The sequence below is a fragment of the Streptomyces sp. NPDC028289 genome, assembly GCF_055565975.1.
In genome coordinates this window covers 393,319-507,459 of sequence record NZ_JBVHTI010000009.1, presented here as the reverse complement: position 1 = coordinate 507,459, position 114,141 = coordinate 393,319, and the positions used below count along the sequence as shown (strand labels likewise).

Annotated in this window: 98 protein-coding genes and 3 pseudogenes (2 of these 101 cut by a window edge); 60 read left to right on the top strand and 41 right to left on the bottom strand. The window is 72.1% G+C overall.

The features are described 5' to 3' along the window. The 4 genes from ACZ4UV_RS42060 to ACZ4UV_RS42045 all read left to right on the top strand — a co-directional run. Positions 1-376 carry the 3' portion of a class I SAM-dependent RNA methyltransferase gene (locus tag ACZ4UV_RS42060; protein WP_451021718.1) on the top strand. It extends 953 nt beyond the left edge of the window, so only the last 376 of its 1,329 coding nucleotides appear in the window; its start codon lies off the left edge, out of view; the stop codon is at positions 374-376. 406 nt (positions 377-782) lie between these two features. Next, complete coding sequence (locus ACZ4UV_RS42055; RefSeq protein ID WP_467845390.1) at positions 783-2,366, top strand: FMN-binding glutamate synthase family protein; 1,584 nt, start codon at positions 783-785, stop codon at positions 2,364-2,366. 13 nt (positions 2,367-2,379) lie between these two features. Further along, the gene (locus tag ACZ4UV_RS42050; protein ID WP_451021720.1) at positions 2,380-4,143 is read left to right on the top strand and encodes a thiamine pyrophosphate-dependent enzyme; all 1,764 of its coding nucleotides are present in this window, start codon (positions 2,380-2,382) and stop codon (positions 4,141-4,143) included. Between the two features lie 96 nt (positions 4,144-4,239). After that, a complete protein-coding gene (locus tag ACZ4UV_RS42045) occupies positions 4,240-5,085 on the top strand; it encodes an RNA polymerase sigma factor SigF (RefSeq protein ID WP_451021721.1) in 846 nt (281 codons plus the stop codon). 365 nt (positions 5,086-5,450) lie between these two features. Here ACZ4UV_RS42045 and ACZ4UV_RS42040 read toward each other — a convergent pair whose 3' ends face one another. Both ACZ4UV_RS42040 and ACZ4UV_RS42035 read right to left on the bottom strand, forming a co-directional pair. Next, a complete protein-coding gene (locus ACZ4UV_RS42040) occupies positions 5,451-6,302 on the bottom strand; it encodes a YihY/virulence factor BrkB family protein (protein ID WP_467845385.1) in 852 nt (283 codons plus the stop codon). A 460-nt stretch (positions 6,303-6,762) separates the two neighbouring features. Next, the gene (locus ACZ4UV_RS42035) at positions 6,763-6,936 is read right to left on the bottom strand and encodes a CsbD family protein (protein WP_451021623.1); all 174 of its coding nucleotides are present in this window, start codon (positions 6,934-6,936) and stop codon (positions 6,763-6,765) included. Positions 6,937-7,074: 138 nt separating this feature from the next. Between ACZ4UV_RS42035 and ACZ4UV_RS42030 the strand changes: the two genes are divergently transcribed. Then, a complete protein-coding gene (locus ACZ4UV_RS42030; RefSeq protein WP_451021624.1) occupies positions 7,075-7,245 on the top strand; it encodes a hydrophobic protein in 171 nt (56 codons plus the stop codon). A 936-nt stretch (positions 7,246-8,181) separates the two neighbouring features. Here the strand turns inward: ACZ4UV_RS42030 and ACZ4UV_RS42025 are convergent. Then, positions 8,182-9,390, bottom strand: a complete 1,209-nt coding sequence (locus ACZ4UV_RS42025) for a phospholipase D-like domain-containing protein (RefSeq protein WP_451021625.1) — start codon at positions 9,388-9,390, stop codon at positions 8,182-8,184. Positions 9,391-10,214: 824 nt separating this feature from the next. On the opposite strand from ACZ4UV_RS42025, the gene ACZ4UV_RS42020 reads away from it, so the two are divergent. The 3 genes and pseudogenes from ACZ4UV_RS42020 to ACZ4UV_RS42010 all read left to right on the top strand — a co-directional run. Continuing rightward, positions 10,215-10,457, top strand: coding sequence for an STAS domain-containing protein (locus tag ACZ4UV_RS42020; protein ID WP_451021626.1), 243 nt, complete (start codon positions 10,215-10,217; stop codon positions 10,455-10,457). Beyond that, positions 10,457-11,389, top strand: coding sequence for an anti-sigma factor RsbA family regulatory protein (locus ACZ4UV_RS42015; protein WP_451021627.1), 933 nt, complete (start codon positions 10,457-10,459; stop codon positions 11,387-11,389). Before ACZ4UV_RS42020 ends, ACZ4UV_RS42015 begins: the two co-directional genes overlap by 1 nt. 135 nt (positions 11,390-11,524) lie before the next feature. Next, positions 11,525-11,701, top strand: a pseudogene (locus ACZ4UV_RS42010) (RNA polymerase sigma factor SigF); the annotation flags it as partial. A gap of 154 nt (positions 11,702-11,855) precedes the next feature. On the opposite strand, the gene ACZ4UV_RS42005 reads toward ACZ4UV_RS42010, so the two are convergent. Further along, positions 11,856-13,595 carry a PP2C family protein-serine/threonine phosphatase gene (locus ACZ4UV_RS42005; protein ID WP_451021628.1) on the bottom strand — a complete coding sequence of 580 codons (1,740 nt, stop codon included), beginning with the start codon at positions 13,593-13,595 and terminating at the stop codon, positions 11,856-11,858. Between the two features lie 1,113 nt (positions 13,596-14,708). Between ACZ4UV_RS42005 and ACZ4UV_RS42000 the strand changes: the two genes are divergently transcribed. After that, complete coding sequence (locus ACZ4UV_RS42000) at positions 14,709-16,679, top strand: potassium transporter Kup (protein ID WP_451021629.1); 1,971 nt, start codon at positions 14,709-14,711, stop codon at positions 16,677-16,679. Positions 16,680-16,919: 240 nt separating this feature from the next. Here the strand turns inward: ACZ4UV_RS42000 and ACZ4UV_RS41995 are convergent, their stop codons facing one another. From ACZ4UV_RS41995 to ACZ4UV_RS41985, 3 genes are all read right to left on the bottom strand, one after another. Further along, on the bottom strand, positions 16,920-17,675 hold the full coding sequence (locus tag ACZ4UV_RS41995) for a hypothetical protein (RefSeq protein ID WP_467845377.1): 756 nt from the start codon (positions 17,673-17,675) through the stop codon (positions 16,920-16,922). 155 nt (positions 17,676-17,830) lie between these two features. Continuing rightward, positions 17,831-18,316, bottom strand: a complete 486-nt coding sequence (locus ACZ4UV_RS41990; RefSeq protein WP_451022517.1) for a hypothetical protein — start codon at positions 18,314-18,316, stop codon at positions 17,831-17,833. Between the two features lie 430 nt (positions 18,317-18,746). After that, positions 18,747-19,520 (bottom strand): GbsR/MarR family transcriptional regulator, encoded by a 774-nt coding sequence (locus tag ACZ4UV_RS41985; RefSeq protein WP_467845374.1) that lies wholly within the window; start codon positions 19,518-19,520, stop codon positions 18,747-18,749. A 232-nt stretch (positions 19,521-19,752) separates the two neighbouring features. Here ACZ4UV_RS41985 and ACZ4UV_RS41980 point away from each other — a divergent pair, with 232 nt between their 5' ends. After that, positions 19,753-20,418 (top strand): DUF4097 family beta strand repeat-containing protein, encoded by a 666-nt coding sequence (locus tag ACZ4UV_RS41980; RefSeq protein WP_451022519.1) that lies wholly within the window; start codon positions 19,753-19,755, stop codon positions 20,416-20,418. A 107-nt stretch (positions 20,419-20,525) separates the two neighbouring features. Next, positions 20,526-21,344 (top strand): alpha/beta fold hydrolase, encoded by an 819-nt coding sequence (locus tag ACZ4UV_RS41975; RefSeq protein ID WP_451022520.1) that lies wholly within the window; start codon positions 20,526-20,528, stop codon positions 21,342-21,344. A gap of 274 nt (positions 21,345-21,618) precedes the next feature. Here ACZ4UV_RS41975 and ACZ4UV_RS41970 read toward each other — a convergent pair whose 3' ends face one another. Together ACZ4UV_RS41970 and ACZ4UV_RS41965 are read right to left on the bottom strand one after the other, a co-directional pair. After that, positions 21,619-22,494, bottom strand: a complete 876-nt coding sequence (locus tag ACZ4UV_RS41970) for an alpha/beta fold hydrolase (RefSeq protein WP_467845512.1) — start codon at positions 22,492-22,494, stop codon at positions 21,619-21,621. Beyond that, entirely contained in the window at positions 22,427-23,059 is a 633-nt protein-coding gene (locus ACZ4UV_RS41965; RefSeq protein ID WP_467845370.1) for a hypothetical protein, read from the bottom strand. Before ACZ4UV_RS41965 ends, ACZ4UV_RS41970 begins: the two co-directional genes overlap by 68 nt. An 87-nt stretch (positions 23,060-23,146) precedes the next feature. On the opposite strand from ACZ4UV_RS41965, the gene ACZ4UV_RS41960 reads away from it, so the two are divergent. After that, positions 23,147-23,737, top strand: coding sequence for a TetR/AcrR family transcriptional regulator (locus tag ACZ4UV_RS41960; protein WP_467845367.1), 591 nt, complete (start codon positions 23,147-23,149; stop codon positions 23,735-23,737). Between the two features lie 95 nt (positions 23,738-23,832). Here the strand turns inward: ACZ4UV_RS41960 and ACZ4UV_RS41955 are convergent, their stop codons facing one another. After that, the gene (locus tag ACZ4UV_RS41955; RefSeq protein ID WP_467845364.1) at positions 23,833-24,222 is read right to left on the bottom strand and encodes a hypothetical protein; all 390 of its coding nucleotides are present in this window, start codon (positions 24,220-24,222) and stop codon (positions 23,833-23,835) included. A 407-nt stretch (positions 24,223-24,629) separates the two neighbouring features. Here ACZ4UV_RS41955 and ACZ4UV_RS41950 point away from each other — a divergent pair, with 407 nt between their 5' ends. Beyond that, positions 24,630-25,319 carry a GAF and ANTAR domain-containing protein gene (locus tag ACZ4UV_RS41950; protein WP_451023132.1) on the top strand — a complete coding sequence of 230 codons (690 nt, stop codon included), beginning with the start codon at positions 24,630-24,632 and terminating at the stop codon, positions 25,317-25,319. 123 nt (positions 25,320-25,442) lie between these two features. Here the strand turns inward: ACZ4UV_RS41950 and ACZ4UV_RS41945 are convergent. Together ACZ4UV_RS41945 and ACZ4UV_RS41940 are read right to left on the bottom strand one after the other, a co-directional pair. Further along, positions 25,443-25,823, bottom strand: a pseudogene (locus ACZ4UV_RS41945) (trehalase-like domain-containing protein); the annotation flags it as partial. Positions 25,824-25,913: 90 nt separating this feature from the next. Beyond that, positions 25,914-26,039 (bottom strand): hypothetical protein, encoded by a 126-nt coding sequence (locus tag ACZ4UV_RS41940; RefSeq protein WP_467845360.1) that lies wholly within the window; start codon positions 26,037-26,039, stop codon positions 25,914-25,916. A gap of 105 nt (positions 26,040-26,144) precedes the next feature. Here ACZ4UV_RS41940 and ACZ4UV_RS41935 point away from each other — a divergent pair, with 105 nt between their 5' ends. From ACZ4UV_RS41935 to ACZ4UV_RS41910, 6 genes and pseudogenes are all read left to right on the top strand, one after another. Continuing rightward, the gene (locus ACZ4UV_RS41935) at positions 26,145-27,689 is read left to right on the top strand and encodes an FAD-dependent oxidoreductase (RefSeq protein ID WP_467845357.1); all 1,545 of its coding nucleotides are present in this window, start codon (positions 26,145-26,147) and stop codon (positions 27,687-27,689) included. 117 nt (positions 27,690-27,806) lie between these two features. Continuing rightward, positions 27,807-28,100: pseudogene (locus ACZ4UV_RS41930) on the top strand (flavodoxin family protein); the annotation flags it as partial. A 193-nt stretch (positions 28,101-28,293) separates the two neighbouring features. Next, positions 28,294-28,635 carry a CU044_2847 family protein gene (locus ACZ4UV_RS41925; protein WP_390035008.1) on the top strand — a complete coding sequence of 114 codons (342 nt, stop codon included), beginning with the start codon at positions 28,294-28,296 and terminating at the stop codon, positions 28,633-28,635. After that, entirely contained in the window at positions 28,596-30,380 is a 1,785-nt protein-coding gene (locus tag ACZ4UV_RS41920; RefSeq protein WP_451018489.1) for a VMAP-C domain-containing protein, read from the top strand. Before ACZ4UV_RS41925 ends, ACZ4UV_RS41920 begins: the two co-directional genes overlap by 40 nt. 29 nt (positions 30,381-30,409) lie before the next feature. Continuing rightward, positions 30,410-31,441 carry an AAA family ATPase gene (locus ACZ4UV_RS41915; protein WP_467845352.1) on the top strand — a complete coding sequence of 344 codons (1,032 nt, stop codon included), beginning with the start codon at positions 30,410-30,412 and terminating at the stop codon, positions 31,439-31,441. Between the two features lie 28 nt (positions 31,442-31,469). Continuing rightward, entirely contained in the window at positions 31,470-34,760 is a 3,291-nt protein-coding gene (locus ACZ4UV_RS41910; RefSeq protein ID WP_467845349.1) for a NaeI family type II restriction endonuclease, read from the top strand. 161 nt (positions 34,761-34,921) lie between these two features. Here the strand turns inward: ACZ4UV_RS41910 and ACZ4UV_RS41905 are convergent, their stop codons facing one another. The 3 genes from ACZ4UV_RS41905 to ACZ4UV_RS41895 are packed head-to-tail and all read right to left on the bottom strand — an operon-like array spanning position 34,922 to position 36,463. Beyond that, the gene (locus tag ACZ4UV_RS41905; protein WP_451018492.1) at positions 34,922-35,413 is read right to left on the bottom strand and encodes a DUF4188 domain-containing protein; all 492 of its coding nucleotides are present in this window, start codon (positions 35,411-35,413) and stop codon (positions 34,922-34,924) included. Positions 35,414-35,447: 34 nt separating this feature from the next. Further along, positions 35,448-35,657 (bottom strand): 2TM domain-containing protein, encoded by a 210-nt coding sequence (locus tag ACZ4UV_RS41900; RefSeq protein ID WP_467845346.1) that lies wholly within the window; start codon positions 35,655-35,657, stop codon positions 35,448-35,450. Positions 35,658-35,707: 50 nt separating this feature from the next. Further along, on the bottom strand, positions 35,708-36,463 hold the full coding sequence (locus ACZ4UV_RS41895) for an alpha/beta fold hydrolase (protein ID WP_467845343.1): 756 nt from the start codon (positions 36,461-36,463) through the stop codon (positions 35,708-35,710). A 206-nt stretch (positions 36,464-36,669) separates the two neighbouring features. Here ACZ4UV_RS41895 and ACZ4UV_RS41890 point away from each other — a divergent pair, with 206 nt between their 5' ends. The 6 genes from ACZ4UV_RS41890 (at position 36,670) to ACZ4UV_RS41865 (ending at position 50,475) form a co-directional block, all read left to right on the top strand. Then, positions 36,670-39,264, top strand: coding sequence for an FAD-dependent oxidoreductase (locus ACZ4UV_RS41890; protein WP_467845340.1), 2,595 nt, complete (start codon positions 36,670-36,672; stop codon positions 39,262-39,264). Positions 39,265-39,547: 283 nt separating this feature from the next. Continuing rightward, positions 39,548-42,751, top strand: coding sequence for an ATP-binding protein (locus ACZ4UV_RS41885; RefSeq protein ID WP_467845337.1), 3,204 nt, complete (start codon positions 39,548-39,550; stop codon positions 42,749-42,751). A gap of 436 nt (positions 42,752-43,187) precedes the next feature. Then, the gene (locus ACZ4UV_RS41880) at positions 43,188-46,385 is read left to right on the top strand and encodes a BTAD domain-containing putative transcriptional regulator (RefSeq protein ID WP_467845335.1); all 3,198 of its coding nucleotides are present in this window, start codon (positions 43,188-43,190) and stop codon (positions 46,383-46,385) included. A 322-nt stretch (positions 46,386-46,707) separates the two neighbouring features. Continuing rightward, positions 46,708-47,511, top strand: a complete 804-nt coding sequence (locus tag ACZ4UV_RS41875; RefSeq protein WP_467845332.1) for an alpha/beta fold hydrolase — start codon at positions 46,708-46,710, stop codon at positions 47,509-47,511. Between the two features lie 90 nt (positions 47,512-47,601). Continuing rightward, positions 47,602-48,843: an MFS transporter gene (locus tag ACZ4UV_RS41870; protein WP_451018499.1), complete on the top strand. Its 1,242-nt coding sequence runs from the start codon at positions 47,602-47,604 to the stop codon at positions 48,841-48,843. 24 nt (positions 48,844-48,867) lie between these two features. Continuing rightward, a complete protein-coding gene (locus tag ACZ4UV_RS41865) occupies positions 48,868-50,475 on the top strand; it encodes an FAD-dependent oxidoreductase (RefSeq protein ID WP_451018500.1) in 1,608 nt (535 codons plus the stop codon). 482 nt (positions 50,476-50,957) lie between these two features. On the opposite strand, the gene ACZ4UV_RS41860 is transcribed toward ACZ4UV_RS41865, so the two are convergent. After that, complete coding sequence (locus ACZ4UV_RS41860) at positions 50,958-51,197, bottom strand: twin-arginine translocase TatA/TatE family subunit (RefSeq protein WP_451018504.1); 240 nt, start codon at positions 51,195-51,197, stop codon at positions 50,958-50,960. Here ACZ4UV_RS41860 and ACZ4UV_RS41855 point away from each other — a divergent pair. After that, complete coding sequence (locus ACZ4UV_RS41855) at positions 51,132-51,461, top strand: class I SAM-dependent methyltransferase (protein WP_467845509.1); 330 nt, start codon at positions 51,132-51,134, stop codon at positions 51,459-51,461. The two genes, ACZ4UV_RS41860 and ACZ4UV_RS41855, sit on opposite strands and share 66 nt — an antisense overlap. Before the next feature lie 88 nt (positions 51,462-51,549). Here the strand turns inward: ACZ4UV_RS41855 and ACZ4UV_RS41850 are convergent, their stop codons facing one another. Beyond that, positions 51,550-53,118 carry an MFS transporter gene (locus tag ACZ4UV_RS41850; RefSeq protein WP_467845325.1) on the bottom strand — a complete coding sequence of 523 codons (1,569 nt, stop codon included), beginning with the start codon at positions 53,116-53,118 and terminating at the stop codon, positions 51,550-51,552. After that, positions 53,115-54,551 carry an MFS transporter gene (locus ACZ4UV_RS41845; RefSeq protein ID WP_467845323.1) on the bottom strand — a complete coding sequence of 479 codons (1,437 nt, stop codon included), beginning with the start codon at positions 54,549-54,551 and terminating at the stop codon, positions 53,115-53,117. Before ACZ4UV_RS41845 ends, ACZ4UV_RS41850 begins: the two co-directional genes overlap by 4 nt. A 137-nt stretch (positions 54,552-54,688) precedes the next feature. Here ACZ4UV_RS41845 and ACZ4UV_RS41840 point away from each other — a divergent pair, with 137 nt between their 5' ends. After that, a complete protein-coding gene (locus ACZ4UV_RS41840) occupies positions 54,689-55,330 on the top strand; it encodes a TetR/AcrR family transcriptional regulator (RefSeq protein WP_451020984.1) in 642 nt (213 codons plus the stop codon). 216 nt (positions 55,331-55,546) lie between these two features. On the opposite strand, the gene ACZ4UV_RS41835 is transcribed toward ACZ4UV_RS41840, so the two are convergent. Then, positions 55,547-56,011 (bottom strand): MarR family winged helix-turn-helix transcriptional regulator, encoded by a 465-nt coding sequence (locus ACZ4UV_RS41835; protein ID WP_451020983.1) that lies wholly within the window; start codon positions 56,009-56,011, stop codon positions 55,547-55,549. A gap of 147 nt (positions 56,012-56,158) precedes the next feature. Between ACZ4UV_RS41835 and ACZ4UV_RS41830 the strand changes: the two genes are divergently transcribed. Together ACZ4UV_RS41830 and ACZ4UV_RS41825 are read left to right on the top strand one after the other, a co-directional pair. Then, positions 56,159-56,644 (top strand): DUF2269 family protein, encoded by a 486-nt coding sequence (locus tag ACZ4UV_RS41830; RefSeq protein ID WP_451020982.1) that lies wholly within the window; start codon positions 56,159-56,161, stop codon positions 56,642-56,644. 282 nt (positions 56,645-56,926) lie between these two features. Next, positions 56,927-58,387 (top strand): FAD-dependent monooxygenase, encoded by a 1,461-nt coding sequence (locus ACZ4UV_RS41825; protein WP_451020981.1) that lies wholly within the window; start codon positions 56,927-56,929, stop codon positions 58,385-58,387. 78 nt (positions 58,388-58,465) lie between these two features. Here ACZ4UV_RS41825 and ACZ4UV_RS41820 read toward each other — a convergent pair whose 3' ends face one another. Together ACZ4UV_RS41820 and ACZ4UV_RS41815 are read right to left on the bottom strand one after the other, a co-directional pair. Then, entirely contained in the window at positions 58,466-59,398 is a 933-nt protein-coding gene (locus tag ACZ4UV_RS41820; protein WP_451020980.1) for a zinc-binding dehydrogenase, read from the bottom strand. Between the two features lie 2 nt (positions 59,399-59,400). After that, complete coding sequence (locus tag ACZ4UV_RS41815; RefSeq protein ID WP_390035000.1) at positions 59,401-60,921, bottom strand: MFS transporter; 1,521 nt, start codon at positions 60,919-60,921, stop codon at positions 59,401-59,403. Positions 60,922-61,219: 298 nt separating this feature from the next. Here ACZ4UV_RS41815 and ACZ4UV_RS41810 point away from each other — a divergent pair, with 298 nt between their 5' ends. The 4 genes from ACZ4UV_RS41810 (at position 61,220) to ACZ4UV_RS41795 (ending at position 65,689) form a co-directional block, all read left to right on the top strand. Further along, positions 61,220-61,396: a hypothetical protein gene (locus tag ACZ4UV_RS41810; RefSeq protein ID WP_451020979.1), complete on the top strand. Its 177-nt coding sequence runs from the start codon at positions 61,220-61,222 to the stop codon at positions 61,394-61,396. Between the two features lie 7 nt (positions 61,397-61,403). Continuing rightward, entirely contained in the window at positions 61,404-63,716 is a 2,313-nt protein-coding gene (locus tag ACZ4UV_RS41805) for a TOMM precursor leader peptide-binding protein (protein WP_451020978.1), read from the top strand. A 189-nt stretch (positions 63,717-63,905) separates the two neighbouring features. Next, positions 63,906-65,057 carry a sensor histidine kinase gene (locus ACZ4UV_RS41800; protein ID WP_390034997.1) on the top strand — a complete coding sequence of 384 codons (1,152 nt, stop codon included), beginning with the start codon at positions 63,906-63,908 and terminating at the stop codon, positions 65,055-65,057. A 119-nt stretch (positions 65,058-65,176) separates the two neighbouring features. Then, the gene (locus ACZ4UV_RS41795; protein WP_451020977.1) at positions 65,177-65,689 is read left to right on the top strand and encodes a flavin reductase family protein; all 513 of its coding nucleotides are present in this window, start codon (positions 65,177-65,179) and stop codon (positions 65,687-65,689) included. A 72-nt stretch (positions 65,690-65,761) separates the two neighbouring features. Here the strand turns inward: ACZ4UV_RS41795 and ACZ4UV_RS41790 are convergent, their stop codons facing one another. Then, complete coding sequence (locus ACZ4UV_RS41790) at positions 65,762-66,685, bottom strand: MBL fold metallo-hydrolase (protein ID WP_451020976.1); 924 nt, start codon at positions 66,683-66,685, stop codon at positions 65,762-65,764. 106 nt (positions 66,686-66,791) lie between these two features. On the opposite strand from ACZ4UV_RS41790, the gene ACZ4UV_RS41785 reads away from it, so the two are divergent. After that, positions 66,792-67,427: a response regulator transcription factor gene (locus ACZ4UV_RS41785; RefSeq protein WP_351498608.1), complete on the top strand. Its 636-nt coding sequence runs from the start codon at positions 66,792-66,794 to the stop codon at positions 67,425-67,427. A gap of 36 nt (positions 67,428-67,463) precedes the next feature. On the opposite strand, the gene ACZ4UV_RS41780 is transcribed toward ACZ4UV_RS41785, so the two are convergent. Further along, positions 67,464-68,093, bottom strand: a complete 630-nt coding sequence (locus tag ACZ4UV_RS41780; RefSeq protein ID WP_390034994.1) for a hypothetical protein — start codon at positions 68,091-68,093, stop codon at positions 67,464-67,466. 231 nt (positions 68,094-68,324) lie between these two features. Here ACZ4UV_RS41780 and ACZ4UV_RS41775 point away from each other — a divergent pair, with 231 nt between their 5' ends. Further along, positions 68,325-69,119, top strand: a complete 795-nt coding sequence (locus ACZ4UV_RS41775; RefSeq protein WP_390034993.1) for an AfsR/SARP family transcriptional regulator — start codon at positions 68,325-68,327, stop codon at positions 69,117-69,119. Here the strand turns inward: ACZ4UV_RS41775 and ACZ4UV_RS41770 are convergent. Genes ACZ4UV_RS41770 through ACZ4UV_RS41760 form a run of 3 tightly spaced genes read right to left on the bottom strand, consistent with a single transcriptional unit; the run spans position 69,013 to position 71,828 of the window. After that, positions 69,013-69,969 carry a 4'-phosphopantetheinyl transferase family protein gene (locus tag ACZ4UV_RS41770; RefSeq protein WP_451021814.1) on the bottom strand — a complete coding sequence of 319 codons (957 nt, stop codon included), beginning with the start codon at positions 69,967-69,969 and terminating at the stop codon, positions 69,013-69,015. The two genes, ACZ4UV_RS41775 and ACZ4UV_RS41770, sit on opposite strands and share 107 nt — an antisense overlap. Further along, positions 69,966-71,312 (bottom strand): hypothetical protein, encoded by a 1,347-nt coding sequence (locus ACZ4UV_RS41765; protein ID WP_467845308.1) that lies wholly within the window; start codon positions 71,310-71,312, stop codon positions 69,966-69,968. The genes ACZ4UV_RS41770 and ACZ4UV_RS41765 overlap by 4 nt, the downstream gene beginning before the upstream one ends. 39 nt (positions 71,313-71,351) lie before the next feature. Further along, entirely contained in the window at positions 71,352-71,828 is a 477-nt protein-coding gene (locus ACZ4UV_RS41760; protein ID WP_390034990.1) for a nuclear transport factor 2 family protein, read from the bottom strand. 157 nt (positions 71,829-71,985) lie between these two features. Here ACZ4UV_RS41760 and ACZ4UV_RS41755 point away from each other — a divergent pair, with 157 nt between their 5' ends. The 3 genes from ACZ4UV_RS41755 to ACZ4UV_RS41745 all read left to right on the top strand — a co-directional run bounded on the left by ACZ4UV_RS41755 (position 71,986) and on the right by ACZ4UV_RS41745 (position 74,576). Beyond that, positions 71,986-72,771, top strand: coding sequence for an SDR family NAD(P)-dependent oxidoreductase (locus ACZ4UV_RS41755; protein WP_451021816.1), 786 nt, complete (start codon positions 71,986-71,988; stop codon positions 72,769-72,771). 81 nt (positions 72,772-72,852) lie between these two features. Beyond that, a complete protein-coding gene (locus ACZ4UV_RS41750; RefSeq protein WP_390034988.1) occupies positions 72,853-73,689 on the top strand; it encodes a DUF6081 family protein in 837 nt (278 codons plus the stop codon). Positions 73,690-73,844: 155 nt separating this feature from the next. Beyond that, positions 73,845-74,576 (top strand): SDR family NAD(P)-dependent oxidoreductase, encoded by a 732-nt coding sequence (locus ACZ4UV_RS41745; protein ID WP_390034987.1) that lies wholly within the window; start codon positions 73,845-73,847, stop codon positions 74,574-74,576. Positions 74,577-74,657: 81 nt separating this feature from the next. On the opposite strand, the gene ACZ4UV_RS41740 is transcribed toward ACZ4UV_RS41745, so the two are convergent. From ACZ4UV_RS41740 to ACZ4UV_RS41725, 4 genes are all read right to left on the bottom strand, one after another. Continuing rightward, positions 74,658-75,626 carry an aromatase/cyclase gene (locus tag ACZ4UV_RS41740; protein ID WP_451021817.1) on the bottom strand — a complete coding sequence of 323 codons (969 nt, stop codon included), beginning with the start codon at positions 75,624-75,626 and terminating at the stop codon, positions 74,658-74,660. Between the two features lie 24 nt (positions 75,627-75,650). Next, complete coding sequence (locus ACZ4UV_RS41735) at positions 75,651-75,911, bottom strand: acyl carrier protein (protein ID WP_467845506.1); 261 nt, start codon at positions 75,909-75,911, stop codon at positions 75,651-75,653. Positions 75,912-76,000: 89 nt separating this feature from the next. Next, a complete protein-coding gene (locus ACZ4UV_RS41730; protein ID WP_467845301.1) occupies positions 76,001-77,263 on the bottom strand; it encodes a ketosynthase chain-length factor in 1,263 nt (420 codons plus the stop codon). Beyond that, complete coding sequence (locus ACZ4UV_RS41725) at positions 77,260-78,543, bottom strand: beta-ketoacyl-[acyl-carrier-protein] synthase family protein (protein ID WP_467845298.1); 1,284 nt, start codon at positions 78,541-78,543, stop codon at positions 77,260-77,262. The genes ACZ4UV_RS41730 and ACZ4UV_RS41725 overlap by 4 nt, the downstream gene beginning before the upstream one ends. A gap of 403 nt (positions 78,544-78,946) precedes the next feature. Here ACZ4UV_RS41725 and ACZ4UV_RS41720 point away from each other — a divergent pair, with 403 nt between their 5' ends. Next, entirely contained in the window at positions 78,947-80,071 is a 1,125-nt protein-coding gene (locus ACZ4UV_RS41720) for an acyl-CoA dehydrogenase family protein (RefSeq protein ID WP_467845295.1), read from the top strand. 17 nt (positions 80,072-80,088) lie between these two features. Here ACZ4UV_RS41720 and ACZ4UV_RS41715 read toward each other — a convergent pair whose 3' ends face one another. Beyond that, entirely contained in the window at positions 80,089-80,436 is a 348-nt protein-coding gene (locus ACZ4UV_RS41715; RefSeq protein ID WP_451023010.1) for an ArsR/SmtB family transcription factor, read from the bottom strand. 83 nt (positions 80,437-80,519) lie between these two features. Here ACZ4UV_RS41715 and ACZ4UV_RS41710 point away from each other — a divergent pair, with 83 nt between their 5' ends. From ACZ4UV_RS41710 to ACZ4UV_RS41695, 4 genes are all read left to right on the top strand, one after another. Next, the gene (locus tag ACZ4UV_RS41710) at positions 80,520-81,023 is read left to right on the top strand and encodes a cupin domain-containing protein (RefSeq protein ID WP_467845291.1); all 504 of its coding nucleotides are present in this window, start codon (positions 80,520-80,522) and stop codon (positions 81,021-81,023) included. Further along, positions 81,020-81,760, top strand: coding sequence for an SDR family oxidoreductase (locus tag ACZ4UV_RS41705; protein WP_451023008.1), 741 nt, complete (start codon positions 81,020-81,022; stop codon positions 81,758-81,760). Before ACZ4UV_RS41710 ends, ACZ4UV_RS41705 begins: the two co-directional genes overlap by 4 nt. Positions 81,761-81,821: 61 nt before the next feature. Beyond that, positions 81,822-82,883, top strand: coding sequence for a quinone oxidoreductase family protein (locus ACZ4UV_RS41700; RefSeq protein ID WP_467845287.1), 1,062 nt, complete (start codon positions 81,822-81,824; stop codon positions 82,881-82,883). Between the two features lie 5 nt (positions 82,884-82,888). After that, positions 82,889-84,127: an acyltransferase family protein gene (locus ACZ4UV_RS41695; RefSeq protein WP_467845284.1), complete on the top strand. Its 1,239-nt coding sequence runs from the start codon at positions 82,889-82,891 to the stop codon at positions 84,125-84,127. A gap of 23 nt (positions 84,128-84,150) precedes the next feature. Here the strand turns inward: ACZ4UV_RS41695 and ACZ4UV_RS41690 are convergent, their stop codons facing one another. Together ACZ4UV_RS41690 and ACZ4UV_RS41685 are read right to left on the bottom strand one after the other, a co-directional pair. Further along, positions 84,151-84,528: a VOC family protein gene (locus ACZ4UV_RS41690; protein WP_451020488.1), complete on the bottom strand. Its 378-nt coding sequence runs from the start codon at positions 84,526-84,528 to the stop codon at positions 84,151-84,153. A 180-nt stretch (positions 84,529-84,708) separates the two neighbouring features. Beyond that, on the bottom strand, positions 84,709-85,026 hold the full coding sequence (locus tag ACZ4UV_RS41685) for a hypothetical protein (protein ID WP_467845280.1): 318 nt from the start codon (positions 85,024-85,026) through the stop codon (positions 84,709-84,711). A gap of 246 nt (positions 85,027-85,272) precedes the next feature. Between ACZ4UV_RS41685 and ACZ4UV_RS41680 the strand changes: the two genes are divergently transcribed. Then, entirely contained in the window at positions 85,273-86,502 is a 1,230-nt protein-coding gene (locus tag ACZ4UV_RS41680) for a serine hydrolase domain-containing protein (RefSeq protein WP_467845277.1), read from the top strand. 1 nt (position 86,503) lies between these two features. Here the strand turns inward: ACZ4UV_RS41680 and ACZ4UV_RS41675 are convergent, their stop codons facing one another. Next, entirely contained in the window at positions 86,504-89,278 is a 2,775-nt protein-coding gene (locus ACZ4UV_RS41675) for a helix-turn-helix transcriptional regulator (protein ID WP_467845275.1), read from the bottom strand. Positions 89,279-89,480: 202 nt separating this feature from the next. Between ACZ4UV_RS41675 and ACZ4UV_RS41670 the strand changes: the two genes are divergently transcribed. The 5 genes from ACZ4UV_RS41670 (at position 89,481) to ACZ4UV_RS41650 (ending at position 96,038) form a co-directional block, all read left to right on the top strand. After that, positions 89,481-92,321 (top strand): helix-turn-helix transcriptional regulator, encoded by a 2,841-nt coding sequence (locus tag ACZ4UV_RS41670; protein WP_467845272.1) that lies wholly within the window; start codon positions 89,481-89,483, stop codon positions 92,319-92,321. A gap of 31 nt (positions 92,322-92,352) precedes the next feature. After that, entirely contained in the window at positions 92,353-93,318 is a 966-nt protein-coding gene (locus tag ACZ4UV_RS41665; protein WP_451020493.1) for an alpha/beta hydrolase, read from the top strand. A gap of 145 nt (positions 93,319-93,463) precedes the next feature. Continuing rightward, positions 93,464-94,492 (top strand): AraC-like ligand-binding domain-containing protein, encoded by a 1,029-nt coding sequence (locus ACZ4UV_RS41660; RefSeq protein ID WP_467845270.1) that lies wholly within the window; start codon positions 93,464-93,466, stop codon positions 94,490-94,492. Continuing rightward, complete coding sequence (locus ACZ4UV_RS41655; protein ID WP_451020495.1) at positions 94,486-95,577, top strand: helix-turn-helix domain-containing protein; 1,092 nt, start codon at positions 94,486-94,488, stop codon at positions 95,575-95,577. The genes ACZ4UV_RS41660 and ACZ4UV_RS41655 overlap by 7 nt, the downstream gene beginning before the upstream one ends. Beyond that, positions 95,574-96,038, top strand: coding sequence for a DUF5709 domain-containing protein (locus ACZ4UV_RS41650; protein ID WP_451020496.1), 465 nt, complete (start codon positions 95,574-95,576; stop codon positions 96,036-96,038). The genes ACZ4UV_RS41655 and ACZ4UV_RS41650 overlap by 4 nt, the downstream gene beginning before the upstream one ends. 25 nt (positions 96,039-96,063) lie before the next feature. Here the strand turns inward: ACZ4UV_RS41650 and ACZ4UV_RS41645 are convergent, their stop codons facing one another. Both ACZ4UV_RS41645 and ACZ4UV_RS41640 read right to left on the bottom strand, forming a co-directional pair. After that, a complete protein-coding gene (locus tag ACZ4UV_RS41645; protein ID WP_467845503.1) occupies positions 96,064-96,933 on the bottom strand; it encodes a LysR family transcriptional regulator in 870 nt (289 codons plus the stop codon). A gap of 140 nt (positions 96,934-97,073) precedes the next feature. Beyond that, positions 97,074-98,306 (bottom strand): MFS transporter, encoded by a 1,233-nt coding sequence (locus ACZ4UV_RS41640; protein ID WP_467845265.1) that lies wholly within the window; start codon positions 98,304-98,306, stop codon positions 97,074-97,076. 281 nt (positions 98,307-98,587) lie between these two features. Between ACZ4UV_RS41640 and ACZ4UV_RS41635 the strand changes: the two genes are divergently transcribed. The 6 genes from ACZ4UV_RS41635 (at position 98,588) to ACZ4UV_RS41610 (ending at position 103,077) form a co-directional block, all read left to right on the top strand. Beyond that, a complete protein-coding gene (locus ACZ4UV_RS41635; protein WP_390034971.1) occupies positions 98,588-99,559 on the top strand; it encodes an alpha/beta hydrolase in 972 nt (323 codons plus the stop codon). A 16-nt stretch (positions 99,560-99,575) separates the two neighbouring features. Beyond that, positions 99,576-99,824, top strand: a complete 249-nt coding sequence (locus tag ACZ4UV_RS41630) for a hypothetical protein (RefSeq protein ID WP_451023283.1) — start codon at positions 99,576-99,578, stop codon at positions 99,822-99,824. 44 nt (positions 99,825-99,868) lie between these two features. Beyond that, positions 99,869-100,594, top strand: a complete 726-nt coding sequence (locus ACZ4UV_RS41625) for an alpha/beta fold hydrolase (RefSeq protein WP_467845260.1) — start codon at positions 99,869-99,871, stop codon at positions 100,592-100,594. A 117-nt stretch (positions 100,595-100,711) separates the two neighbouring features. Then, positions 100,712-101,434 (top strand): hypothetical protein, encoded by a 723-nt coding sequence (locus ACZ4UV_RS41620; protein ID WP_451023285.1) that lies wholly within the window; start codon positions 100,712-100,714, stop codon positions 101,432-101,434. Between the two features lie 281 nt (positions 101,435-101,715). Then, positions 101,716-102,378 (top strand): hypothetical protein, encoded by a 663-nt coding sequence (locus ACZ4UV_RS41615; protein WP_390034967.1) that lies wholly within the window; start codon positions 101,716-101,718, stop codon positions 102,376-102,378. A gap of 123 nt (positions 102,379-102,501) precedes the next feature. After that, on the top strand, positions 102,502-103,077 hold the full coding sequence (locus ACZ4UV_RS41610; protein ID WP_451021314.1) for a sigma-70 family RNA polymerase sigma factor: 576 nt from the start codon (positions 102,502-102,504) through the stop codon (positions 103,075-103,077). On the opposite strand, the gene meaB is transcribed toward ACZ4UV_RS41610, so the two are convergent. From meaB to ACZ4UV_RS41590, 4 genes are all read right to left on the bottom strand, one after another. Next, positions 103,065-104,051: a methylmalonyl Co-A mutase-associated GTPase MeaB gene (gene meaB, locus ACZ4UV_RS41605; protein WP_451021315.1), complete on the bottom strand. Its 987-nt coding sequence runs from the start codon at positions 104,049-104,051 to the stop codon at positions 103,065-103,067. The two genes, ACZ4UV_RS41610 and meaB, sit on opposite strands and share 13 nt — an antisense overlap. Further along, entirely contained in the window at positions 104,048-106,207 is a 2,160-nt protein-coding gene (gene scpA, locus ACZ4UV_RS41600) for a methylmalonyl-CoA mutase (protein WP_451021316.1), read from the bottom strand. Before scpA ends, meaB begins: the two co-directional genes overlap by 4 nt. Then, the gene (locus ACZ4UV_RS41595; protein WP_451021317.1) at positions 106,207-108,012 is read right to left on the bottom strand and encodes a methylmalonyl-CoA mutase family protein; all 1,806 of its coding nucleotides are present in this window, start codon (positions 108,010-108,012) and stop codon (positions 106,207-106,209) included. The genes scpA and ACZ4UV_RS41595 overlap by 1 nt, the downstream gene beginning before the upstream one ends. Positions 108,013-108,125: 113 nt before the next feature. Then, complete coding sequence (locus ACZ4UV_RS41590; protein ID WP_451021318.1) at positions 108,126-108,623, bottom strand: MarR family winged helix-turn-helix transcriptional regulator; 498 nt, start codon at positions 108,621-108,623, stop codon at positions 108,126-108,128. Positions 108,624-108,723: 100 nt separating this feature from the next. Between ACZ4UV_RS41590 and ACZ4UV_RS41585 the strand changes: the two genes are divergently transcribed. Beyond that, positions 108,724-109,236: a YceI family protein gene (locus tag ACZ4UV_RS41585; protein WP_451021319.1), complete on the top strand. Its 513-nt coding sequence runs from the start codon at positions 108,724-108,726 to the stop codon at positions 109,234-109,236. A gap of 114 nt (positions 109,237-109,350) precedes the next feature. Here ACZ4UV_RS41585 and ACZ4UV_RS41580 read toward each other — a convergent pair whose 3' ends face one another. Continuing rightward, positions 109,351-111,048 carry a hypothetical protein gene (locus ACZ4UV_RS41580; protein WP_390034960.1) on the bottom strand — a complete coding sequence of 566 codons (1,698 nt, stop codon included), beginning with the start codon at positions 111,046-111,048 and terminating at the stop codon, positions 109,351-109,353. A 292-nt stretch (positions 111,049-111,340) separates the two neighbouring features. Between ACZ4UV_RS41580 and ACZ4UV_RS41575 the strand changes: the two genes are divergently transcribed. From ACZ4UV_RS41575 to ACZ4UV_RS41560, 4 genes are all read left to right on the top strand, one after another. Further along, a complete protein-coding gene (locus ACZ4UV_RS41575) occupies positions 111,341-111,730 on the top strand; it encodes a cell division protein SepF (protein WP_093498570.1) in 390 nt (129 codons plus the stop codon). A gap of 117 nt (positions 111,731-111,847) precedes the next feature. After that, on the top strand, positions 111,848-113,296 hold the full coding sequence (locus ACZ4UV_RS41570) for an AAA family ATPase (protein WP_467845250.1): 1,449 nt from the start codon (positions 111,848-111,850) through the stop codon (positions 113,294-113,296). Next, entirely contained in the window at positions 113,248-113,622 is a 375-nt protein-coding gene (locus tag ACZ4UV_RS41565) for a nucleotide pyrophosphohydrolase (RefSeq protein ID WP_451021321.1), read from the top strand. Before ACZ4UV_RS41570 ends, ACZ4UV_RS41565 begins: the two co-directional genes overlap by 49 nt. Positions 113,623-113,817: 195 nt before the next feature. Further along, on the top strand, positions 113,818-114,141 hold the 5' portion of the coding sequence (locus tag ACZ4UV_RS41560) for a DUF6099 family protein (protein WP_467845247.1). The gene runs 135 nt beyond the window's last position; only the first 324 of its 459 coding nucleotides appear in the window; it begins with the start codon at positions 113,818-113,820; the stop codon falls past the right edge of the window.

Genomic DNA, 114,141 nt, shown 5'->3' with positions numbered 1-114,141 from the left:
CGCGGTCCTCGGCATCGAGTCCGGCAAGCGCGCGGTCGAGGACGCCCGCCACAACCTCGCGGACTTCCCGCGCGTCCGCGTCGAACAGGGCAAGGTCGAGTCCGTCCTCCCGCGCACGGGCATCACCGAGGTCGACCTCATCGTCCTCGACCCGCCCCGCGCGGGCGCGGGCCGCAGGACGGTGGAGCACCTGTCGTCACTGGGCGCCCGCAGGATCGCGTACGTGGCCTGCGACCCGGCGGCACTCGCCCGCGACCTGGCGTACTTCCGGGACGGGGGTTACCGGGTGCGGACGCTGCGGGCGTTCGACCTGTTTCCGATGACGCATCATGTGGAGTGCGTGGCGATTCTTGAGCCCGCTGCGAAGGGCTCCTGATCTGCGGGTTTGCGGCCCAGGTGGTTCGCTCGACCTGTTTTGCTGTCTGCAGTGGGTCGAGCGGACGGTTCTCTCGCGGTGGACATCTCAGTGCTGCTGTCCTGCTGTAGGCCAGCCGGGTTGCCGGCCCGACGACCGTCGAAGCCTCGGTTCGGTCCCATCTCCGCGCCGAGTCGGAGGTCGGGTTGCCGCCCGGGTCTTGCCCATGCGGTACGGGCTGGGGCTGATGGCGTGTTCCCGTGTGGACGCGGCGCTGAGGGCGAGGGCGTTGGAGAAGCCCCATGCGGTCCACCACCCTGACGAGCGTGGCCGGGGGCTCGCGGCCCGTCCGGCGGCCACGGCGACTGGGAGCGTCCAGTGCCCGGCTGTCGCGCATGGCGATCGATAACCGGGCAACACGCCAGGAGTGACACGCGTTGGAATCGTCCTCCTGACTCTGGTGGCCGCTCTCGGGGCTTTGGCCGCGGCGCTCGGGATCTCGCCCTACTGGTGGTTCGCGGCCGCCCCGCTCATGTTCACGGGGGTGCTGGGCGCCTGGGACCTGGTGCAGCGGCGGCACTCGGTGCTGCGCAACTATCCCGTCCTCGGCCATGCCCGCTACCTCCTGGAGCGCGTACGCCCGGAGCTGCAGCAGTACTTCATCGAACGGAACTACGACGGGCGCCCCTTCGACCGGGATGTGCGCAGCATCGTCTACGAGCGCGCCAAGGGCACCGCCGCGGAGGAGCCGTACGGCACCGAGCGGGACGTGTACCAGCCCGGTTACGAGTTCCTGGTCCCGTCGATGGCGCCGTGCCCGGTGCCGAAGGACCCGCCGCGCGTGAGGATCGGCGGACCGGACTGCAGCCGTCCGTACGACATGGCACTGCTGAACGTCTCGGCGATGAGCTTCGGCTCGCTCTCCGCCAACGCGGTCCTCGCGCTCAACGGGGGTGCCGCGGCCGGGGGTTTCGCCCAGGACACCGGTGAGGGCGGGCTGTCCGAGTATCACCTCCGTCCGGGAGGCGACCTCGTTTGGGAGATCGGCACAGGGTACTTCGGCTGTCGTACCGAGGAAGGCGATTTCGACGCGGCCGAGTTCACCGACAAGGCCGCACACGATCACGTCCGGTGTGTGTCCCTGAAACTGTCGCAGGGCGCGAAGCCCGGCATCGGCGGTGTTCTGCCGGGAGCCAAGGTGAACGCCGAGATCGCCCGGGTCCGCGACGTGCCCGAGGGGCGGACGGTCGTCTCCCCGCCGTACCACCGGGTGTTCTCCACCCCGTGCGAACTCGTGCGCTTCGTTGCTCGCATGCGCGAGTTGTCCGGTGGCAAGCCTGCCGGGTTCAAGCTGTGTGTGGGCTCCCGCCGGCAGTTCCTGGCCGTGTGCAAGGCCATGTTGGAGGAGGGCACTGCGCCTGATTTCATCGTGGTGGACGGGGCCGAGGGCGGGACCGGTGCGGCGCCGCTGGAGTTCGCGGACCATGTGGGCACCCCGCTCACCGAGGGCTTGCACACCGTTCACAACGCCCTCGTGGGCGTGGGTCTGCGCGATCGGATCAAGATCGGGGCGAGCGGCAAGATCGCCACCGGTACTGACCTGGTCAAACGAATGGTGCAGGGCGCCGACTACGGCAACGCTGCGCGGGCGATGATGTTCGCCGTCGGGTGCATCCAAGCGCAGAGGTGCCATACCAACACCTGCCCCACGGGTGTCACGACCCAGGACCCACGGCGTGCTCGCGCCCTCGACGTAGGCGACAAGACGACGCGCGTCCAGCGCTTCCAGCAAGCGACCGTGGCCAGCGCGTTGCAGATCATGGCGTCCATGGGTGTCACCGACCCCGCGGAACTGCGTCCGCACATGCTCCGCCGGCGCGTCGACCCCTGCACCGAGCGCTCCTTCGAGGAGCTGTACGAGTGGCTCGCGCCAGGGCAGCTGCTCGCCGAGCCGCCCGCCTCCTGGGCGGCCGACTGGCAGGCCGCCGACCCCGACCGTTTCACCGTGTGACCTGGAGGACTACGTGCCCCGTACTGTTGCCCGCGTCATCGTGGACGCGTTGAGCGAACTCGGCGTGCGCCAGGTGTTCGGCGTCGTGGGAGACGCGCTCAATCCCCTGACCGACGCCATCCGCACCACCGAGGGCCTGGAATGGGTGGGCTGCCGGCACGAGGAGGCGGCGGCTTTCGCCGCGAGCGCCCAGTCGCAGCTCACCGGCACCCTCGGCGTGTGCATGGGCACGGTCGGACCCGGTTCCGTCCACCTCCTCAACGGGCTGTACGACGCGGCCAAGAGCCACGCCCCGGTCCTGGCCATCGCCGGCCAGGTGCCGCTCGCCGAACTCGGCAGCGACTACTTCCAGGAGGTGGACAACGACGCCCTCTTCAGGGATGTGGCCGTGTTCCGCGCGACCATCACCTCTCCCGACCAGCTTCCGCAGATGCTGGAGACGGCGGTGCGTCACGCACTGGGCCGCAGGGGCGTCGCCGTTCTCACGGTGCCGGGTGACCTGGGCGAGCGGGAACTGACCGCCGGCCGGCCGGCCCGGTTCTCCCTGAACGCCCCGGTGAGCCGGCCGGACGGGTCGGCCGTCCACCGTGCCGCGGAACTCCTCGACCGCTCCGAACGGGTGACCCTGCTCGTCGGTGAGGGCGCCCGCGCCGCTCGCGAGGACGTCCTCACCCTCGCCGACCGCCTGGCCGCACCGATGGTGCTCACCCTGAAGGCCAAGGCGGGCTTCGAAGGCGACGACAACCCCTTCCAGGTCGGCCAGACGGGGCTGATCGGCAACCCCGCCGCCGCTGCTGCCCTCCAGGACGCGGACACCCTGCTGCTGCTCGGCACGGACTTCCCCTACCGGGACTGGTATCCCGAGGGCCGGACCGTGATCCAGGTGGACACCGAGGCCACCCATATCGGACGCCGGGTACCGGTCGACGTCGGGCTCGTGGGAGACACCGGCGCCACCGTACGCGACCTCCTGGGCGACCTCGCCGCCGCGCCCGCCGGGTTCGAAGGCGCACGTGACCGCTCGCACCTGGAGAAGGCGCGTGAACGCTTCGACCAGTGGCGCACCGGTCAGGCCCGGCTCGCCGATCCGTCGCACGACAAGGGCGTGGTGGGCCGGGTCCGCTCCGCGCTGGACAACCGCGCCCAGGACATCCGCCCTGAGGCGCTGGCCGCGGCCGTCGACCGGATCGCGGCCGATGACGCCGTCTTCACCTCTGACACGGGCATGGCCACCGTGTGGCTCTCGCGCTTCGTCGAGATGCGCGGCGAGCGGCGCCTCATCGGCTCCTACAACCTCGGCTCGATGGCCAACGCCATGCCCCAGGCCCTGGGCGCCCAGTGCCTGGACCGCGAGCGCCAGGTGGTGGCCTTCTGCGGCGACGGCGGACTGAGCATGCTCCTCGGCGACCTCATGACCCTGAAGACGTACCGCCTTCCCGTCAAGCTCGTCGTCTTCGACAACCGCCGGCTGGGCATGGTGAAACTCGAGCAGGAGCAGTCCGGCCTGCCCGAGTTCGGCACCGTGCTCGACAACCCCGACTTCGCCGCCGTAGCCGAAGCCATGGGCATCACTGGCATCCGTGTGACCGACCCGGCCGACGTGGAGGGCGCCGTGCGACGCGCCTTGGGCAGTCCGGGCCCGGTCCTGCTGGACGTCCTCACCAACCCCGACGAGATCGCCGTCCCGGCCAAGCCGACCGTCGAGCAGGGCTGGGGTTTCGCGGTCGCCAAGGTGAAGGAGATCGTACGCAGCCATGGAGAGTCCGGTGGGGACTGACAACAGTTCGAGGAATGCCGATCGGCGGACGGGGTAGGCGCGTGCCTGCCGGACGATGGACCGGCGCGGACGAGGCTGATCGACTGGGAGGGCGCCATGATGCCGACGACGACCGTGCTGACCGCCGAGCAGACGGTGGATGTGCCGGAGATCACGGACCCTTCCAAGGTCGCGCCGAAGGACGCGCGGGAGCTGTCGAAGCCGTTCTTCGACCGGCTGGCCGTCCTGGAGGAGGGAACGCCCGAGTATCAGTACGCGCGCAACACGCTGATCGAGATGAACATGTCGCTGGTCCGGTTCGCGGCCGGCCGGTTCCGCAGCCGCGGGCCGGAGGAGATGGAGGACATCGTCCAGGTCGGCATGATCGGCCTGATCAAGGCGATCGACCGCTTCGAGCTGACCCGCGAGGTCGAGTTCACCTCCTTCGCCGTGCCGTACATCGTCGGCGAGATCAAGCGGTTCTTCCGCGACACCTCGTGGGCCGTACATGTCCCGCGCCGGCTCCAGGAAGCCCGCGTCCAACTCGCCCGCGCCAACGAGGAACTGCGCAGCCGACTGGGACGGACACCGACCACCAAAGAGCTTTCCGAGCTGATGAGCCTTCCGGAGGACGAGGTCGTCGAGGCCCAACTGGCCTCCAACGGCTACAAGTCCGCCTCCCTGGACGCGGCGATCAACGGCAGCGAGGACGGCGAGGCCGCGCTGGCGGACTTCATCGGCGACGAGGACGCCGCCCTCGGCCTGATCGAGGACTTCCACGCCCTTGCCCCGATGATCGCCGAACTCGACGAACGCGACCGCAAGATCATCCACTGGCGGTTCGTGGAGGAACTCACCCAGGCCCAGATCGGTGAACGTCTCGGTGTCTCCCAGATGCACGTCTCCCGGCTGATCTCCCGTCTTCTGGCACGCCTGCGTGAAGGCATGCTCAGCACCGTCTGACGTGCGAAGGCACGCTCAGCACCGTCTGACGTTCGGGGGCCCGGCAGCCGGACGGCAGCCGCGAGGTCCTGCCGATCGGGCGGGGCCCCGCGGCTGCGTGGTGCGGTCCGCTTCCACGCTCGCCGCGATCGGGTCGGGCCGACGACAGATACGGCGCTCCGAGCACCGTTCCCACCCCGAGACGCGGCGCACCGCGCGAGGCCGGAGGCCGCGACCGCCCACGCGGCCGGCGGGCAGACACCGCCACAGGTCAACCGAGCGGTCTGCTCACGGTTCGTGCGGTGTCGGCGCGTGCGTGCTGTACTGAGCGAACCGGCCGAAGGGAAGGCTGCGGGCGGTCCCGCCGCAGGTACTGGAAGACCGGTTCATTCCCCGTGCACGGGCTTCGCCAGCTCTGCGTTGAACTGAGCGCCGACCAGCAGGGACAGGTTGGACAGCCATAGCCAGACCAGGAAGACCACGACGCCTGCCAGTGAACCGTACAGACGGTGATAGGTGCTGACATGGGAGGTGTAGACGGCGAATCCGAGTGAGACCCCCAACAGAAGCACTACCGCCAAAGTGCCGCCGGGCGCCATCTTCCCGACAGGGCGGGAGGGCGCCGGGCCCGAACGGTACAGGACGAGTACCAGGGCGACGGCGACGGCGGCCACGACCGGCCACCGCAGTGTGTCCCAGGCGGCCTGGGGCCAGGTGCCCAGAGACAGCACCCGGCCCAGACGCCGGGCCAGGCTGCCAGTGAGAGACAGCGCGAGGGTCGACGTGAGAAGCAGGGAGATCAGGACGAGGGCCGTGGCGATGATACGCGGAGCAGTGCGCCAGACCGGCCGGTGCGCGCTGGTTCGATGCATGGCGTGCAACGCCCGGCGGAAGACGCTCAGATAGCTGGACCCCGACCAGAGGGCTCCCGCCCCTCCGAGGATGATCAACGTCCATGCCGCCGAGGACTGTCCGGCCATCTGCAGCAGGGTGCTGCGCAGCAGAGCGCGGGACGCGACCGGAGCGGCCTGCGACATGCGGTCGATGACCTCCGGCCTGGCCGTGGGCATGGTCAGACCCAGGATCGAGAGGATCACCAGCAGCAAGGGGAACAGGGCCAGGACGGCGTAATAGGTCAGCGCAGCGGCCCAGTCCGTGACGTCGTCGTTCCAGACGGCCACCGGAGTGCGGCGCAGCGCCGCCCACCACCGAGCCGTTCGACCGTCTGCATCATCCATGATGCGGACGTTCTCACCCCCCCGTCCTCGGACCGTCTCATCCAGCACTACGGTGCGACACCACCCGGCCGCGTGTGTCGCATACCGCACCAAGTGCCTCCTGCCCGAGATACTCTGGCCCTCACTGTACGCATGCCCGACACGCCTTTCGAGCAGCCGCTCTGGCCGGCGGACGGTCACAGGGGGCCACGGTCCCCTGCCTCTCTCAGTCACCGTGTGGTGAACAGAGCTGTCGGCACGTTCCCGTATCCGCCCGGGACCCGCGGGTGCGGGCCTGGTGGCGACCTGGGCGACGGCCATGGACGGGAAATCGTCGGCACGGTGGCGGGCGAGAAGGCCGATGAGCAGTTGAGGCGAGACTCAGCGCCTGCGTGTTCGGCCCTCGGCGATCCGTCGAAAGGGGCCTTGCCGGAGTGACGCCGGGCAGGCCCCCTTCGAATTCCCGGTGGAGAATGCAGGTTTAGTGCTTGAACGCGTCCTTCGCCTTTTCCTTGGCCTCACGGGCATCGCCCGTGCTCTTCTCAGCCTGCCCCTCAGCGGCCATGCGGTCGTTTCCGATGGCGCTTCCCACGGCTTCCTTGGCCTTGCCCTCGGCCTGCTCGCCCTTTGCCTTGGCCTTCTCGCCGGCAGTCATGGAAGAGTCCCTCCTATAGCTCGTGTGCCGCTGTCGCGGTAACCCGCTTTTGCCCCGGCGTTTCTTTCACAAACAAAGCGTAGTCGGTGAATGGTGACGGAATTGCAGGGCAGGCGATTGTGCAGGAGGTTGATAAACATGGTTCCCCTGCTGCTTGTTCTGCTTCTTGCACTGCTCCTCTTCGGTGCCGGCTTCGCCATCAAGATCCTCTGGTGGGTCGCCGTCTTCGTCCTGGTGCTGTGGCTTCTCGGCTTCGTCATGCGCTCCACCACCGCCGGTGGCGGCCGAGGTCGTTGGTACCGATGGTGATCTGACCCGCAGCGCGCCTTCATCACGGGGTCCGGCCGATATGACGGCCGGGCCCCGTGCGCATGCCGGCCGTGAGGCGACCTGGTATGTAAGAGGCCATACAGCCTATAGGTGTCCCAAACGGAAGCAGGGTAGGCGTGTTGCCGTCGAGGGCGGGACACGCACGCGCGATGGAACCCGCGCGACCTCCTGCCGTGTCCCCGCCCCGGCCTTATCGGCGGCCGTGCGCCCAGCCGGGCTGCGGCGGCGTGCGGAGGTCCCGCGGCGCGACTCCCGGACGCAGTGGCCGGCGACCGGGACGCGGCTACCGATGTGGCCAGGTAGAAAGCGACCACGGCCGAGGTGATCCGTCGCAGCCCCGACCACGTCCGTACGGACCTCCCGTTGCCTTTCAGCGTCGGCTTCCGTTCGAAGCCTGACCCTGGGGACACGTAACAGTGGCTCGATACCTGGATGCGGAGAGCGGCTCAGAGCCGGGCGGGGGCCGGGGGGGCCTTCTCCTCCCGGACTCCTGTACCACGAGGCCGGCTTCTTGTACGCGCCCCGCACTCAACGCCGCCCGTACGGGTCGGCTTGACCTGACAGACCTGGGCATGGACGGCGGTGAGCAAGGTCGCGGACGACCATGCGGCGGGTCGTCGCGGCAGCGTGTCCACCGGTGACCGAAGCCGTTTCCGGTTCTCAGCGGCCAGATGCGGCAACTCGCAGTGCGCTACGTCTCGTTCTGCGGCAGGGTCGCCAGGGGGGCGCCTACCTGTGGCCGAGCGGCCCAGCAGACCGGCCCTGGAACCGCCCCGGTGAGCGGCTTTCGCGTGCCGCCGGGAGGACGATCGGTCTGTGGGACCGCGGGTACGGCGTGCCTACGCTTCACGCTTGCGGCGCTGGCTGGCTCGCGCGGATCCTGCGGTTCGCCATTGTGCCAGGGTGCCGGTCGGCTCACAGGAAGCGCCGGATCGGGGTGACGGCGGCTTCCCTGGCGCGTTGCAGCACTGCCCGTCGTCTCCATCGAGTGAGCTCGATGCCCACGCTGTGGCGCAGGTCCGCCTCGTAGTCGCGGTCGAGGGAAGCGGTGAACTCCTCGTCCAGGACGGCGAGCATCACTTCTTCGTCGTGGTCCATGGACCGGCGGTTGAAATTGGTGGATCCGATGAGAGAGGCGACCGAGTCCACCGTGATGATCTTGGCGTGCATCATGGTCGGCTGGTACTGGCGGATGTGCACGCCGGCCTGCAGCAGACGAGTGTAGTGGTGTTGCCCGGCGAGCTGGCAGGCCCGCTGGTCGGTGTGGGGGCCGGGCAGCAGGATCTCGACATGCACGCCACGACGTGCGGTCTGGCACAGCAGGTCGATGAAGTAGGCGTCAGGGGCGAAGTAGGCGGTGGCCAGCCGGAAGCGTTCCTCGGCGGAGGTGAGCATGACCCGGATGAGGGTTTGCATGTCCTGCCAGCCGATGCTTGCGGAGCCGCGCACAACCTGCACCACCGACGAGCCGGCCTGCGGGTGTTCCGCGAAACGGTCGCGGTCATCGAAGAGTTCGTCATGACACTCGGCCCAGTTCTGCGCGAACGCGGCGGCGATGCCGTCCACGGCCGGCCCGCGCACCTGGACGTGGGTGTCGCGCCACTCGGCAGGGTTGCGGGCATTGCCGCTCCATTCCTCCGCGATGCCGACGCCGCCGGTGAAGGCGGTGTGTTCGTCGACGACGAGGGCCTTGCGGTGGCAACGGTGGTTCTGTTTGAACGGTGACAGCCACACGGGTTTGCGGAACCAGGCCACCTGCACGCCCGCGGCGCTCATGAGGTCCAGCAGCCGCCGCTCGATCTCCTTGGCGCCGAAGCCGTCGAGCAGCAGTCGCACGCGCACCCCCGCGCGGGCGCGGTCGGCCAAAGTGACGGCGAAGTCGTGGGCGATCTGGCCCCGCCAATACACGAACGTCATCATGTCGACGGTGTGCCGAGCCGAACGGATCGCCCCGAGCATCGCGGGGAAGATCTCATCACCGTTGCGCAGGGGCACCAGATCATTGCCTTCGGTGGCGGCCACGCCGATCAGTCGCTCCAGGCGACGGCGTAGGCGCTGCTTGCGCGCTGCTGCGTCAGGCGCGGTGTCGCGCGCAGGGGGTGCCGGTATGCCGTCGAGTATCACGTCGAATCTCCCACTGGACCATGAAGACAGAACATCACGGGCGCTGGGCGAGCCCGAACAACCACATTCCCGGCCGGCACCGCGGCACTCCAGCAGTCTGCCTGGACCGAGCCCACCGACACCGTGACGCCAGCCGCGCAGGCTTTTCTGAGGACGTCACTCAGGTGATCACCGTCGTGTCGTCACGACGCTCGTTTGACGCTCCAGACGTCCGCAAGGGTGGTCAGTGCAGCCGCAAAACCCGATCTGAGCCCGTTGAAAAAGGCAACTGACCTGCGCTTGACGTGGAACGTGTCCTGGTTCAGGGGAGTGGGTTCGGCTACGGCGTCGTGGGCGCCTCGGGAGATGATGCACGCGTTCCCCGCACTCCGTGGGGCATAACGAGAAACCGTCCCGACGCTCATTTGACGCCGCTTCCGACGGAGCGTCAGGTAGGTGGCCCGCTGGGCAAAACGTTCTGGGCCGAACTCAGCCTCGCTCCCTGAGCTCGCCCCCCTAGGTGTGAGTCAGCATGGGCGCCACTACGGGAGGACACCTACTCGGTCGCATGAGCTCCACCAGCTCGCCTCACCGGGACCCGTGCAGGCCAGGCCCGGCCCGATTCCCTCGCTTGGCCGGACCGGGCGTCCGCGGTTTCTGACCGACTATCGTGCAAGGTGATCGGTAGAGCCGCTGTGCGGCCGAGCCCGGGGAACTGGGGGGGCAAGAGCGTGGATGTCGTACCTGGCGTGGGCGGGTCCCCCGCCGAGCCGCCACGTGGCGCGGTACTGCAGATCGATCCGTTGCCTGACAGTTCGGGGGTGGGGGCGATAGGGGAGATCAGCATGAACACACGGTCCGTATGGCAGCAGGCGCTGAATCAGCTGGTCGAGCGTCGCGCGGATGTGCTGCACGTGGATCTGTCCCGGGTGAGGTTCGTGGATGTGGCCGGTGTGACGGACCTGGCGGTCACCGCCCAGCGTCTCCCCGAGGGGCAGCGGATCGTGCTTCACCGCCCACCGCCGCAGTTGCCACGCATCCTCGAGCTTTTCTGGCCCGGTATCGCCGCGATCGAGGTGGCTGCGTGATGAGCACAGCCACCTCGCACGAGCCGTTCGTTCACCCGGCTCTCTTCTACCGCGGCACGGACCAGTACATCGAGGGCACGGTTCCCTTTTTGCGGGAAGGGCTGGACGCCGGTGAGCCCGCAGCCGTCGCCGCTCCGCCGGATCGTCTGGAGCTGATCCGCGGGGGGCTGGGTGAGCGAGCGGCGGAGGTGCGCTTCATCGACATGACCCAGGCCGGCCGCAACCCCGGCCGCATCATCCCCAGCGTGCTGCGCAAGTTCGCCGACGCCCAGCCGAGCGCTCGCCGGGTCCGCATCATCGGCGAGCCGATCTGGCAGGGTCGTTCCGCCGTCGAGTACCCGGCGTGCGTCCAGCACGAGGCGCTGATCAACATCGCTTTCACCGGGCGCGCGGTGACCATCCTGTGCCCCTACGACGCCGGGCAGCTGGCCAAGCAGGCCCTCAGCGACGCCCTGGCGACCCACCCGGTCGTCATCGACGCCGATGGCCAGAGGCAATCCTCCGCTTATGGCCCCGAGCAGATCATCGCCCGCTACAACGAGCCACTGCTCGCCCCCCTCGAAGCCGTGGCCCGCCCGTTCGCCGCCCGGACACTGCCCGACACCCGCGACTTCGCCGTGTCCCAGGCGCGGTCCCTGGGCGTGTCCGGCGTGAGCCTGGGAGATCTGGAACTCGCGGTGGCGGAGCTGACCACCAACAGCGTCGTCCACGGCGCCGGTTCGGGGACACTGCGGATCTGGGCCGAGAGCGACCGGATCGTCTGCGAGATCCACGACGGCGGACAGCTGACCGATCCCCTGGCCGGCCGCCGCCCGCCGAATCCCACGCAGCCCGGCGGCCGTGGACTCCTGCTCGTCCACCAACTCGCCGACCTCGTCCGCGTCCACACCGGCCCCGACGGCACCACTATTCGCTGTTACCTCCCCAGCTGACCACGACCAGGGTGGCGGGCCCGCTCAACACAGCACAGGTATAGGTGCGGGAGTACGGGGGATGCGCTGCGCCGTCGGCCGTTTTGCAGGCGGTAGCGGTCGGCTCGAACTTTGGGAGGGCACAGCGTGGCGGTCATGAGGATTCCGGCGGCACTGGACGCACGAACGAGCGAGCTGCCGGAGGTCGCCGACCCCTCCCGGGTGGCGCCCAAGGACGCTCGCCAGCTCTCCCGGCTCTTCTTCGAACAGCTGACGGTCCTGGAAGAGGGCACCCCCGAGTACAGCTACGCCCGCGGAACGCTGATCGAGATGGAGACCGGCTCGACCTGCCCCGACCGGACGGCGTCCACGAAGCCGTGGTCGAGCACCGGGTTGACCGCTTCGCGGGCATTCGAAGCCTCAGCCCACCGGCTCCGGAGCTTCGACGGTCCCCTGTTCCGCCCACTCGATCTGCCTCACGCGCGGGTCAGGCGGGTCCTGCGGGAGGGGGTGTGCGCAGCGCGATCATGGCGACGTCGTCATCGTTGTCGCTGGGGCGGACCTGGTCCAGCAGCGAGTCGCAGAAGGAGTCGAGGGGGCGGTGGGCGAGGGAGGCCGCGTGTCGGCGCAGCCGGTCAAGCCCGTGATCGATGGAGTGGTGCGGGGATTCGACCAGTCCGTCGGTGTAGAGCAGGAGCGTGGCCCGGGGTGGCAGGACGGTGACGGCGTCGGGGCGAGGTCTGGTGACTCCGGTTCCGAGGAGTATGCCGTGAGCCTCGTCGAGGTAGCGGGTCTGACCGTCGTGGGTGATGAGCAGGGGCGGCGGGTGGCCGGCGTTCGTCCAGCGTACGCGCCACAGTGTGTCACTCCCGAGGGTGAGCCTGGCGAGGATCATGGTGGCCATGGGTACCTCGGCTATGTGCATCACGGCATCGTCGAGCCGTGTGACGACGGCGCTGGGTGCGGCCTCGGGGTGGGACCAGGCGAAGGCGCGCAGCATGTTGCGGACCTGCGCCATGCCGGCTGCGGCGTCGAGATCGTGTCCGACGACGTCGCCGATGGCCAGTGCGTGGGCGTGGGCGGCCAGAGCGAAGGCGTCGTACCAGTCACCGCCCACGGATGAGGCATCCGGAGCGGGTACGTAGCGCGCGGTCATCTCCAGCCCGGGCAGGACGGGCAGCTGGGGCAGCAGGTGGCGTTGCATGGTCTCGGCGACTTTGCGCTGGCGCTGGTACAGGCGCGCGTTGTCCAGCGCCAGGCCCGCCCGGCGGGTGAGGTCCTCCAGCAGCGGCAGGTCGGCAGGGGTGAAGGCGTCATGACGCTGGGCGCGGCCCAGGGTCAGGGCGCCGAGTACGTCCCGCAGTCCGCGAATGGGTGCGATGACGGCGGAGTGCATACCTGTCGCGGTGAACAGGCGCTGCTGCTCGACCGCTATGCCGGAGTCGGGCGGACCTTGGTAGGTGGCGGGCCCGGCGAGGGAGGAGGCGGCGCCGCGCAGGGCCCGTGACAGGGGCATCGGTGACTCTGCCGGCACGGGAGGCATCGGGCCCTGCAGGTCGTCCCGCTCGACGAGAATGCCGTCCTTGTGTTCCATCACGAGAACGCGTCGTACTTCGTCACGTTCGGTGAGCAGGTCGAACACGGCCCAGTCCGCGAGCCGGGGCACGGTCAGGGCCGCCAGTCGGTGCAGCGCCTCGTCCGCGTCCAGGGTGGATGTGAGCTGCGTGGTCGTCTCCGCCAGCAGGGACAGGCGGTCCAGTTCCGTCAGTGGCGCGGAGTGCCCGCCGTCGGTGTGGCGCACGTCCCCTGGCCTCGGCTCGTACAGCATCGCCAGCGCACCTGTCCCGCCCGGACCGGGTGAGTAGGGCGTGACCAGCCAGGACAACTGGACGAGAGTACCGTCCCCGCAGGCGAACCACTCGGCGTCGCCATGTCTGGTGTCCCCCGTGAGGATGGCCTTCCTCATCGGGCAGCGCGTGCGCGGCACTGAGTGCCCGTATCTGTCCCGGTGCAGCAGGTCATGGAAGTCCTGACCGACGAGTTCTGAGGCTTCCCTGCCCAGCAGGCTTTGGGCCGCGCTGTTGGCCGCGACGACGAGGCCGTCGTCATCGACCGCGATAGCGGACGCCCGCAGGTTTTCCAGCGTTCCGTCGAGCAGGGCGCCAGAACGCGCCTGATGGCCGGGCAGGGGAACACTGTCCCTGCCGGGAGCGGCGACGTCGTCCATGGTCCTCCTCTGTTCAAGCCCGAATCGAGTCGGGTACCCCAACCGGATTCCGGCATGCGTCGAAGGCTCGGCTTCCCTGGTGACTGCGGCACATCCTGGTGGTGCAGGAAGAAGCCGTCCTTGAAGTCCCGAATGCCGGTCGCGAGTGATGAGGAGGAGGGGACTGGTGGTCTTGACGCTCGTTTGACGCTCTCGGCGCACGCACGCGGAGCAATGAGCCGGAAAACGGTCCCTGAGCTGGTGTTCTTCGTGACTCGTCCGGGACGACCTCTTTTCGATGACGCATCACGTGGAGTGCGTGGCGATTCTTGAGCCGGTCGGGAAGGGCGCCTGACCTGCGGGCTTGGATGGTGCGCGGTGTGGGCGTCACGGGCGATGTCTTGACGCTGAAATGACGCTCTCCGGGGTATCTTGACGCTCATTCGACGCTCGTTCTGATGGGCTGTCAGGCGGGTTGAGGTGCTGCTCAGGCCGCTTGTAGCGGCCAAGAGTGGACGTGGTTGCCCTGGGCAAAGGGGCCGCGAGTCGTCCTGGCTGAGTGCGAAGAGACCTTCTGGAAGTTGTCTTCCCGAGGGCGCTGGTCGGCGGTGGTAGGGCGCACTCGCCTCTGGCCGGCACGGATGACCCCTTCCGTGTCTTTCGGGGGGCATGTGCGCGTCGCGCAGTCGATCCTTCCCCACGCGCTCCCGAGCGCCGCTCATACTCCCGGGATTCCCCCAGGAGCAGTTCGGCGGCGCGGAGGCGGGGAACGCTGCTGCGGTGCTCGCGAAGCAGAGGGCCCTGTTGGCACTCCGTTGCCGGCGCCGCTGTGGTCCCCGGCCGTTCCGTGGGCGTCGGGTCGCTCTGCTGCAGATTCGGGTTCCGGCGCATCGTGAATCCCGCAACCTGCCGGACCAGCCCAACGCCGCCGAACACCCACCAGCACTTCTTGGCTTCGGAGGCAGAGTACCTGAGGGTCCGCTCACCCCTACCACTCGTGGTATCACTCGTGGACCTCTGCGCCGTGCCGAATCGGGAACCGGCATGCGGGGTGTGCTGCCGAGAGGCGATCAACGGACCTGTATCGTCCCGCACGACACGCCCGGTAACCGGCCTGCGCCGCGGAGGATCGACATGACCAGCCATCGGCACCCGGCCGGCTCGGACGAAGGATCATCAACGGGGCTGTCAGGGCCCCATGCTCCGGACCCGCGAGCGGCAGTCCGCCTCTCGCTGATCGTCGGGGCGCTCGGTGTGGTGTTCGGCGACATCGGAACCAGCCCGATCTACACCCTCCAGACGGTGTTCAACCCCGGCGACCCGCACCCCGTCCCGGTCAGCACGGAGAACGTGTACGGGGTGGTGTCCCTGGTGTTCTGGTCGGTGATGATCATCGTCACGGTCACCTATGTGCTGCTCGCGATGCGCGCCGACAACGACGGCGAGGGCGGCATCATGGCGCTGATCACCCTGCTGCGCCGGTGGAGCGGACAGCGCGGGGCGCGGGCCGCCGGCATCCTGGCGGCCCTGGGCATCTTCGGCGCGTCCCTGTTCTTCGGCGACAGCATGATCACACCGGCGATCTCCGTGCTGTCCGCGGTGGAGGGACTGAAGGTCGTCCAACCGTCGCTGGGCGAGGCGGTCGTACCGATCACCGCGGTGATCATCGTGGTGCTGTTCCTGGTGCAACGGAGAGGAACCGCGGCGGTGGGCCGGGTGTTCGGGCCGATCATGATCGCCTGGTTCCTGGCCATCGGCGCCTGCGGCGTCATCGGCATCACCGACCATCCGGAGATCCTCAAGGCACTGTCGCCGACCTATGCGGCGGGCTTCCTGTTCGGCCACTTCGGCACCGCCTTCTTCGCCCTGGCCGCGGTCGTGCTCGCGGTCACCGGAGCCGAGGCGCTCTACGCCGACATGGGGCACTTCGGACGCCGTCCGATCACGCGCGCCTGGCTGTTCCTCGTCTTCCCGGCGTGCGTCCTCAGCTACCTCGGCCAGGGCGCGCTGATCCTCGCCGACCCGCACAACATCAGCAGCCCGTTCTTCCTGCTCGTGCCGGGCTGGGGACGCTGGCCGATGGTCCTGCTGGCCACGGCCGCCACGGTGATCGCCTCCCAGGCGGTGATCACCGGCGCGTACTCGGTGACCTCCCAGGCGGCACAGCTGGGCTATCTGCCGAGGCTGCGGATCGCGCACACCTCCGAGTCCACCGTGGGCCAGATCTACGTCCCCTGGATCAACTGGCTGCTGATGGTCTCGGTCCTCACCCTCGTCTTCGCGTTCCGCAGTTCCGCGGCGCTGGCCTTCGCCTTCGGCATGGCGGTCACCGGCACCATCACCATCACCACCCTGCTGTTCTTCTACATCGCCCGCGCCAAGTGGGGCACCCCGCGCTGGCTGATCGGCGTCGGCGCGGCGCTGCTGCTGACGGTGGACCTGCTGTTCGTCGCCGCCAACCTGACCAAGCTGGTCCACGGCGCCTGGCTGCCGCTGCTGATCGGCCTCACCGTGTTCACCGTCATGACCACCTGGCAGCGCGGCCGCGAGCTCGTCACCGCCGAACGGGCACGGCGCGAGGGCCCGCTGGATGAGTTCATCGAGGAACTCCGTGCCAAGGAGGCGACGACGCTCCGCGTGCCCGGCACGGCCGTCTTCCTCAACCGGGGCAAGGAGACCGCACCCTTGGCGATGCGGGCCAACCTCGAACACAACCACGTACGGCACAACCAGGTCGTGATCCTGGCCATCACGACCGAACCCGTTCCCCGCGTCCCGGCCGACCAGCGGATCACCGTCGACGGCCTCGGCTACGCCGACGACGGGATCATCCACGTCACCGCCCACGTCGGTTACATGGAGACACCGGACGTGCCCGGCATCCTGGCGGCGCTGGACCCGGCCTCGACCGAGGGGCCGCTGCAACTCGACGAGGCGTCCTACTTCCTGTCCACGATCGAGCTCCGCCGTGGAGCGGCGCCGACGATGGCGCCCTGGCGCAAGCGCCTGTTCATCGCCACGTCCTACATCACGGCCGATGCCGCCGAGTACTTCGGCCTGCCCCGCGACCGGACGGTCATCATGGGTTCGCACATCGAGGTGTAGGCGACCGCCGACTCCCACGCCAAGCCCGGACCGACCCCTCCCGGCCATGCCGTCACGACGCGGTACGGCCCGGCTTCCTCGACGTATGCGCCCGTTTCCTGCCAGGGCGAGTTGCCGACTTGTCGCCCAAGTCCGCCCCGAACCGGCTGTGTGCGTATCGACGCGACAAGCGGCTCCTCTCGCGGTGCCCGCCAGAGGATCACGTTCCACAGCCGCATGGACTGGTCACCGGGAGCCGGTTCAGCCGTCGGTCATCGCGATGAAGTCTCCGTGCCAGCTGTGGTACCAGACCTGGCCGGTGGTGGCGTTGACCGACAGCATGCCGGTGATCTTCCCGTGGGCCAGTGTGTGAAGCGTGTAATACCCCGGGAACTGCTCCGCCTCGCCCGGTGTCCAGCCGGTGTGGTGGTCGTCCAGCCACTGGCGGCCGATCACGCGGGCATCCGCAGCGGAGACGCGAGGCTTCGCGCCGCCGGAGACGGAGTGCATGCCGTACTCGGTGTTCCACATCATCGTCGGGCCGTATTCGAACCAGACCGCGCCGTCGGCCGGGTCGACGAGGACTTCCGTGGCGTGCCGGCCGCCGGTGGTGTTCAGTTCGGCGTAGAAGTTGCGAGAGAACTGCATGACCTCACCCACGCGCAGGCCGAGCCGGTCGGCGAAGTCCTGCGCCCGGGCCCTGGCCATCGCCGGCGAGCTCACCGGCTGTCCGTTGCCGACCAGCCCGCAGGGGCTTGCGCCCATCATCGCCGGTCCCATCCAGGTGCCGCCGTCGCTGCCGTATCCGCGGTCGCCCGTCATGCCCCAGCCCGACGGGCCGTAGCCCTGGCACGAGCCGTACCCGGGGGAGGACATGCGGGACATGCCATAAGCGGCGTGGGACGCGCTGAGGCTTCCCGCCCCGTCGTTCTGCGTCGCGGCCCATACGCCGGTGCCTGCGCCGACCATCGCGATCACGGCGGCCACCACCGCAATGCGCCTACGGTTGTCGGTCATCGTTCCCACCGCCGTCCGGTGCGCGGCCCCGACGGCCGCTGGTCGTCGTTCCCTGTATCGACGGTTGCACCTCACCGGCAGGATGAGGGAGGGGCCACCGGGCCCTCATCGTGACCGATCGGCCCTATGGGGGAGGGGCCGGCTCGGGGTGGCTTTCAGGCACGTCGTCGGCCCCGGCGGTGCAGTCTGCGGCCCACGGTCAGGACGGCCGCGCGTGTCGTCGCGATCACGACCGGAGCCGCGCCCATGGCCCAGGACGTCGGGTCCGGGGCGGACCGCAGCGCGCCGGCCAGGCCCAGGTGTACGGCCACGGCGACAGCGACGAGTGCGGTGAGCCCTGTCCACCCGAGACGGTTGCGGTGCGCGGATGCCGAGTACGCAGGGGACGGCGGGCCGGCCACCGAGGTGGGCCGGTGGGCCTGGAAGAGGCCACCGTACGCTCGGCTCGCCGTCGCCCCTGCCGGCTGCTCGGCGCAGGAGGCGGCGACCTGGTCCGCACCGCCGGCTGCCGCGACCAGCCGCTGCCAGGTGGTCGCGCGCAGCGCTTTGCCATGGCCCTGGATCTCTCCGCACGGTGACGTCATCACCGTGCTGCCGACGGACCACGACGGCTCCGGCCGTTCCGCATCGGAGCCGGACACACCGGAGAACGACCGGGCACGGCCGGTCTTCGTGGACGCCTCGCGTGGACGCCGGCGCCGCGTGCGACGCGTCGCACGGCTGCTGGTGATCCGCGCGCGTCCATGTCGTTCTGCTGGGCCAGCGCCTTATTGGGCGCCCCCTGGCCCGGCATCCCGGTCCGCGGGTGCAACGCACAGGACCGCGCCGAATCCTGCTGGCTTCCCATCACCACGAGCCTCACGCCCCATGGCCTTGCGCCACTCCCAGCGCACCCCTACGGAGGACCTCGGCACGGATGTGCCCCCTGGCATGCGCAAAGGCCTCATGATCGGCTGGACCGGGCTCCTGCGAGCGCGTGACTTCGCGACGGTGGGGTGACTCCGGCCTTGGGGGCCATCAGTGCAGCGGCGGTCGAGGAGAACGGTCGCGGCCGTGGGCCGAGACGCCTGTCTATCCGTTGTCCGGACTTGGTCGGTCGGTGCCGTTCGAGGTTGTTCCGGGTTTCGAGGTTGTTCCGGGTTTCGTGTGGAGGATCTCGCGGGCCTGTTCCGCTGCGCGGGCAAGGCTCTCGCTGACGAAGTCGAGGAAGCGGGCGACGTTCTCCAGGCGGTTGGCGGCCGGGGTACCGGGGACGAGGACGTCGACGCCCTGCCGTGCGATCTCGACGACCCGGGCGTTGGCCCGGACGCTTGCCATCATCGACTGGTACCAGATGTCGTCGTCGACGATGTAACGCTCACGGCGGCCTTCGCCCTGTTCCCGGCGGGCGAGGCTCTGGCTCTCCAGGAACGCGATCGCCTTGGAGACGGACGCCGGGCTGACCTTCAGGCGCTCGACGAGTTCGGACGCGGTGAGGCTGCCGGTGTCGGTGAGGGTGATGGAGGCCATCACCCGGGCCGGCATCGCGGTCATGCCCGAAGCCATCATGACGGCGGTCAGCGCCTCCTCGTACTCCCGCACGGCCTCGGGATCGCGTCCGTAGGCCGGCAGGGGTGCCTCGGTCCCTCGGCGCGCGGTCTGCCCGCGCCGGTGGGCGCGGCGTTCGGTGGCGCGGTGGGCCAGGTCGGCGCGGTAGGCGGTGGGGCCGCCGTTGCGCATCACCTCGCGGGTGACCGTCGAGGTCGGACGGTCGAGGCGGCGGGCGATCTCGGCGTAGGCGAGGTCGTCGGCCAGTCCCAGTGCGATCTGCTGGCGTTCCTGCTGGGTGAGCCTGCCTCCCGGCATCGCGGTCTCCTTCGTGCCCCTCGGTGGTCCCTGCTGTCTTCAGAGTAGCGTTCATTCTCAATCTATTGCAACGGGCGAGTGGTCTTCGTTGCGTTAACCTCGATGGCCAGCGCAACACTTTCCCGCTATCTAGCTGCATGAATAGAGTTTGCGTGCAGCTGGTGTGTTGCTGGATCAATGAACGCAACGTAGCTTTTCATTCATCGGAAACAGTGAGTCATGGGAGACAGTGATGCAGAAGTTCGCCACCCCCGCCCCGATCACCGCCGTCGTGGACATCCCCGCCGGACGCGTCCAGTTCTTCGCCGCGGACCGCGCCGACACCACCGTCGAGGTCCTCCCCTCGAACCCTTCCAAGAACCGCGACACCAAGGCCGCCGAGCAGACCACCGTCACCTACGCCGACGGCGTGCTGCGGATCACGACGTCGGCCCCCGGCAACCAGCTCTTCGGCCCCTCCGGGTCCCTTCAGGTCACTGTCCAGCTGCCCGCCGGCTCCCGCGTCGAGGGCAAGGCCGCCGGCGCGGAGCTGCGCGGCGTCGGACGCCTCGGCGACGTCGCTTTCGAAGGCGCATACCGCGAGATCAAGATCGACGAGGCCGCGAGTGTCCGCCTCGTCGCGCTGGACGGCGATGTCGAGCTCGGCCGGCTGGGTGGCTCCGCGGAGATCAGCACCGCACGGGGCGACATCCGGATCAACGAAGCCGGCCGCGGCACGGTGGTCCTCCGCACCCAGGACGGCGACATCTCGGTAGCCGCGGCCGCCGGTGTCTCGGCCGCCCTGGACGCCGGTACCGACTACGGCCGCGTCAGCAACGCCCTCAAGAACGACGGCAGCACCGAACTGGACCTCCGCGCCACCACCTCCCGCGGCGACATCACCGCCCGCAGCCTCTGAAGAAGCGGCACCAGAACCGCCCCGGCCGGGCCCGCCGCGAGCCACGTGCAGGGCCCGGCCCGCAGTAGCCGTACCCGACAGCCCACACGATCAGGGGGAACAACGACATGACGAAGAACAGCACTTCCTCGAACGGTTCGGCGTGGACGGGCATGGTGCCGGTCGACGACACGGCCCTGGCCGTCACCGACACCGGCGGTGCCGGCACCCCGGTGGTCTACCTCAACGGCCAGTTCGCCACGCAGGGGTACTGGCGGCGGGTCCTCGCCGAACTGGGGACGGGGTGGCGGCACATCACCTACGACGAGCGGGCCCGCGGCAGGAAGTCGCAGCGCTCGGCGGACTACTCCTTCGAGGCCGCCGTCCGGGACGTCGACGCCGTGCTCGCGGCCAGGGGCGTCGATCGGGCGCTGGTGGTGGGCTGGTCGTACGGCGCGTTCGTCGGGGCGCACTGGGCCCACCGGAACCCGGAGCGTTGCCTGGGTGCGGTCCTGGTCGACGGCGCGCAGCCGTACGACTGGCTGGACGAGGCCATGGAGCAGCGGATCCGGAAGATGTTCCGGCGGATGGGCTGGTTCCTGCCGCTGCTGCGCCCGACGGGCCTGACCCCGCGGATGACCCCCGCCCAGATGGCGGACTGCAATATCGAGCTGGGCAAGATCTCCCGCAAACGCGCACTGGGTCCCGTACTGGACGACGTCACCGTTCCGGTGCGGTACGTGCTGGCCTCCGGGGCGTCCCTCGGAAGCAAGGGTGACGAGCAGGAACGCATCCGCGCCGGCCTCGACGAGGTATTCGGGCGAAACCCGAACCTCCGGCTCGGCGCGAAGGTCGCCAGCAACCACGACGCGATCCTGAAGAAGGACTTCACGGCCGTCGCCGAGGCCGTACGCGAGGTGGCCGCGCTCGATCGCGGACAGCGCTGAAGACGCGACCGCCGGACCGGCGACCGTGCGTTCTCACCACCGTCGTGATCACCGTCGAGGCCGACCGCGTCCGGACCGCGCGGGGCACCCAGCCCTTCGTGCGGGGCGGACGCGGTGAAACGGACGGAGCCGGATCATTCGTCGATGAGTTCGCCGAGAACCTCGGCGGCCAGTTCGGCCCGGGCGGGAGCCCGGTGGGCCCGGCGCTGTTCACGCTCGTGCCGAGTCGGTCAGGGGTGCGGGTGCCGGCTCTGACGCTTGCTTCCGGCGAGTCTCAATCGTCTTCGGTGATGAAGCCGGTCAGCGCGGCAGCGACGGCATCGGGCTGTTCGTCGGGGATGAAGTGTCCTGCGTCCGGCACGACGATCCCGGTGGTGTGGTCGGCCCACGGCCTGATGGAAGCCGCCATGTCGGGGATGGAGCCGTGGCTGCTGGAGATCCCGAGAACCGGGACCGTCAGGCGCTGTTGTTCCAGCGCTTCGTGGTTCTTCTGCGCCGAGGCGGCGGCGTCCCGGTAGTAGGCCAGGGATGCACGGAGACCGCCGTCGGCGGCCACGGACGCGGCGTACTGCTCGATTTCGGCGTCGTCGAAGGTGTCGGAGGAGAGGGTCTTGGCCTTCAGGAACCAGCCCACGTACTCCCGTTCGCGGCCGGTGAGCAGTGTCTCGGGCAGGTCGGGCACGAGGTGGAAGGCGAAGTGCCAGGTCTTCCACGCCTGCCCGGGGTCGGTCGGAACGGCGTCAGGGAGTGTGATGCCCGGGATACCGGCGTCGAGCAGTGCCAGGCCGCGCAACTGGCTCTGGTACTTCAAGGCGAGGGAAAAGGCGACCCACGCGCCGATGTCGTGGCCGACCAGCCAGTACGTCGAGACGCCGAGCGCCTTGACCGCGGCGTGGACGTGCGCGGCGACCGTGTGCGTGTCGTAGCTGATGTCCGGGCGTTCGGAGTGGCCCTGGCCCGGCAGGTCGATCGCGATGGCGTGGAATCGGTCGGCCAGGTTCGGCATCACCTTGCGCCATGCCCACCAGGTCTGCGGGAACCCGGCGAGCAGCACGACGGCCGGACCGTCCGTCCGGCCGCCCTCAACCGCGTGCAGCCGGACGCCGCCCGCGTCGACCCAACGGTGGGTGAAACCCGCCAGGTCGGGCAGCGGCAGGTCGCGGACCGGGTTGCCGGAGACGCGGGGGGCGCCTGCGGTTTCGTTCATGATTCTCCTCCACTGGTGTGAGGTGTGTCGACGGTCTGCTGAAGGTGTCGGGCGGGATGGTTGATCCGGTGCGTCGGCCGAGGACGAGGCCCACGAGCGAGGTGGACACGACGAGAGCGGCGAGCATGGTGCTGGAGACCCGTGTCCCGACGGCCTGATCGGCGAAACCGGGCAGCAGGACCGTGAGGTCGTCCGCCGGCGCGGATCCCAGAGTGCTCGGCGCCGTGAGGGCGAGGGAGAGCGCGAGAACGGGGCGGCGGCCGACGGCGTCGGACAGGGAACCGGCCACGAGCGGGGTGCCGACGACTCCGACGACGTAGGCGATGAACACGACGACGGTGGTGAGCGGTCCGAAGCCGAACTGTGAGGCCCACAGCACGTACAGCGGGATCGTCAGTGTGCCGCCCGCCATGACAACGGTGCAGACGAACGCGACGGCGCCGACCGCGAGCACGAGGTGGGCGTGTCGCTGCGCCGTGCGGTCCGCGGAGTGTCCGGCCGTGATCACGCCTTCACCCTAACCCATCTTGAACTGACTGGTTCAAGATGGGATGATGATCTCCACCAAGCTGGCAGAGCAGGTGGGAGGTGCGGCATGGCAGGCAAGAAGCAGTTCGACATGGCCACGGCGCTCGATGCCGCGATGATCCAGTTCTGGCGCGACGGCTACGCGGACACGTCGGTGGACGACCTGTCCCGGGCGACCGGGCTCAACCGCAGCTCCATCTACTCCTCCCTCGGCGACAAGGACACGCTCTTCCTGCGCTGCCTGGAGCGCTACACCACGCGTTACGGCGACAAGTACGACGCCGCGTTGGCCTGCGCCGCCGACCGGCCCCTGGCGGCCGCGCGGGCGTTCTTCGACATCACCCTGGAACGCATCGCGGACCCCGCTCTGCCCGACGGATGCCTGGTGGCCCAAACCGTCATGGCGACCCCAGCGCTGAGCGCGAGCGTCGCGGCGCGTGCACGGGAGGCGATCGGCTTCCAGCACACCCGGCTACGCGCCGCACTCAAGGCCGGCCGCCTGCACGACGAGGCAGCCGAGTCCTTCGCGACCCACCTTGCGGCCGTGAACCAGTCCCTCGCCGTCATGAGCAGAGCCGGCACGAGCACGGAACAGCTGCGCGCCATCGTCGACGTGACCCTCGGCGCACTGGCGCAGACTCTCGGCACGAGCAACTGAGATGTGGCCGGCAAAAGCGGACTCAGCCGTCTGCCTGAGTAGAGCCCGCCCTGCGTCAGGGCCCCGGTGTCTGCCGGCCGGTACCCGGCAGGGGATCATCGCGGCCGCCCGTCCGGTGCCGGTACGGCGAGGGCGTCCCTGCAGCATTGCGCGAGAGCGGTGGCGGTTTCCGGCTGCTCGGACGGGTCGTCCTGACCGCGGAACGACAGCAGGCGAGAGGGAAGGAGCCGGAGGCAGGCGAGTGTTCCGCCGATCGTGCCGACCCGCAGCGCCACGGGGATTCCTGCTGTCGCGGCGCTGAGGGCACCGGCGACCGAACCCAGCGGCCGGAGGCCGAAACTGACGGTCTGGTACGCACCCAGGGTCCGTGACCGGAGGTGAGGCGGCACCACCAGCGCGAACACCGAGCCGACGGATATGTCCTGAACGGACTCGCCGACGCCGCCCAGCAGCGTGGCGGCCAGGACCACGCGAAGGGCGAGCAACTGGTCGAGTTGTTCGGCAAGGCGCAGGCTGACAGCTGTAAGGCGCAGACCTGGGCCAGGAACCGCTGCGCAGCCGCTTGACCGGCTGATTCCAGGCGGGCGGGATTCTCGCCGGGCGCACACGGCTCAATCCGCCGACGGCCGGCAGCAAGGTCCCTGGAAGCCGGGCCCCAGGGCACCCCCCCCGGGGGGGTCCTGTTCGCACTTCACCCGGACTGTCGACCCGAAGGACTGGGGCTTCGGGTCGACAGCCCGTCTGTCTGCCGTTCGCTCCGCCACGGGGGCGGCCGAGAGCACCCGGAGCCATCTTCCGGCCCGCCAGGGGTATCTGTCTGCGATGTGATGGCGAGCCCCGCCCGAGACCGGGGGTGAGGCTCGTCCGGGCCTGACGAGCAGCGGAGGACGAGGTGGACTGGGGTCGGTTCGCGGAGCAGCTGGCTTCGATGGCGCGGGATCTTCTGGCACAGGACTCGGTCGATGCGACACTGCGGCGGATCACCGCGTCGGCCACGGAACTGGTCGACGGCTGTGACGCGGCCGGCATCCTCGTGCTGCACGACTCGCAGGTGGAGACGCTCGCCCCCACCGACGAACTGGTCACCGACAGTGACCGGCTGCAGCAGCGGCTGGGGGAAGGGCCGTGCTTCGACGCGGCCCGGACGTCGCAGGGTCAGCGGGTCTTCCGCATCGCCGACCTCACCGCCGAGCAGCAGCGCTGGCCGACCTACGCCCCTCAGGCACACAAGCTCGGTGTCGGCAGCATGATGGGCTTTTTGCTGTTCACCGAGAGGGAAGACCTCGGCGCCCTGAACTTCTACTCCCGCGATCCCGGCGCGTTCACCGAGGTCAGTGAGGTGGCCGGATGGTTGCTGGCCTCCCATGCGGCGGTCGCCTTCTCCGCCGCCCGTACCCATGCCCAGCTGGAAAGGGCCCTCGCCACCCGCCACACCATCGGCGAGGCCATGGGCATCGTCATGGGCAGCCACCACCTCACCGAGGACGAGGCGTTCGACGTGCTGCGCCGTTACTCCCAGGCGAACAACGTCAAGCTCCACGAGGTCGCCCGCCGGGTCTGCGAGGAGGGCACCCTGGCATGACCCGCGACGAGGCCCGACTCGGCGACGTCCACCTCGTCCCGGCACCCGAGCCCGGCGTGCCGCAGCAACGTCCGGCACCCGGACGGCACCGAATCCGGGGCGCGTATCGAGCGTGAGTCCGAGACGCGCCGCGCCGCTCGCCACCCGCATCCGGCGCAGCAGCACGAGACGATCGGCGGACGCCGGCATCGCCAGTGCGTCGCGGCACTCGATCACGGCGTCACCGGTCAGCCAGCGGCTCACGTGGATCAGGGTGCCGTTCTCGTAGTAGCCGCCCGACACATGCCAGGGGTCTTCGGGCTGGACACCGAAGTAGCCACCGTCGCCGATGAGCGCGGAGAACACCGCGGCACTGTGCCACCGCGGCGCGCACAACCAGACGACGCGTCCCTCCGGATCCACCACGGCTCCGCGTTCCCCGTCGGCGAGGACCGCGTAGCCGCGCAGCACCCACGGCGGGCAGACACCGTCGCCCGCCTTCACCTGCTTGCCTGGTCTTTCCATGTCACCCACGGTTTCCCGGTGACGGCAGCGAGAGAGCGATCCACACGGCCGCCGCTTCCTGTGCGGGCCGGTTCCGCTTCCCGCATCGGCTCACAGGCTGGTGAGCAGCTGCGATGACAGCGTTTTGATCATGGTCTTGGTCCAGCGTGGTCGGCGCGGGGCCCGGGGGTGGCGGGTGGCGGCGAGGTCGAGCAGGTCGGTCTCCCCGGCGAACACGACCTGTGCGACGAGGTCGGGCGACCGGCTCGCCCGGTCGGGGGCCAGGCGCGCATTCGGACCACCGCGCGTGTGTCGCCTCGACAGAGAGGGAACTCGGCGGCCATGAACGCCCAGGGAGGACTCGGGGAGTCGTACTGGATCGAGACCGCGCCGGGTGGCGAGCCCGCCCCTCCGCCGGCCACGGACATCTCTGTCGACGTCGCCGTGGTCGGCGGCGGCGTGGCAGGGCTCAGCACCGCCTGGGAGCTGACCCGGCGCGGACGCGAGGTGGCCGTGCTGGAGGCGGGGCGGATCGCCGGCGGGGTCACTGGATACACGACGGCCAAGCTGACCGCGCTCCACACCCTCGTCTACGACCACCTGCGCCGCACCCGAGGGCGGGAGGGCGCGCGCCTGTACGCCGAGTCGCAGTCGGCGGCGATCCGCCGGGCCGCCGAGACCGTCGCTGACCTCGGCATCGACTGCGACTGGGAGGAAGCGGCCGCCTGCACGTATGCCGAGAACGAACGGGGCGTCGCACTGGTGCGCGCGGAGGCCGGGGCCGCGCGTGAGGCGGGCCTGCCGGCCGAGTTCGTCACCGGGACGGAGCTGCCGTATCCGGTGGCCGGAGCGGTGCGGGTGACCGGCCAGGCCCAGTTCCACCCCGTGAGGTACCTGCACGCCCTGGCCGCAGATCTGCGCGGCCGCGGCGGCACCGTCCACGAAGGGACCCGGGTCACCGGCCTCACCGAGGGCGAACCCTGCGTCCTGTCCACCGACGCCGGCATCGAGGTGCGGGCGCGCGAGGTCGTGGTCGCCACGCACTACCCCGTCTTCGACCGGGCGCTGCTCTTCACCCGGCTCTCCCCACGCCGTGAACTGGTCGTCGCGGGGACCATCGACGCGAACGTGGCGCCCCGCGACATGTACATCACGCCCGAGCAGAACACCCGGTCCGTGCGCAGCGCCCCCTTCACCGACGGGCAGCGTCTGCTGATCGTCACGGGCGAGCACTTCACCCCCGGTGCCCCCGGTACCGCCGACGTCGAGGAACGCCTCGCCCGGCTGACGGCCTGGGCCGCCGACCGCTTCCCCGGACTGACCATCACCCACCGGTGGGCCACCCAGGACAACGACTCCACGGACTCCGTCCCCCTCGTCGGCCCCCTCCACCCCGGCAGCCATCACACCTACGTGGCCACCGGCTTCGGGGGTTGGGGCCTGAGCGGCGGCATCATGGCGGGCCGGCTGATCAGCGACCTCATCGAGGGCCGGGAAGTCGAATGGGCGGGGCTCTACGACCCCCGCCGACTGGGCTCCGTGGTCCGTGAAGGCGGGTCGTTCCTCAAGCACCAGGCTCACGTGGTCAAGCACTTCGTGGGCGACCGGCTCCCACCCGTCACGGCCCCCGCAGCCGATGACCTCACCCCCGGGGACGGTGTCGTCATCCGGGTCGGCGGACACCGGTGCGCCGTCCACCGGGACGACAGCGGCCAGCTCCACGCCGTCTCGGCCCGCTGCACCCACCTCGGCTGCCTCGTCGCCTTCAACCGCGCGGAACAGGCATGGGAATGCCCCTGCCACGGCTCCCGCTTCGCCCCCGACGGCAGCATCCTGCAGGGCCCGGCCGTAAGGCCACTGGGAAAGCGCGACGTCCAGTTGCCCTGACGTCCGCGGGAGGCTCCGTCGTCACGGCAGCTGCCCACGGGTGCCCGTGGGGCACCGCCGACGGCGTCCGGCACGCCCCCATTCCCACACCAGTGTGGGAACAGCCCCGTGAAAGCCCTGGTCAGCGCCTCACCGACCTGGCTGGGCCGACCCTCCTCCGTGGCGCAGCGGGTGCTGGAGCGCATGGACGCGATGATGTCCGAAACCGACGACGAGGACCGCCCCGTCGCCTGCAACCGGGTCGCGGGCGTGGTCGTCACCGGGAACGAGCACGGCGCCCACCACGTCATCAGCGAGATCTCCGGCGCGCTCGCGGACATCGGCTACACGATCCCCGGCCGCACGATGGCCGACAACCTCTGCGGAGTCGCCCAGGCGCTCGCCGAGCGGCCGTTGACAGCGGCCGGCTGATCCGAGGCCCCGCGGCGGCCCTTGGACGTCCGGAATCACCAGGTCAGCGGCAGCGCCCACGGCCGGCCGACCTGCCTGCCGTCAGGCTCGGCAACTCCCGTCCCGACAGCCGGTGGGGGAGCGCTCGGCTCTTGCCTGGTGGCGGAGGTCCTAGACTGACGCTGCTGTACCGAAGAGGGGCACGGGGGGATCCATGGACGAACTGGTCGAGTTCAAGACGGGCAGCGGGGCTTCTGTCGTGGTCGCCGTTGACGAAGAGCGTCGCGGTGCCCAGCCCGTGTCTCGCGGGGACGGGGTCCTGCGACAGGCGGGGCAGACTTTCGACGGCGCCCTGGAGAGCATCCACGCTGCGGCCGAGTCGGCACTTCGTGTCTTTCGTGACGGTCAGCTCAAGCCCGACGCCGTCGAGATCGAGTTCGGCGTGAAACTCACCGCCGAGGCAGGGGCGGTCATCGCCAAGACCTCGATGGAAGGCCACCTCGTGGTGAAGCTCAGTTGGACGCCGAACGCTGCTGGGGGGACCTCGGCCGTCTGATGGGCTCCCAGTCCTGGCAGGTCCGGGTTTCCGCGCACGGTGTCGGTTCCGGCTTCCTGGTGACCGACCGTCATGTGATGACCTGCGCCCATGTCGTGGACGGTGCGGAGCGCGCTGAGGTGACGTTCGCCCAGTACCCGGATCTTGGCCCGCTCGAAGCGACTGTGATCGCCGGAGGCGGCTGGAGCGGAGCCGATCAGGGCCGGGGCGATGTCGCAGTGCTTGAGCTCGACAGACCCGTGGGCGTACCGCCGGCCAGGTTCGCCGCCGTCGACGCGTCGTACGCGCATCCGGCGGCCAAGCTGACCGCGTACGGCTTTCCCCGCGGCTACGACGAGGGGATCCTCGGTGAGTTCCGGAGCACCAGCGACCAGCTGATCGCGGGCGAGTGGCTGCAGCTGGAGGCGTGGACGAGCCACGGCTCGCCCTTGGAAGAGGGGTTCAGCGGTGCGGCGGTCGTACGGGAGGACACCGGTGAGGTGGTGGGCATGGTCACCGCCAGGTACTCGGCAGGCGGGGGCGGGAGGATGCTCCCCTCCCGGGCGCTGGTCCGGTACTGGCCGGATGCGGCGGACCTGGTGCCGGTACCCGAGCACAGCTCTGGCACGGTGGCCCGGCTGCGTGACCTCGTCCGGCGATACGCGGACGACTGCACCCCGGAGGACGTGTATCGCAGTGTCATGGAACCACTGACTCCGCTGCCCCCGCTCCCGCCTGCCGGCGGGTTCCTGTCCCTGTGGGACGTGGCCTGGTTCCTGCTGACAGAGGTCGACCCGATGCCGGGCACCGCGCCTTGGGCCGATTTCGCCGCATACCTCGCCGACCGTGCCCAGGACGCGGCCGTCCGGCGTGCGCTGTACGCGTGGGCGGGAGACCAGAGGCCGGGAACGACACGACAGAGGCCGGAGACCCGGCCGGTATCGGACGGAGTCACGAAGTGGTCCCCGATCCTCGTCGAGATCGAACGCAGCGGAGCCGACCGTGATGCTTACCTGGTCTCGGTCTTCGCAATCCGCGACGGGCGCGCGCAGCTCGTGGCCGGCACCACCCTCGCGAGGCAGCACCTGCAGGAGTACGTGAGAGAGCGCCTCGACCATGCCTTCCGGCAGATCGATCGCAGCGGCGACGAGCTCATAGCCTTCGCGCTGCCGAGAGACTGGCTTGGCGAACCGGTCGACGAATGGCACGCCGGTGTGGACGACGCCACTCCGCTCGGATGTTCCTCCCCCGTCGTGGTGATGGATCTCGCTCGACGTCGGGAGTCAAGGCTCCAGTTCAAACTTGAGAAGGTCTGGCAGAAGCTCGACGGCCGGTCGGACATCGACTGGCACTTGGTCGCGTGCGGCAGTCCTGAGGACCCGGCCAAGCTCACCGTCCGGCTCAAGGGGCTGGAAACGGCCGTGGGATACGGGTCGTCCCCCGAGACGGACCAGGCGCGCGGGCTGCTGCAGGCCGGCCTCAACGCGGCGGCGCCGGTCATCGTCTGGCCGCGGTCGGGCTGTTCGAGCCGGCATGACGATGACGGCACGGCCGAACACTCCTGCGCTGGTGCTCGCTTCCTCGACGCCCTGAAAGGGCGTCTGGCGTCGCTGCCTTTGGCGAATCTCCCGCTTCATGTCCGTGACTTGCGGAGCGAGGCGTATCTGACCGAGGAACCGCACTGGGCCGCCGGCCTGGCACTGATCTGGGAGGACCCGCGATGGTTTCCGGCAGCGAGCATCTACGCGCAGTCCCCGGTCGATTGAGCGGCAGTTGAATGATCTGGAGAACTCCCATGTCCATGTGGCCTGTGTACACCGGTACGGAAGGGCCACACGACGGCGTGGCCCACCTGCCCGACCCCCCGCCTTGGCGGGCCTTCGACGGCGGACCGCCACTGCCCCTGCCGCCGCAGGAGGACGGCTCCGCGTCGCCCGACCGGAAACACCGGGCGGGCACGTACCAGGCAACCGGGGAAAGCATCGAGTTGGTGAATGCCGCCCTGGTCCTGCGCAGGCCGCTGCTGGTCACCGGTCCTCCGGGCAGTGGTAAGTCGTCGCTGCCGTATGCCGTGGCCAGAGAGCTGAAGCTGGGCCCCGTCCTGCGCTGGAACATCACCAGCCGCAGCACTCTCCAGGACGGCCTGTACCAGTACGACCCGATGGCCCGCCTCTACGCGGCCAGTAAGGGTGCGGGGCACAAGCGGCCGGAGGAGGTCGGTGAGGGTTCATCCGCCGGCGACGCCATCGAGGACCATCTGCGGCTCGGCCCGTTGGGGACCGCGCTGCTTCCCTACGAGCGGCCTCGCGTACTGCTCATCGACGAGATCGACAAGAGTGACCTCGACCTACCGAACGACTTGCTGAACGTACTGGAGGAAGGGCAGTTCGAGATCCCGGAGCTGGTCCGCTCCGCCGAGCACGCGCCCGCGGCGCGGTTGATGGTCTCAGGCAGCGCGGACCGGGCCACTGTCGACCGGGGGCTCGTACGCTGCCGCGCGTTCCCGTTCATCGTGCTGACCAGCAACGGCGAGCGGGAGTTTCCGCCCGCGTTCCTGCGCCGATGCGTGCCCCTGCACCTTCGCCGGCCCGAGCCGGACCACCTGGAAGCGATCGTGCGAGCGCACCTCGGCGAGCTGGATGGGGACACGAAGCGGATGATCACGACGTTCCTGGAGCGCAGCAGCACCGGAGAGCTGGCAACCGACCAGCTGCTCAACGCCATCTACCTCTCGAGGATCCCCGGTTTGGAGGCCGGATCCCGCGACGCGTTGGCCGCCAGCCTCATGACCCATCTCGGCCCGGTCGCGGAGTTCCATGACTTCTGATCCGGCGCAGCCGTCGTCCCCCTCTGAAGTGAAGCGTCTCCTCGACGTCCTTGGCCGGGCGGGCGATGGCGAGACGAACGCGACGGAGTTTGCCGAGCTGATCTGGCTGGCGCGACACAGCAGCACGCCCGTGCGTGCTGCGCAGCAGGCGAGTGAAGCATCCCCCTCCGTATCTGCTGACGCCGTGCAGTCCGCGCCGCCCGTCAGCCATCCGGACCCGCCACCGGCGCCGGGTCGCCCTGGCCTTCCGCTGTCTCATCGGTCCGACGCCGAGTCGCTGGAGCGTGGCCCGTACGCGTCGCTGCTGGCCCCGCTGCCACCCATGCTGGCGCACCCGCTCCCGCTCCAGCGGGCCCTGCGTCCGCTGCGACGACGGGTGCCGTCGTACCGGAAGACGGAGCTGGACGAGCGGAGCACGGCGTACCGGATCGCCCGTCACGGAGCGTTGCCAGGCACCTGGCTACCCGTACTCCGGGCGAAGCCCGAGCGCTGGCTCACCCTGTACCTCGTTTACGACGCGGGGCCGACGATGCCCATCTGGCACCCGCTGTGGCGGGAGCTGCACCGCGTCATCGGCCAGGCAGGCGCATTCCGCGAGATCAGGCTGCTGACCCTCACCCAGGAGGGGCAGTTGCGGAAGTCCCCCGGCGGACGGCCGGCTGCTCTGCCCCCGCGTGACGGCCGTGCCGTGACGCTCGTCCTCAGCGACTGCAGCGGCCCCCACTGGTACCCCGGCAGCGAGGCGACCGCGCACTGGTACCGAGTGCTGGACCGCTGGGCCCGCACGATGCCGGTGGCGATCGTCCAGCCACTGCCGGAGCGGCTCTGGCGGCGTACCGCACTTCCCGGTTCGGCGGGTCTGCTGACGGCGCGCGGACCTGCCGCAGCCAACTCGGCCCTGCGCTTCACGCCGTACGACACACCTGAGGCAGAGGTGACCGGGCTGCCGCTGCCGCTGCTGGCGCCCTCCGCTCGCTGGTTCACACACTGGGCGGAGCTCGTGGCGGGCCGCCCTGGTGCCAAGGTGCCGGGGGTGGCCGCGGCACTGTCCGCGGATCTGTCGACAGCCCCTCTCGAACCCGCGGGAAGCACGCCCCGGTCGTTCTCGTCGGAGGAGCTGGTCCTCAACTTTCGCGCCTACGCTTCACCACAAGCGCTTCGTCTCGCCGCGCACTTGGCCGCGGGCGAACCGAGCCTCCCTGTCATGCGGTTGATCCAGGCTGCCACGGAGGAACGGCCGGAGCCGCAGCACCTGGCCGAGGTGGTGCTCAGCGGCCTGCTCACGACAGTCCCCGGGAAGGCAGCCGCCTCGGGCCACTACGCGTTCCGCCCGGGCGTGCGAGACGTGCTCTTGCGTGCTCTGCCCCGCTCGACGGTCGCCCGCATCGGCGCCGTCATTCAGCACCACGCAGGGTCCCGGCCGGGGGAGCTCCCTGTCGTAGTGCCGACCGGGGGCTTCGAAGGATCGGGGAGCCGCCCCTCCGGGGAGCCCTTGGCGGTGGTGACCGAGGAGACCCTGCGGAGGCTGGGCGGCGGCTCCGGCAGGAGAACAGACGAGACAGACTCGGCCGCCGGCGGCACGAGCACCCTCGTTGACGGACGCTACCGGTTGGACGAGCGAGGCTACGCCGGACCGACGTCCGAGACCTGGCGGGCGACGGACGAGCAACTGGACCGGGACGTAACCCTCAAGCTCTTCCACGCACCGATCACGGATGGCGCCAGGAGGCGCGGGTTCCTTGGCGACGCGGATCGACTGGCCGGGCTGGACATCCAGGGGCTGGCACGGGCGAATGGCTTCGGGTTCCACGACGGCCGTCCCTACGTCGTGACGGATCCGGTCGACGGAGAGAGCCTTGAGCAACGGCTGAAGCTCGCCCCCGGGGGACTGCCTCCGGAGACGGTCACGGCGATCGGCGGCCAGATCGCCGGGACGCTTGCGGAGCTGCACCTGAACGGCCTGCTGCACCTCGACCTCAGCCCGTCGGCCCTGGTAGTGCACCGGGACGGGACAGTGGCCGTCACCGATCCCGGCCTGGGCATCCACGCTCTGCCGGATGTGGACGGTGGCGACTACCGGAGGAGCACCTTCGACCTGTCCGGCCCACTCGCCGCTTATCGGGCGCCCGAGCAGCTTTTCGGCGCGTCGGCCGACCATCGCAGTGACCTGTACTCGCTCGGCTGCCTGCTCTACGCGATGGCCACCGGCGCCCCACCCGCCCCGGACGCCCGCGCACTGCGCAATGCGTGGGCGCACGGCATGCGGCACCTCCGCCCGGAGCTCCGGTCGGGTCTTCCTGACGCGTTCGACGCGCTCGTCACCGAACTGCTCGCCGTCAATCCCACGGACCGGCCGGCCGACGCGGAAGACGTGCTCAACAGACTGGTGGGCACCAGTGCGGACGACGAGGAGCTCACCGCGGTCGCCCAAGCCGTGCTGGCTCTGGACCCGGGGGGCACCCGCATGGCCGATGTCCTGAGGGGCACCATCGATGCGGCGCTCGATGGCCCCCATACGGGCCGTTACGACTGGACGACCCTTCTCAAAACGGAGAAGGTGCACTTCGGAACCCTGGTGGAGATCGCCATCCAGCGCGAGTTCGGATTCCCTGACGGAACCGAGATGGACTACCTGATCGGCGGCGTGGAGGTGGATTGCAAGTACTCGCAGCAGTTCGGTGGCTGGATGATCCCGCCCGAAGCCCAGGGACATGTGTGTCTGCTGGTCTGGGCGGACGACCACACGAGCCGCTGGAGCGCTGGCCTGCTGCGCATCAGGAGGGAATGGCTCACCTCCGGTAGGAACCGGGATGTGAAGCTGACGATCAAGGCCGAACGCCGCAAAGAGATCCGCTGGCTCTGGCGTGACGTGGATCTTCCGGAGAACGTCCTGCTGCACATGCCTGCCGCTGACCGAGACGCGGTTTTCGGGAGTTCTTCCGGCCAGGCCCGGATCAACGAACTGTTCCGCCGAGTCCAGCAGCGTCCGATCGGACGCAACGCGCTCCGCACCGTGGTTCAGCAGCAGGACTACATGAAGCGCGTCCGTGGGAACGGCGGGGCCCGCTCGGTACTTCGGAACGAGGGAATCATCATCATGGGCGACAACCGTGCGCACCAGGAGGTTGCCCGTCAGCTCGGCCTCACCGTTCCCCGGACGGGGGAGTTCGTAAGCGCTCGGGTCGTACCGGCTGCGCCGTCGAGCAGCAAGCCGGCCGTGGAGCTCGATGGTGGACTGTGGTCTGTGGCTTCCCCGGGCGACCCTGTGGTCATCGCACCGTTGCTCCCCGCCACCTTTGCCGCCGGAGGGTGGCGGTGAGCACGAAATACCCCCGGCCGGAAATGACGCTCGCCAGACGCTCTGCGCGCCGTTGACGATCGCCGCGTGAGACGACGTCGCCCTGTCCGGCGTGGACAGGGCGACGTCGTTGTGTGCAGTCGGCGCTGGTTCAGCGTGAGCGGTCCCCGCGGGACGGACGCCTACCTCTCTGCCGCCTTCAGGCGCTGGGCCGCCGTGTCCCCGCGTCGGCCGACCGGTACGACGCCTGTCGCGGCGCCGAGGCCGTATGCGGGCATGTCGACGTACACCGATTCGTAGGAGCCCGCCGGGACGATGAACGTCTCGTGCCAGATACCCACGTGCCCCTTCCCGGCGCGTGCTCGTCGGTTGAACGCCGTCCATGCGGGCCGGTGCTCCCTGTCCTGCTGGTGGGCGTAGGCGAGGAGCCGTTCCTTGTCGGACCAGTACTGGACGACGTAGAAATCTCGGGGGCTGCCGTAGAGCACCTTGTAGCCGAGGAGTCCGCTGCCCTTTTCCTGTGACAGCTCGCGCAGCATGCGCGGCATCGACATGAAGGCCGGAAACCAGCTGGAGAATGCTCGCAGCCGGTTGATCCGCAGCCCGATGTGGAAGACTACGACGTCGCCTTCGGCGGCGGCGGTGTTGCGACCCGGAACCACTTTCTCGGGCATGATCCTCCTCTGGTCCTCGTTGCGATGGTTCAGGTCATGACCGGACGAGTGATCGGAATTTCGATCGAATCGCCCAGTAGTGGATCAGCAGCCCGATTCCCCAGCCCAGAATCGACCACAGAGGCCAGAAGAAGTGGTCGGGGGTGAGAACCGCCCACACGACCACCTGGGCCGCATTGGCGATGACGTACCAGAAAAGGTGGATCCGCAGGCCCCACCTCATGGCCTTCTCGCTCTTGTGCATTTTCCCTCCCACGGATCACCGGATCGATGCACTTGCGGTGACAGGCGGTGCTAGTGCGGGAGCACCTGTTCCTGCACGGCCGTCTCGATGAGGGCCACCGTCGCACCCGGCCGGGAGACGAACACCATGTGTGAAGCACCCTCGACCACCTGGGTCTTCGCATCCGAGCGCTGGGCCATGAACTCCTGCGTCGCCGGTGGGATGATCCGGTCGGCGCCGCTGATGAGGTTGTAGCTCGGGATCGTGTGCCAGGCTTGCGGACCGGTGGCGGGCTCGCCGAGGGCGGCGCCGGTGGCCGGCCGTTGCGTGATCGAATAGAGGGCGGCTTCCTCCTCCGACACGTCGGCCGCGAAATGGGGATGGAAGACCTTCGGATCGATGTACAGGTCCACCTGCCCGTCGGGCAGCGGCACAGGCCTCAGGGACTCGCCCACGGTGCTGCCCGGGAACCGCTCGACCAGTGCTTGCGCGCTCTCGCCCGTCTCCGGCACGAACGCCGCCAGGTAGACCAGCGCCTTCACGTTCGCGTTTCCCGCGGCGGCAGCGGAGATGACCGCACCGCCGTACGAGTGCCCGACCAGCACGATCGGTCCTTCGATGCTCTCCAGCAGCGCCCTGACGTTGGCCGCGTCAAAGGTGAGCCCCCGCAGTGGATTCGGCGCGGCGACCACCGGATGGCCGTCGGCGACAAGCCGCTTGGCGACGGCGTTGAAGCCGCTGCTGTCGGCAAAGGCTCCGTGCACGAGCACGATCGTCGGATTCCCGCTCACCATGGACCAACCTCTCCTTTGGATGACGGCCGACACCGGAGGCGCGACCGCGGCGACCGTGGTGGGTTTGCGGATGGGTTCGGCGAAGAACGACGCGGCTCCGCACCCTCACGATCGGCGAAAAACTATGGCGTCGCACTGGACGGGAATTGAATGAGACCGGGACCTGGTTCCGGATGGCCTTCCCTGATCATTCAGTCGACGTCAAGCCGGTTCGGTCAATCTGAGCCCGTGGAGGACGGATGACTGGGGGGTTGCAGATGGTGTCGGACGAGGAAGCCGACGTGGTGGTGATCGGGTCGGGTATGGGGGGTCTCGCGGCGGCGCGCACGATCGCGCAGTTCGGCGGGAAACGTGTTCTCGTCCTCGAACAGCACTACACGCTCGGCGGGATGACGCACGAGTTCTCCCGCGCCGGGCGGTACCGGTTCGGCACGGGGCTGCATTACATGAGCGCGAACGCCGGCCCGTTCCTCGGGTTCATGACCGACGGGCGGGCGCAGCTCTCGCCGTTGCCGGACGAGTACGACGCACTGCACTTCCCGGGGTTCGATTTCGCCGTACCCGGCACGAAGGAACGGTTCCGCACGCGCCTGAAGGAACGGTTCCCCGCCGAGGCCGACGCCATCGACGGCTTCTTCCGCACCACTCGCTGGGCCATGGCCGGACTGGCCGCGCGCAATGTCTTCGCGTCGTTCCCCGCCGGGCTGCGCAGAGCGGGTGCGCCCGTCGTCGAGCGGCTGTTCCCGTCGACGTTCCGGTCGTTGCGGGATCAGGTCGCCCGCAGTTTCCGCGATCCGCGTCTGCGGGCCGTTCTGGCCGCGCGGTGGGGGCTGTACGGCACTCCGCCGGAAGCGAGCGCGTTCGGCTATCACGCGGCGGTCCCGCTGACCTTCTTCATGGAAGGCACCGCACATCCCGTGGGCGGCCCGCAGGAGCTCAACCGGGTCGTTCTGGAGATCCTGCGGCGGTACGGCGTGGTGCTGCGCTCCCGGCAGAGGGTCCATGAGGTCGTCGTCGAGGGCGGCAGGGTCGCCGGCGTCGACGTCGAGGACACCGCCACCGGCCGCCGTTACCGGGTGCGGACGGACACCGTCGTCTCGGCGGCCGGAGTGCGCAACACGTATGCCCTGATCGGGAAGAGTCACGAACTGGCGGACCTGCCCGGGGAACGGTCGGCGGTCATGCTGTTTCTCGGACTGGACCGGTCGCCGGCCGAGTTCGGGCTGCGCGGCGAGAACCACTGGTTCATGCCGGATCTCAGCGACCACGACGGCGTTCAACGCTGCCCCGGGGAAGGCACGTTGTACGTGTCGTTCGCGTCGCTCAACAATCCGGCGGCCCGGTTCCACACGGTGGAGCTGCTGGAACTCGTCGATCCGAAGGTGGTCGACGAGTGGCGCGGGACGCCCGAGAACGAACGGCCGGACAGCTACCGCACGTTCAAGGACGAGCTGACCGGACGGCTGATCGCCCGCCTGGAGGAACGCTGGCCCGGCTTCCGGGAGACGATCGCGTTCGCCGAACTGGCGACGCCGCTGTCGTTCGAGACCTATCAGCACAGCGTGCGGGGATCCTTCTACGGACTCGCGGCGACTCCCCAGCGGTTGCGCTCGGCGCGGGCGGGATGCCGTACTCCGGTCAAGGGGCTGTTCGTGGCCGGGCAGGACGCCTGGGGTTCCGGCGTGGTGGGGGCGCTGGCGGGCGGGCTGATGGCGGCGAACGCGGTGCTGAAACCGCGGCAGCTCGGGACGATGTGGCAGGCCATTCGTTCCGGCGGGGTGGCCCGGGATCCGGCCACACCCTGGGAGGGGTATCTGCGCGTGGCCGGCATCGAGGTGCTGACCCCGACGGTCCGGAGGATCCGCTTCGCACCCCTGGCCGGGGACACGATGCCGTTCTCGTTCGCCGCCGGGCAGTACGTGAAGGTCGACCTGCCCGTCGCCGTCGAGCCGATCGAACGGTCGTACTCGATCTGCAGCAGTCCCGGGGAGAGCGGCTTCGTCGAGATCGCCGTGAAGCACGAGCCGGACGGGCTGGGCTCGGGATTCCTGCATGAGGAACTGGAGGTCGGGCTGGCGTTGCGGGTGAGCGGCCCGCACGGCGCGTTCACCTGGGAGCCGGGCACCCGGGAGAGCACGGCGGACACCCTCCTGCTCATCGCCGGGGGCGTCGGGATCACCCCGCTGATGAGCGTCCTGCTCGCGGCCGCCGACGCCGGTCACACGGGGCGGATCGTCCTGCTGGCGAGCTTCCGCACCGAGGAGGAGGTGGTGTTCGGGCCGGAGATCGAAGCGCTGCGGTCCCGGCTGCCGGGGCTGGAGGTGTCGGTCTTCGCGACCGACCGGAAACGGCGGATCGGTCTCGACGAGTTGCTGCCACACGCAGGCCCGACGACCCGCGTGCACCTGTGCGGGCCGGCGCCCATGATGCAGGACCTGATCGGCCGCCTGAGAGAACTGGGGGTGCCGCGCGAGGCCATCCGCACCGAGGCGTTCGTGTCCGGACGGAGCAAGGAGACCCGCCGGGAGAAGGCGCACGCCATCGCCGTCGCCGCCGCGGCGGCAGGTGTCACCGAGTTCATGATCGGCACGGTGGGCGGCACCCCGGCGTTCCCGTGCAGCCCCGGGCAGTCGGTCCTTGACGCCGCCAACGCCGTCGGCGTCGCGTTGCCCCAGTCGTGCGGCGAAGGTGCGTGCGGTACCTGTCGGGTGCGGGTGCTCTCCGGCGCCTACGAGACCGACGACCGGGGGATGTTCTCCGCCGACGAGTTGGCGGCGGGCTGGCGGCTGGCCTGCCAGACACTGCCCACCGAGGACCTGGTGATCGACCAGTAGGACGGGCCGGCCGCGGCCACTGTCCGCGCCGAGCCCGCCGTCGCGTCGACAGCACGACGGACAACGGCTTCCGACTCCAGCCTGTCCGGTCCAGTGGCACTCGGCGCGTTGCCCGGCTGAAGAAGCTGAAGAACCTGCCGCGATCACTGCTGTCGCCCCTGGTCGTCTGCCTGGCCCTTCCGGCCGGCAATGGGCATGAGTCGCTTTCCCTGCCGCGCGGCTTCGGTCACCACGGGCAGCCGATGGCAGCGAGGGCGACCCGTGACTGGGAATAGGAAAAGGAATGGCCTCCTCCGACGCATCTCTGCGTCTGCAGGTTCTCGGTCCGCTACGCGGCTGGCGAGACGGTGTGGAACTGGACGCCGGTCCTCCGCAGCAGGCGTATCTGCTCGCCGTTCTCCTCGCCCGTGCGGGCGAGCCGGTCAGCATCAGCGAGTTGGTCGACCTGATCTGGGCGGAGGACGTCCCGGCCTCGGCGGTCAACATTCTCCAGAAGTACGTCGGCGCGCTGCGACGGCTGCTGGAGCCGGCGTTGCCCGCACGGGAACCCGGCTCGTACCTGCAGCGCCGCGGGAGCGCGTACCTGTTCGTGGCTGCCCCCGGGACACTGGACGTCGTCAGGTTCCGTGAGCTGGTCGAAGCGGCCGAGGCCGGTGTCGCGGAGCAGCGGCCCGCTGCGGCACTCGACGGGTACTTGGAAGCGGTCGGGCTCTGGCACGGCCCGGCCGGCGACGGGGTCGCCTACGGCTCGACCGGTATGGCGATCTTCGCCGGGCTGGACGGCGAGTTCCGCCACGCCTGCGTGGCGGCGGCAGAGTTGGCGATAGGGCTCGGCCGGCCCGAACGGGTGCTCCAGTCCTTGCACATGGCCGCCCGGATGGCGCCGTTGCACGAGAGAGTGCAGGCGAGCCTCATCGTCGCCCTGGCCGCCGCCGGCCAGCCGGCCGAGGCGCTGTCGGTGTTCCGGACCGTTCGCGCCCGGCTGGCCGAGGAACTGGGCGTCGACCCCGGCCCGGCACTGGTGGCGGCTCACCTGCGGGTGCTGGAACGGGCACCGGCTGAGGAAATGCCCCATGAACGGGAGGACATGCCACAGGAACGGTCGGCGGCACCCACCACCGGGGCGTCGACTGCCGACTGCCTGGTGGGCCGGGCCGAGGAACTGGCGGTGGTGCGGCACGCGGTGGAATCGGCACTCGCCGGATCGACGGGGCTTGTGCTCGTCGAAGGAGAACCCGGAGTGGGCAAGACCCGCCTGCTCGAGGAGGCCGGCGCGGAGGCGGACCGGCGTGGCGCGCTCGTGGTCCGGGGCCACTGCCTGCCGGGGGACGGCACGCCGTCGATGTGGCCGTGGGCGCAGGTCGTCAACGCGCTCCTGGACGACGTGCCGGCCGCGGCGCGGGGGGACTGGCAGGCGGGCGAACTCGGTCGTCTCGCGACACCGCGCGGCAGCGGGCAGACGATGCCGGTGCTGCCGGACAGCGGCGTCCGGTTCCGCTTCTTCGAGGAGGCTGTCGCGCTCGTGCGCCAGGTATCGGCGCGGCGGCCCGTGGTGCTCGTCGTCGACGACCTTCAGTGGGCCGATGCCGCCTCGCTGGACCTGCTCCGTCACCTGACGGCCCGGCTGCCGGGCGGCACCGCCGTGATCGGGGCGCTCCGCGACCGTGCGCCCGCGCCGGGCCCGGAGCTGGGGCGGATGCTCGCCGCGGCGAGTCGGCTGCCCGGTCACCGCCGGATCCCGCTCGGCCCGCTCGGCCCGGCAGAGGTGGCCGAACTCGTCCGCCGCGAGACGGGGCAGGACCCGGGCCGGGGTGCCACCCGCCTCATCCACACCCGCACCGCAGGCAACCCGTTCTTCGTCCGCGAGCTGTCACGGTTGCTCGCCGACGGCGATGTCCTCACGGAGGCCACCGCGGTCCGGACCGCGGTACCGGCCACCGTCCGGGATGTCGTTCGCGACCGGACGGCCGGACTGGGGGCCGACGTCAGAGGCCTGGTGCAGATCGCCGCGCTGATCGGCCGTACCGTCGACCTCGCGCTCCTTGCCCGCACCGCCGGTCTGGACCACCAGACGTGTCTGGACCGCCTGGAGTCGTGCGAAGGGCTCGGCCTGCTCGAACCCTCGCCCGGAGACCCCTACTCGTTCGGCTTTCCGCACGACCTGGTCCGCGAATCGGTGGCCGAGGACATACCGCCACCGCGCGCGGCCCGGCTGCACCTGCTGGTCGCCGACGCACTGGAGCACAGGGCCGCGGACACCGAACTGGTGGCCGAGCGCCTCGCCCATCACCTCTGGTCTGCCGGACCCCTCGCGGATCCGGCCCGAACCGCGACCGCGCTGCTCCGCGCCGGCCGCTGCGCGGCGGCCAAACTGGCTCTTGAGGCGGCCGCGCGCCGGCTTCACTCGGCCGCGCAGGTGGCACGGACAGCGGGCCTGGCGGAGCTGGAGCTGGCTGCCCTGTCCCTGTTCACCGCGGTGGACGGCATGCGGGCGGGATACGTGGGGTCGGCGGTCGACCTGCTGGAGCGGGCCGAACATCTCTCCCGTGGACTCGGCCGGGAACGGGAGGCCGCCGACTTCCTCTTCTCCCGCTGGGCCGCGTACGCCCAAGGCATGAAACTGGACCGCGCCGGCCGACTGGCCCGGCGGCTGCTGGAGCAGGGCGAGGCGTCCGACGACCCGGTCGTGCGCGCCTACGGCCGGTACGCCTGGGGCATCCACCAGTGGGGTGTCGGCAACATCGGCGAGGCGTTCCGGTACCTGAGCCGGACCGACTGGTCCGCGCTGGACGACCCGGCCCATCAGGAGGAGGACGCGCTCCGGCGCGATCTGCGGCTGATGGCGGCCGGGATGCTCGCGATGATGACCGCGCTGCACGGTGACACCGACGCGGCGCTGGCCCTGCTCGACACGATGGAGGCCGCAGCGGGGGACGATCCCTACGCGATCACGGTCTGGGCGACCTACTCCGCACGGGTCGCCGCGTTGATCGGCGACCCCGTGCGGGCACGTCGCGCGGCTGAGCGCGGGATCGCCGTGGACCCCGCGTTCTCGTTCGGCTTCCTCGGCGGCTACCAACGGCTGGCCCGGTGCTGGGCGCGCGCCGTGACCGGAGAGGACCCGGCCGGCGCAGCCGTGGAGGCGCAGGACCTGATCGTCGCGTCGCTCTCCGACCCGCCACGCTCGGGCCTGGCCACCTGGTACGGGCTCCTCGGCGAGATGTGGCTGGCGGCGGGAAAGCTGGACGAGGCCGACGCGGCGCTCGACCGGGCGGACTCGGCCGTCGAAACGTACGGCCAGCGCTACGCCGAAAGCCTGCTGCTTCTGCTTCGGGCACGGGTGCTGCGGGCACGCGGCGAGCCGGTCGCCCCCCTCCGGGCCGTTGCCGAGCGGGCGCATGAACTGTCCGTCGAACGCGAGGCCCATCTGTTCGCCCGCCGCGCCGAGGAACTGATGGCCGAGCTTGCGGACGGCGCATCCCGCTGACATCCGTGTTCACCACGTCGACCGCCGGTGAGCGAGGCCGGACCGCGCACACGGCACGGCAGATCAGCCCGCGCTGATCCACCATCACTTCAGAGAGCAGTTCATCCAAAGGGCGCCGGGCGCGATGGGTTCACGTCCTGCTGGACAACCCCGGCACGCAATTGGCGTAGTGGTGACCGGATCAGCCTCTGCGCTGTCTGGTTCTGGGACGGAACTCCCTCTGGAACTCTGCTGGTCGGCGATCGACGGTTCGGTCGCGCCGGCAGAGGTGGCCGAGGCCGCCGATGCAGTGATACCGGCCGATCGGGAACCTGGTTCCGCCACGACAGCACCGCCCAGCGATCGCCGGGGCGGATGGACCAGGCCGCAAAGCAACCGTAAAGTGGCTACGCCGCAGTCGATCGTGGTCGGCCCGTGAGTGGGGGTAGGGGTGGGCATGGCTTCCTTCGGCGGACATCTGAGCCTGCAGATTCTCGGTCCGTTGCGGATCTGGCGGGACGGTGTCGAACTGGATGCCGGGCCTCGGCAACAGGCATACCTGCTCGCGGTGCTGCTCGCCCGCGCGGGCAGGCCGACCAGTACAAGCGAGTTGGTCGACCTGATCTGGGGCGATGACGTCCCGGCTTCGGCGGTGAACATTCTCCAGAAGTACGTCGGCGCGTTGCGACGGCTGCTGGAGCCTCTGCTGCCCGTCCGCGAAGCCGGCTCGTTCCTCCACCGTCGCGGGAATGCCTACCTTTTCACCGCCGCCCCCGTCACGCTGGACCTTGTCGCCTTCCGGGAACGCGTCGATGCCGCCAGGGCCGCGCTGGCCCGGCACGATCACGAGGTGGCCCTCGATCACTACGTCGGGGCGCTCGGGCTCTGGCACGGCCCGGCGGGCGACGGCGTCGCCGACGGGACCGGCGCCACGACGGTCTTCGCCGCACTCGACAACGAGTTCTACGACGCGTGCACGGCGGCGGCGGAGCTCGCCGTGTCGATGGGCCAAGCGGAGCGGGTGCTCGCGGCTTTGCAACTGGCCGCGTCGATGGCACCGTTCAACGAACCCGTGCTGGCCGGTCTCGTCGGCGTTCTCGGTGCTGCCGGACGGCAGGCGGAGGCGCTGTCGGTGTTCCGTCAGGTCCGCGACCGGCTCGCCGAGGAGCTTGGCATCGACCCGGGTCCGGCGCTGGAGGACGCACAGCGGCGGATTCTCACGCAGCCCTCGGTGTCGCTGCTGGTGCGGGAGGCGGACGAGGGGGGCGGGCGGGCCACGGCGGGCACCTTGATCGGCCGGACCGAGGAACTCGCCACGCTGCGGCGCATCGTGGAGCGTGCACTCGCCGGCGACACCGCGATCGGCGTTGTGGAAGGTGAACCGGGCGCGGGCAAGACCCGGCTGCTGGAGGAGGCCGCCGCCGTGGCGGGCCGGCTGGGTGCACTCACCGTCTGGGGCTCCTGCCTGGAGGGCGACGGGACACCGGCGATGTGGCCATGGGAGCAGGCACTGGGCCAGGTCGTCCACAGTCTGCCCGCTCCGGCGAGCGAACAGTGGCTCACCGGCGGGCTGGGCAGCCTCCTCGCGGCGCGGGACGACGCATCCCGGGAACTCCCCGACGGCAACGCCCAGTTCCGGCTGTTCGAACAGGTCGTCGCCCTCGTCGGACAAGCCTCGGCACGGCGGCCGACACTGCTGATACTCGATGACCTCCAGTGGGCCGACGCCACCTCCTTGCAGTTGTTGCAGCACCTGGCGGGGCGGCTTCCCCACGGCACCGCGATCATCGGCGCGCTGCGTGACCGCGCACCCACACTCGGCCCGGGCCTCTCCCGGGTGCTGGCCGCTGCCAGCCGTCGGCCCGGTCACCGCAGGTTGCGGCTCGGCCCGCTCGGTCCGGCCGACGTGGCCGAACTCATCCGCCACGAGGCCGGCCAGGATCCCGGCGACGCCGTCGCCCGCGCCATCCACGCCCGCACCTCCGGCAATCCGTTCTTCGTCCGCGAACTGTCCCGGCTCCTCAGCGGGACCGGCGCGATCGGCGACGGCGACGGCGACACGTCCGCATCGGCCGGGGTCCCCTCCACCGTCCAGGCCGGGGTCCCCTCCACCGTCCATGACGTTGTCCGCGACCGGATGGCCGGGCTCGACGACCGCGCCCGCGATCTGCTGCAGGTGGCCGCGCTCATCGGCCGCGACGTCGACGTCAGGCTGCTGTCCCGCGCCTCCGGTGTGGACGTCGCGGACTGTCTCCACCGCCTGGAACCGCTGCATACGCTCGGGCTGCTCGAACCCGGGCCGCAGGACCCGTCCTCGCTCCGTTTCGCGCACGACCTGGTGCGCGAGTCGGTCTCCGAGACCGCGACGACACAGCAGGCCGCCCGGCTGCATCTGCGCGTCGCGGACGCGCTCGAACAGATCCATGCCGACGACGAGGACGTCGCCGAACGCCTCGCCTACCACCTGTGGGCCGCCGGCCCCCTCGCCGAGCCCGTTCGCGCCGCGGAGGCGCTGATCCGCGCCGGGCGCCGCGCGGCAGCCAAACTCGCCTTCGAGTCCGCCGGTCGGCAGTTGCGCTCCGCCGTACAGGTCACCCGCGCCTCCGGACTCATGGAGCTGGAGTTCTCCGCCCTCACACTGCTCGCCATCGTCGTCAGACGAGAGGCGGGGTACGGCTCCTCGACCTTCGGTCTGCTGGAGCGGGCCGAATACCTGGCTCGCACCCTCGGCCGGGAGGCGGAGGCCGCCGACTTCCTCTTCATCCGGCTGATCGGTGCCCACACCTCCATCGAGAAGGGCCGCGGGCAGTTGGCCCGCCGCATGCACGAGCTCGGTCAGGTGTCTGCCGACCCGGTCGTCCAACGCTACGGCCAGCTGGCCTGGGGCCTGCATCAGTGGGACACCGGCAACATAGGCGCGGCGTACCGGGCCTTCACCGAGGCGGATGTCACCGCTGCCGGCGCCACCGCCGCCCCGGATGAAGAGACACCGCTCCGGCGGGACGGCATCACCATCAGGGAAGGGCCCTTCATGCGGGCAGTCATGACCGCGCTGCGCGGTGATGTCGACGCGGCGCTGGCTTTCGTCAACCCCTGGGACTCGCCGGGGGACCCGTACGCGGCCTCGGTCCGGGTCTACTACACGACCATGATCGCTTCCATGGCCGGGGACGCCGAAACGGCACGGCGAGCCGGCGAGCGGTGGGCCGCCGCCGGCCTCGCCCGTCTCCGCACCCAGAGAGACCACTACATCCGGCAGGGCTGGTGCTGGGGACGCGCCCTCACCGGCGAGGACCCGGCCGGCGCCGCGGCCGAGGCCGAGGAACTCCTGGTAGCCAACCTGCTCCATCCACCGCAGTGGGGCATCACCTACCACTACGCACTGATCGCCGAGATGTGGCTGGCAGCCGGATTCCCCGATCGGGCCGACGCCGCTCTCGACCGGGCCGACCGGACGATGCGGGACTACGGCCAGCGTTATGCCGAAGGGCTGCTCCTGCTGCTGAAGGCGCGCCTGCTGCAGGCCCGCGGCGCGCCCCCCACCGCTGTCCGGGCCGCCGCCGAACGGGCCTACACGCACTCCACCGCATGTGAGGCGCACCTGTTCGCGCGACGCGCCGAACGGCTCCTCTCAGGACCCGGAGGCAATGCATGACCGCAGGCCCGAGGAACAGTGCGGGCTGACGGCCCCGGCGCGCGGGCTCTCGGCACCGAAGGGCTTCGCCGACGCCGGCCTGGCCGCCCCTGCCCCCCGGGACGGTTCGCCTGCTGGGCGGCATCCCCGCGCCTGAGGCTCTGCCGGCAACTCGATTTCGCCGACGGGCATTTCGCCGGTGCGTATTCACGCTTTGCACGAAGGCGTGCTTGACAACAACGGAATCGGTGCCCGGATTTCTGTTCAGTGCTCGTCAAGTAGGCGGCTTTACGCTGACCCGCGATCACCACTGAGAACACCGGATACCGAAGGGTATACATTCATGACGACAACTCGCCGGGGGCTGTTGGCCGGATCCGCCGCGGTCGTGGTGGGCGCCGCACTCGACGCGCCCGCCGCGCAGGCCCACACCGGAAGCGGCAGTGGCAGCGGCCAGAAGCCCACCATGGTACTCGTGCACGGCGCGTTCGCCGACGCCTCCGGCTGGAACGGGGTCGCCTCCCGGCTCATCCGCGACGGCTATCCGGTCATCGCACCGCCCAACCCACTGCGCAGCGTGTCCTCCGACTCCGCCTATCTGGCCGGCATCCTCGCGACCCTCAGCGGCCCGATCGTCCTCGTCGCGCACTCCTACGGCGGGATCGTCGTCACCAACGCCGCGACCGGCAACCCGAACGTGAAGGCGCTGGTCTACGTTGCCGCGTTCGTGCCCGATCAGGGGGAGACACTGCTGGGCCTGCAGACGAAGTACCCGGGAAGCAGACTCGGCGAGGAGGCGCTGGACTTCCGTCCCTACGGTGAGGGACTCATCGACGGCTACATCAAGAAGGAGCTCTTCCACGACGTGTTCGCCGGGGACCTGCCGAAGGCGACCGCCGAGTTGATGTGGGCAGGCCAGCGGCCGGCGGACGTGCGCACCCTCGGGGAGCCGTCCGGCGCCCCGGCCTGGAAGACCATTCCGTCCTGGTACCTCGTGGGCCGCGACGACCAGGTACTGCCTCCGGCGGCGCAGCGGTTCATGGCGCGCCGGGCCGGCGCACACACCTTCGAGGCCGACACCTCGCATGTCGCGATGATCGCGCGGCCCGCGGCGACGGCCGCCCTCGTCAAGCGCGCCGCGCGCTGACACCGCCGAGCCGACGGAGCCGGGTGCCTGATCCCCGTCCCGCACCGGCCCGTACGCCGTCCAACCGACCCTCCTGCCGAGGACGAGACGATGCATCAGCACGCATACGACAGTCAGTGCGCCGCCGAGGAGAAGCGGCACACCACCGCGAAGTCGCCCATCAGGAATCCGAGGCTGACGTTGTTCGCACTGGCGTTGGGCACCTTCGCGATCGGCGCCGGCGAGTTCGGCAGCAACGGCATCATCCAGCTGTTCGCGTCCGATCTGGAGGTGTCCGTTCCGGTCGCGACCTACGCGATCACCGCGTATGCCTTCGGGGTGATGATCGGCTCTCCGGCCATCACCCTGCTGGCCGCCCGGGTCAACCGGCGCACCCTGTTGCTCGGCCTGATCGGGCTGTTCCTGGTCGGCAACGGGCTCTCCGCCCTGGCGCCGGACATCGTGCTGTTCGTCGTCTTCCGGTTCGTCGCGGGCAGCGTGCAGGGTGCGTTCTTCGGCGCCGGGGCGGTCGTCGCCGCGTACGTGTACGGGCCGGGCCAGGGTGGCAAGGCGTTCGCCACCGTGATGGGAGGACTCACCGTCGCCACCGTCGCCGGGTCGCCGCTCGGCACCTTCATCGGCCAGCACGCCGGCTGGCGCGCCCTGTACGGGACCGTGGTCGCCGTCGGCCTGCTCGCCGGAGCCGCCCTGCTGGCCTGGCTGCCGCGCACCGACGACCTGCGCGGCAGCTCCCTCACGGGCGAACTGGGCGCCCTACGGCGGCGGGACGTCTGGCTGATGGTCACCGTCGCGGCGCTCGGCATCTCCAGCATTTTCGCCGTCTACACGTTCATCGGCCCGTTCGTCACCGACGCGGCGCTGCGGGATGCCTCGCTCATCCCGGTCGCGCTCGCCGTCTTCGGCCTGGGCATGGCGGTCGGCAACCACGTCGGCGGACGTGTCGCCGACCGGTACGAGAACCGCGGTCTGGTCCTGGGCTACGGCGGTGCTCTGGCGTTCCTGGCCCTGATCGGCGTGGCAGGCGACAACCTGGTGGTTCTGCTGCCCTGCCTGTTCGGCGTCGGCGCGACCATGATGTTCGCCATCCCCACCATCCAGGTCCGGCTGACCGGGTTCGCCCCGGACGCCCCGACCCTGATGGGAACGCTCAACCTGGCCGCCCTCAACCTGGCCAACTGTCTCGGCGCGATCGGCGGCGCGGTCGCCCTCGACGCCGGCTGGGGGACCCTGTCCACCGTGTGGGCCGGCTTCGTCCTCACCACCGCGGGTCTGCTCCTGTACGTCACGACCGTCGCCCGGGTGAGGCCGGCGCCCGTTCCCGTCCGCGCCTGAAACAGCCCGACTCGGAGGAATCACGTGAACGACGGTGCGGCAGAGCGCGGGCCGGTCCTGGACGACGAACAGTTCCGCCGGCTCGCCGAGTACGGTGAGGTGGAGCACGCCGAACCCGGCCGGGACCTGTACACGTCCGGCGACGACACCTACGACTTCTTCCTGCTCCGGTCGGCGACCGTGGACATCGTCCGGGACGCGACGGCGATCGAGCCGGAGCGCCTGATCTACCGGGGCGGCCCCGGAGACTTCCTCGGCGAGCTCAACCTGCTGACCGGTCAGCACGTCTACCTGACCGCCCGGGTGGTGATCGCCGGGACGGTCGTCCGGATCCGGTCGGCGATGCTGCGCCGGGCCCTCGCCGAGCAGGTCGACATCGCCGACACACTGATCGAGGCGTTCCGGGAACGGCGCGAGGTGATCCGCGGGGCGGCAGGCAACGCCCTGGAGATCGTCGGCCGGTCGTACGCCGCGGAGACGCTGGAACTACGCACCTATACGGCGCAGATGCTCCTGCCGAACTCCTGGCTCGACGCGGCCTCGGACCCCGGGCGCTCGCTGATGAGACGGGCGGGGCTCGGCGAGGACGACCTCCCGGCCGCGATGGTCAACGGTGCGCTGCTGAGGCGCGCGACGCCCAGAACTCTGGCCGAGGTGCTCGGTCTCACCTATCGAGCCGACGGGCGCCCGGTCGATCTCGTCGTGGTGGGCGCCGGCCCGGCGGGTCTGGCCGCCGCCGTGTACGGGGCGTCCGAGGGTCTCGTCACCGTACTGCTGGACCGCGCCGGGCTCGGCGGCCAGGCCGCCAAGAGCGCCCGCATCGAGAACTACCTGGGCTTCCCGCACGGAGTCAGCGGCGAAGGCCTGACCCGTCTGGCGATGGTCCAGGCGCTCAAGTTCGGGGTACGGATCCACTCGCCCTGCGCGGTGGCCGGCCTGGACCTCTCCGAGGAGCGACGACCGGCCGTCGTGCTGGAGGACGGCACACGCATCCGGTGCCGTGCGGTGATCGCCGCGACCGGGGCCCACTACCGCCACCTCGACCTTCCGCAATGGACGACGTTCGAGAAGACCGGTTGCGTCCGGTACGCCGCGACCGAGCTGGACGTCCGAGGCTATGAAGACCAGCCGGTGACGGTCGTCGGCGGCGCCAACTCGGCCGGGCAGGCGGCCCTGTCCCTCGCCGCCCGTGGTGCGACGGTGGATCTGATCGTCCGCGGCGCCGATCTCGGAGCCCGGATGTCGTCGTACCTGACCGACCGGATCCGGGCGCATGCGCGGATCCGGGTCCGCACCGGCAGCACGATCCGCGAACTGGGCGGCGACGACACCCTCGCGTCGGTCGTCGCCGAGAGATCCGACGGGCGGCGGGACCGGCTGGCCTGCCGCGCCCTGTTCTGCTTCATCGGCGCCGACCCGGTGTCGGGCTGGCTGGACGGCGTGGCCAAGGACCACCACGGCTTCGTCCTCACGGACAGCCGGTCCGGTACGGCCCTGCCGTTCCAGACCAGCGCGCCCCGGGTCTTCGCGGTCGGCGACCTCCGCGCGGGCTCGACGAAGAGAGTGGCCACCGCCGTCGGCGACGGCGCCGGCGCGGTCTCCTCCGTCCACGAGGCACTCGCCGACGACTGACACGCCCCTCTGCCACCGCCGGGACGATCGTTGACGGTCGCCGCATCTCCTCGCGGTGCGCTGCCGGCCACGCGCGCGCGGGTGGCGACCTCGGCCCGACGGAAACCCGGAGGGGACTTCGCGGACGGCGTGCGCAAGGGGTGACCGTGCGGCCGTCTCTGCGAAGAAGCTGCCCGAAACCGCTCGCGGGTGACGCGAGGCACATCCTCGGAGTGAGGCCAGGGCCGTGCGCCGCACTCGTCGCGGGTGCGGTGGTGGGTGCAGCGGGGCGAAGAAAGGCGGAGTCCCACAGTCGCGGTCGGGGCGTTTCGTCGTGGACGAGGGCATCGACCGAGGCTTGCGGAGTGAGAGGGCAGCCCGCAGACGGCATACGGAAGACGAGGGTGCCTTCATCGGACCTCCCGGTCTCTGGCGTGCAGCGGGGCGACCGCCGACCGGGACTCCCGTCCCACCTGTGACCACCGGCCGTCTCACCCGCATGGTCACTCGGCGACGGTGCCGGACACCACCCGGCCGGACCCGTCGACCGGGTGGTGGGATTCCTGCTCCTCGACCGCCCGGGCCTCGCTCTTGAGGATCCGGGTCGCCTTCTCCGCCGAACGTGTCAGCTCGGGCAGTTTCCTGATTCCGAGGACCACGATGGCGACCAGGAGGGCATCGCCGAGTCCCTCGACCTGCCGGACGACTCGTTCGACGCCGTCGTCACCAGCCTGATGCTGCATCACCTGCCGGAGGGGCTCCGCCCGGCGGCCCTCCGCGAGATGCGCCGCGTCCTGCGGCCCGGCGGACGCCTGCCGGTCGTGGAGTTCCGGCCGCACAGGAGCCGCCTGGGCCGCCACCTGGTGCACGGCGGAGTGGGGCACGTCATGTCACACAACCGCGTCGACCTCCTCGGCGACCTCGTCACCGACGCGGGCTTCGAGATCCACGGCCACGGCGACGTACGCCCCTGGCTGACGTACGTTCAGGCGGCACGTACGCGGTAGTGACAAGGCGTCGGCTCGCTCCTCTCGCACCGGAGCCCGCCGCGGTGGCCGTGCCCGTGCGAGGCTCGGCGGCCCCGGCCACCTCCGCTCACGTCCCGGCCGGCGTCCGGGGAGTGTGGACCTTGTGGCGGACGAAGAGCGCCGCCGGCACCGCCATGACGATCAGGACGACTCCGCCTATGACGTTGCCCAGGTGCACGGCGTCGGTGAAAGCCCTCGGTACGGCCGTTCCCACCACGCGAGCGAGGGATGCGGGGAGGTCCGTCCCGCCGCCGCCGTGTGACACACCGTCCACGATCCGGTCCGCCTGCGGTGCGGGGATTCCTGCTTCGAGGAGACGGTCGTGCAGGTTGCGGGGGAAGCGGCTGGTGACGATGGTTCCGAGCACGCTGGGGCCGAGCACCGTTCCCAGCTGACGGGCCATGTTCACCGCTGCGGCCGCCATGCCCTCCTGCTGGGGCGGGACACTGTTGACCGCGGCAGCCGTCGAAGGCGCCGTCAGCAGGCCCGCGCCGACGCCCGCCACGAGCAGCCCGGGCCACATCGCGCCGTAACCTCCCGAGGCATCGGTCGCGAGCAGCGCGAGAGATCCGGCCCCGATGAGGACCAGGCCCGCGGTGATCAGGGGTGTGAGGCCGATCCGGTGTACCAGCACCCGGGCGGCCACGACGGTGACCAGGAGGAACGTTCCGAACAGCGGCAGCAGGCGGACACCGACGTCGAGGGGGCTGGTCTGTCCCACCCGTTCCATGTAGAGCACGCTGAGCAGCGCGACCCCGACCAGTCCGAAGACGCTGACGGCGGCCACGCCCATGACGGCCGAGAAGGAGGCGCTCCGAAAGAGCCTCAGGTCCAGCATGGGGTCGGGGTGACGGAGCTCCACGCGTACGAACAGGAACAGGGATACGGCGAAGACGGCATACGCGGCGATGATCGGAGCCTTGGCGTATCCGTCGGCGCCACCCTGGATGATCGCGTAGGTGGCGGAGGCCGTCATCACCGTGCCCAGGACCAGACCCGCGAGATCGGGCCTGCGCGTGGGGTGCCGGGACTCGACCACGAAGACGGGGGCCAGCACAAGGGCCGTGCCGGCGATGACGATGTTGGCGAGGTAGACGGCGTGCCAGGAGAAGTGTTCGAGCAGGGCTCCCGCGAGGATCGGGCCGATGGCCAGGCCCACTCCGGAGCACGCGGCCCAGATGCCGATCGCGGCGGTGCGCTCGTGCGGGTCGGGGAAGGTGGCACTGACGATCGCCAGGCTGGTCGGCAGCACGGCCGCGCCGCCGAGGCCCGCGATCGCCTGTGCGGTGACGAGCATTCCGGCGCTGTCGGCGAGAACGGCGACCACGCTGCCGGTCAGGAAGACAGCGGCACCCAGGCTGAACACCCGTCGTCGCCCCACGAGGTCGCCGAAGGTCCCCGCGGACATCACGAAGCTCACGACGGCGAGGCTGTAGGCGCTGGTGACCCATACCAGCGTGCTCGCGGTGACGTGCAGATCGCTCTGTATGTCGCCCAGGGCGGAGATGGTGGAGGTGACGTCGACGAAGGCCATCATGACGCCGAGACAGACCACCAGGAGGCCGAGCCGACGGCTCCGTCCTGTGACGGGGGTCGTGGCGGTGGCGGCGGCTCGGGCCGGAACGGACGCTGTCATCGGGCCGTCACCGACCTCTTCTGGGACACGCCCAGCGACACCACGGCCGCGGCGGCCATGAGGGCCATCGTGACCCACCACGCGTGACGGTAGGTGCCCAGAGGGGCTCCGCCGGAGGCGGTGCCGAGCATGGCGACCAGGATGCTGATGCCGACGACCGAACCGATCTGCGTCGACATGGTCACGATGGCACTGCCGGTGGCGGCCTGCCCGGGACGCAGACCGGCCGTCGCGGAAGAGACGACGGTCGGGAGCGCCAGGCCGGCGCCGAACCCGAAGAGCAGCCAGCACGGGAGGACTCCGGTGGCGTAGTTCGGGTCGTTGTGCAGCAGACCGGCGAAGAGAAGGATGCCGGCAGAGGCGATCGCGCTGCCGGCCGCCGCGATGACGCCGGCCGGGATCCGGAACCGGCGCTGGAGGGTCTCACTGAGCGTGGCGGCCACCGCGAAGCCGATCGGGCCCGGAAGACTGGCACATCCGGTCTTGATGGCGGAGTAGTGCCAGTGGCTCTGCAGCCAGAGGATCGTCGACAGCAGGAGGCCGGCGAACGAGGCGAGTTGCAGCATGCCGGCGAGGTTCGCCGAGGCGAAGATCCGGTCCCGGAAGAGGGAGAGGTCGACCACGGGAACCTGGTGCCGTGACGAGCGGAGCAGGAACCCCGCCAGCCCGACCACCGACACGGCCAGCGACGTGACGACCCGGGTGTCCGACCAGCCCCAGTCGGGTGCCTTCACCACGCCGAGGGCCAGGGCGCCGACCATGACGATCAGCAGGACGCCGCCGAGCAGGTCGGGGATGCGGGCGTCCTGCTCGTGCTTGACGTTGGCCACGAGCCGGGCGGCCAGCACGATGGCGAGCAGTCCGACGGGGATGTTCACCAGGAACAGCCACCGCCAGGAGATCTGGACCAGCAGCCCGCCGAAGATCGGTCCGCACACCCCGGACAGCGACCCCGCGGTGAACCAGACCTTGACGTACCGCTCGACCTTGTCCGCGGGGGCGCTCGTCAGCACCAGACCGAGGCTGGCCGGGGTCAGCAGGGCGGCGCCCAGTGCCTGGAGGGCACGGAAGACGACCAGCACCCACACGTCGCCGGACAGGGCGGCCCCGAGGCTCGCCGCCACGAAGACGGCCATGCCGATGAGGAAGCCGCTCTTGCGCCCGAAGCGGTCGGCGAGCCGCCCCGCGGGCACGAGGAGCGCGGCGAAGACGATGGCGTAGCCGTTGAGCACCCAGCTCAGGTCCGACAGGGAGGTCGAACCCAGGCCCTGCCCGATGTTCGGCAGGCCGACGTTGGTGATCCACACGTCGAGCTGGCCCAGGAAACTCGCCATGGCCAGCACGGCGAGGATGAGGGCCGGGCGGGCCTTCGAGGAGCCTCCGCCTCCCGCCCTCGGTGTTCGCGGCGGGGCCATCTGATCTTGCGAAGACATGCGTCTCATCCGTTCTGCGGGATTCGCGGGATGCCGGGAGCGGCGGACACCAGAATTCTGGACCGCTGTGTCAAGAACCGTAGAATTTTGTGGAACGGAATGTCAAGAACGTTTGTGCGGCCTGTAGGCTGTGGTTCATGGGGCGCCCACCAGGATTCGACAGGGACAAGGTCGTACAGGCCGTCGAGCGGCAGTTCCGCCGTACCGGGTACGCCGGTACCAGCGTGGACGACATCGCCAAGGCCGGCGGGCTGGGCCGCGGCAGCCTCTACGCCGCTTTCGGCGACAAGAGCAAGCTGTACCTGCAGACGCTGCAGGCGTACTGCGACCGCACCGAGGCCGCCTGGGCGGCCGTGCTCGAAGGTCCCGACGACACCGCGCTGGAGCGGCTGCACGCGTATCTCGTGCAGTCGGCGCGGTTCGTGCACGAGGACCCCGACGGGCTCGGCTGCATGGTGACCGGCTTCGTCGTCGAGGGGACCGGCCACGATCCGCAGGCCGACGCGCGCGTCAAGCGGGCCCTCGGAAGAATCGAGGACGCGCTGACCGGGTGCGTTCGGGCCGCGCAGCGGCAGGGCGACCTCGATCCCGAGGCGGACGTCCCCGGAGTCGGCCGCCTGCTCATGGCCGTCAACCGGGGCATGGAGGTGCTGGCCAGAGCCGGGTCCGACACGGCCACGCTGGAGCACGTCGCCGATCAGGCGTTCGCGGGACTCCCGCTGACGGCGCAGGGCCGCTCCCGGTGGGCGCTCCGTCCGGTCTCCTCCGGCGCTCTCTGAGCTCCGACGCCTTCCGGGCGGTGCCCGCCTGAGGGGTGGCGCGCCGCGGACGTCGGTGTTCCACGGTGAACGACTCGATGCAGGTCAGAGCCCCGTGCGGTGCGTCCCGCAGGGGTGTGGACCCGTCGGCCGCCTGCTCCGGAAGCGCTCCGCCCCGGAACGCGGCGGCGAGCGGCGGGCGAGCGCGTCCGGGTCGGCCTCCGGCCTTCCCTTCTGTCAGGAGCGGCTCGGCGCGTCGGCGCGCAGGCTTCTGGCCAGGAGACGGTGCAGCAGTGTGCCGAGGTCGGCCTGCTCCTCGGCCGTGAGCCCGTCGAGCAGCGGGGTTTCGACCGAGCTGACGGCATGGTCCATCTCGTGCAGCAACCGGCGGCCCGTGTCGGTGACGCGCAGTTCGGCGGTGCGGCCGCGTCCTGCCGGAGTCACGCGGTGGACGGCGCCGGCCTGCTCGAGCTGTCGCACGGTGGCCTGCATGCTCTGCGCGGTGACTCCCGCGCGGCGCCCCAACGCGCTGTAGGAGAGCCCGGGTTCGCGCGAGAGGTGTCCCAGGGCGCTCAGATGCCGCAGCGACAGATCCTGGGCCTCGAGGGCGCGCTCGACCTCCTCCCGCACGATCCGCCCCAGGGCGATCAGCAGCAGAGCGGGGCGCCCCGGGGGAGGGCGCTCGGCCGGGTCACTCGTCACCTGTCCCACCTTCCAGGGCCGGATGCCGGCAACCGGCAGCTCTGGGCTCTCGACAGAGGAATGCTATCGTCGGGCGAGTTTAAGGCAGACTGAAACTATGCGCCCGATGCCCCACCCGGCGTGCGCGCGACAAGAGGAGACACCGCCATGGCCACATTCCTGCTCAGCGTCCACGTGCTGGCGGCGATCCTGCTCATCGGGCCGGTCACCATCGCGGCGAGCCTGTTTCCGCGTTACGCGCGCCAGGCACTGGCCGACGGACCCGAGCGGCAGTCGGCCACGGGCTCGGTCCAGCTGCTGCACCGGATCTGCCGGGTCTACGCGGTGGCCGGCATCTCCGTCCCGATCCTCGGTGTCGGCACCGCCCAGGTGATGGGCGTGATGGGCAGCGCCTGGCTCATCGCCTCCATGGCGCTGACGGCGGTGGCCGCCGTCCTGCTGGGCATCGCGGTGCTCGGCACCCAGGACGCCGTGGTCACCCAGCTCGACAGGCCCGAGCGGGCGTCGACCGTCACGGAGTCCCTGATCGCCAGGCTGCCCAGGCTGTCGATGATCACCGGCATGTTCGCCCTCGTCTGGCTCGTCGTGGTGGTCCTGATGATCGTCCGCCCCGGTTCGACGACAGGCGCGTGACGGCTCGGTCGCGGCTCGGGGACGGCGACCGTGACCACGGTCAGTTGACCCCCGCTGCTCGCCGACGAGGAGGACCTGCGGACCGCGCTCGGCAATGTCGGGCCCGGCGGCGGTCGCCCCCGTCCGCGGTCGCCCCGGCGCGGGAAGTCGTTTCGAACTCCGGCTCGACCCGCCTCAAGTCAGTCTCCAGCGGGCCCCGGGACGCTGCGTGAGCACGTGTCATGGGAGGTTCCGAATCAGGGGCCGGCGCCGTCGGGCGGGCGGTCCTCGGGAGGGTGACGGATGACGGACGTGGCGATCGTGGGTGCGGGGCCGACCGGACTGATGCTGGCGTGCGAACTGCGCCTGGCCGGTGCCGAGGTGGTCGTGCTCGAGGCGCTGCCGGAACGCACGGGGCACTCCAAGGCGCTCGGGCTGCACGCCCGTTCGCTGGAGGTCCTGGCCCAGCGCGGGATCGTGGAGCGGTTCCTGGCCGAGGGGCATCCCAAGGTGCCGGTCGGGCACTTCGCGGGAATCCGCAAGCTCGACTTCGAACGATTCGCCGGCGACCACCCGTACATGCTGCGCATCCCGCAGGCGGACACGGAGCGCCTGCTGGAGCAGTGGGCGCTGGAACTCGGTGTCGAACTCCGTTTCGGTGCCCGGGTGACGGGCCTCGCGCAGGATGCGTCAGGGGTCGCGCTGACGGTCGAGGGAGCCGAGGGGGCGTATGTCCTGCCGGCGGCCTATGCGGCAGGCTGCGACGGCGGGCACAGCACCGTGCGCGAGCTGCTCGGCGTCGGCTTCCCCGGCACGCCCACCACGCTCACCGCGATGGTCGGCGACGTCGAACTGCCCGGCCTGGACCAGCCGGTGACCGGATCCATGCCCCGGCACACGAACGGCGTGGCCATGCAGTTCCCGCTCGGGCCGGGCCTCTACCGGGTGGTCACCGTCGAGTTCGACAAGGTCACGGACCGGGACGCACCCCTCGACATCGATGTGCTGCGCACCGCCTACCGGTCGATCGCCGGCACGGACTACGGTATGCGCGGCGCCCGTTGGCTGTCCCGGTTCGGGGACGCGACCCGCGAGGCGGCGCAGTACCGGGTGGGCCGGGTGTTCCTGGCCGGGGACGCCGCGCACATCCACTTCCCGGCCAGCGGCCAGGGGCTCAACCTCGGCATCCAGGACGCGGCGAACCTCGGCTGGAAGCTCGCGGCCGTCCTCGCGGGGCGCGCGGGAGAGGAACTGCTGGACACCTACCACGAGGAGCGGCACCCGGTCGCCGCCGCCGTGCTGCACAACACCCGGGCCCAGGTCGCCCTCATGGAGCCGGGCGACAAGGTGGGCGCGCTGCGCGAACTCTTCGACGTGCTGCTGGACTTCGACGAGGTGCGCGACTTCCTCACCGGCATGGTCAACGGCCTCGACGTGGTCTACCCGGCGTCCGGCGACCACCCGCTGGCGGGTCGCCGGGTGCCCAACGCGGTGCTGAAGACCGAGGACGGCGAACGCCGTGTCCACGAGCTGCTGCACGGCGGGCACGGCGTCCTGCTCGACCTCTCCGACGGTGCACCGGCTCTTGCGGCCGGGTCGCGTCGGGCCGCGGTCGACACCGTGCGCGCCCGGGCCGACGAACTCGGCGCCGGTGCCCTGCTGATCCGCCCCGACGGCTATGTCGCCTGGGCGGCCCCGGCCGGCGAGGTGACCGGTGAGGGCCTGGAGCCGGCGCTGACGAAGTGGTTCGGGGCGACCGGCTGAGGGGTGGAGGCACAGCGGAACGGGCGGGGCGCCCCGGGGGAAGTAGGCGCCCCGCCCGCGTCGGAGGAGGACAGGCGGTCACGGCAGGACCAGTACCGCCTTGCCCCGGAAGGAGCGTGCCGCCAGGGCCGCGAACGCCTCGGCGGTCCGCTCCCACGTGTCGCGCAGACCGATGCGCGGTACCAGACGCCCGTCGGCGATCAGGCCGACGAGGATGGCCAGGTCCTCACCCTTGGTGTGGTCCGGGATCGGACTGACCAGCCCCATCACCTTGCTGTTGGGCGCGTATCCGGCGAAGTCGAGGATGCGCACCTGGGACGGGCCGCCGATGTTGCCGTACAGCACGGTCGTCGCGCCCGGCGCCATGCGGTGCAGCACCTGCGGCAGGAGCGGCCCCCCGATGCCGTCGAGGGCGAGGTGGAAGGGGCCGGGAACCCCTTCGGCGTGCTCGGCGAGCGAGGTCACCGCGCGGTGGGCGCCGAGTGCGCGCACCTCCTCGGCCCGCTCGGGGCGGGTCACGTGCGCGGTCACCCGCGCCCCCGACGCCACCGCGAGCTGCACCGCGAACTGTCCGACGCCGCCGCTCGCCCCGGTGACCAGCACGTCCCGGCCGAGGAGCGCACCGCCCGCCCGCAGCGCCCGCAGCGCGGTCAGACCCGCGACCGGAAGGGTCGCCGCCTGCTCGAAGGAGACCTCGTCGGGCAGTACGGCGGTCCGGTGGCCGGCGATCGGGATGCGCTCGCACCAGCCCTCCCAGTCCATGTAGGCGACCACCCGCTCGCCCACGTACGGACCGGTGCCGTCGGCGGCGGCCCGCACCACGACACCGGCGGTGTCCTGGCCGGGGCGCCAGCCGTGCGGCCTGCGCCGGACGAGGTTGGCCTCGTCGTGGTTGAGGGAGAACGCGCGGACCTCCACCACGGCCTCGTGCGGGGCCGGGTCGGGCTCCGGCAGACCGTCGGTCAGCCGGAGGCCGCCGGGGGCCGTGGGGTCGGTGACGAAACCGCGCACGGTCAGGCCTTCGCGGGGGCGACGTCCCCGGGGGACGCGTCGCTCGCCGCCCGGGCCTCGGCCGCCGATGCCGCCGCGGCCCGCACCAGCACGGTGACCAGGGCCGTCATCACCAGGATCAGACCGAGCGCGATCCAGGCGGCCAGCTCGGTGGCGCCGGCGTACGCGCCGGCCCCGGCGCGATCGCCGAGCTTGGCGAAGAAGATCGCGCCCAGCACGGCGACGCCGGTCACGCTGGCGAACTGCTGGGTGGTGGACAGCATGCCGGAGGCGATGCCGGCCTGGGCGGGCTTGACGCCGGCCATCGGGGCACCGATCAGGGAGGGCAGGATGAGGCCGTTGCCGATGCCCATCAGGGCCGTGGAGACCAGCAGCACCGGCTGGGAGATGCCACCGCCCTGGACCTGCAGGCCGACGGCGGTGATCAGGACGCTCACGGCGGTGATCAGCGAGCCGATGGTGAGCACCCGCAGGCCGTGCTTGGCGACCAGGCCCTTGCCCTTGAGCGAGGCGACCATGGCGAGTACGGCGGTCGGGGCGAAGACCAGGCCCGCGTGGAGCGCGCTGAAGCCGAGGCCGGTCTGGAGCATCAGGCTCAGCACGAAGATGTAGCTGGTGAAGAAGGCCATGAAGGCCGCGTTGATGGCGAGCCCGGCGTTGAACACCTTGCTGCGGAACAGCGTCAGGTCGAGCAGCGGCTGTCCGCCGGTCCGGGCGAGCCTGCGCTCCCACAGCAGCGCGGCCGCCATCGCCGGCACCGAGGCCACCAGCAGGATCCAGGCCCACAGCGGCCAGTGGTACTCGCGGCCGAGGACGAGCGGAACCAGTGCCAGGGCGAGCGATCCGGAGATGCCCAGGATGCCCAGGGCGTCGAGGCCGGGGCGGCGGCCCGAGGCGGTGGTGGGGAGCAGCCGCAGGGCGAGGGCGATGACGACGATGCCGATCGGGACGTTCACGAAGAAGATCACGCGCCAGCCGAGGCCGAACAGGTCGGAGACCAGCAGCAGACCGCCCAGCACCTGTCCGCAGATGCCGCTGAGCCCGCCGGTCACACCGAACCAGGCCAGCGCGCGCGGCCGCTGCTCGGCCGGGAACGTGGAGGTGATCAGGGCGAGCACCTGCGGCACCATGGCGGCTGCCGTCAGCCCCTGCAGCATCCGGAAGACGACGAGCTGGGTCGGGTTCTGTGCCAGGCCGCAGAGCACGGAGGCGACGGTGAAGCTCGCCATGCCGACCAGGAACATGCGCCGGTAGCCGAAGAGGTCGCCCATGCGGCCACCGAGCACCAGGCCGGCCGCGTAGGTGAAGACGTAACCGCCGACGACCAGTTCCAGGGCCGCCTCGCCGGCGTGGAGGTCCGCCTGGAGCGAAGGGATCGTCACGTTCACGACGTTGCCGTCGAAGCCGTACATGAAGAAGGCGGCCAGGATCACCGGCAGCATGCGCCAGTTGTGCCGGTCCGTGGCACTCGGTGTGTCCCGCGTCTCCGTGGCGGACATCGTGCTCACCTCGTCCGTTCTCATCGGTTCGATGTTCATCGATCAGGTTGGTAGTCATCGAACAGTACGATCGCTGTCGATGTCCTCGCAAGTGCAACGGACGGATGTCGCCACGCGCCGAACGGCCAAGGCCCGTAGGGAGAATGGCCCCGCGGGACGTGCGGGACTCCGGCGTTGCGCGAAGACGTGAGAAGTTCATGGTCCAAGACGTGACGGCGCCACTGCCTTCTGCCGCCAAGGCTTCGCAGAATCCCTGTCAAAGGCGTCGGACGACCGTCATCCGGTCGGCGAGGCCGTCATCCGGTCGGAAAGGAAAGCAACCATGCAGCACTCTCCGCGCACTCCCCACGGCGCCGAGGACCAACTCCAGGCAACGGATGCCGTGCTGACGGTCGAGAACCTCGACCGCCCCGACCTCGGGGGCGTCGCCCTGTTCGGCGTATGCGTCCGCGTCCTGCCCGCGGTCGACGGAGCCGCGGCGGCCGGGCACACGGAGTGATCCGGGCGTGAGCGAGGTACGGGGGGCGGAGCGGGCGCACACGGCCGACGAGGAGGCGCCCGTCGGTTTCAAGCGTCATCTGCGCAGCGTGGTCGTACCGGGGGAGGCCGTCTATCTGCTCTCCTCCGAGAGTGTGGTCGCCGTCCGCGGGCCGGCGGCCGAGGTGGTGGCGCCCCTCCTCGACGGCACCCGCACCCTCCCCGACCTCCAGCGCGCCGCCGCGCCGGAGCTCGCTCCCGAGCAGAGTGCCCGGGCGGTGCGCGCCCTCACCGAGGCGGGACTCGTCCGCGGCCACACCCCGTCGCGCCTCGACCCCGCCGCCCAGGCGTACTGGGACCACGCGGTCCCCGACGCCCGCACCGCGGAAGCCAAACTGACCGCCGAAGCCGTACGCGTCGAGGTCCTGGACGCGCCGGACGCCGTCGGTGACGCCGACCGCGCCGCTCTCGCCGCGGCCTGTGCCGGTGCGGGGCTGCGGGTGGCGGCCGACGCGTCGGACACCGAGGCCCTCGTGCTCGTGGTGTGCGAGGACCATCTCGATCCCCGCCTGGGCGAACTGGACGTGCGCCTGCGCTCGGACGGCGTGCCGTGGCTCCCGGTGCGGGTGCACGGGCCCGAGGTGTGGATCGGTCCCGTCCTCGGCGCACCCGGCCCGTGCTGGTCCTGTCTGGCACAGCGGCTGCGCACTCACCGCCGCTCCGAGGCACCGCTGAGGCGCGCCCTCGGCACGGACGCACCGGCGGCCCGGCCCGGCGCCTCGCTCCCGGCCACCAGGGCCCTCGGCTTCCAGCTGGCGGCCCTCGAAGCCGCCCACCGGGTCGCCGGTCTGCGCGACCCGGCCCTGCCGGACCTCCTCGCCTACGACACGCTCACGCGCCGCACCACCCTGCACCCGGTGCGCAGACGCCCGCAGTGCCCCGACTGCGGGGACCCGGGCATGGTGGCCCGACAGGTACGCCGGCCGTACGTACCGCACCCGCGTCCCAAGACGGCCGTCGAGGGCAACGGCCACCGTGCACTGACGGCGCACCGGATGCTGGAGAAGTACGGCCACTTGATCGGACCCGTCAGCGGTGTGGTCAAGGAGCTGCGGCGCGACCCGCGCGCTCCCGGCTTCGTCGACTGCTATCTGTCCGGCCACAACCTCGCCACCGAGGCGCACACCCTGGCCGGGCTGCGCGCCGGACTGCGCGCGCTCAGCGGGGGCAAGGGGCTCGACCCGGCCGAGGCGCAGGTGAGCGCGTTGTGCGAGGCCGTCGAGCGGTACAGCGCCACCCGGCACGGCGACGAGCCCGTCGTCCGCGACACCTACCGGGCGCTCGGCGCCGACGCGATCCACCCCAACGCCTGCCAGCTCTACGACGAACGGCAGTTCCGCGACCGCGACCGCTGGAACGCCCGCGCCGCGCACTTCCAGTACGTGCCCGCGCCCTTCGACGAGAACCGGCCCGGCGAGTGGACCCCGGTCTGGTCGCTCACCGCCGGCCGGCACCGGCTCCTGCCCACCTCCCTGCTCTACTTCGATCCCAGGGACTTCGACGGGGGCGGACTGCGCGCCGATTCGAACGGCAACGCCGCGGGCGGCAGCCTGGAGGACGCCGTCCTCCAGGGATTCATGGAACTCGTCGAACGCGACGCCGTCGCCCTGTGGTGGTACAACCGCACCCGCCAGCCTGCCGTCGACCTCGACGCCTTCGACGCCCCCTGGGTGCGGCGCGTGATAGACGGCTGTCGTGCCCTCGGCCGCGAGACCTGGGTCCTCGACCTCACGACCGACCTCGGCGTGCCCGCTCTCGCGGCCGTCTCCCGGCGCGTCGACAAGCCCGCCGAGGACATCCTGTTCGGATTCGGCGCCCACTTCGACCCGGCCGTCGCCCTGCGGCGCGCCCTGACCGAACTCGGCCAGATGCTGCCCGCGGTGGCCGGGGCGCGCCCCGACGGCACCGGATACGCCGTCGACGACCCCGAGCCGCGCACCTGGTGGCGCACGGCCACGGTCGCGGGCCGGCCGTTCCTGCGCCCGGATCCGGCCGCCGCGGCCCGCACGCCCGCCTCCTGGCCCTACACCCCGCGCACCGATCTGCGCGACGACGTCGCGGCAGCGGAGGCGCTGGTGGCCGAGCGGGGCATGGAACTGCTCGTCCTGGACCAGACCCGGCCCGACATCGGCCTGCCCGTCGTCAAGGTCCTCGTGCCCGGACTGCGCCACTTCTGGGCCCGGTTCGCGCCCGGACGCCTGTACGACGTCCCCGTCACGCTGGGCCGGCTGGACACGCCGACCGCATACGAGGACCTCAACCCGGTGCCCCTCTTCGTCTGAACTCAGGCCTTGGGAAAGCGTGTTGCATGCACGCCACAAAGGCTGCCTATAGTTGCAGGCCGAAATGGTTCGACCACCTGGGGGAGGGGTGCCGTGTCGCACAGCGTTGATCCTCGTCGAACCGGCACGGACTCGACGCAAGGGTCCTCGGCATCGACAGGCAACCCGCTCTTACAGCAGGCGACGGCCGTGCAGCCGGGTATCGGGGACATCCCCGCGCCACGCGTGGCCCGCGGCATCCTGGTCGCCGTGCTGCTGTCGTACCTGTTGATCACGGTGCTCAACCTGTTCCGGCAGGACATTCCCGCGAGCGACGAGGCGGGCGGCGTCGCCGGACTGGCGGCGGTCTTCGTGCTCCAGCTCTGGCACTCGGCGCCCTCGGCCCGGCAGCGGTCCGCCCGGCGCAGAGCGCTCACGCTGAGCCTGCAGGGCCTGGTCACCTATCTGCCGCTGCTCGTCTACGCGTCGGAATGGGGCGGCATGGCGGGATTCCTGGCCGGATCGCTGCTGCTCCTGCTGCCCGGGCCGTACAACTGGGCGGCGTACGGCCTGGTCGGGCTGAGCATGCTCGTGCAGCCGGTGCTGGTGGGCAGGTCCCTGCTCGACAGCGTCTACCTGTGCGAGTCGACGCTCCTGACCGGGCTGGTGGTCTTCGCCCTGACCAGCCTCGCCGAACTCGTGGTCAGGATGCACACGGCCCGTCAGGAACTCGCGCGGATGGCCGTGATCGAGGAGCGCATGCGGTTCTCCCGCGACCTGCACGACCTGCTCGGCTACAGCCTGTCCGCCATCACCCTCAAGGGCGAGCTCATCCACCGCCTGGTACCGGCCCACTCGGAGCGCGCCCAGTCCGAGATCACCGGAATGCTGGAGATCTCCCGCCAGGCCCTGGCCGACGTCCGCACCGTCGCCAGCGGCTACCGCAGGCTCTCCCTGGCCGACGAGGCGGCCTCCGCGCGGTCGGTGCTGGCCGCGGCCGACGTCAGCGTGGACGTCATGGTCGCCGTCGCCGACCTCGACGTCCGGGTGGAGACCGTCCTCGCGACCGTCCTGCGGGAGGCCGTCACCAACGTGCTGCGCCACAGCAAGGTGCGCAACTGCGAGATATCCGCGCGCATGGCCGACGGAGCCGTACGGCTGTCCGTGCTCAACGACGGTGCCGACACCCACCGCCGGGACTCCTCCCCGGACAGCGGCAGCGGCCTCGACAACCTCGGCACCCGGCTGGGCGCGGTGGGCGGCACCCTGGCGGCCGACCGTCTGGACGACGGGCGGTTCCGGCTGGAGGCCGTCATCCCCGCCCGCCCGGCCGGGGTCGCGGCGGTGCACCGGGTCGGCTGAACACCGCCGGCGCCCGGGTCGAGCTCCCGTCCAGCGGGGCTCCACCCGGGACACGGAAGCTGCGAAGGGCTCTCAGCCAGGGCCGCAGACAACCCGATCCCGATTGGCGGTGCAGTGGAATGGCGGTGGACGCCCAGCGCTTCCGCGAGCTCTTCGGTTCCTATCCCACCTCGGTCTCCGTCGTCACGACAGTGGACGCGGACGGTACGCCCCGCGGCCTCACCTGCAACGCGATGACGGCGGTCTCGGCCGCGCCCCCGATGCTCCTGGTGTGCGTGGACCGCAACTCCCAGTCCCTGCCGGCGCTCCGGCACTCCGGCGCCTTCGTGGTGCACGTCCTCGCGGAGAACGGCCGTACGGCCTCCGACGTGTTCGCGAGCAAGGCCGACGCCAAGTTCGAGGGACTGCGCTGGCGCCCCGCGGCACTGGCCGGCGGCGCGCCCGTGCTGGCGGACGTCGCGCTCGCCCACGCCGAGTGCCGCATCGTGCAGCATGTCGAGGCGGGTGACCACTGGATCCTCGTGGCACGGGTGGAGGCGGCCGAGGTGTACCGGCGCAGGCCCCTGCTCTACCAGCGCGGCACCTACAGCGTCTGGCACCAGGAGACCGAAATGGCGGCGACGCACGGCTAGCCGACGGACCTGCCGAGGGCCCCGCCGGTGGTCGGCGGGGCCCGGTCGTGCGGGGCGGGTCGGCTGCCCGGGTCAGGCGTGACAGGCCGGCAGCCGGCCGTGGTGCTCGATCATCTCCTCGAAGAGCGCGCCGATGTCCATCGGTGCGCCGCGCCGGGCACCGCGCACCTCGGCGTAGGCGCGGTGCAGGTTCGGCACCAGACGCTCGGAGTCGAGCAGTTCGGCGTACTCGCCCAGGTCCGTCTCGCGTGCCACCTCCAGCGGGCTCAGGCCCGCCGCGTCGCCTTCGACGGCCAGCTCGTGCACCCAGCGCAGGTACGACTCGGCGACGTCGAACACCTCCGGACCGCACACCGGGCCGTGCCCGGTGACCAGGGTCTCGGCGCCGAACCCGCGCAGCCGCGCGATCGCCTCCAGCGAACCGGCCACCGAGCCCATCGGGCAGAACGGGGTGACCCCGGCCATCACCAGGTCGCCGGTGAACAGCACCCGCTGCGCGGGCAGCCACACCACGGTGTCGTTCGTCGTGTGGGCCGGCCCCACATGCACCAGCTCGGCCTCGATCCCGCCCACATGGAGCGTCAACCGGTCCCGGTAGGTCACCGAGGGCGGATCGAGCACCAGGTCGCCCCACTCGACGTCCGGCCACAGCCCGGTCAGGTGCAGCCCCGCCTCCGTCATCTCCGTACGCGTGCGTTCGTGGCCCACGACCACCGCGCCGGGGGTGAACACGTAGTTGCCGAAGGTGTGGTCGCCGTGGAAGTGGGTGTTGACGACGTAGCGCGGAGCGTGCGGGGTGACGGAGCGCACGGCGTCCCGCAGTGCGAGCGAGCGGCGTTCGGTCGCCGCGGTGTCCACCAGGGCCGTCACCCCCTCCCCGGCCAGGATGCCGGCGTTGTTCAGACACCACCCACCGTCCGGCTGCACATAGGCGAAGACCCGGTCGGCGACCTCCTGCGTACGGGGCGGCGCGAGCCGCTGGACAGGCGCGGTCATCAGAACTCCAGACGTGTGTGGACTGTCGGGTACCTCACACTGCACACGCACAGTCGAGTACGACCGGAAAACTGACTTGAGTAGGATTCGGGTCACGCTTGCGATCATGAAATGGGGGAGCATGAAGGCGGGCAAGATACGACTACTGTTGGCCGAGGACATGCACATGGTGCGTGGCGCCCTGGCCGCACTGCTCAGTCTGGAACCGGATTTCGAGCTGGTCAGCGAAGTGGAGCGAGGGGACGAGATCGTGCCGCAGGCGATGCGGCAGCGGCCCGACGTGGCCATCGTCGACATCGACCTGCCCGGCGTCGACGGTCTGACGGCCGCGCGCGAGCTGCGCTCGGCACTGCCCGGGTGCCGGGTGCTGATCCTCACCAGCCTCGGTCGCCCGGGGACCCTGCGACGGGCCCTGGACGCCCAGGTCTCCGGCTTCCTCCTCAAGGACGCGCCGCCCAGGGACCTCGCCGAGGGAGTGCGCCGGGTGCACGCCGGGCACCGGGTCATCGACCCCAAGCTCGCCCTGGCCGCCTGGGGCGCCTCGGAGGACCCGCTGACGGCACGGGAGTCGGAGGTGCTGAGGCTCGTCGCCGAGGGCGCGGAGGCGGCGGAGATCGCGGCCCGGCTCCATCTCTCGGTGGGCACCGTCCGCAACTACATCACCGCCGCGGTGACCAAGCTCAACGCGCGCAACCGCCTCGACGCCGTGCGGATCGCGCGGGACGCGGGGTGGCTCATCTGACGGGGCCCGGTGGCCGCCGGGCGGGCGCGGGCCGGTTCAGCAGACCACGTCGGCACCCACCAGGTAGGCCAGGATCTCCTCGGTCACGTCGCGGCGCAGGGAAACGGCCGCGGCTGCCTCCCGGACGTCCAGCGGCCGGTGCAGGGTGGCCACCAGGGCCGTGGCCTCCGGGCGGTGCAGTCGCACGCGGTGCGCGGAGCGCGGGGAGGCCAGGACCGGCTCGCCGTGTTCCCGGCGGCACACGACGCCGGGCGCGAGCCGCACCCGGACCTCGCCGGACGGCCGCGCCGGACGGAACGCGGCGGAACCGGCCGAGCAGTACACGGACAGCAGCGGGCCGCGCGGGTCGTCGTAGCCGAGGGTGTGCACCACGAGTTCCGCGATGCACCGCAACGACCACATCAGTTCGGCCACTTCGCCGCAGCTGCCGCTGTCGCCCGGCCGCACCGGCACTCCGGTGAGGTTGTCCAGCCGCACCGGCCCCAGCGTCATCCGGTCCAGCGCGTTGCGCACCAGCAGCCCGGGCCGGTACAGGCTCCTGACCTCCGTGCCGCGGCGCAGCACGACGGACCCGTCGGCGCGGCCCTCCACGACGACCTCGTCGAGCAGGGACCACAGGGGGAGCGTCAAGGCGTCGGACGTCCGGGTCTCGGTGATGTCGGGCATGTCATCTCCTAGTCGGGCGCCCAAGTCCGACGAGTGTGGATCAGAGCGTGCCGCGGGGGCAGTGAGCTGTTCAGCCTCCGGGTGTGAATTCCTCATATGAGCAATTCCCGTCGCAGATCATGAGGAACGGTCTACGGCCGGGATGCCGATCGGTGCGAGGCTCCCGGCAAGATGGATGCGTTTCCGGACGCCCGACCTCACAGGTCCGTCAGGAGAACAGGGGAGATCCACGTGGAGATCAAGGTCCTTGGCCCGTTGCTCGTCCAGGAGCACGGTGTGTCGATCGTGCCCAGCGCCGGCAAACCCCGGCAGATCCTCGCACTGCTCGCCCTGCGCGCGGGCCGTGTCGTGCCGGCGCCCGTGCTGATGGAGGAGATCTGGGGCGACCAGCTGCCGCGCAGCGCGACCACCACGCTGCAGACCTACATACTCCAGCTGCGCCGCAAGATAGCGTCGGCGCTCGGTCGCGATGCGGGCCGTGGCGCCAAGGACGTACTGAGGACCTGCTACGGCGGTTACCGCCTGGACGCCGCCGAGTTGTGCTCCGACTTCGCCGAGTTCGAGCACAAGGCGGCCCGGGGCGGGGAGGAGCTGGAGGCCGGGGACGCGGCGGCCGCGTCGGTGCTGCTGGCCGGGGCGCTCGAACTGTGGCGCGGTCCCGGCCTGGTGGACGTGCCCACCGGCGAGGTGCTGTCCGTCGAGCTGATCGGCATGGAGGAGTCCCGGCTGCGGGTCCTCGAACAGCGCATCGAGGCGGATCTGCGGCTGGGGCGGCACGCGGCGCTGCTGTCCGAGCTGGGGATGCTGGCGGCCAGGTATCCCATGAAGGAGAGCCTGTGCGCCCAGTTCATGCTGGCGCTGTACCGCTCGGGCAACGCCTGGCGGGCGCTGGAGGCGTTCCAGCGGATGCGCGGCACGCTCATCGAGGAGCTCGGGATCGAGCCGTCGCCGCGGCTGCAGCGGCTGTACCGGGCGATGCTGTCCGCGGACCCGTCCCTCGAACCGCCGCTGGCCGCGGCGCACTGAGCACGGCCGCGGCCAGGGCGGCGTCGAGCCCCGGTGACGGCGGGTGCGGACCGGGCCCGAGGGCCAGGGCCAGCAGGTGATCACCGGCCACACCGCGGGTACGGAACCGCCAGCCCGGTGCATCGACGAGAGCCCCGTCGGCGGTGACCAGCCGAACGGGGCCGTCCGCGTCCGCGGACGCGGTGGACCGCTCCTGGGGGAGCGGGGCGAACCCGAAGGACGCGAAGGGCAGTCTGAGGCCGTGGCCCAGGGCCTTGGCGTAGGCCTCCTTGAGGGTCCACAGGCGCAGCAGGGCCCGGGCTCGGTGCGGGTCCGGCAGCTGGGCCAGCGCCGCCAGTTCGTGCGCCGTCAGGACCTCGGCGCCGAGTCCGGCGACCGTGCGCGTCGCGGACTCCACATCGACGCCGACCCGTCCTGAGCGGCTCAGCGCGACCACGGCCAGGTCGCCGGTGTGACTCACGCTCACGTCGAGCTCCTCGCAGCCGCGCAGGAAGGGCCGGCCCTCCGGCGCGCGCGCCACGTCGATGTCCGCGGGCGCGGCACCGAGCGCGTGCGCCGCGGCGTGGCGCAGCAGCAGCCGGGAGGCCACGAACGCCGGCCGCCTGCGCCCGGACAGCGCCGCGGCCCGCGTGAACTCCCGCTGGGAAAGTCCGAGTTCGCGCTCGTCCCCGACCTGCCAGTCCGGTGTCCGGCTCCACAGCACGGTATGCCCGAACCTTTCGAGGGCGGCGCCGAGTTCCTCCCACGGGGCGTCCGGCCCGGCGACTCGGGCCGGCCCGGGCACGGGCCCGGCGGCGACCGCGGCCCCGGGGTGCGCGGCGGTGCCGGCGTGCGTGCGGTCGCCGGTCACGGCCGCCTCCCGGTGCCGGACAGAGGGGAGGCGTACAGGTCGAGGGTCGTGTCGTCGCGGCACCGGGTCAGGACCTCCTGGAGGACGGTGTCGTCCCGTCGGCCGCTGCCGGGCGCCGGGGGGAGGGCGAGGCGGTGCGCGATACGGGCCAGGGCGGCGGTGAGCCACGCCGGGTCGGCGAGGAAGCCCGGGGGCGCGTTGCGTGCCACGCCGAGGCAGCAGGCCGCCGCGTGCAGCAGGGCGTAGCGGTCGGCGGCCGCGCGCAGGGCCGGTGCGGACCCCGATGCCCGCGCGCCGGCGAACTCCGCGCTTACCACGGAGGCTTCGCGGGCCAGCAGCCGTACGAGTGCGCCGAGCGGGCCGGACAGGCCCTCGGCGGGCAACCGCGGCTCGAACCAGGCTGCGGGGGCCGTGACCGGTCGGACCCCCGGCGGAGCCGGCGGGCCGTCCGGCGCGTGCACGGCCTCCGGCAGAACGGCCGCGTGGTGCTCCCCGCGGGCCGACAGCGCGGTGAGCACACCCAGACTTCCCGGCCCGTGGCGCGACGGCGCGGCGAGCCCCCGCAGCCGGGCGCGTGTCGTGCCGAACGCGCCGAACGCGCCGTACGCGGTGTGGGCGTGCCGGCCCAGCACCGGTACGAGGCCCTCGGCGCCGTCCCGCAGCAGCCGCGGCCCCAGATGTCCGGCCACGGCCGACAGCGCCGTCGCCTGCGCCGGCGCGAGCTCCAGGGCGCGTTCGGCCGTCGTCACCAGGCAGTCCACGACGAGCAGTTCGAGGAAGGCGGCCGTCACCGCACGCCGGGTGAGCGAGGAGTCCAGCGGACGCACACCGGCGGTCCCGGCGGCGTCGACGACCTCGCGGAGCACGGTGTCGGCCGTGCCGATGCCCGCCGACACGAACAGGGGCCAGCCGAACCGCAGGGCGTCCAGCAACACCTGGGCACCGTGCTCCGGCGCCCCCAGGAAGGAGTCCTCCGCGGCGCCGCGGACCACCAGGCGCGCCGTGAGCGAGGCGCCCGAGAGGGCGGGCCCGGCCGGGGCGAACTCCACGTACCCGGCGGTTCCCTCGAGATCGCTTCCGCCCACCGGTGCCTCGGGCAGGAGCAGCGTGAGGCGGCCGCCCGCGAGGACGGCCCGGGTCGCGATCGCGCGCTGCTCCGGCGTGCCGTGCTCCTCCACGGCGGCGAGCGCGACGGCGGGACCGACGCCCCGGGTGACGGCCGCGCGGCCGTCCCGCCGCGCCACCGCGCGTACCCACCGGGCCGGGACGCCGACCCGTACCGGCCCGCCCCCGGAACCCACCGAGACCGGTTCCGGCCGCTCCGGCCCGGCCTCCACCCTCACACCCCGTCCCCGCCCTCCGGGCCGCACCGGGCCTCCTCCTCAGAACATCTGGTCGTGTGTGATCCGCCGCGAGCGGGTGCGGATCGTGCCGTCTTCCGTCTCGACCAGTACGTCGTGCACGACGCAGCTCGGGGCGATCTCCGGCTTGCCGCCGGGACGGACGGTGACCACGAGGGCGTAGGTCGTGGACAGGAGCTCGCCGTCCGGGCCCGGCACCAGCGCGACGTGTCCGAACCAGTGCCGCCGCTGCACCGGGTCGCCGTCGAACCGCTTGTGGAACTCGACCAGTTCGGCCACGATCCCGGGCCGGGTGCGCGCCGGTTCCACGCCGGGCGAGTGCTGGAAGGTGCCGTCCTCGGTGAAGGTCGCCGCATAGTCCTCGAACCGCAGCGAGTCGAGTGCCTGCATCTGATGGGCGTAGAAGTGCTGCACGCGTGCGTACAGCTCCGGCGTCACCCGCGCGGCCCGCTCGGCCGGCGAGTGGCCGCTGGTCATGGCGGTCTCCGTGCTGGTCATGGCTGTCTCCCGGAGGCAAGTGGTGGGCACGAACGGCCACTCACGTTCGCCCCCGCCCCTAGAACCCGGCTCGAGGAACGGCGGTCAAGGCCGCTTCGAGCCCCCTTCGAGAACACCTGCGCAGGCTCGGACCGCAGACCGCACACGAGGAGGCAGCATGAGTGAGTCCGCGCGGCCGGTGGCCCTGGTCACCGGCGCGACCAGCGGGATCGGCCTGGAGGTGGCGAGCCGCCTCGCCGGTCTCGGCGCCCGCGTGTACCTGTGTGCCCGCGGCCAGGAGCAGCTGACCGAGACCGTCAAGTCGCTTCAGGAGCAGGGCTACGACGTCGACGGCACGGTGTGCGACGTGTCCGAACCCGCGCAGATCCGCGCCTTCGTGCGCGCCGCGGTGGAGCGCTACGGACCGGTGGACATCCTCGTGAACAACGCCGGCCGCAGCGGCGGCGGCGCCACCCACGAAATCCCCGACGAGCTGTGGTTCGACGTCGTCAACACCAACCTCAACAGCGTCTTCCTGATGACGAAGGAGGTCCTGACCACCGGCGGGATGCTCGCGAAGGAGCGCGGCCGGATCGTCAACATCGCCTCCACCGGCGGCAAGCAGGGCGTCGTGCACGCCGCCCCCTACTCCGCCTCCAAGCACGGCGTGGTCGGTTTCACCAAGGCGCTGGGCCTGGAACTGGCCCGTACCGGCATCACCGTCAACGCCGTCTGCCCCGGCTTCGTCGAGACGCCCATGGCCGAACGGGTGCGCACCCACTACGCCGGGATCTGGCAGGTCAGCGAGGAGGAGACCTTCGACCGCATCACCGGCCGGGTGCCGCTGGGCCGCTATGTGGAGACCCGCGAGGTCGCCGCGATGGTCGAGTACCTGGTCGGCGACGACGCGGCCGCCGTCACCGCGCAGGCCCTGAACGTCTGCGGCGGCCTGGGCAACTACTGAGCCCCGCCCGGGCAGCCCCGGGCGCCGCGCCCCGATCCCGCGAACGGCCCGGCACAACCCACGAAGAGAGGTACGGCACCCATGACCGTGCAGACCGGCACCCCGCGGCGGGTGCACTTCGTCGACGACTTCGCCCACGGGCTGGACCACACCGGCCCCGGCGCGTCCTGGCGGCTGCGCGACACCCACATCGGGGCGGGCGGCGACGGAGTCGTCGGGCGCGGCGAGGACGGTGTGGTGATCGTGCCGAGGAGCGTCCATCCGGGCACCGGGGAACCGGCGTTCACCCCGTCCGAGGGCCCCGAACCGCCGGACGCCTTCCTGCGCTGGACCGCCTACCTGGAGACGACCGCGTCCACCGGCTTCGCCGGCTTCGACGTCTCGCCGGAGCGGACCCTGACCGTCGAGGCCGAGCTCGCGGTACGCGCCTACGGCACCTGGGGCGCACCCGCCTCGGGCGCCGCCGCGGATCCGGCCGGGGACGTCGGGCGCGGAGCGGGGGCACTCATGACCTTCGACCGCGAGACCGGCATGGTCTTCGACTTCTGCCTCACCGGCAGCGCCGTGTACGCGCTGTACGAACGGCTGCCCCGGGCGGGCCGCGACGAGCGCGCGTTCTCCGTCGCCGTGCCGCTGTGCGACGTACGGCCCGGCCGCCCGCACCACTGCGCCCTGACCCACGACCCGGCTGCGGGCACCGTCCGCTGGGTGGTCGACGGGCGGCACACGCTCACCGTGGGCGACCTGGGCCACCAGCAGTTCGACGGAGCCTTCGTGCTGTGGGAGCTGCCCGGCGAGGAACGCGCGGCCGCCCCGCGCCAGCTCGCCGTCGGGCTGACCACCATGGCCGCGTCCGTACACGGCCAGGGCATCCGCCTGGGCGTGCGCCGGGTCGCCGTCCACAGCACGTCCCGCTGACCCCCACGACGGGCGGCCGGTCGTCCATCCCCGGCGTCCGGCCGCCGCGCCCCCCGACCGGGGGGCCTCCTCCCGAGCGCACCGCCGGGCCGCGATCCGGTCCGGCGGTGCGCTCCGGCGTATCCACCCCGCATCCACCCGAAGGAGTTCACAGCATGACCGACGACAAGCGCGTGGCCCTCGTGACGGGATCCACCTCCGGCATCGGCGCCGCGGTAGCCGTACGGCTGGCCGCCGCGGGGATCCGCGTGGTGATCAACTCGGCGCGTTCCGCGGACGCCGGGCGCCGGTTCGCCGGATCGCTGCCCGAGGCGACGTACATCCAGGCCGACATCTCGGACGAGGGCGAGGCGCGCCGGCTGGTCGCCGAGGCGGTCGCCGGGTACGGCCGGCTCGACATCCTGGTCAACAACGCGGGCACCACCAGGGTGATCCCGCACTCGGACCTGGAGGCGGCCCACGCGGGCGTCTGGCGCGAGATCCTCGACCTGAACGTCATCGGCACCTGGACGACCACGGTGGCAGCCATGCCGCACCTGCGTGAGTCCGCCGACGGTGTGGTCGTCAACATCTCCTCCGTGGCGGGCAGCAGGCCCGCGGGCAGCTCCGTCCCGTACGCCGTGAGCAAGGCCGCGATCGAGCACATGACCCGGCTGCTGGCCAACACCGCGGGCCCGCAGGTCCGGGTCAACGCCGTGGCGCCCGGGCTCATCGAGACGCCGTGGACCAAGGACTTCACGGCGATCGCCGAGCACGTGCGGGAGAACACCCCGCTGCGCCGGGTGGGCACCCCCGAGGACGTCGCCGCGTCCGTGCACGGGCTGATCGAGTCGCCCTACACGACCGGCGCGGTCCTGTCCGTGGACGGCGGCGCGCACCTGCTGTGACCCGTGCGCGAGCGCACACGGCGAAGGCCCGGCGGTCCTCCTTCGGACCGCCGGGCCTTCGCCTTCCCGGCAGGGGCCGCCTCAGGCGGTACGCGCCACGGCCCGCTTGCGGCGGCCCGCCGCGAACGCGTCGGCGTGCTCGATCGTCGTACGGCTGTTGCGCCCCAGGGCGTCGCGCAGATACTCCCGGGCCTCGGCGAGCGTGGCGTGCTCACCGAGCACCTCGGGCACGGCCTCCGGGTCGAGCGCCACGGTGTGACGGGCGGTCACCACCGGGCCGCCGGGCCCGTCGGCGAAGGTCCACAGGCCGCTGTGCCCCAGCAGCAGCCGAGGCGTGATCAGCTGCTTGTACGCGATCCACTCGCCGGTCCGGCACACCCGCAGCGAGCGCGTGGTGTGCGCCGAGCCGTCCGAGGTCACCGTGTCCATCTCCAGCTCCTGCACCCCGGGTGAGGGCTCGGCGAGCCGGACCCGGCCCACGTGCGGCAGCAGCCGGGCCCACCGGTCGGCCCGGTGGACGAACGTGTAGGCGTCCGCCGCCGGCCCGGTGAGGCGGACGGTGTCCGTGAAGGAGAACACGAGGTCGTCCACCGGGTGCCCGTACAGCGCGAGCCGGGCCAGCGCGGCCAGCTCCTCGGGGCTGTTGCGGTCCAGCCCCTGCAGGATCCACGCCACGGACTCCGGGTCGTCGTCGACGGCGGAGAAGGTGTGCCGCAGCACGATCTCCGTGCGCGTCGGCGACAGCGTGCGGAACAGCCACTCGCCGCGCATCGAGGCGATCGGGGCCCGGCTGCGGACCTGGGCGAAGGTCACGCGCAGCCGGTCGGGGTCCAGGGTCCGCTGCGAGACCCAGCTGCCGACCTCGCCGTTGACGACGGCCCACAGCTCGAACCGCTCGGCCCGCTCCTCGCGCAACTGGTGCTGCACGTGCACGCTCGGCCCGAACAGGGCGGGCCAGCGGGTGACGTCGGCCGCCAGGCCGTAGAGCTCGGCGGCCGGCGCGTCCACGGTCAGGGTGTGCTCGGTGTGGTGAAGACGTTGCTCCGTCATGGCGTTCTCTCCTCGCCGGCCCGCTCAGGCGGCCGCGGTCAGGCTGCCGTTGACCAGGCTGAGGAGCGCCCGCGGGGTCTCCACCTCGGTGATCTCGTCGTCGGGTATGACCACGCCGAACTCCTTCTGGATGCGGGCGGCGCTCTCCATCAGGGCGAGGGAGTCGTAGCCCAGGTCCTCGAAGGCCGCGTCGAGCGCGGCCGCGTCGTCCGCCAGGCCCTCGTCGAAGCCGGCGCACTCGCGCAGGATGCGGCGCAGATCGTCCAGGGTCATGATCTTCACGATGTGAACTCGCCTTCGTGTCATGGGTGGTGAGATGTCACGTGCGGGCAGGAACGACGGGCGGGCGGACCCGTCGCGGTGCGCGGGCGTGCTCAGAGCCCGGCCGCGCGGACCACGAGGGCCGCGTTGAAGCCCCAGCGGCCCCGCGCGAGCACCAGGGCGGTGCGGACGGGCAGTTCGCGAGGCTCGCCGAGGACCAGGTCGAGGCCGTAGCGCTCGGGTACCTCGGTGGTCCCGGCGGTCGCGGGCAGCACCCCGTCGCGGATGGCGAGCAGGGCCGCCACCACGTCGAGCGGACCGCCTCCCGCGTACAGGCGCCCGGTGAGCGACTTGGGAGCGGTGACGGGGACGCCGCCGGGGCCGAAGACGCCGGCCAGCGCCTCGGCCTCGGCCAGGTCGAGTTCGGGGATGCCTGCCGCGTCGGCGAACACCGCGTCGACCTCGCCGGGCGTCACCCCCGCGTCCGCGAGGGCGAGTTCGACGGCCCGGCGCAGCCGCGGCGGCCGGCCGGAGCCCGGTGCCGGGTCGAACGTGGCCGCGTAGCCCGCGATCTCGCCGTACACCCGCCCCGCCCCGCGCTCCCGGGCGGTCTCCGGGTTCTCCACGACCAGGATCGCCCCGCCCTCGCCCGGCACGTAGCCGGCGGCCCGCGCGTCGAACGGCAGATACGCCCGGTCCCGATCCGCGACCGTGGTCACCCGGCCGCCCGCGAGTTGCGAGGCGTAGCCCCACGGGTCGAGCGCCGAGTCGACGCCGCCCGCGACGACCAGGTCGGTGCCCTGCCGTACGGTGCGCCGCGCGTGTCCGAGAGCGTCGAGACCTCCGGCCTGCTCGCCGACCAGGGCGGCGCTGGGCCCGCGCATGGTGTTGCGGATCGAGATCTGCCCGGTGTTGACCGCGTAGAACCAGGCGAACGACTCGTAGACGCTGACGTGTTCGGGCCCACGGGTCCACAGCTTGCGGAACTCCTGGTGGGTGAACGCGAACCCGCCGGTGGCGTTCGACGTCACCACGCCCTTGGCGTAGTCGGTGAGCGTCTCCGGCGTCACGTCCGCGTCGGCCAGCGCCCAGTCGGAGGCGGCGAGCGCCAGCCGGGTCGACAGATCCGTCTGCGGGAGCAGCCGCCCGGGCAGGTGGTCCTCGGCCCGGAAGTCGGTGATCTCGCCGGCCAGCCGGGACGGGAACCGGCTGGTGTCGAACCGGCCCAGCTCCCTGATCCCGTTGACGCCCGCCAGCACGGCCTTCCAGTACGCCTCCGTGCCCAGCCCGTTGGGGGCGGTGACCCCGAGGCCGGTGACGACGGCCCGGGCGGCCGGGGCGCGGACGGCGGGGACCTCGACGGTGGTCGCGGTCATGCGCGGGCTCCTTCCGGACGCTGCAGCACCATGGCGCTCTGGAAGCCGCCGAAGCCGCTGCCCACGGTCAGCACCGTGTCCAGCCGCCGCTCCCGCGCGGTGAGCGGGACGTAGTCGAGGTCGCACTCGGGGTCGGCGGTGTGCAGGTTCGCCGTCGGCGGGACGACGCCGTGCTCGATCGCCAGGGCGCAGGCGGCGATCTCGATCGACCCGATGGCGCCCAGCGAGTGGCCGACCATCGACTTGATGGAACTGACCGGCACGTTGTACGCGTGCTGCCCGAGGCTCCGCTTGAAGGCGGCCGTCTCGTGCCGGTCGTTCTGCTTGGTTCCCGAGCCGTGCGCGTTGACGTAGTCGACGGAGGTGGCGTCGGTACGGGCCTGCCCGAGGGCCACCCGGATCGCCTCGGCCATCTCCCGGCCGTCCTTCTTCAGACCGGTCATGTGGTACGCGTTCGAGCGCGTCGCATAGCCGGTGATCTCGGCGTAGACGTGCGCGCCGCGGGCCCGGGCGGACTCGTACTCCTCCAGGACGAACATGGCGGCGCCCTCGGCGAGCACGAAGCCGTTGCGGGAGCCGTCGAAGGGGCGCGAGGCGTGTTCGGGGTCGTCGTTGCGGGTCGTGGTCGCCTTGATCGCGTCGAAGCAGGCCACGACGATCGGCGAGATGGGGGTGTCGGCGGCGCCCGCGACCATCACGTCCACGCTGCCCTCGCGGATCAGCTGGGCCGCGTACCCCACCGCGTCGAGGCCCGAGGTGCAGCCGTCGGAGACCATCGTCACCGGGCCTTCGGCGCCCGCCGCCCAGGCGATCTCCGCGGGCATCACGCCCGGGCTGAGGTAGTCGAACATGTGGGGCGACAGATAGCCCGGGTCGACGACCCACTCCTGGCCGCCCCCGGACATCACCAGGTACTCGCGCTCCAGGCTGGTCGCGGAGGCGACGGCGCTGCCCAGGCTGACGCCGACGCGGTGCGGCTCGGGGTGGCCGGGCTGCGCCGAGCCCGGCTCCAGACCGCTGTCGGCGAGGGCGTCACGGGTACAGGCGACCGCGAACTGGGTGGCGCGGTCCATGCGCCGCAGCTCGCGGGGCGTGAACCCCTCGGCACGGGCATCGAAGTCGACTTCACCGGCGACCTGCGAGCGGAACGGGGACGGGTCGAAGAAGGAGATGCGCCGGGTGGCCGTACGGCCCGCGGTCAGCAGGTCCCAGAACTCCTTCGTTCCGGAACCGCCCGGTGCACGCACCCCGATGCCGGTGAGCACCACACGCCGGGTCACCGCACACCTCCTGTGCGCCTGAGGTCGGACAAGGGCATCGCGTCGTCTTCCTTTCACTCGCCGGCGCCGGGCGGTCCCCGGGCCAGGTCAGGCTGCGGCCCCACCCTTGAGAGCGGCTCGAAACGGGGTGGGGCTCGCATCCCGTCCACCGGGCCCGAGGGCCTGTCTGACAATTCCCGCCTGCCTCGCGACGCCATGCACGCACTCTCGCCGCGCCGGGCCCTGACCCAAGTACGTCCAGTACGTGGATCTGGGCCCGGCACACCGAGAGCACGCACCTGACGCCGCGAGGCCGCCCTCCGGGCGACGACGGGAACTGTCAGACAGGCCCTAGCGGCGGTCGAGCCCGCTTCGAGCCCGGACGCACACGCTGGCGCCCCGTCCTCACAAGGAGGTGTGCCGCATGCCCGGCCCCAACCCAGCGGAGCGTCTCGTCGCTCTCGCCGCGGACCACGCAGACAAGGCGGAGGCCGACCGGCGGCCGACGCCGGAGGTGGTGCACGCCGTGCGCGAGGCCGGCTTCGCGCGTCACTTCGTGCCGGCCCGCTGGGGCGGCACGCAGGGCACGTTCCGATGGTTCCTCGACACCACGGCCGAGGTCGCCGCGGCGGACCCCTCCGCCGCCTGGGTGGCGTCGATCGCCGCCTCGCTCGGCCGGATGGCCGGCTTTCTGCCGGAGGCCGGGCAGCGTGCGGTGTGGGCCGGGAACCCGGACGCCCTGGTGGTCGGCGCACTGCTGCCAGGCGGCGAGGCCACGGCGGTCGCCGGCGGCTGGCTGCTGAGCGGTCGCTGGGCGTTCGTCAGCGGCATCGACCATGCGGACCACGCCCTGCTGTGCTGCCCGGTCCCGGTGGACGGCGACCGCCGGGAGGTGCGCTTCCTGCTGGTCCCGCGCTCCGCCTACGAGATCGAGCGCACCTGGTTCACCGTCGGCATGCGCGGCACCGGCAGCGACACGCTGGTGCTGGCCGAGCCGGTCTTCGTGCCGTACGGGCACAGTTTCGCCCGGGAGACCCTGCTGGCCGGGCGGGCCGAGGCGTCGGACGCGCACTGCCACCGGGTGCCGCTGAAGAGCGTGAGCGGGCTGTCCTTCGCGGCGCCCGCGCTCGGCGCGCTGGACGGTGCCCTGACGGCCTGGACCGCGAGCCAGGCCGCCCGGCGCGCGGCCCGGGCCGGCGGACTCGGCATGTCAGGGGAGACCACCGCCACCGAGGAGCTGGCGCTGGCCCGGGCGGCGGGGGAGACGGACGCCGCGCGGCTGCTGCTGACGCGGGCCGCCGCCGACGCCGACGAGGGTCGTCCCGACGCCGCCGCGACGGCCCGCGCGCAGCGGGACCACGCGCTGGCGGTCGACCTCCTGGTGGCGGCCGTGGACGGGCTGCTGCGCTCGTCCGGTACCCGGGCGCAGCAGGAGAGCGAGCCGTTGCAGCGCTACTGGCGGGACGTCCACGCGGCGGCCGGTCACGCGGTGCTGCGCTGGGAACCGGCCGCCCGCGCCTACGCGGCGCTGCGGCTGGAGTCCCCGTGACCGGCCGCCCGCGTGCCTCAGAGGGCGGCCGCCCCGACGACCGTGTCGCTGTCGGTGAGCACCGCGTCGAGCAGGCCGGGGAAGCGGCGGTCCAGGTCGGTGCGGCGCAGGGTCAGCATCCGCCGGGAGCCTTCGATGCGGGTGCGGGTCACCCCGGACTCCCGCAGCACGCGCTGGTGGTGCGACATCGTCGACTTGCCGATCTCGATCCCCGCGTCCTGCTGGATCTGGGTGCACGACACCCCGGTCTCCCCGGTACGGGCGATGGCACGCACGATCGCCAACCGGGCCGGCTCGGCGAGGGCGGCGAGCACCTTCGTCAGGACCAGCTCCTCCACCGGCGGATGGAACACCACATCGCTCATGGACGCGAGCATAACTCCGCCTCGCCGCAGTGTTCCAACATCATCGTAATGTTCGACGAAGTTCGAAGTCTTGCGGGAGCATCATGACCGCCACCCACAACTCCCAGCCCGCACCTCCCAAGTTCGTGGTGACAGAGGAGACCCCCTGCGTCGAGTGGACCGTCGAACGCGGCAGGTTCCTGCTGCGCGGCGCCGACACCCGCGGCCTGTTCTCCCTCTTCGAGGTCACCACACCTCCCGGCAGCGGCCCGCCCTTCCACTACCACCGCCACACGGACAAGGCCTTCTACGTCCTGGAGGGCTGCTACGACATCCAGGTCGGCGAGAGCCTCCATCGCACCGCTCCCGGAGGCGTCGTCTACGCCCCCCGCGGCATCGGACACGGCTTCCGCAACGTCGGCGACGCCGAGGGCCGGATGCTCTTCGTCACCACCCCCGGCGGCGCCGAGCTGATGTTCGAGGGCCTGGCCGACCTGCTCGCCGGGCCGGGCCCCGCCGACCGCGGGCGCATCGCCGAACTCGTCGAGGCCCACGACACCGTCCACCTCGAACAGCCGCCCGCGACCCGGGTGGGAGGAACCCGATGACCCCGGCTGCCCGTATCCCCTCCGTCGCCCTGGTCACCGGCGCCAACAAGGGCATCGGCCTGCACACCGCCCGCCGCCTCGGCGCCCTCGGCACCACGGTCTTCCTCGCCGCCCGCGACAGGGAACGCGGACGGGCCGCGGCCGCCGTCCTCACGGACGAGGGCGCCGACGTCCGGTACGTCCGGCTCGACGTCACCGACCCCGACTCCGCGAAGGCCGCCGCGGCCGCCGTCGAGGAGACGGCCGGAAGGCTCGACCTCCTCGTCAACAACGCGGGCGTGCTGCTCGACGCGGGCATCCCCGTCCCCGAGGCCACCGCCGACCACCTGCGCCGCACCTACGAGGTCAACGTCTTCGGCGTGGTCACCGTCACCACCGCACTGCTCCCGCTGCTGCGCCGCTCTGCGGCCCCGCGCGTCGTCAACCTCTCCAGCAGCCTCGGCTCCCAGACCGTCAACGCCCAGCAGCCCGAACGCCTCGCGCCCTACCAGCTGCTGGCGTACGGCACGTCCAAGGCCGCCCTGAACGCCGTCACGCTGCAGTACGCCCACGCCCTGCGCCCCGACGGCATCAAGGTCAACGCCGTGGAACCGGGCTATGTCGCCACCGACCTCAACGGCCACTCCGGTCCGGGCTCGCCCGCGGACGCCGCGGAGGCCGTCCTGCGGCTGGCCCTGCTGCCGGACGACGGCCCGACCGGGACCTTCCAGTCGGCCCAGGGCCCCGTGCCGTGGTGAACCAGCCCTCTTTCCCCTCCACTTCCCCTCTCGGCCTCGTCGGAACGTCCGGAGACACGCCATGACCGCCGTCCCCCGCAGGATGCTCGCCGTACCGCTCGACGCATACGGCGGCCCCGACGTCCTGCGCCCCCGCGAACTGCCGATCCCCCGACCCGGCCCCGGCGAGGTCCTCATCACCGCCGAGGCCGTCGGCGTGGGCTTCGCCCAGACCCAGATGCGCGCCGACACCTTCCCCGCCCCCATGTGGCACCCGACCCTGCCGCTGCTGCTCGGCGGTGACGTCGTGGGCACCGTGGCCGAGCTCGGCCCGGGCACCGTCGGCGTCCGCGTCGGCGACCGGGTGGGAGCCTTCCTGATGGAGGGCGCCTATGCCGACCACATGGTGGCCCGGGCCGACTCCCTGGTGCCGGTGCCCGCGGAGCTGGACGCCGCCGAGGCGACCGTCCTGCCCGGCGCGGGCCCCATCGCCATGGGCGTCCTGGCCACCGCGGGCCTGCGCGAGGGCGAGAGCGTCCTGGTGCACGCGGCGGCGGGCGGCATCGGCCACCTCGCCGTCCAGCTGGCCCGGGCCGCCGGCGCCGGACAGGTCCTCGCCGCCGCGAGCACGCCCGCCAAAAGGGAGTTCGCGGCCGGCCTCGGTGCCGACACGGTCATCGACCCCACGCGCCCCGACTGGCCCGACGCGGTCCGCGAGGCGACCGGCGGCCGCGGCGCCGACGTCGTCCTCGACAGCATCGGCGGCGACGTCCTGCTCGCGGGCGTGCGGGCTCTCGCCCCGGCCGGGCGCCTGGTGTTCTACGGTTCGGCCGGCGGCGGCACCGACATCCCGCGCGTCTCCGTCATGGACCTCATCGCCCTCAAGGCCGTCACCGGCTTCTCCCTCTCGGCCTGGCGCACCGCCCGCCCCGACCAGTACCGCGCCGGACTCGCCGAGCTCACCCGGCGCCTCGGCGACGGCACCCTGCGCCCCGCGGTGCACGCCCGCCTCCCGCTCGACCAGGCCGCCACCGGCCACCGGCTGATCGAGGACCGGGTGCACCGGGGCCGCGTCGTGCTCGTCCCGCGCCCCGCCCCGGCGCCCGGCCGGCCCGCCCCGCAACCCGCCCTCGAACGGAGCTGATCCCGATGGCCTTCTCGCGCAGCGGCCCGCGCACCCTGTGGCTGCCCGCCCTCGACGGCATGCGCTTCGTCGCCGCCTCGATCGTCTTCCTCTTCCACTTCGCCTACCAGTTCCCCTTCCGCGACACCGAGGTGGGGGAGTGGTACAGCCGGCTCGTCGGCCGCGCCGGGCCCATGCAGGTGGGGTTCTTCTTCGTGCTCAGCGGCTTCATCCTGACGATGGTCGCCAAGCCCGGTGAGCCGCTGCGCCGCTTCTACCGCCGCCGCACCGCGAAGATCTACCCCAACCACGTGGTCGCCTGGGCCCTGGCCGCCGTGACCATGCTGGCGCTGGGCATCCCGATCGCGGCCCACAGCGCGATCCCGAACCTCTTCCTGATCCATCCGTGGTTCCCGCCGATGGACATCACCTTCAGCATGGACTTCGTCAGCTGGTCGATGGCCTGCGAGGTGGTCTTCTACCTCTGCTTCCCGCTGCTGTACAAGCTGGTGGGGCGGATCCGCCCGCAGCGCCTGTGGTGGTGGGCGGCGGGTCTGGCGGCGGCCATGTGGGTGGTGCCGTTCGTCGCCGAACTCCTCCCGGACCGGCCGATGTTCTACACCATTCCGGCCCGGCACGTGTGGTTCATCCAGATGTTCCCGCCGGTGCGCGCCCTGGACTTCGTGCTGGGCATGGTGATGGCCCGTATCGTCCTGGAGGAGAAGTGGATCCGCCTCGGCCTCTACCCTGCGCTCGGCCTGCTGTTCTGCGGCTACCTCCTCGCCTCGAACGTGCCCGAGCCGTGGAGTTTCGTCGCGGCCACCGGAGCCCCGATCGCCCTGGTCGTCGCCGCCGCGGCCACGGCCGACATGAAGGGACTGTCCTCACCGTTCCGCAGCCGTCCCGTGGTGCGGCTGGGCGAACTCTCCTTCGCCTTCTACCTGGTGCACTGGCAGATCCTCAACTTCGGCCATGTCGCGCTCGGCGCGAAGCGCCAGTGGAGCACGCCCGTCGCCATCACCCTCGGCGTCACCGCGTACGTGGTCTCCTGGTGCCTGGCCTGGGTTCTGCACACCCTCGTCGAGGTCCCCGCGATGCGCCGCTTCGGCCGCCCTCGTCCCCTCCCCAGGCCGGAACCGGCCGCGGCGGACGCCGCCCTGCCCGTTCCCGACGCCGGGGGGAGGCCGGTCGGGGTCCCCGGGAGCCTACCGCCGTCCGGGCCGGATGCCGGCGGAACAGTGCCCACCCGCCCAGCGTCCGGATGACCCCGCGACCAGCCGACGGGACATCAGGGGTTCGCGCGTTCCGCCGCGCTGCGTTCCACACAGAATTCGTTGCCCTCGGGGTCGTACAGCGTCACCCACCCGGTTCCGTCGGGCCTGCGGTGGTCTCCCTGAAGCGTGGCCCCGAGCGAGAGCAGGCGCTCGACCTCCTCGTCCCGGGTGCGGTCCTGGGGCTGGAGATCGAGATGCACGCGGTTCTTCACCTCCTTGCGGTCGTCGACCCTGACGAACAGCAGGGTGCCGGCGGCACTCGTGACCGTGGCCGCCGGGTCCCCGGGAAAGTCGTCGTCAGCCAGTGAGCCGTCCAGGGCCCGGGCCCAGAAGCCCGCGAGAGCGAACGGGTCGGCGGCGTCGACGGTCACGTGACGTATCAAGGAACTCATGCCCCGAGCTGATCATGAATGCCTTGCACCGTCCAGAGGCGGCCGCGACGAGCACGTGCGGATCCACCGCGGACACGCCTGTGCCCGACGTGGCCGCGCGCCGGGCACAGGGCGCTTGCCCGAACCCGTCCGCGGCCCCCTCGCCACCGACGGGTCCGAGCGTCATCCGGAGCCGATCGGTCAGGACCCGGCCACCCCGGCGAGGTTGTCCCTCTCGTTCGCCCGCCCGGCGGCCAGCCGCCCGGAACACTCCTCGTCGTGCATGGCGTCGGCCGTCATGGTCACGTGCGTGCCACCGCCGGCGGCCGGACGCAGCTCGACCTCGGTGAGGAACTCGTACGGCTCGACGCCGGCTGGTCGACCGCGGTGCGCCGCTGCCGGTAGGCGCGTTGGCGGCAGGCCGCCGAGCAGCAGACGGAAGTCCGGCCACGGCCGCGATCCGGCAGCGGGGCGGCGCAGACCAGGCAGTTCCGTCCGCTCATGGGCGGCTCCAGTCATTCGTCACGGGGGTACGGCGTTACGAAAGAGTCTGCCACCCGGGGTGACCGTCGACCCCGCCGACAACAGGCACGGCGACTTCGAGCACCGAGCCGAGCAGCGGCGCCGCTGACCCGGAACGGTCCGGACAGGGGGGCTACGTACACCCCTCATCCGGTGGGAGGTCCCCTCCCCACGCGCTTCCGGTTCGGGTTGGCTGGGGGGCGTCACCGACCGGGACACCCAGAAGCAACGGGGGATTCGAACATGCAGATGCCGTCGTCGAAGAGGGCCGGGGCCGCCCTGCTGACCGCAGCCCTGCTCGCACTGGCCTCACCCATGACCGCGACCGCCGTCACCGCCGGACACCACCCGGCCGCGCGGCACTCCTACGGTGTGGCCGCCCTCCGGCAGGACCTCGCGGCCGTACGGCAGGCGGGGGGAGGCGATGTGAACGTGCTCGCCCGGGTCGACCGGGCGGACGGGGCGCCGCTCATGGCGCGCATCGGCACCCGGACCGCCGGCTCCCCGGCACCGGTGCCGTGGAACGCGCACTTCCGCGTGGCGAGCACGACGAAGACGTTCACCGCCACCGTGGTCCTCCAACTCGCCGCGGAGAAGCGGCTGTCGCTGGACGACACCGTCGAGCACTGGCTGCCGGGGGTCGTCGACGGCAACGGAAACGACGGCGGCCGGATCACCGTACGCGACCTGCTCCGCCAGACCAGCGGCCTGTACGACTACGTCGACGACCCGGAGATCCAGGACCGGCTGATCAACCACTTCGACGAGAACCGCTACGACACCACCCCGGCCGCCGACCTGGTGGCGGTGGCGATGAAGCACCGGCCGCTGTTCGTGCCGCAGCCCGGCGGGGCCACCCGATGGGCGTACTCGAACACCAACTACCTGGTCGCCGGGATGATCGCGGAGAAGGCCGGCGGCGCGAGCTGGCAGGACCTGGTCGCGCACCGGGTGATCGCGAGGCTGGGCCTGCGCAACACCTCGGTCCCCGGGCTCGACCCGTATCTGCCGGAGCCGTTCGTGCGCGCGTACCTGACGACCGCGGACGGCACCCGCCTCGACGTCACCGAGCACAGCTTCCAGCACACCGCCGACTCCGGCGTGGTGAGCACCACCGCCGACCTGAACACCTTCTTCCGCGCCCTGGCCGGCGGCCGGCTGATCCCCGCCGAACAGTGGCGCGAGATGCGGCAGACCGTCGAGCGGACCGACGACCCGGAGGACGTCGCCGAGATGCCCGAGGGCACCTACGGCCTCGGGCTGCGCACAATCCCGCTCTCCTGCGGCGGTTACTACTACACCCACGAGGGCGACGGGGCGGGCGTCAACACCCGCCCCGCGGTGAGCGCGGACGGCAGCCGCGCGGTGACCGTCTCCCTCACCACCACGACCGCCCCGCCGGACCTCGCCGCCCTCAACCGCGCCACGGGCCTCCTCGTCGACCACGCCCTGTGCGACCGGCCGCAGGGATAGGTCAGCCCATGCCCCCCTCCGTGAGGGCGTCCCGGAGCTGGGCTCTGGCCGTGATGCCGAGCTTGGGGAAGATCTTGTGCAGGTGGTAGCCGACCGTACGGGGGGAGAGGTAGAGGCGGGCCGCGATGTCGCGGTTGGTCAGGCCCTGGGCGGCCAGTTCGGCGATCTGGCGTTCCTGCGGGGTGAGTTCGCCGGCGGGCGCCGGGCCGGTCGCCGCCCCGGCGGCCCGCAGCTCCGCCGTCGCCCGCTCGGTCCACGGGCGGGCGTCCAGGCGCTGGAAGCACTCCAGGGCCGCGTTCAGGTGCGGGCGTGCCTCGGCGCTGCGGCGGCGCCGGCGCAGCCACTCGCCGAAGTCGAGGTGGGCGAGGGCCTTCTCGAACGGCCAGCAGTCGGTGGCCGGGTCGTCGAGGGCGGCGCGGAAGTGCCGCTCGGCGTCGTCCGTGTCGGTCAGCAGGGCGGTGGCCCGGTGCAGTACGGCGGCCAGGCGCGGGGACGGGTCGGGCCTCAGGTCCTGCCGCACGGCGTCGGCCACCGTGCGCGCGTCGTCCGCCCGCCCGGCGCGCACCGCCGCGGCCGCCAGGTCGCCCAGGTAGTAGAGCGAGGCGTGGTAGTGGACGGGCGCCGGGCTGAAGTCCCGGGTGAAGGTCGCACGCAACTGCTCGTAGGCGTCCGCGTGGTCGCCGGCCACGAACGCCGCCATGCCCATGGCGTGCCGGTGGCGGACCTGCAGGCTCAGCGATCTGCGCAGGTCCACGCCCCGTACGGCGTGCGCCGCCTCGGCCCGGGCGGTCGCGGGGTCGCCCTGGAGCGCGCGCAGGGTGGCCCGCAGGATGCCGGCGCCCACGGTCACGTTGTCCGCCCCCGCCTCCGTCGCCATCCAGAACGCCTCGTGCGCCGCCTCCTCGGCCGCCGTCCACGAGCCGTTCTCGAACAGGGCGAGGGCGAGCGCCTGGGTCACGGTCGCGTTCGTGCCCGCGCTGCCCGCCCGCCGCAGGACGTCCATGGTCCGCCCGAGGATGCGCACCGCCTGCTCGGTCTCGTCCAGGATCCAGGCCGTGCCGCCCAGCGCGGTGAGGTCGCCGAGCGACTCCTCCTGCGCCAGGGCGGCCAGTCCCGCCGCCAAGTGCTCTGTCAGACGGGGCCGTTCGTGAACGGGGTCGACGACCGCCCGGGCCCAGGCACGGCCGGCGGGGTCGTCGTCCCCGTCGATCATGCCGCTGATCCGGTCGAGTTCGGCGCGGTAGTAGGGCGCGCCGGAGTTGTAGACGGAGGTGGCGGCGGTGCCCAGAGCGCCGAGGGCGAGGCCCGGAGCGGAGGTCGCGGTGGCTTCCGCGACCCCCAACAGCAGTGCCAGCGCCTCCTCGTGACGGAGGGTCACGCCGAGGGCCCAGCCGCCCAGCAGCGAGGCCTCGGCACGCAGCCGGGGGTCCTCGGTCATCCCCCCGACGCGGCCGCTCAGCTCGCCGACCCACTGCGGATGACCGGCGAACATCGCCGCCTGCGCGGCCGTCAGCAGACGCCGGGCCCGCAGGTCCGGCGCCGGGGTCAGCTCGGCGGCGCGCTCCAGCGCGGTGGCGGCCGCCGCGTAGCCGCCCCGGCCCCGGGCCCGTTCGGCGCTCTCCGCCAGGGCGTCGGCGACCTCCACGTCCTGGCCGGTCGCGGCGGCGGCCAGATGCCAGGCCCGGCGGTCCGGCTCCGCGGCCAGCGCGGCGGCCAGGGCGAGATGGGCCTGCCGACGCTCGTGGAAGGAAGCCGCGTGGTAGACGGCCGAGCGCACCAGCGGGTGCCGCAGCAGCACCCCGCCGTCCGCCACCCGCACCAGGCCGGCGCGCTCCGCGGGGTCCAGCGCCGCCACGACGTCCAGCTCGGGGGCGGCCCGTATGAGGTCGGTCAGCCGGGCCGGGCCGGCCGCGGCCACCAGGAGCAGGGCCGCCCGGGTCGGCGCGGGCAGGCCGGGCAGGTCGGCGGCGAACAGGTTCTCCAGGCGCGCGGTGAGCGGCAGCGTGGCGCCCCCGGCCCCGCCTGCCCCCATGTCCCCGGTCCGGCCCCGGGCCAGGGCGCGCGGCAGCTCGATCAGGGCCAGCGGGTTGCCGGCCGCCTGCTGGAGGATCTCGGCCCGTGCCTTGCCACGCGGCGGATCCGGCTGCGCGTCCAGGAGCTGCCCGGCCGCGGTACGGCTCAACGCGCCCAGGGTGATCTGCGGGAAGGCCCGGTCGAAACGGGCCGGTACGCCGTCCTCGCGGGCGGCGAGCAGCAGCACCACCGGCCTGCCCTCGAGCCGCCGGGCGAGGAAGGCCAGCACGTCCACCGAACCGAGGTCCAGCCACTGCGCGTCGTCCACCAGCAGGAGCAGCGGCCGGCGCGCGGCGGCCTCGGTGATGAGCCCGAGGACGCCGACGCACAGGGACAGCTGGTCGAGCTTCGGCTCGTACGCCGCCGCCTCCGGACCGAAGGCGCGGTCCAGCGCCTCCCGCTGCCCCGCGGGCAGGCCCTCGCCGGGCAGCAGCGGATGCAGCAACTGGTGCACGCCCGACAGCCCGAGACCCGCCTCGCCCTCGCTGCCGCGCACCCGCAGGATCCCGAGGCCCCGGTCCCGGCCCCGCTCGGCCGCCCGGTCCACGAGGGTGCTCTTGCCCGCCCCCGGCTCCCCGGTCAGCACCAGCACCTGCGGGCCGCTGCCGTCCACCGCCCCGAGCAGCCGGTCGAGACGGCCCAGCTCGGCGGCCCGTCCCAGGATGCCCGGATCGGAGAGGTGGTCGGTGGTGCCGGCGTGCATGAACCGTCCTTGTCGTCGAGGTCGTCGAGCCGCTGATACGGCAATCCTGCCAGCGGCCCGCGGCAGGACCGGAACCGCGGGCCCGCGCGAGATGGCCGGCCGCCGGCGCGGGCGACTGGTCATGTGACAGAAGCGCGCCTCCCCGAACTCCGCGAAGATGGCCCTGGCCAGGGAAAACGCGCATTACCCGGGGAGTTTGTGCATGACGGTCCACCCACCCCAGCAGTCCACGACCGGCGACGAGACCGCCGTCCTGGGCCGGGACGGCGAGATCGAGCGGATCCTCAGGTGCGTGCGGCGCGAGCCCGGCACTCCCCAGACCCTGCTGCTCCTCGGCGAGGAGGGGACCGGGCGTACGACACTGCTCCGGCACGTCCGGGACCGGGCCGCCGCCGACGGTGTACTGGTGCTGGCCGCGCAGGGCTGGGCCGAGGACCCGCGGCACGCGCACGCCTGTCTGCACCAGCTGCTGACGCCACCGGTGCGGGACGAGCTGGCCGCCCTGCCCGCCGACCGGCGACGGGCGCTGACGGCCGTACCGCCGGTGGACGGCCCGGTGGACGAGGCGGAGCTGCACGCCGCGGTGACGGCGCTGCTGGACCGGCTCGCCGGGGCCGGCCCGGTGCTGGTGTGCGTGGACGACGCCGACCTGTGCGGCCGCGCCTTCCCGGAGGCGCTGTTCGCCGCCGTACGGCAGCTGGCCGGCCGGGCCCTGACGGTGCTGCTCGCCGCACGCCACGAGGCGGCCCTGCCCGGCCCGCCGCCCGGCACCGAGACCCTGCGGCTGGGCCCACTCGACGGCGCCTCGGCCGCGGCCCTCCTCGACCGCCAGCCGGCCGCGCCCACCGGCCGGCACCGGCTGGAGATCCTCGCCGAGGCCGCGGGCAACCCGCTGGCCCTCGTGGAACTGGGCCGCGGCGCGCCGGGCCCCGCCGAAGCGGTACGGCACGCGCACGCCTTCGGCGTACGGGTCGACGCGCTTCCGGCCGAGACCCGCCGGGCCCTGCTGTACGCGGCGGCCGCGGGGCCCGGCGGGACCGTCGCCACCGTCATGGCCGCCCTCGGCACCGGTGACCTGGCGGTGTGGGCGCCGGCGGAGGCGGCGGGGCTGATCGCGCTGGCCGAGGACCGGTTCGACTTCCGGCATCCGCTGGCCCGCTCGGCCGCCTACCTCGGGCGCCCGGCCGGCGAGCGCCAGCAGGCCCACCGGGAGCTCGCCAGGGTCGCCGCGCAGCCCGAGGGCAGGGCCCGGCACCTGGCCGCCGCCACGGTGGGCGCCAACCCCTTCGTCGCCGCCGCCCTGGAGGCCTCCGCCTGGCGGCGGGGGGACGCGGTGGAGGCCGCACGCGCCCTGGAACAGGCGGCCCGGCTCAGCCCGCGGCCGCCGGAACGCGCCCGCCGGCTGGCCGAGGCCCTGACCGCGGCCCACGCCACGGGCGACCCCGGCTGGGTCCGCGAGCTGTACGAACGGCTCGTCCAGGAAGGCGCCGAGCCGGAGTTCGGCTGCGCCGCGGCCGGCGCCCTGGCCTCCGCCCTCTCCCACGAGTCCGCCCAGCGCGAGGCCTTCGAGCTGCTGGCCGACGCCTCGGTGCACTTCCCCGTCGTCGACCGGTCCCTCGCGCTCGCCCTCGCCGCCCTGGCGGCGGGCATCGCCGCCCAGTCCGGGCTGCCGGAGCACACGGCGGCCCTGCCCGCGCTGCTCGACCGGGCCCGGCAGGCCGACGCGTCCGGGCGGTGGCGGCCCGCCACGGCCGGACCACTGGCCCGCCTGGACACCCCGCACACCCGACGGGCCCTGGCCGCACTGGACACCGCGGTCACCGGGCCACGCTCCGCCACCGCCACCGCCGCCCTCGGTCGCTCGCACCGCATCCCGCCCGGCCCCGGCCACCCGTACGACGCCCCGGACGACGGCCCCCACACCGCGCCGCCCGGCGCCCCGACCGCCTCCGCGGTCCACGGGGGCCACGGGGTCCACGCGGTCCTCGCCGCCGTCGCCCACCAGTCGGACGAGGCGGACGTGGACCTGGGACAGTCGCGGACGGCCGACGAGCGGCTGCGCGGCGCCCGCGCCTTCGGGCTGCGCGGCTGGTCGGTGCTCCCGCTCGTGGACACCCTGCTGGCCACCGGGCGGTTCGCCGAGGCCGGGAGCGTGACCGGGGACGCCCTGACGGAGGCCGCGGTACTGCGCCTGCCGCGGCTGCGGGCCGACCTGGAGACGCAGGCCCTGACCGTACGGGCACTGCGCGGCACCCTGCCGCCGGAGCCCTGGTTCACCCCCTCCGTGTGGCGGGCCGTCTGCCTCGACGAGAACCGGGCCACCCACGCCCGCCTGCTGCGCGCCCGCGGACTCGCCTCCTTCACCCGCGGCGACATGGAGGACGCCTGGCGGCAGCTGCGCGACCTGTTCACCGCCGACGGCGCACCGCTGCACCCCTTCCTGTCCGCACGGGCCGTCGCCGAACTCGCCGTCACCGCCCAGCGCACCGGCCGGTCGGCCGAGGCGCTGCCGCTCGTGGAACGGGTCGCGGCGGAGCAGGGGGACCGCCCGAGCACCCGGATGACGCTGCTGCTGCACCACGCCACCGCCCTGGTCGGCCCGGACCGCGAGGCCGAGCAGCACTTCCAGCTCGCGCTCGTCAACCACGGGGCGAACCGCTGGCCGTGGGAGTGCGCCCACGTCCGCCTCAACTACGCCATCTGGCTGCGCCGCTGCCGCCGCACCCTGGAGGCGCGCCAGCAGCTGACCGCCGTCCTGGAGACCGCCGAACGCCTCGGCGCCGGTGCCCTCGCGGCCGCCGCCGGCAGCGAACTGCGCGCCAGCGGTGCGGCCCCCGCCCCGGCGGACGCGGGGCTGCTGGAGCAACTGACCGCGCAGCAGCGGCAGATCGCCCAGCTGGCCGCGCGCGGCCTGTCGAACCGTGAGATCGGCGAACGGCTCTTCCTGTCGCCGCGTACCGTCGGCTCGCACCTGTACAACGTGTACCCCAAGCTCGGCATCAGCAGCCGCCACCAGCTCCGTGACCTGGTACAGGGCCGGTGACGGCGCCCGAGGGCCGGCCGGAGGAGCGCCCATGACATCCGGAGGCCCGGGGACCGCCGTCGTCCTCGACCCCGTGGTGCAGCGCCTGGTCAGCGCCGCCGCCGTGCCGCCCGCCCTCGACGACCTCGGCCCGGACGCGGCGCGGCAGGCGCTGCGGGAGACCCAGGCCGACCGGTTCGAGGACTTCGCCGTGGACGCGGTCTTCCACGTGGCACCGGTCGGCCCCGCGCGACTGCTCGGCTTCTGGACGGTACGCCCGGCCGGGGTGCGCGGCCGGCTCCCGGCCCTGCTGTACCTGCACGGCGGCCGGTGGTCGCTCGGCGACGCCCAGACCCACGCCCGGCTCATCAGCGAACTCGTCACCGGTGCCGGCGTGTGCGCCGTCGTCCCGGAGTACAGCCGCGCCCCCGAGGCCCGCTACCCGGTGGCGCTGGAGGAGTGCTACGCCCTGCTGGCCTGGGCGGTCGCCCAGGCCGGCGCACTCGCGCTGGACCCCGGCCGGCTGGCGGTCGCCGGCGACTGCGCCGGTGCCACGCTGGCCGCCGCCGTGACCATGCTGGCGAAGGCGCGGCGTGGGCCGCGGATCAGCGCGCAGCTGCTCTACTACCCGCTCACCGACGCCCGCTGCGACAGCCCCTCGCAACGCCAGTTCGCCACCGGCTACCTGCTCACCCGCCGGGCGCTGCGCGCCTATTGGCAGCGGTACGCCGCCGACCCGGCCCGGCGGAGCGAGCCCACCGCGGCCCCGCTGCGGGCGCGCCCGCAGGAGCTGGCGGGGCTGCCGCCGGCCCTGGTGGTCACCGCGGAGGCCGACGTGGCCCGCGACGAGGGCGAGCAGTACGCGCGGCGGCTGTCCGAGGCCGGTGTCGACGCGCTGTCCGTGCGGTTCCTCGGGACCGTCCACGACTTCGTGGCCCTGCACGCCCTCGCCGACAGCGAGCCCACCCGGGCGGCGCTGCTGACCGGTTGCGCCTTTCTGCGGGCCCGGCTGCGGTGACGGGCCCGGCCCCGGCCGAGGACCGGTCGGCCGGTGTGCCGGAGGACCAGTCGGCCGGTGTGCCGGAGGACCGGTCGGCCGGTGTGCCGGAGGACCAGTCGGCCGACTGATGCGCCGGTGCCGGTCGCCCGGCGAGGCTGGCGGCATGGCAACCGCGATCGGCTCCTACGAGGAGAGACGCCGGCGCCCGGCCGGCGCGGCGAGCGAACGGACCAGGGTGCTGACCACGCGCTCGGTGCCGCCGGACGAGAGCCTGGAGTACTGGCACGACGCCGTGTTCGACACCCTGGTGGGGATGGACATCGCCGCCGAGGGCCGGACCTACGACGCCACCCTGCGCACCGACCGCCTCGGCGACCTGCGGATCACCACGGTGGAGGCGGACCCCGGCCGGGTCCACCGGGCGCCGCGGTTCATCGCCCGCGGCGACGGCCGGGAGATCTTCGTGGCCGTCCAGAGCACCGGCCGCGCCCGCGTCGAACAGGACGGCCGCTCCACCGAGTTGCGCACCGGCGACATCGGGTTCTTCGAGACCCTGCGTCCCTTCCGGACCACTTTCCCGGACCGCTTCCGGCTGAAGATCTTCGCCGTACCGCGCAGGCTGCTGGAGCTCCCGGAGGCCGACGTACGGCAGCTCACCGGCCGCGCGCTACGCCCGCGCGGCGGGCTCCCCGCGCTGCTCGGGCCGCTGCTGGAACAGCTGGCCGACACCTCCGCGTCGTACACCACGCCGACGGCCGAGCGGCTGGCCGAGAGCGTCATCGACCTGGTGGCGGCCACGGCGGCCGACCAGGTGGGGGCGGACCCCGCCGAGCTGCCGGGCGCCGACGGTGTGCTGCTGCTGCGCATCAGGACGTACATCCGCTGGCACCTGTCGGACCCCGGGCTGACCCCGGCCGTCATCGCCCGGGTGCACGGCATCTCGGTGCGCTATCTGCACCGGCTGTTCCAGGCCGAGGACACCACCGTCTGCCAGTGGATCCGCGAGCTGCGGCTGCGCGAGTGCCGCCGGGAACTCGCCGCGCGGCCCCCGGGCTCGGTCAGCCTGGGCCAGGTCGCCCGGCGCTGGGGGTTCACCAGCGCGGCCGGGTTCGGCAAGGCCTTCCGCAGCTCCTTCGGGCTGTCCCCGACGGACTGGCTGGACCGGGTGCGGACGGACGGCCCGCCATGCTGACCGCGGTGTCCTGCGCCACCCGGGACCCGGCACCCGGCGACCGCCTCGCCGCCTGGCAGCGCGCCCTGTCCCGGACCTTCGTGGACGTCGAGGTCACCGTGGAGCGCGACCGCCCGTGGACCGGTGAACTGGCCGCCGAACGGCTCGGCGCCCTCCAGATCGCCACCGAGGACTTCGGCCCCGGCACGATCCTGCGCGGCGCCCGCACGGCCGCCGCCGATCCCCGCACCCACATCCTGGTCCGCCGCCAGCTGACCGGCACCGCCCTGCTGCTCCAGGACGGCCGCACCGCCGAGCTGCACCCCGGCGACCTGGCCTTCCACGACGCGCGGCGGCCGTTCCGGATCGTGCTCCCCGACCGGCAGCGGGCCCGGATCCTCATGGTGCCCCGCGCCCGGCTGCGCCTGGAGGAACGGCAGTTGCACGCCCTCACGGCCACGGCGGTGGGCGAGGCCGACGGGGGCGCGGCGGCCCTGCTGCTGCCGCTGCTCGACGGACTCGTCGACGAGGTCACCCGGGCCACCGCGGCCCGGCGCGAACAGCTCGCCCGTACCGTCGTGGACATCCTCGCGACCGTGGCCCTGGAGCGGATCGGCGGGCCGCCCGAGTCGGCCCTGTGGGAGCGGATCACCGCGTCCGTCCGGGACCGGCTCGGCGAACCCGGGCTCGCCCCGCAGGACATCGCCGACCAGCACGCCATCTCGCTGCGCTACCTGCACCGGCTCTTCCAGCGCCAGGGCACCACCGTGGGCGCCTGGATCCGGGCGCGCCGGCTGGAGGCGGCCCACGAGGAGCTGGCCCTGCCCGGCGCCGCCCACCGGTCGATCGCCGCCGTGGCCGCCAGCTGGGGCTTCACCAGCCCCTCCCACTTCAGCCGGGCGTTCCGCGAGACGTACGGGATGTCGCCGGCGCAGTGGCGGCGGGCGGCGGGCGCCGGCCGGGGCGGCTGCATGCCCGCCGGCCGCCCCGCCCTTCCCGCCCCGCTTTCGCGACCGCGGCCCCCCGACCGCGACCATGACCTCCTACCCTTTCCGGTTGACGGCCGGATCGAACTGACGGCCCGAGTGACGATGGAGCGCGCATGACCGACGAGGCGATGGGTGACGAGGTCTACCAGCCGGACGGTTCGGAGGTGCAGGACGACGCCGGGCTGCTGGACGCCTCGGACACCCTGGACTACCGGGCCGGCGAGGAGGCCCTGGACGAGGGCTACTCGCCGCCGGAGCGGCCCTGGGCCGTGGAGCACACGGGCGTGACGGCGGCGGAGGCACTGCGCGGGGAGACCCTGGACGAGCGTCTCGCCGAGGAGGTGCCGGACATCGGCGTCCCGGACGGCGACGGCCTCGGCGACACCTGGGACACGGACGGCGAACTCCTCGACGACGAGGTCGGCGACGGCCGCGCCGGACGGCTCCTCGCCCCCGACGAGGGAGCGCACGAGGTCACCGACTCCGACCTGTTCGCCTCCGACCGGGGTCTGGACGGTGCGGGGGCGTCGGCGGAGGAGGCCGCGATGCACGTGATCCCGGAGTCCGACGACTTCTGACGATCCGGAACCCGACGACTTCCGCTCAGGTGATGTGGCGCAGCAGCGCCGCGACGGCCGCCGGGGGCTCGCCCGGCGGCCGGACCACCATCACCTTCCAGCTCGGTGCGTGCCGGGCGATCCGGTAGGCCGTCAGGTCCGGGAACCGGCCGGCGATGGTCGGCGGCATGATGCAGACGCCGAGGTCGTTGCGGACCAGTTCGGAGGCGGCCACGATGTCGTTGACCTCGAAGGTCGTGGCCCGTTCGACGCCGGCCGCCCGGAACGAGCGGTCGGCCGCGTCCCGGATGGCCCAGCCGGGCGGGAACTCCACCTGCGGCAGCCCGGCGATGTCCGCCAGCTCCACGGTGTCCTCGGGGCCGCTCGCGGTGAGGCTCCGGCGGGGCGAGGCGACCAGGACCATCTCCTCCCGGGACAGCAGCCTGCTCACCAGCCCGCGCTGCTGCTGCCGGTCCAGCGCCACCACCGCCAGGTCCACCGTGCCCTCGCGCAGCGCCTGCCGCAGGTCGGTGACCGCCGCCTGCCGCAACTGCACGACCACGCGCGGGTGTTCCACCCGCAGCGCGGCCAGCGCGAGGTGCAGGTCCGCCCAGACCCCCTGCATCGTGCCGACCGTCACCCGGCCGCTCAGCTCCCCCTTCGCCGCGTCGACCGCCTCGCGGGCCAGTTCGGCGGCGCGCAGGGCCTGCCGGGCCGCCGGGACGAACGCCTCACCGGCCGGCGTGAGCCGGACCCGGTGCGTGGTCCGGGTGAACAGCGCCGTACCCAGCTCGCGTTCCAGGGCGCGGACGGTGCCGGAGACGGCCGACTGGACCACGTGCAGCCGCCGCGCCGCCGCCGTGAACCCGCCCGCGTCCGCCACGGCGACGACGACTTCCATCTGCCGCAGGTCCATCATCCGCTCCCGGTGGCGCAGCGCCCGCCTCGGCCGGGCGGCGGTCTCCACTGCATCCTAGGCAGGCGCAGCTCCCGTCCCGGGCGCGGACCGGCGGAGTGTCGGCGGGGTGCTCCGCCAGGAACCGGGCCCGCTGCTCCCTACGCCGAGTGCGGCGCGCTCGTGTCGCGCTCGGTCAGCCAGTACAGCAGCGCCAGCACCGGCAGGGCGGCCCCGAACATGCTGACCGCGCTCCAGCCGCCGGACCGGTAGGCGATCGAGCCGAGCTGGGAGCCGAGGGCGCCACCGATGAAGAAGATCGCGATGAAGGCGCTGTTCAGGCGGGCCCGGGCAAGGGGATCGAGTTGGTAGACGGTGTGCTGGCCGAGGATCAGGCTGGTCTGGACGGCCATGTCGAGGGCGACGGCCGCGAGCCCGATCAGGACGACACTGTGCCCGCCGAACCCGGCTATGGCGAAGGCCAGCGCGGCGACCCCGAACGCGGCACCGGTCATCCGGCGGGTCAGACCGCGGTCGGCCCAGTGCCCGGCGAACGGGGCGACGGCCGCACCGGCCGCGCCGACCAGCGCGAACACCCCGACCCCGACGGCGGAGTAGTGGAAGTGCGGTCCGGTCAGGACGTAGGAGACGGTGGTCCAGAAGGCGCTGAAGGCCCCGAACATGGCCGCCTGGTAGAGGCCGCGGCGCACCAGCGCGGGGTGCGTGCGCACCAGCGCCGCCGTGGAGCGCAGCACGCGGTGGTACGGCACGGAGGTGGTCGGCGCATGCTGGGGGAGGGCCAGCCGCAGGGCCACGCCCAGCAGGGCCATCAGGACGGCGGAGCCGAGGTAGACGACCCGCCAGCCTGCCACGCCGGAGACCAGGCTGCTGAGCGTGCGGGACAGCAGGATGCCGGTGAGCAGGCCGCTCATCACCCGGCCCACCACCCGGCCCCGGGCGTGGTCCGGCGCCAGGCTCGCGGCGAAGGGGACGAGGATCTGCGCCACCACGGAGGTGGCCCCGCTGATCAGTGAGGCGATCAGCAGCATCGGGAACCCGGTCGCCAGACCGGCCGCCACCAGGGCGAGCGTGGTGACCGTCAGCAGGGCGGTGATCAGGCTCCGCTTCTCCAGCCGGTCGCCGAGCGGGACCAGGAAGATCATGCCGATCACGTAGCCGACCTGGGTGAGCGTGATCAGCAGGCCCGCGGTTGCCTCGCCGATGTGGAAGACACCGCGCAGCTCGGACAGCAGGGGCTGGGCGTAGTACAGGTTGGCGACCGTCATGCCGGAGGCGACGGCGAACAGCGCGATCAGCCAGCCGGGCACCCCGTGGGCGGCCTCGGGGGCCGTCTCGCGCGGGGGGCGTATTTCGGACGACGACGTCTGGGACACGGGACCTTCCTCACAGGAGGCGTTGCTCTCGTCATTCAGCAGCGCTCCGCCGCCCGCCGTGCTTCCCTCCTCACGGCGATGGTTCGGGATGTCAGTCATCTCGACAGCAGATCACCGTGGCCGGGCCCCACCCTTGAGGACCGGCGCCCCAGGGCCGCGCGTGCGCTGCGGGGCGGGTGGCCGTGCACTCGGGGACAACTGCACGGCACACCGGGCTCCTACGGTGAACCGCGGCCGCGCCGGAACGCCCGGTGTGGCTCACGCAATCCCAGGAGACTCGCATGTCCGAAGCCTTCACGCCCGTCACGCCGGTGCTCGAGCCCGCCGCGCAGGCCTTCGTCGAGGCCACCGCCAACCCGCCCTACCTCTTCGACCTCGCCCCCGCCGAGGGCCGCAAGGCCGTCGACGAGGTGCAGTCCGGCGAGATCGCCAAGCCGGCCGTCGACGAGGAATGGATCACCGTCCAGGGCGGCCCCACCGGCACCGTCCGCGCCCGCATCGTCAAGCCCGCCGGCACCACCGCCACCCTCCCCGTCATCATCTACATCCACGGCGCCGGCTGGGTCTTCGGCAACGCCCACACCCACGACCGCCTGGTCCGCGAACTCGCCGTCGGCGCGAACGCCGCCGTCGTCTTCCCCGAGTACGACCTCTCGCCCGAGGCCCGCTACCCCGTCGCCATCGAGCAGAACTACGCCGTCGCCCAGTGGGTCGTCACCCAGGGCGCGACCAAGGACCTCGACCCCACCCGCATCGCGGTCGCCGGCGACTCCGTCGGCGGCAACATGACCGCCGCCCTCACCCTGATGGCCAAGGAACGCGGGGACGTGCCCCTGCTCCAGCAGGTCCTCTTCTACCCGGTCACGGACGCGAGCTTCGACACCGCCTCCTACCACCAGTTCGCCGAGGGCTACTTCCTGCGCCGCGACGGCATGTTCTGGTTCTGGGACCAGTACACGACCGACGAGGCCGAACGCGCCCAGATCACCGCCTCCCCGCTGCGCGCCACCACCGAACAGCTCACCGGCCTGCCCCCCGCCCTCGTCATCGTCGCCGAGGCCGACGTCCTGCGCGACGAGGGCGAGGCCTACGCCAACAAGCTCCGCGAAGCCGGCGTACCCGTCACCGCCGTCCGCTTCCAGGGCATCATCCACGACTTCGTGATGCTCAACGCCCTGCGCGAGACCCACGCCGCCGAAGCCGCCATCTCCCTGGCCGCACGCACCCTGCACACCGCCCTCCACACCGCCTGAGCCAGGGGTGACCGGCGTGACCACCGACGACCCGTCCGCGCCCGACGCCCCGTCCGCGCCCGACGGCCACCCGCGCCTGAGGCACCTCAAGGAACAGCTCACCGAGCACCGTCGCCGGAGCAGGGCCGAGCGCGAGGAAGCCGAGCTGGAGGAGGCCGTCGGGACGGCGGCCTTCGACCTGGGGACCGACATCGCGCACCCCGCCCCGGACCACGCGGAAGCCGCCTACGACGTCGACACGGACCTCGGGGTCGACCCGCGCTAGCCCCCTCCGTCAGCCCTGCCCCGCACCGCCGACAAGGAATTCCCATGACCGACTCCACACCCACCGTCGTCCTGGTGCACGGTGCCTTCGCCGACGCGTCCAGCTTCGCCCGGGTCGTCCCCGAACTGCTGGCCGACGGCCTGAAGGTGCTCGTCCCGGCCGTGCCCAACCGCAGCCTCACCGGCGACTCCGCGTACATCGCCTCGGTGGTCCGCGCGGTCGACGGCCCCGTCGTCCTGGTGGGCCACTCCTACGGCGGTGCCGTCATCACCGTCGCGGGCGCCGAGGACAACGTGCGGGCCCTGGTCTACCTGGCCGGCTACGCCCTGGAGGAGGGCGAGAGCCTCGGCGAGCTCCAGGGCCGGTTCCCGGACTCCGAGCTCGCCTCTGCCCTGGTGTACACGCCGTTCCCGGTCGAGGGCTCGGACGAGCCGGGCACCGACGTCACCGTCGAGACCGACAGGTTCCCCGCGATCTTCGCCGCCGACGTCGACCTGGACCTCGCCCGGGTGCTCGCCGTCTCCCAGCGCCCGCTGGCCGGCGCGGCCTTCGCCGAGGCGGCCCCGGTCGCGGCCTGGAAGACCAAGCCGTCCTGGGGCCTGGTGTCGTCCTCCGACCGCACCATCAACCCGGACGTCGAGCGCTACGGCTACGAGCGCGCCGGCATGACCACGGTCGAGGTCGACTCCTCCCACCTGGTCATGCTCGCGCACCCCGAGAAGGTCGCGGACCTGATCCGCGAGGCCGTCCGGAGCCTCGGTACGGAGTAAACGGCGCACCCCGCAAGGGTGATGCCGAGCGGGCCGCGCACCGGTGCAGACCGGGCGCGGCCCGTCCGCATGTAGGTACATGTCATGCGGACAGCGGCGACGAAGGTACGAGCACGGATGCGATCCCCCTGGACCTGGACGGCCCTCGCCGCCGTCACGGGCGTGTCCGCGACCCTGCCGTTCCTCCTCGCCGGCGGCGACGGGCCGCGCCCGCTCTCCGCGGCCGAGGCCCGGCGCATGGCCCTCACCCCGCTCCGCGCCTACCGGGACAGCCCCGCCGAGGTGACGGTACGGGCACCGCTGCCCGGCGGTACGGCCGTGGTCCGCGCGGTGGTCGACGAGCACCGGCACCGGGCGGTGGGCTGGTTCGACACGGGGGACGCGGCGGAGCGGGGGCTGCTGGCGTGGGACGGGGCCGGGCTGGAGGTCGCCCGCCCCAAGGCGGACGGCAGCGCGGGCCCGCTGGCGAGACCGGCGTCGACGGCGGAGGCGGTACGGGACGCCGCGCGGCTGAAGCCGACGGCGTGGATCCGCCGCCGCTACGGGCCCGCTTCGCTGGACACGGCCCTGCGGCTGACGCTCTCCCTCGCCGCCGCCCGCCCGGACGACGCGCGCCGGATCGCCCGGTCCGGCCGACGCCACCTCGGCACGGACCGGATCGACGGCCGCCGCTACGACGTCATCTCCGCCGGTGACGCACCGCTGAAGTACTGGATCGACGCCGCCGGGCGCCTGCGCCGGGTCAGGGAGGACCTGGACGAGGACCGCACGATCGTGGTGGATGTGACGCGGGCCAGGGTGCGGCCGGGGGTACCGGAGGGACCGTGGGCGAAGGGCTGAGGTGAGCTGGGGCCGGGGTGGGGACGCTCACCGGCGCCGGCCGGGTGCCTCCCCCAGCCTTCGGCCCGGGGGACCCCCAGCGCCCACCCGTGCCGCCCCAGCGGCACGACTGCCCGCAGCTGTGTCTTCAGGGGCGCGGGGAACTGCGCGACCAGCCCCCGCCGGGCCGCAGCCGAACGACTCTGTGAACCACCTCACCTCGCCTGTGAGTTGAGCGCACTGGCTGTGGATCGCCGTACCACTCCCCGACAGGTCCGCACCGGCTGCAAGGATGATGCGCCATGACGGCAGGATGGTGTGCGCGCACGATACGGTCCGCGGTGTTCGCGGCCGTCTGCGTGCTGCTCGCCGCCCTGGGCCACGTCCTGATGTCCGGCAGCCGGGTGCCCGCCTGGACCCTGGCCGCCGCCCTGGCGCTCACCGGCGCCCTCGGCTGGGCCCTGTCCGGCCGCGAACGCGGGCTGCCCCTGGTCGTGTCCGCCGCGGTCGGCGCCCAGACGGCCCTGCACTCCGGCTTCTCCGCGGCTCAGGTGTGGAGCACCCACACCGCGCCCATGGGATCCATGCACATGGACATGGCCGGGGACATGGCCGCCATGAACATGGGGTCGATGCACATGGCCGCCGCCCACACCGACCCCGTCGAATACCTGGGCTTCGGTACCGGCGGCACCGCATCCACCGGCATGTTCGCCGCCCACCTCCTCGCCGCGCTGCTGTGCGGCCTCTGGCTCGGCCACGGCGAACGCGCAGCGTTCCGTATCGTCCGGGCCGTCGCCGGCCGGCTCGTCGCGCCGCTCCGGCTGCTGCTCGCTCTGCCGGCCACCCCCGAGCGCCCACGGCCCCGGCCGCGCCGCCGCCGTTCGGACCGGGCGCCGCGGCTTCTCCTCCTCGTCCACGCGATCACTTCCAGGGGTCCGCCCGTGCGGACGGCTGTCGCCTGACGACAGCTGGTGTTCCGGAGCCGCCCAAGCGCGCCCCGGACCAACAGGCGGCCGTACGCCCGCTTGAGCACCGCGAGCGCCACCGGGCCGTCTCCCCCTTCACCTTTCTCACAAGGACACCGAGTGATCACTTCTGTCCTGCCCGCATGCGCCGAGGCGACGGAGAAACGCGACGCGTCGATCACGGCCTGGGCCCTCGCCGCCCGGTCCGGGGACACGGCCGCCGTGGACGCGTTCGTACGGGCCCTGCACCGCGACGTCCTCCGGTACGTCGCCCATCTCTGCGCCGACCCGCAGGCGGTCGACGACCTCGCGCAGGACACGTTCCTGCGCGCGCTGGGCAGCCTGCACCGTTTCGAAGGCCACGGCTCGGCCCGTTCCTGGCTGCTGTCGATCGCCCGCCGGGCCGTCGTGGACAGCCATCGGTACGCCGCCGCCAGGCCGCGCCCGGCGGACGTCCCCGACTGGCAACAGGCCGTCGAGCGGGCCCAGCCGCACGGGCTGCCCGGGTTCGACGACGGGGTCGCGCTCATGGATCTGCTGGCGGCGCTGCCCGACGAGCGGCGCGAGGCGTTCGTCCTCACCCAGCTCGTCGGGCTGCCGTACGCCGACGCCGCCGAGGTCAGCGACTGTCCCGTCGGCACGGTCCGCTCCCGGGTGGCCCGGGCCCGCGAGGCGCTCCAGGATCAGTTGGCCTGAGGTTCCTCGAAGGCCTTGAGGATGTGTTCGGCGGCCAGCGTCGCCGTCAACGTGCCGTCCCTGACCTGCCGTTCGAGGTCGGGGGCGGCCGCGCGCACCGCGGGGTGGGCGGAGAGCCGCCCGAGCAGCTCGTCCCGGACCATCGACCAGGTCCACCCCACCTGCTGCTCCCGCCGCTTGTCGGCGAGTCGCCCGGTGGAGTCGAGCAGTGCCCGGTGCTGCTCCAGGCGTTCCCAGACCAGCTCCAGGCCGGTCGACTCCCGCGCGCTGCAGCTCAGCACCGGGGGAGTCCAGAAGGCGTCCTTGCCGTGCATCAGGCGCAGCGCGCCCGCCAGTTCCCGCGCCGCGGAACGGGCGTCGCGCTCGTGCGGGCCGTCCGCCTTGTTGATGGCGATCACGTCGGCCAGCTCCAGGACGCCCTTCTTGATGCCCTGGAGCTGGTCGCCGGTACGGGCAAGGCTGAGCAGCAGGAAGGAGTCGACCATGTCGGCGACCGCGGTCTCCGACTGGCCGACGCCGACGGTCTCGACGAGGACCACGTCGTATCCGGCCGCCTCCATGACCACCATCGACTCGCGGGTCGCCTTGGCGACCCCGCCCAGCGTGCCCGCGCTGGGGGAGGGGCGGACGAAGGCGTTCGGGTCGACCGCCAGCCGCTCCATGCGTGTCTTGTCACCGAGGATCGATCCCCCGGTCCGCGTCGACGACGGGTCCACGGCCAGGACCGCGACCCGGTACCCCAGTCCCGTCAGCAACGTGCCGAACGCGTCGATGAACGTCGACTTGCCCACGCCCGGCACCCCGCTGATGCCGATCCGCCGGGCCCGGCCGCTGTGCGGGAGCAGCTCGGTGAGCAACTCCTGCGCCAGCACCCGGTGCTGCGGCCGGGTGGACTCGACGAGGGTGATGGCGCGGGCGACGACCGCGCGCTTCTGGTCGAGCACACCCTTCACATAGGCGTCGACATCGATCACAGGTCGTGCCCGAGTTCCGCCGACAGCCGCTTCACCAGGTCGTAGGCCGCGTCCGGGATCACCGTCCCGGGCGGGAACACGGCCGTGGCACCCATCTCCAGGAGGGCCGGCACGTCCTGGGGCGGGATGACACCGCCGACCACGATCATGATGTCCGCCCGGCCCTCCTCGGCGAGCTGCTCGCGCAGCGCCGGTACGAGGGTGAGGTGTCCGGCCGCCAGCGAGGACACGCCGACCACGTGGACGTCCGCCTCCACCGCCTGGCGGGCGACCTCCTGGGGGGTCTGGAAGAGCGGGCCGACGTCGACGTCGAAGCCGAGGTCGGCGAAGGCGGTCGCGATCACCTTCTGGCCGCGGTCGTGACCGTCCTGGCCCATCTTGGCGACCAGGATGCGCGGGCGGCGCCCCTCGGCCTCGCCGAACGCGTCGACCAGGGCCCGGGTACGGTCCACGTCCGGGGACTCGCCTGCTTCGTTGCGGTACACACCGGAGATCGTACGGATCTGGCTCGCGTGCCGGCCGTACACCTTCTCCAGGGCGTCGGAGATCTCACCGACGGTCGCCTTGGCGCGGGCCGCGTGCACGGCCAGCTCCAGCAGGTTGCCGTCGCCGTCCGCCGCCCGGGTCAGCGCGTCGAGCGCGTCCCGGCACGCCGTCTCGTCCCGCTCCGCGCGCAGCCGCCGCAGCTTGGCGATCTGCTGGGCGCGCACGGAGGAGTTGTCGACCTTGAGGACCTCGATCTGCTCGTCGCTGTCCACCCGGTACTTGTTGACGCCGATCACGGGCTGCCGTCCGGAGTCGATCCGGGCCTGGGTGCGGGCCGCGGCCTCCTCGATGCGCAGCTTGGGAATGCCGGCGTCGATCGCCTTGGCCATGCCGCCCGCCGCCTCGACCTCCTGGATGTGCGCCCAGGCCTTGCGCGCGAGGTCGTACGTCAGCCGCTCCACATAGGCGCTGCCGCCCCACGGGTCGATGACCCGGGTGGTGCCCGACTCCTGCTGGATGAGCAGCTGGGTGTTGCGGGCGATACGCGCCGAGAAGTCCGTCGGGAGCGCGAGGGCCTCGTCCAGGGCGTTGGTGTGCAGCGACTGGGTGTGGCCCTGGGTCGCGGCCATCGCCTCGACGCACGTCCGCGTGACGTTGTTGAAGACGTCCTGCGCGGTCAGCGACCAGCCCGAGGTCTGCGAATGGGTGCGCAGCGAGAGGGACTTGGTGTTCTGCGGCTCGAACTGCGCGACCAGCTTCGCCCACAGGAGCCGGGCCGCCCGCAGCTTGGCGATCTCCATGAAGAAGTTCATGCCGATCGCCCAGAAGAAGGAGAGCCGGGGCGCGAACGCGTCCACGTCCAGGCCCGCCTCCCGGCCCGCCCGGATGTACTCGACGCCGTCCGCGAGCGTGTACGCCAGCTCCAGGTCGGCCGTCGCGCCCGCCTCCTGGATGTGGTAGCCGGAGATGGAGATCGAGTTGTAGCGGGGCATCCGCTGCGAGGTGTAGGCGAAGATGTCGGAGATGATCCGCATCGACGGCTTCGGCGGATAGATGTAGGTGTTGCGGACCATGAACTCCTTGAGGATGTCGTTCTGGATGGTCCCGGCCAGCTTCTCGGGCGCGACGCCCTGCTCCTCCGCCGCCACGATGTACAGCGCCAGCACGGGCAGCACCGCGCCGTTCATCGTCATCGACACGGTCATCCTGTCCAGCGGGATGCCGTCGAAGAGCTGGCGCATGTCGAGAATCGAGTCGATGGCCACGCCCGCCATGCCGACGTCACCGGTCACCCGCGGGTGGTCGCTGTCGTAGCCCCGGTGCGTGGGCAGGTCGAAGGCGACCGACAGGCCCTTCTGGCCGGCCGCCAGGTTGCGCCGGTAGAACGCGTTGGACTCCTCGGCGGTGGAGAAGCCCGCGTACTGGCGGATGGTCCAGGGCTGGTTGACGTACATCGTCGGGTAGGGGCCGCGCAGGTAGGGTGCGATGCCCGGGTAGGTGCCCAGGAAGTCCAGGCCCTCCAGGTCACGGCCGGTGTAGAGCGGCTTGACCCCGATGCCCTCCGGGGTCTCCCACACGGGCGGGTCACCCGCGGCGGCCCGCCACTGGTCGGCGCTGCCCGCGGTGAGGGGGGTGCCCAGCTCGATGCCGGAGAAGTCGGGGATTCCCATCAGGACACTCCCATGCGGTCGAGGGTCTCGGACAGCACGGCCACGGCGTCGCAGCCCGCGAAGACGTACGAGTCGACACCGGTGAACTCGCCCCGGCCCGCGAGGACCACGTGCCGGGCACCGGCCGCCTTCAGCGACTCGGCGGCCTGTGGGGCCTGTTCGGCGTAGAACGCGTCGCTGGAGCAGAGCACCGCCTCGGTGGCGCCGCTCTCCTCGAAGGTGCCCTCGGTGACGGGTTCGATGCCGCCGGCCTGGAAGAGGTTGGCGGCGAAGCCGGCGCGCGCGGTGTACGCGGCGGCGGGGCCGAGCGTCGCCAGGTAGATCCGGGGGCGGCCGCCGGTCGCCGCGAGGTGGGCGTCCGAGCGGGCGCGCAGCTCCTCGAAGGCCTCGTCACGGCGGACCCGGGGGAGGCCGCCCGACGGCGGCTCGGGGGCGGGCTCGCGCACCACCGGCTTCTCGGCGAGGAACGGGAACTCGCTGACCCCGGTGACGGGCTCGCGGCGCTTGGCGAGCTTCTTGGAGCGCTCGGCCCAGGTGGTCGCGAGGTCGGTGCGCAGGCGGCCGGAGCGCAGGACGGCCGCCTGACCGCCGTCGCGCTCGACGGTCCGGAAGAACTCCCAGGCCGCGTGGGCGAGTTCGTCGGTGAGCTGCTCGACGTACCAGGAGCCGCCCGCCGGGTCGACGACCCGGGCCAGGTGGGACTCCTCGATGAGGATCGTCGAGGTGTTGCGGGCGATCCGGCGGGCGAACCCGTCCGGCAGGCCGAGCGCGTGGTCGAACGGCAGCACGGTGACGGAGTCGGCGCCGCCCACCCCGGCGGCCAGCGTCGCGACCGTCGTACGGAGCATGTTCACCCACGGGTCGCGGCGGCTCATCATCACCGGCGAGGTGACGGCGTGCTGCACCTGCGCGCCCGCGTCGGCCGCACCGCTGACCTCGGCGACCCGCGCCCACAGCCGGCGGGCCGCGCGCAGCTTGGCGGTCGTCAGGAACTGGTCGGCGGTCGCCGCGTACCGGAACTCCAGCTGCCCGAGGGCCTGTTCGATGCCGAGACCGGCCTCGGTCAGCTCGCGCAGGTAGGCCACCCCGGTGGCCAGCGAGGCGCCCAGCTCCTGTGCGGCCGAGCCGCCCGCCTCGTGGTACGGCAGCGCGTCCACGGTCAGCGCCCGCAGGCCCGGGAACTCCCCGGCGCAGCGCCTCGCCAGATCGGCGACGGGAGCGAAGGGCAGGGCGGTGCCGGTGCGCGCCTCGTACCCCAGCGGGTCGGCGCCCAGGTTGCCGCGCACCGCCTCGGGGGCGACGCCCTTCTCGTCGTACAGCCGCAGCAGCTCGGCCGCCGCCGCCTCGGTGTCCCGGCCGGCGTCCAGGACCACCGGGGCCAGGTCCAGGTAGACGCCGTCGAGGGCGCGGGCGAGTCCGGGCACGGGGATGCCGCCCCGGCCCACGAGCAGCCAGAGCGAGGTGACGCCGTTCTCCAGATCGGCCAGGACCGCGCCGTCGGGAGCCGCCGCGTGCCGCTGCCGTACGTCCCAGCCGCCCGCGGTGCCGCCCTCCGGACGGCCGCCACGCACGTACGGCGCGAAGCCGGGCAGACCGGGGTCGGGTGCGGTGTCGCGCGCGGTGTACAGGGGACGGGTGCGCAGCCCGTCCTCCAGCGTCGTGGACAGGGCGTCCTCGGCGGCCTCGCCCGAGACTTCCCTGCCGGACTTGCGCAGCACGCCTTCGACCAGGCGTTGCCACTGCTCTTGCGTCGCGTCAGGGAACTCGGCGGCCAGTGAGAGCCCGTCGTCAGGCAGGACCGTCATGCTCGGATGCTAGGGCAGAGCGCCAAAGGTGCACGGGTGACAGGGCTGTGACCTTGCCCTCGCCGTGGCTGTGACCTGCGCCTCCCGGGGGTGAAGTGGCCGGATTCGTACGGTCAGGGCGTGTCGTCGGCGAGCTCCGGGATCAGCGCGCACAGCGCCTCGCGCTGCGCCGGGCCGATGACGTGGCCGACCGCCTGAGCGACCGTCTCGGCGAGGGCGGCGGAGGCGTCCTGGATCTGGCGGCGGGCCTTGTCGGTGAGGGCGACCTCGATGCCCCGCTTGTCGCCGCAGGCGGCCTTGCGGGTGACGAGACCGGCGTGCTGGAGGCAGGCGATCTGGTAGGTGAGGCGGGTCTTGGGGCGGCCCAGAAGCTCGGCGATGCGGGTCATGCGCAGACCCTCGCGGGGCTGCTCGGCCAGCAGGCACAGGATCAGGAACTCGTCGTGCGAGACGTCCAGCGTCTCCTTCACGACCGACCGCAGCCGCTGCTCCACCGCACCGGTCGCGGCCAGCAGCAGCATCCAGGCACGCAGTTCGGCCGGGAGCAGCCCGCCGCCCGCGTGGGACGGACATTCGGGCAGCTCTGCGGGGTGTTCCTGGGCGGCGGCCATGGCATCGAGTCTACCTGTTGTCCAAATTTGGATATTGGGTTAGCGTGCAGCCGTACCGCAGTCATCCAAATTTGAACCACCAAGGAATCGGAGTACGGCCATGACCGTCACCGTGGCAACCGGCCTCTGGCAGCTCGACCCGACCGCCTCCACCGTCGCCGTCGGGCACAAGACCTTCTGGGGCCTGGTCACCGTCAAGGGCACCTTCGCGGGCGTCACCGGCCGGGGCGAGGTGGCCGCCGACGGCACCGCCAGCGGCACCCTCTCGATCGACGCGACCTCGCTGGACACCAAGAACAAGAAGCGCGACGACCACCTGCGCTCGGCCGACTTCTTCGATGCCGAGAACCACCCGGAGATCACCTTCGCGGTACGCAGTGCCCGGCGCACCGGTGACGAGGTGAAGGTCGACGGCCAGCTGACCGTCCGGGGCATCAGCAGGCCGCAGCAGGCCACCGCGAAGCTGGTCTCGGCGGACGCCGACGGGCTCACGCTGGAGGCCGAGTTCCAGGTGGTTCGCGAGGAGTTCGGCATCACCTTCAACCAGATGCGCATGATGGGCGGCCCCACCACGGTGACCGCCACCCTGCGCTTCACCCGCACGGGGGCCTGAAGCGCCCCGTAAGGGGCGCTGGGAGTACCCCCCGGCCGAAGGCTGGGGGAGGAAGTGCGTGACCAGCCACGACGGCGCCGCGGTCGACAGATCACGGCGATTCCAGCGGAGCGTCTAGCGGACCGTACGGCTGATCTTCACGTCCCGGCTGGACAACGTCTGCGGATCCGCGGTGAAGGCGCGCAGCCGGATCCGGGTGCTCGGCTTGACGGGGATGCCGAACCTGCCGTTCGACGGCCTGAGTTCGACGCTCGCCGTGCCGTGCCCGGGGATCGTCGCAGGACCCCGTACCAGCAGCCAGTACTTGCTCATGCCCTGGCCCGTCGTGAGCGTGTAGTGCGGGGTGAGCGGGGCGCTCCCCGTGTTGACCACCTTCAGCGTCATCGCCCGCACCACCGCGGCCTGGTGCCCGTCCCGCCGCAGAGCGGTGATCTCCATCCGCAGCGGCGGCCGGCCGGACACCGCGAGCGCCGCGCTCACCAGCGCCGGGGCGAGCAGCAGGACGACCGTCACGATCAGGGCGGGACGGCGGCGGGGGCCGGTCAGCAGGGCCGGACGCGGCTGCCAGGCGTGCTCGAACTCGGACAGCGGGGCGGTGACGGCCGCCGCCAGCCACAACGGGGTCATCAGCAGGTAGTAGCCGTCCTGGGAGCGGGTCGCCAGGAAGAAGGCGAGCCACGGCAGCACGGTCGCGGCCGGCCCGAGCCGGCGTACGAAGAGCACGAACAGGGCCAGCAGGGCCGCCGCGAGGAGCATGCTCGCGTGCGAGTACCAGTCGATGCGGTCGCTGCCGTTCGTGTAGTAGAGCGTGATGTCCACCAGGCCCTGGCCGTGCACCACGGCACCCTGGGTGAGCGGCAGCGCGATCCCGCGCAGCCAGCGGCCGGGCTCGGACACGATGAAGTACGTGTTGATCAGCAGCCACACCGTGACGGCCACCCCGGTGATCCGCAGGACCACCAGGGCGGCGGCCCGGCCGCCGAGCTCCCCGCGCCGCACCGCGTAGATGCCGGCCAGCAGGAACGGCGCGACGAACCACGGCAGTTGCTGTGCCGCGCACGCGGCCCCGAGGCACGCGGCCCGCGCGATCCCGGCCGTCCCCAGCCGCCCGCCCTGCCCGATCCGTGGCCAGCGCACCACCACCGGGATCAGCAGCGCCAGGGCGATGACGGCCGGGTAGCCGACCCGGGAGTAGGTGGAGAGGAAACCGAAACCCAGGCAGCTCAGCGTCGCCGCCGAGCGCCACGGCACCGGGAGCATCCGCCACAGCACGACCGTGCCGGCGATCAGGGCGCCCGCGCACACCGCCGTCGCGGGGGCGCCGTGGTGGCCGAGCCACAGCAGCGGGACGGTCAGCAGCGGGGCCAGCGGTGGATAGCCGTAGGTGTAGTCGTAGCTGCCGCCTATCGTCGGCGTGAGGGCGACCCCCTTGCCGCCGAACAGCCACGGCCAGGGCTGTCCGTACACCGGGTGGCCGGCTACGAGTTCCCTGGCGGCCTGGGTGGTGAGGACGCCCTCGTCGCCGCCGTTGTGGTTCAGCACCCACGCGCACAGCGCCAGCGCCACCGCCGTGACCAGGACCACCAGGTCGAGGCGGGCCAGCGACCGGGTGCTGCGGACCGTCAGCGTCAGCACGCCGGTCACCAGGATCGAGACGTAGCAGAGGGAGATCAGGGCCGCCAGGACCTGGTGGTGCGTCACCGCCTGCGTCCACACCGACCGGGTGCCGATGAACAGGCCGATGTCGGCGAGGAGGGTCAGCACGCGGTGCCAGGGGGCGGGGGCTCCGGCATCGCCCGGAGCGGCGGACACCGCCGACTGTGTCCGCCGGTCGGGTGTCACCTGTTGTGTTTCTGCCAAGCGCACGGACCGGACGGTAATCGCGGGCGGTGAGCACGGCGTCACAGGAGGAGAAGAGTCCGGTGTGAGGGCGGTAAGAGGCCCCCAATGCGCGGCAATCGGCTGAATAGTGAAAAGATCACTTCTTTCCTGCCCGGGTGCCCGGAAACGCTCGCGCTTCGTGTCGCTGTTGGGCCGAACGGGTGACTTGGCGTAAGAATTGGCTGGTGCAGGCATCGAGTGCGAGTCAGGTCAGGGGGAGCCGGTGAGCCGTTACGACGTCACCGATGAACAGTGGGAGGGGCTCGCCCAGGTGGTGCCGCTGCGGGGCCGCGACGCCTGGCCGTCGGCGGTGGACCACCGGGCGCTGCCGGACGCGGAGACCGAGACGCGCCGCCGTTTCGTCGTCCTGCGGGTCAACGTCTTCGCCGACGCGCGTGACGTCGCCGAGACGCTGATGGCCGGGATACCGGTCCTGCTCGACCTCACCGGCGCCGAGACGGAGGTCGCCAAACGCGTCCTCGACTTCAGCACGGGCGTGGTCTTCGGCCTGGCCAGCGGAATGCACCGGGTCGACCGCAACGTCTTCCTCCTCACCCCGCCCGGCACGGAGGTCGGCGGGCTGATGGAGGGCGCGGGGGTCTCCGGGGGCTGACGACCGGTCCGGCGCAGAGGCCGAGCCGATCGGCGGGACGGCCGGACATCCCCCGATCGAAGGAAGGGCAGGTGGGCGGAACGGTTCGCCGGGCGGCCGGAGGCCTACGGTCCGCATATGGCCGTGCCCTCTGCCTCGTCCGCGTCCCGCCCTTCGCCCTTCGCCGGTTCCGCCTCGGGCGATACGTCGGCCCCGTCGCCGTCGCCGTCGCCGTCGTCGGCCGCGTCGCCGTTGCTGCCGCTGCCGCCGTCGCCCGACGACAGGGTGCCGTCGGTGGCGCCGAACGCGCCGACGGGGCCTGGCGGTTCGGCCCCCGGGTGGCCCCGCCCGGCAGGCTCGGGCGCGCCCGCCGGGCCGTCGGAGACCGTCCCGCGCGCCCGCGCGGGCGGCCGGGGAGCACCGTCTGCCGCCGCACCGGCTCCCCGCCCGGCACCTGCCCCCGCCCCGCGTCGCGACCCCCGCCCCCGCGTCACCGAGCTCCGCCTCTCCGCCTTCGCCCGGCACCGTGGCGCGACCTTTCCCGTCGGGCAGGTCACCCTGTTCGCCGGGCCCAGCGGGAGCGGGAAGAGCGCGGCGCTCGCCGCCTACGAGGCGCTCGCCCGGCTCGGGGGCGGGGCCGTGCTCGCGGACGTGTTCCCGGACCCGGGCGCGCTGGTGCCGGAACGGGCCCGGCCCGACGCGCAGCGGCGCCGGGGGTTCCGCATCGGGTGTACGGCCGACGGTGCCGAGGGGCCGGTGCGGCTCGACCTCGCCGTCCAGGCCGAGCCCGAACTGCGCGTCGTCGGCGAACGGCTGACCGCGGGCGACCTGGTGCTCCTGGAGACCGCGCTGCGCGACCCGAGCCGCCCGGCCGTGCAGGCCGCCTGGCACACCGCGGGTTCCGCACCGGTGACCCGGGCCCCGCTCCCCGACGACCGCCTCGGCACCGCCCTGCTGCCGCTGCGCGTCGCCGGGAAGACGGACGGGCAGCGGCAGGTCCTCGCCGCCGCCGAGCAGATGGTCGTCGCGCTGCGGTCGGTGTTCCCCTGCGACCCGCGGCCCGAGGACATGCGCACCCCCGTCCGCACCGGCTCCGGCCGGCTGCTGTGCGGCTGCGGCAACCTCGCCGACGTCCTGTGGCGCACCCGCACCGAATGCGGCCGCCGGCACGGCCTGCTCGTCGACGCGGTGCGCACCGGCTGCGCCGGCCCCGTCGTCGACCTGCTCGCCGAGCCGCTCGGCGACGGCACGGTACGGGCGCTCCTCGACCGCGGCGACGGCCACCGCACGGAGCTGGAGCGGCTCGGCGACGGCGAACTGCGCTACCTCGCCCTCGCCCTGGTCCTCTTCACCGGACCCGGCGTCCTCGCGGTCGACGCACCCGGCGAGGTCCCCGACGCCATGCGCGGCCTCACCGTCCTCGCCGACGGCTTCGACCGCAGCCTCGACCCGGGCCAGCGCGCCGAACTGCTGCGCACGGCCGTCCTGATGGGCGAGCGCGGCCACATCCGGCTCGTCGGCGCGGTGAGCGACGTCTCATGGGCCGAGGGAGCGGAGGCGATCACAGTGGTACACCTGGACGCGTGACCCACGAACCCCTCGACGTGGCGGGACTCCAGCGCCGGCTGGCCGAGTTCGCCGCCGCCCGCGACTGGCGGCAGTACCACACCCCCAAGAACCTGGCCTCCGCGCTCAGCGTGGAGGCGTCCGAACTGGTCGAGATCTTCCAGTGGTTGACCCCGGAGGAGTCCGCCCGGGTGATGGCCGACCCCGGCACCGCCCACCGGGTCACGGACGAGGTCGCCGACGTCCTCTCCTATCTCCTCCAGCTCTGCGACGTCCTGGACATCGACCCGCTGGCCGCGCTCGCCGCGAAGATCGACCGCAACGAGAAGCGGTTCCCGCCCGCCTGACGGGCTGTCGGGACGGCGTGGGCAAGGAGTTCGGCGCTCCGGTTTAACGCTCAGTAGCCATCACCCCGCCCGAATCCGAATTGTTGTCCACAGATTTCCGTCTTCCTCTGGTTACACGTCTCGGGAACCCTCACTCTGGGTAGTGAACTACTGAGTGCGGCAAGGCAGTTCGGACCGACGGGGACGGGGCGACGGATGGACGCGATGCGGCTCATCGTGGCGAGCAGACAGGCGCTGGCGCACGGCGCGGGCGTTCCGGAGATGATGACCGAGGTGTGGCAGGCCCAGGCCCTGGCCCAGGCGATCGGCAGCCGGCTGGCCGTCTCCGGCCCGCCCGAGCTGCGCGGCGAGGCCCTCGGCCTGACCGAGCTGGCGGGCCGGGGCTGCGGCGTGCTGGACACCCCCGACCTGGACCCCGGCACCCTGCGCGCCGCCCAGCTCACCGAACTGGACGACGCCCGCCAGACCCTGCTGAGTCTCGGCGGCCTCCTCGCCGAGGCCGGCATCGCGCTGGTCGGC

Bases quoted from the DNA above. Each gene is read 5' to 3' on its own strand.
- ACZ4UV_RS41980 (WP_451022519.1), top strand. From the start codon at position 19,753: ATGCAGAAGTTCGCCACCCCCGCCCCGATCACCGCCGTCGTGGACATC.
- ACZ4UV_RS42005 (WP_451021628.1), bottom strand. From the start codon at position 13,595: ATGGACGACGTCGCCGCTCCCGGCAGGGACAGTGTTCCCCTGCCCGGC.
- ACZ4UV_RS41785 (WP_351498608.1), top strand. From the start codon at position 66,792: ATGAAATGGGGGAGCATGAAGGCGGGCAAGATACGACTACTGTTGGCC.
- ACZ4UV_RS41585 (WP_451021319.1), top strand. From the start codon at position 108,724: ATGACCGTCACCGTGGCAACCGGCCTCTGGCAGCTCGACCCGACCGCC.
- ACZ4UV_RS41880 (WP_467845335.1), top strand. From the start codon at position 43,188: ATGGCTTCCTTCGGCGGACATCTGAGCCTGCAGATTCTCGGTCCGTTG.
- ACZ4UV_RS41710 (WP_467845291.1), top strand. From the start codon at position 80,520: ATGACCGCCACCCACAACTCCCAGCCCGCACCTCCCAAGTTCGTGGTG.
- ACZ4UV_RS41700 (WP_467845287.1), top strand. From the start codon at position 81,822: ATGACCGCCGTCCCCCGCAGGATGCTCGCCGTACCGCTCGACGCATAC.
- ACZ4UV_RS41690 (WP_451020488.1), bottom strand. From the start codon at position 84,528: ATGAGTTCCTTGATACGTCACGTGACCGTCGACGCCGCCGACCCGTTC.
- ACZ4UV_RS41860 (WP_451018504.1), bottom strand. From the start codon at position 51,197: ATGCAGCATCAGGCTGGTGACGACGGCGTCGAACGAGTCGTCCGGCAG.
- ACZ4UV_RS41935 (WP_467845357.1), top strand. From the start codon at position 26,145: ATGAACGCCCAGGGAGGACTCGGGGAGTCGTACTGGATCGAGACCGCG.
- ACZ4UV_RS41825 (WP_451020981.1), top strand. From the start codon at position 56,927: ATGACGGACGTGGCGATCGTGGGTGCGGGGCCGACCGGACTGATGCTG.
- ACZ4UV_RS41590 (WP_451021318.1), bottom strand. From the start codon at position 108,623: ATGGCCGCCGCCCAGGAACACCCCGCAGAGCTGCCCGAATGTCCGTCC.
- ACZ4UV_RS42035 (WP_451021623.1), bottom strand. From the start codon at position 6,936: ATGACTGCCGGCGAGAAGGCCAAGGCAAAGGGCGAGCAGGCCGAGGGC.
- ACZ4UV_RS41660 (WP_467845270.1), top strand. From the start codon at position 93,464: ATGGCAACCGCGATCGGCTCCTACGAGGAGAGACGCCGGCGCCCGGCC.
- ACZ4UV_RS41985 (WP_467845374.1), bottom strand. From the start codon at position 19,520: ATGCCGGGAGGCAGGCTCACCCAGCAGGAACGCCAGCAGATCGCACTG.
- ACZ4UV_RS42030 (WP_451021624.1), top strand. From the start codon at position 7,075: ATGGTTCCCCTGCTGCTTGTTCTGCTTCTTGCACTGCTCCTCTTCGGT.
- ACZ4UV_RS41905 (WP_451018492.1), bottom strand. From the start codon at position 35,413: ATGCCCGAGAAAGTGGTTCCGGGTCGCAACACCGCCGCCGCCGAAGGC.
- ACZ4UV_RS41740 (WP_451021817.1), bottom strand. From the start codon at position 75,626: ATGACGGAGCAACGTCTTCACCACACCGAGCACACCCTGACCGTGGAC.
- ACZ4UV_RS41570 (WP_467845250.1), top strand. From the start codon at position 111,848: ATGGCCGTGCCCTCTGCCTCGTCCGCGTCCCGCCCTTCGCCCTTCGCC.
- ACZ4UV_RS41745 (WP_390034987.1), top strand. From the start codon at position 73,845: ATGACCGACGACAAGCGCGTGGCCCTCGTGACGGGATCCACCTCCGGC.
- ACZ4UV_RS41670 (WP_467845272.1), top strand. From the start codon at position 89,481: ATGACGGTCCACCCACCCCAGCAGTCCACGACCGGCGACGAGACCGCC.
- ACZ4UV_RS41830 (WP_451020982.1), top strand. From the start codon at position 56,159: ATGGCCACATTCCTGCTCAGCGTCCACGTGCTGGCGGCGATCCTGCTC.
- ACZ4UV_RS41655 (WP_451020495.1), top strand. From the start codon at position 94,486: ATGCTGACCGCGGTGTCCTGCGCCACCCGGGACCCGGCACCCGGCGAC.
- ACZ4UV_RS41925 (WP_390035008.1), top strand. From the start codon at position 28,294: ATGGACGAACTGGTCGAGTTCAAGACGGGCAGCGGGGCTTCTGTCGTG.
- ACZ4UV_RS41915 (WP_467845352.1), top strand. From the start codon at position 30,410: ATGTCCATGTGGCCTGTGTACACCGGTACGGAAGGGCCACACGACGGC.
- ACZ4UV_RS41760 (WP_390034990.1), bottom strand. From the start codon at position 71,828: ATGACCAGCACGGAGACCGCCATGACCAGCGGCCACTCGCCGGCCGAG.
- ACZ4UV_RS41885 (WP_467845337.1), top strand. From the start codon at position 39,548: ATGGCCTCCTCCGACGCATCTCTGCGTCTGCAGGTTCTCGGTCCGCTA.
- ACZ4UV_RS41890 (WP_467845340.1), top strand. From the start codon at position 36,670: ATGACTGGGGGGTTGCAGATGGTGTCGGACGAGGAAGCCGACGTGGTG.
- ACZ4UV_RS41705 (WP_451023008.1), top strand. From the start codon at position 81,020: ATGACCCCGGCTGCCCGTATCCCCTCCGTCGCCCTGGTCACCGGCGCC.
- ACZ4UV_RS42045 (WP_451021721.1), top strand. From the start codon at position 4,240: ATGATGCCGACGACGACCGTGCTGACCGCCGAGCAGACGGTGGATGTG.
- ACZ4UV_RS42000 (WP_451021629.1), top strand. From the start codon at position 14,709: ATGACCAGCCATCGGCACCCGGCCGGCTCGGACGAAGGATCATCAACG.
- ACZ4UV_RS41675 (WP_467845275.1), bottom strand. From the start codon at position 89,278: ATGCACGCCGGCACCACCGACCACCTCTCCGATCCGGGCATCCTGGGA.
- ACZ4UV_RS41625 (WP_467845260.1), top strand. From the start codon at position 99,869: ATGACCGACTCCACACCCACCGTCGTCCTGGTGCACGGTGCCTTCGCC.
- ACZ4UV_RS41695 (WP_467845284.1), top strand. From the start codon at position 82,889: ATGGCCTTCTCGCGCAGCGGCCCGCGCACCCTGTGGCTGCCCGCCCTC.
- ACZ4UV_RS41960 (WP_467845367.1), top strand. From the start codon at position 23,147: ATGGCAGGCAAGAAGCAGTTCGACATGGCCACGGCGCTCGATGCCGCG.
- ACZ4UV_RS41875 (WP_467845332.1), top strand. From the start codon at position 46,708: ATGACGACAACTCGCCGGGGGCTGTTGGCCGGATCCGCCGCGGTCGTG.
- ACZ4UV_RS41870 (WP_451018499.1), top strand. From the start codon at position 47,602: ATGCATCAGCACGCATACGACAGTCAGTGCGCCGCCGAGGAGAAGCGG.
- ACZ4UV_RS41780 (WP_390034994.1), bottom strand. From the start codon at position 68,093: ATGCCCGACATCACCGAGACCCGGACGTCCGACGCCTTGACGCTCCCC.
- ACZ4UV_RS41790 (WP_451020976.1), bottom strand. From the start codon at position 66,685: ATGACCGCGCCTGTCCAGCGGCTCGCGCCGCCCCGTACGCAGGAGGTC.
- ACZ4UV_RS41815 (WP_390035000.1), bottom strand. From the start codon at position 60,921: ATGAGAACGGACGAGGTGAGCACGATGTCCGCCACGGAGACGCGGGAC.
- ACZ4UV_RS41645 (WP_467845503.1), bottom strand. From the start codon at position 96,933: ATGGACCTGCGGCAGATGGAAGTCGTCGTCGCCGTGGCGGACGCGGGC.
- ACZ4UV_RS41840 (WP_451020984.1), top strand. From the start codon at position 54,689: ATGGGGCGCCCACCAGGATTCGACAGGGACAAGGTCGTACAGGCCGTC.
- ACZ4UV_RS41900 (WP_467845346.1), bottom strand. From the start codon at position 35,657: ATGCACAAGAGCGAGAAGGCCATGAGGTGGGGCCTGCGGATCCACCTT.
- ACZ4UV_RS41975 (WP_451022520.1), top strand. From the start codon at position 20,526: ATGACGAAGAACAGCACTTCCTCGAACGGTTCGGCGTGGACGGGCATG.
- ACZ4UV_RS41665 (WP_451020493.1), top strand. From the start codon at position 92,353: ATGACATCCGGAGGCCCGGGGACCGCCGTCGTCCTCGACCCCGTGGTG.
- ACZ4UV_RS41730 (WP_467845301.1), bottom strand. From the start codon at position 77,263: ATGACCGCGACCACCGTCGAGGTCCCCGCCGTCCGCGCCCCGGCCGCC.
- ACZ4UV_RS41795 (WP_451020977.1), top strand. From the start codon at position 65,177: ATGGCGGTGGACGCCCAGCGCTTCCGCGAGCTCTTCGGTTCCTATCCC.
- ACZ4UV_RS42020 (WP_451021626.1), top strand. From the start codon at position 10,215: ATGAACACACGGTCCGTATGGCAGCAGGCGCTGAATCAGCTGGTCGAG.
- ACZ4UV_RS41720 (WP_467845295.1), top strand. From the start codon at position 78,947: ATGCCCGGCCCCAACCCAGCGGAGCGTCTCGTCGCTCTCGCCGCGGAC.
- ACZ4UV_RS41810 (WP_451020979.1), top strand. From the start codon at position 61,220: ATGCAGCACTCTCCGCGCACTCCCCACGGCGCCGAGGACCAACTCCAG.
- ACZ4UV_RS41715 (WP_451023010.1), bottom strand. From the start codon at position 80,436: ATGAGCGATGTGGTGTTCCATCCGCCGGTGGAGGAGCTGGTCCTGACG.
- ACZ4UV_RS41650 (WP_451020496.1), top strand. From the start codon at position 95,574: ATGACCGACGAGGCGATGGGTGACGAGGTCTACCAGCCGGACGGTTCG.
- ACZ4UV_RS41755 (WP_451021816.1), top strand. From the start codon at position 71,986: ATGAGTGAGTCCGCGCGGCCGGTGGCCCTGGTCACCGGCGCGACCAGC.
- ACZ4UV_RS41850 (WP_467845325.1), bottom strand. From the start codon at position 53,118: ATGACAGCGTCCGTTCCGGCCCGAGCCGCCGCCACCGCCACGACCCCC.
- ACZ4UV_RS42015 (WP_451021627.1), top strand. From the start codon at position 10,457: ATGAGCACAGCCACCTCGCACGAGCCGTTCGTTCACCCGGCTCTCTTC.
- scpA (WP_451021316.1), bottom strand. From the start codon at position 106,207: ATGGGAATCCCCGACTTCTCCGGCATCGAGCTGGGCACCCCCCTCACC.
- ACZ4UV_RS42040 (WP_467845385.1), bottom strand. From the start codon at position 6,302: ATGGATGATGCAGACGGTCGAACGGCTCGGTGGTGGGCGGCGCTGCGC.
- ACZ4UV_RS41565 (WP_451021321.1), top strand. From the start codon at position 113,248: ATGGGCCGAGGGAGCGGAGGCGATCACAGTGGTACACCTGGACGCGTG.
- ACZ4UV_RS41635 (WP_390034971.1), top strand. From the start codon at position 98,588: ATGTCCGAAGCCTTCACGCCCGTCACGCCGGTGCTCGAGCCCGCCGCG.
- ACZ4UV_RS41595 (WP_451021317.1), bottom strand. From the start codon at position 108,012: ATGACGGTCCTGCCTGACGACGGGCTCTCACTGGCCGCCGAGTTCCCT.
- ACZ4UV_RS41620 (WP_451023285.1), top strand. From the start codon at position 100,712: ATGCGATCCCCCTGGACCTGGACGGCCCTCGCCGCCGTCACGGGCGTG.
- ACZ4UV_RS41845 (WP_467845323.1), bottom strand. From the start codon at position 54,551: ATGTCTTCGCAAGATCAGATGGCCCCGCCGCGAACACCGAGGGCGGGA.
- ACZ4UV_RS41615 (WP_390034967.1), top strand. From the start codon at position 101,716: ATGACGGCAGGATGGTGTGCGCGCACGATACGGTCCGCGGTGTTCGCG.
- ACZ4UV_RS41995 (WP_467845377.1), bottom strand. From the start codon at position 17,675: ATGACCGACAACCGTAGGCGCATTGCGGTGGTGGCCGCCGTGATCGCG.
- ACZ4UV_RS41750 (WP_390034988.1), top strand. From the start codon at position 72,853: ATGACCGTGCAGACCGGCACCCCGCGGCGGGTGCACTTCGTCGACGAC.
- ACZ4UV_RS41685 (WP_467845280.1), bottom strand. From the start codon at position 85,026: ATGACTGGAGCCGCCCATGAGCGGACGGAACTGCCTGGTCTGCGCCGC.
- ACZ4UV_RS41680 (WP_467845277.1), top strand. From the start codon at position 85,273: ATGCAGATGCCGTCGTCGAAGAGGGCCGGGGCCGCCCTGCTGACCGCA.